Origin of the sequence: Pseudomonas sp. Gutcm_11s, from assembly GCF_028649395.1 — a bacterium.
Taxonomy (GTDB): domain Bacteria; phylum Pseudomonadota; class Gammaproteobacteria; order Pseudomonadales; family Pseudomonadaceae; genus Aquipseudomonas.
The window spans coordinates 1-114,060 of sequence record NZ_JAQSUW010000014.1 but is presented as its reverse complement, the minus strand read 5'-3'; the positions used below and the strand labels follow the sequence as shown (position 1 = coordinate 114,060).

Sequence of the window (114,060 nt, the reverse complement as noted above, 5' to 3'; positions counted from 1 at the left end):
CCGCTGCGCAGCCTTGCCGTGCTGCCGGAAGGTGAAGAGCTGCTGCTCAGCGCCTGTGGCGAGTGCCACCTGGCGCTGATCGGCGGCGAGCCGCTGGGGCCGCGGCGCATGTACTGGAACTTCGTCGCCAGCGACGCCGCGCTGCTGGAGAAAGCCAAGCAGAACTGGGCCGCCTGGGACTGGCCGCGAGTACCCGGCGAGAGCGAGCGCATCCCGCTGCCACGCTGACGGATTGCCGGCCCGGTCACGTGCCGGCAAGCGAGCCAGGCGCTAACATGGCGCCTCTCGCCCGCAAAGGATTGCTGCCGTGTCCCTCGCTCGTTGCCTGCTCGCCACCGCCCTCCTGACCTCGCCCCTGCTTGCCCATGCCGCCCTGCCGACACTCGAACCCGAGCCCGGGCTGAATGCCCATGTCGAACAGGATGGCGAAAGCTATCGCTTGCAACAGCCGGATGGCAGCTGGATCGAGCTGCAGATCCCGGATGAAGACATCGGCAACCCGCCTCGCTTCTCGGTCGAGGACTATGACTTCGATGGCCGCGCCGATCTGGCGATCAGCGTCGCTGCCGGCATGGTCAACGAGAACTACCACCTCTACCTGTACCGGCCGGCCCTAAAGCGCTACGAGCTGCTGCCGATGCCGGCGGAGACGCTTATCGGCAGCCTCAGTTGCTCGGGCTTCTCCGGACTGGAGCGCAAGGTCGAAGAGCGCGCCCTATACAGCCACTGCCGCAGCGGCCCGCGCTGGTACTACGACGCCTTGCGTTTCGACGATCACGGCCAGCCCTGGCTGTACAAGACGCTGCAGGTGCAGGACGACTACAGCCCGGATTACCCCTACCTGTTCTTTCCGCTGTTCGAGAAGACCTTCGACATACAGGGCAAGGTAGTGGCCAGCCGCGCCATGAATGACGATAACCAGGTGCAGACCTGGACGGTGCCGGCGGCGCGCCTGTATCTGTACCAGCAGCCCGATCAGGCCAGCCGTAGCCAGGCCTACCTGATCCAGGGCGATGTCTGCGAGGTGCTGGCACGCAAGGAGCAGTGGCTGCAAATCCGCTATGCCTCGCGCAAGGGCCCGCTGGAGCGCTGGATCTCCCTCGACCAGGCCTATGACCTGCACCAGCGCTATAGCGCAGCGCCGCACCCGGATGGCGTGAAACTGAGCGTGAGCGACTTCTCCGAGCCGACCGAGCCACTGTTCAGCCTGGGCCTGAGTGCAGACAGGCCCCTGAAGCTGGAGCACGCCGAGGTGCACCTGCTGTTCACCGCCGCGGACGGCAACCAGAGCAGCCATCGCCTGTACGCCGCCAACCACGAGGTCGAACTGAACGCCGGCGAGGGCTATCCGCTCGACGACAACTACATCGAGCGGCGCGATGGCCAGTACCTGATCTACCACGCCGACGAACAGCAGCAGGATGCCTACGTGCCGTTCTTCCCCGCGCTGGCGCCGGGACGCTACCGGGTGCGCGTGGTCCTCACCGACCCGGGCCTGACGGCGCCGGTGTATGCGGCGGAGGAAGTGCTGATCGACTACCCGCCGGCCATCGCCGAGCAGGCCAGCACTCCCTGAGCCGCCAGGGTCAGGCGAAGACTTCGTCGAGCAGGTCGTACATCGCCGCGAAGGCGCGGCGCGACACCTTGGCGTCGTACTGCATCTTGCCCGGCACCTGCGCCTGCGGATCGGTGAAGGAATGCGCCGCGCCGCCATAGCTGGTCAGCTGCCAGTCGACACCGGCGGCGTTCATTTCCTCGACGAAGCCGGCCAGTTGCTCGCGCGGCACCAGCGGGTCCAGCGCGCCGTCCAGCACCAGCACCGCGCCACGGATGTTGCGCGCATCTGCCGGGTTTGCGGTATCCAGGGTGCCGTGGAAGGAGATCGCGGCCTTCAGCGGCGCGCCATCACGGGCCAGCTCCAGGGCGCAGTGGCCGCCGAAGCAGAAGCCGAACACCGCCAGCCGACTGGGGTCCAGCGGAATACCGGGCTGGGCCTTGAGCGAATCCAGCGACGCCAGCAGACGCTGGCGCAGCGCCGGCTTGCCCTTCACCGACATCATCGCGGCGCCCGCCTCGTCATGGTTCTGCGGACGCACGCCGGCGCCGTACACATCGGCGACGAACACCACATAGCCACGCTCCGCCACCCGCGCGGCGATCTCGAAGGCGCCAGCCGAGGCGCCCATCCAGTTCGGCGCCAGCAGCAGGCCCGGGCGTGGCGTCTGGCGCGAATCGTCGTACAGCAACTGGCCCTCGAATGGCTGGCCGTCGACTTCGTAGCGCACCGCACGATTGATGATCTGGCTCATGTTTACCCCTCTCTGGTCAAAGGCGGAAAAACCACCGCGAACGGACAAGACTAGTCAGTCCTGAGAATTCTTCGCTTCTTCGTCGGCCAGACCCTGGATATAGGCGGCGAAACCAGGGTCCTCACCACGCAGCAGGTACGGCAGGCGCCCGCGGAAATCCTCGCGGCGGCTCCATTCGCGCATGTAGTCCTCCCAGGAATGCCAGCGACGCCGCTGCTTGTCGTCCATCTCTTCCTGGTAGGCCAGCAGGTAGGCGCGCTCGAACAGGGAAATCAGCATGTCGAAGATCACCCACATGCGCTCGCGCTGTTCATCGCTGAGGTCAGGGGTAGCAGCCTGGCTGCGCAGGCGCAGGTCGGGGTTGGCCAGCACCACCTCGAGGAAGTCGATGTAGGCATCGGATATCTGCTGCCAGATGGCCTCTTCCTCGTTCGCACGCTCCTTGCGCTGCTCGAAGAGGAATACGCCGATGGCGAACGGCAGCGCCACCACCGTGACGATGTAGGACAGCAGTTCCCAGGTTTGCAGGCTCATGAAGGCTTCCAGGCGAAAGGAAGCCGGCATTGTGCCCTACTCGATCTCGGCCCAGCGCGCCTTGATCTCGAGAATCGCCGGCATCTGGCTGAGGAACAGCTCGACCAGCTGCGGATCGAAGTGGCGGCCGCTCTCGCGACGTAGCAGCTCCACCGCCTCCTCCACCGACCAGGCCGGCTTGTAGGGGCGCACGCTGGTGAGGGCGTCGAACACGTCGGCGATGGCGACGATGCGCCCGGCCAGGGGGATGTCCTCGCCCTTGAGGCCGTTGGGATAGCCGCTGCCATCCCACTTCTCGTGGTGGGTCAGGGCGATGGTGCGCGCCATCTGCAGCAACCCCGAGTCATGCTCGCCGATGATCTCGGCGCCGATCTGCGCGTGCTGGCGCATCACCGCCCACTCCGCGTCATCAAGCTTGCCGTTCTTCTGCAGGATGGCGTCGGGAATGCCGATCTTGCCCACGTCGTGCATGGGCGCGGCATTGAGCAGGTCGTCGGCCTCGCGCTCGCTGTAGCCGGCGGCCTTGGCCAGGATGTGGGTGTAGTGGCTCATGCGGATCACGTGCAGGCCGGTCTCGTTGTCCTTGTACTCCGAGGCCAGGCCCAGGCGCTGGACGATCTGCAGGCGAGTCTCGTGCAGCTCATCGGCACGCACCAGCGACAGGTGCGTGCGCACCCGCGCCCGCACGATCGGCGGGCTGACCGGCTTGGTGATGTAGTCCACCGCGCCCACGTCGAAGCCAGTGGTCTCGTCCTCCACATCCGCCAGGGCGGTGACGAAGATCACCGGAATGCCCGCCGTCGCCGGCTGCGACTTGAGCCGGGTACAAACCTCGTGGCCGGTCATACCCGGCATCATCACATCGAGCAGGACCAGCGCCGGGCTCTCCTGCGCCGCCAGCTCCAGGGCCTTTTCCCCGTCCTTGGCGAACAGCAGGCGGTAATCATCCTGCAGGATCTGCCGCAGCACCTGCAGGTTGGTCGGCTCGTCGTCTACCAGCAGCAATTTGGGACGGGCATCGGCGGGTCGGATCATTGCGGCTTGTCTCCTTGATCGAGCAACTGGGCCAGCAGCGCATCGGCGCGCTCGAAGTCGAAGTCATTGATGGCGCCTTCCAGGGCCTGAGCCTGTGCTGCCGGCAGTGCGCCGGTCAATCGTTGCAGGGCCTCCTCAGCCAACTCGCCACGCTGCAGCGCTGTACGGCTCTGCTCGATCAGCACAACCAGTTCGCCCGCCGCCAGCGGAGCGGCCCCCTCTTCCACTGTAGACGTCGCCTCCGGCAGCTCGCCCGGCAGAATGGCGAACTGCTCCAGCAGCGCCGCCAGCAGCTCCTCAATCGAGGCCGGCACCGCGCCCTTCAGCGCATGCTCCAGCTGGCCGGCCAGGCGACTGGCGCGCAGCAGCGCCAGGTTCGCCGCAGCGCCACGCAGGCGGTGGACCAGCTCGATGGCCTCAGCCGTCTTGCCGTCGTGCAGCAGGCGTTCGATCTCTACACAACTGCCGGCATGTTCGCCGAGGAAGCGCCGGATGGCCGTGGCCATGACCTGCTCGCTGCCCCATAGCTGGATTCCGCGCGGCCAGTCGATCATCAGGTCGGCAGAGGTCTCCGTGGCGACCGCCGGCTGCGCGCCGAGTGGTGCCAGGCCGATCATCCGGGCCACCTCGGCCAGCAGCTTGTCCATCTCCAGGGGTTTGGAGGCGAAACCGTCCATGCCGGCCTCGCGCGCGGCGCGGCGGTCCTGCTCCAGCACGCTGGCGGTCAGGGCGATGATCGGCGTCGGCCGCAGGCCGTTGGCCTGTTCGTGCTGGCGAATGCGCCGGGTAGCCTCGAGGCCATCCATGCGTGGCATCTGCACGTCCATCAGCACCACGTCGAAGCGCCCGGCGGTGAAGGCCGCCAGCACCTGCTCACCGTCGCTGGCAGTGGTCACCTGATGGCCCATGGCACCCAGCGTCAGGCTGAGCAGCTCGATGTTCTGCGCCACGTCGTCGGCGGCCAGGATGTTCAGCACCGGCAGCTCGCGCGCCGCCGCGCGGCGCTCGCCGTTCGCCTCTTCGCCGGCCTGCAGCGGCAGCTGCACCTGAAACAGGCTGCCCGCGCCCAGGCGACTCTCGACATGGATGTTGCCGCCCATCAGCTCGGTCAGCTGGCGGGCGATGGTGGTACCCAGGCCCGTGCCGCCAAAGCGCCGGCTCATCGAGGCATCGGCCTGGGCGAAGGGGTCGAAGATATGCTGCACGCGGTCCTCGGCGATGCCGATGCCGCTGTCGCGCACGGCCAGCAACACCCTGCCCGGCTCGCCGGTCACCTCGAGGCGCACCCAGCCGCTCTCGGTGAACTTCACTGCGTTGCCCACCAGGTTGGTGAGCACCTGCTGGATGCGCAGCGGGTCGCCTTTGAAGAAGTCGCCCAGGCTCTCCTGGTAGTCCAGGCTCAGACTCAGCCCCTTGCCCTCCGCGCCCAGGCGCAGCGCGTCGCAGACCTGGCCACACAGTTCGCGCAGGGAGAAGTCCATGCTTTCCAGCTCCACCGCCCCACGCTCCAGCTTGGCGGTGTCGAGGATGTCGTTGAGCAGGCCGAGCAGCGAGCGCGCGGCCTGGCGCACGGTGCCCAGGTGGCGACGCTGTTGCTCGCTGAGCACGCCGTCGAGCAGCAGCTCGGTGAAGCCGATGATGGCGTTCATCGGCGTACGGATCTCGTGGCTCATGTTGGCCAGGAAGGTGGTCTTCACCGCCGCGGCCAGCTCGGCACGCTCCTTGGCGATGCGCAGTGCCTCCTCCATCTCGCGACGCTGGCTGAGGTCGGTGGCGAACTTGATCACCTTGAACGGCTTGCCGTCGGCATCGAAGATCGGGTTGTAGGACGCCTGGATCCACACCTCGCGGCCACCCTTGGCGATGCGCATGTATTCGCCGCTGTCCAGATCGCCGCGCGCCAGGCGGGCCCAGAATTCGTCGTAGGCGCCGCTCTCGACCCAGCGCTGCTCGCAGAACATGCGGTGGTGCTGGCCGATGATCTCGGCCTCGTCGTAGCCCATCAGTTCGAGGAAGTTGTAGTTGGCGCTGAGCACGCGGCCCTGCAGGTCGAACTCGATCACCGACAGCGCGCGACTGATGGCCTTGGCCGTACCTTCGAACTCGGCGTTGCGCAGCTTGCTCTCGGTGATGTCCAGCAGCACGCCGTCGATCCACTTCGGCTCGCCATGCTCGTCGAGCACCGCGCTGCCGCTCTCCCAGATCCAGTGTTCCACGCCCTCGCGGTCGTACAGGCGGTATTCGACGGTGTAGCTACGGCCCAGTGCGATGTCCGCAAGAACCTCTTCGGCAACGCGCTGGAAGTCCTCGGGGTGGTACAGCTCGTTGATCGACTTGCGCCGGCTGGTGAAGTCCTCGGCCGTCCAGCCCGTCAGCTTCTCCACCGCATCGCTGATGAACAGCATGCTCCAGTTCTCGTCCAGCAGGCAGCGGAACGCCACCCCCGGGATGTTGCCGATCAGCGAGCGGTACTGCTGTTCGCTCTCGCGCAGCGCCTTCTCCATCGCCTTGCGTTCGCTGATGTCGCTGATGAAGCCGACGAACAGTGTGCGGTCGGGCAACACGGCTCTGCCGATGGCCAGGCGGATCGGCAGCTCGCTGCCATCCTTGCGCAGCACTTCCACCTCGCGGCTGCCGCCGATGATCTGGGTCTCGCCGGCGTTGAGCAGCTGCGCCAAGTAGTCGCCCATGCCCTTGCGGTAGGTCTCGGGAATCACCGTGTCGATGGACTTGCCGATCAGCTCCTCGCGGTTCCAGCCATATAACTTGGCAGCTGCGGTGTTCATGCCCTCGATGATGCCGCGGTCATCGATGGTGACCACGCCATCCACCGCGGTCTCCAGAATCGCCCGCACGCGCGCCTCGTTGGCCTGCACCTGCTGGAACAGCTGGCGATAGCGCAACAGGCCATTGACCCCGGCGACGAAGATAGTCAGCGAGATGGTGATCAGCGTCACCGCCAAGGCCAGGTACAGGCTGAAATCGCTCTGCGCGCCGGCCGGATCGGGCGTACCGACGAAGCGTGCCGCCGCCATGCCGGTGTAGTGCATGCCGCTGATGGCCAGGCCCATTACCACGCCGCTGGCCATGATCGCCTTGCCCGACGACAGCTTGCCGCGCAGGCCGAAGCGCACCCACAGGGCGAGAATCGCCAGCGCCACCGCGACCAGGATGGACAGCGCGAACCACCAGGGGTCGTAACGCAGCAACGGTGCCATGCGCATGGCCGCCATGCCGCTGTAGTGCATGGCGCCGATACCGGCGCCGACCAGCACGCCGCCGCCGACCAGCTGCAGGAAGGTGACCTGGCGCCGCGCCAATAGCTGCAGGGCTACCCAGGAGGCGCCCAGGCTCGGCAGCAGCGACAGCACGGTCAGGCCCGGCGCGTAGCTGACCGGGGCGCACAATTCGAACGCCAGCATGCCGATGAAGTGCATCGCCCAGACGCCACCACCCAGGGCCAGCGAACCGGTGAGCAAGGCGGTCTGCCGATGGAATGCGTTGCGGCTGAGGCGCGCCATGCCCGCCACCTGCAGGGCCATGCCCGAGGTGAAGGTGGCGATGGCCAACGACAGCAGCACCAGCCACGGATCGTAATTTCCGAACAGGAGCAGGCTGGGGTCGGCATCGAGGAGGAACAGACTGGTCAGATACGACATGCGGGCGACGACTACTGGAGACAACGAAAGAGTAAAGCAGGCAGGACCGTATCGGCACGCTCGTGCACGCACTTTAGATGGCCATTAGATAGCCATCACCCGGCAAACTCCAGTCTCTTCCGCGCAAGCGGCGCCAGGCGGAAATGAAAAAGCCCGCCGAAGCGGGCTCTTTCACCTACAGCCAGGTCAGGCGGAGAGCTCGACCAGAAGCTTGTTCAGACGCTGCACGTAGGCAGCCGGGTCCTTCAGGCTGTCACCAGCGGCCAGGGCGGCCTGGTCGAAGAGGATGTGCGACAGGTCGGCGAAGCGGTCTTCGTCGGCCTCGCCATCCAGCTTCTCGATCAGCGGATGCTGCGGGTTGATCTCGAAGATCGGCTTGGCGTCCGGCACCTTCTGCCCGCTGGCCTCGAGGATCTGGCGCATCTGCAGGCCCAGGTCCTGCTCGCCGATGGCGAGGATCGCCGGCGAGTCGGTCAGGCGATGCGACACGCGCACCTCGGCGACCTGCTCGCCCAGCGCGCCCTTGAGGCGCTCCAGCAGCCCCTCCTTGGCCTTGGCCACTTCTTCCTGGGCCTTCTTGTCCTCTTCCGAGTCCAGCTTGCCCAGGTCCAGGTCGCCACGCGCCACGTCGACGAAGTGCTTGCCGTCGAACTCGGTCAGGTAGCTCATCAGCCACTCGTCGATGCGGTCGGTGAGCAGCAGCACCTCGATGCCTTTCTTGCGGAAGACTTCCAGGTGCGGGCTGTTCTTGATCTGCGCGAAGGTCTCGCCAGTGAGGAAATAGACCTTGTCCTGACCTTCCTTCATGCGGCCGATATAGTCGGCCAGGCCCACGGACTGCTCGCCGTCGTCGCCCAGGGTGGAAGCGAAGCGCAGCAGGCCGGCGATCTTCTCCTTGTTGGCGAAGTCTTCCGCCGGGCCTTCCTTCAGCACCTGGCCGAAGGCTTTCCAGAACTGCTTGTATTGCTCGGGCTCGCTCTTTGCCAGCTTCTCCAGCATGTCGAGAACGCGCTTGGTCAGCGCCGACTTCATCGAGTCGATCACCGGGTCCTTCTGCAGGATCTCGCGGGATACGTTCAGCGACAGGTCGTTGGAGTCGACCACGCCCTTGATGAAGCGCAGGTACAGCGGCAGGAACTCGTCGGCCTGATCCATGATGAACACGCGCTGCACATACAGCTTCAGGCCCTTCGGCGCTTCACGCTGGTACAGGTCGAACGGCGCGCGGCCCGGCACGTAGAGCAGCGAGGTGTACTCCAGCTTGCCCTCGACCTTGTTGTGGCTCCAGGACAGCGGGTTCTCGAAGTCATGAGCAACGTGCTTGTAGAACTCCTGATACTCCTCGTCCTTCACCTCGGTGCGGCCGCGGGTCCACAGCGCGCTGGCGCGGTTGACGGTCTCCCACTCCTGCTCGGCCGGCTTGTCGGCTTCTTCGCCATGGTGTTCTTTCGGCAGTTCGATAGGCAGGGCGATGTGGTCGGAGTACTTCTTGACCACGTTGCGCAGGCGCCAGCCATCGGCGAACTCTTCTTCGCCGCTCTTCAGGTGCAGAACGATACGGGTGCCGCGCTCGGCCTTGTCGATGGTGGCAACTTCGAAGTCGCCCTCGCCCTTCGACGACCAGTGCACACCTTCGCTAACCGGGCTACCGGCGCGACGGGTGAACACCTCGACCTGGTCGGCGACGATGAAGGCCGAGTAGAAGCCCACGCCGAACTGACCGATCAGGTGCGAGTCCTTCTTCTGGTCGCCAGTGAGGTTCTTCATGAAGTCGGCTGTGCCGGACTTGGCGATGGTGCCGAGGTGCGCGATCACTTCCTCGCGGCTCATGCCGATGCCGTTGTCTTCGAGGGTGACGGTCTTGGCGTCCTTGTCGAAGGACAGGCGAATCTTCAGCTCGGCGCCACCTTCCAGCAGCTCCGGCTTGGCCAAGGCCTCGAAGCGCAGCTTGTCGGCGGCGTCGGAGGCGTTGGAAATCAGCTCGCGAAGGAAGATTTCCTTGTTGGAATACAGCGAATGGATCATCAGGTGAAGCAGCTGCTTCACCTCGGTCTGGAAGCCCAGGGTTTCTTTTTGAGTTTCCACACTCATGGTCGTCGAACTCCACATGCATGACAGGCCGCGTGATTGCGGCGGATGTCATACAGATGGGGAGTTCGAGAGCGATTTCAAGGCCTTGGCGAAATCAGGGCTCCAGTAATTCGATTCTGGCAATCTCGTCCGGCTTGAAACTGAAGCTGGCCTGGCCATTGCCGCCACCGAGCTGCTGGCTGAGACGAACGCTGCCATCGGCATCCAGGCCGACAAAACGACCCTCCAGCGAGCCGCCGCCGGCCTTGCTCACGCGCATGCTCAGGCTGCGGTACTGCTCCGGGTTGCGCTGCAGGCGAACCAGGGAAAAGCGCTGACGGCGATCCAGCGTCGGGCGCGCGGGCTCGCTCACCGGCGCCACCTGGGCTACTGGCTTGGCGGGTTCAGCCGCACGCTGCTCGGCCAGGGCCGGATACTGATCGCCCTGCACCTGCCATCCCTTGCGCCCTTTCTCCAGCACCAGCTCGATGCTGCGCTCGGAGCCGTTGATCTTCGCGCGCACGGTCAGCGGCAGCTGACTGGCCGGGAAGCTCACCTCGGGCAGCTCGACCAATTGCACCAAGCGAGTGGCGAAGCGGCGCTGCAGATGATCCTCGACCACCTTGGCCAGGGTCTCGCGGGAGTCGAAACTGGCATCCAGCTGCCCGTCCTTGTAGCGCAGGCGATCGGCGAACAGCTCCAGCTCACCGCTCAGGCTGGTCCGGTACGCCGGCGGCAGGACCAGGTGGAAGTCACCCTGCAGCTTGTTCGGCGGCAATACCTGCAGATCCATATGCAGCGTGTAACCCTTGCTGATGCGACGCGCTTCCGGCAGGTCCTGCTCGGGCAACAGCCAGCTGATCTCCACCTCGGGCAGCTGCCCCTGATCCTCCGGCAGCACATCCAGTTTCACCGTGCCCTTGGGCACCTGCGGCAGACGGATGATCACCTCGCGACGAGCGAAGAAGTCCTGCCCCTCGCGCAGGCTCAGCACGCCATCGACCAGCTCGGCGTACTGCGGCGAGAACGACTGGCCATTGAGCTCGCCATGCAGACGAATATCCAGCTCGGCCGGGGCCTTGGGCGGCTCCTTCAGCCAGCGCAGGCTGAGAATGGCCTCCAGGCGCGCCGCATCCTGATTAGCCATCAGCACCATGCCGACCACCAGGGGGATACAGCCCAGCGCCAACACCACCACCGCCTTGCGCGCGGTGCGCCAGTGGCGCAGCACGTAGACCAGGGTGATCGGCGGGACCAGGCTGCCCCAGCCCCACAGCAGGCTGGTGGAGAAAGCCAGCATCACCAGCCAGATCAAGCCGGCCAGCATCAGCAGCAGGCCGCCGAGGATCAGCAACGCATCCATTCAAATTCCTTGTTGTTATGCGATACCCGCGCCGCGGTCAGGGCTCGTCGACCTTGAAGTGAGCGCGGGCGGTAGCGATGGGTTCGCTCTGGCTGGTCTGCCAGGCCGTGATGGCGACGTTGGCCACGCGGCGTCCCTGGCGCCAGACCTGGCACTGAACGTAGGTGTCACGATAATGACCGGCGCGCAGGTAATCTATCGAGAAGTCGATGATTTTCGGCAAATGTGGGATGCCCATGAACATCAGCAGATGGAGCATGGCGGCATGTTCCATGAAGCCGGCGATCACCCCGCCGTGCAGCGCGGGGAGGATCGGGTTGCCGATGTTGTCCTTGCTCGCCGGCAGACGGAACACCATGTCGTCACCCAGGCGCAGGCATTCGATGCCGATCAGCTTGGCGTAGGGAATCAGGCTGATCAGCGCATCGTAGTCGTTCTTCTCATGCGCTTCGCGCACCAGGGTATTGAGGTTCAGAGCGACCATCAGGCGGCACCTCCCTGGATGTTGCGCTTGAGATCCCGGTCGCCCTGGGCGCCCTTGCCCATGCGCATGAAGGCGCCCACCACGTGGGCGATCGGCTCGCTCGGGTCGTCCTGGTAGGCGTAGCCACGGGTGAAGATGATGTTCTCGGTCACCCGGTAGCACTCGGCGAAACCGTAGACGTCCTTGTGCGGCTCGGCCGGGCGCATGTAGTCGATGCGCAGGTCCAGGGTCGGGCAGATCTCGAATTCCGGCAGCACGCAGACGGTGGAGATGCCGCAAGTGGTGTCCATCAGCGTGGTGATGGCACCACCGTGGATCACGCCGGTCTCAGGGTTGCCAATGATCTGCGTGCTGTATGGCAGGCACAGGGTCAGCCCTTCGGGGCGTACCTCGTGGACCTTCATACCCAGCACCTGGCAATGGCGCAGAGCCGTCAGGAAGCGCTGGGCGCGCTCCAGCACAGGGTTGTCACTCATCGTCGATACCTCTGGGCGATGCGGAAAAGCCCAGCATGATAGCGCCGGCACCTGAACCGATACAGCCGCGGCAAAAACAGTCTGAACCAGACCGGCACACAACTCCTCGAATCATTGACAGCCTTACCCACGAGGAGAAATCGCCCATGCACAAATCATTCGCCTACGCGCTCATGCTCGCCGCCACGCTCGGCCTGGCCGCCTGCGACAAGCCCTCCGAGGACAAGGCCGAGGAGGCTCGTGAAGCCCAATCGGAAGCCCGGGAGTCGATGAACGAAGCCGCCGAGCACAACCAGGACGCCGCCCGCGCAGCAGACGAAGCCGCAGCGGAGCGCGCCGAAGAGAACAGCGAGCCGGTGCCGCCAGCCATGCCGACCCCGCCACCAGCACCCACTCCCCAGCAGCAACAGCAGTAACAGCAGTAACAGCAGTAACAGCAGTAACAGCAGTAACTCCCGATCGTCGGATGCCCGCATCATGCGGGCATCCGACGGCTGGAACTTCACTCTCGCGCTTCGCTCCAAGCGGTACGGCTGCAGCTCTTAACGCATCCGCATCGACATGGAGATTGAACCGTGCAAAAGCCCCTTACCTATGCCCTGCTTCTCGCCGTGACCCTTGGTCTGGCTGCCTGCGAGAAAACACCCGAAGACAAGATGGAAGCCGCCAAGGAGAACGTCTCCGAAGCCATGGAGTCGCTCGGCGATGCCGCCGAGAACACCGGCGAAGCCATCGAGAAGAAAGTCGATCAGGCCACCGGCCATGAACCCACCGCCGGCGAGAAGCTGCAAAGCGCCGCCGACGATACCGCCGACGCCCTCGAGGACGCAGGCGACGAAGCCAAGGACGCCATCGACGGCAAGTGACGCCCTCTCCCACCAGCAACAAGGCCCGCTATATGCGGGCCTTGTCGTTTCAGGGCTGTACCATCAGCCAGCGAAACACCGGGCTGAGCATCAGCAGCAGACAGCAAAGCAGGCCGCCCACCCAGACCATCGAGCGCAGCGACGCCATGTCTCGCCAGTAGAACAGCAGGTAGAGCACGCGACTGACGATGAAGAGGATCGCCAGCAGGTCCACCCACCAGCCGAATACATCGGTGGTGTGCGCCATCAGCACGCCGGCAGCGAACAACGGGAATATCTCGATGCTGTTGAGGTGGGCCGCATGGGCCCTGGCACCAAACCCGCTGAGGCGCGCCTGTTGCTCGCGCGGGTGATGGTTGTCGTAGCCGCCTGTCTGCGCATTCATGGCACGGGCAACAGGCAGCTTGGCGGCGTAGATCAACAACGCCGCGATGAATACACACCAGAACGGAATGCTCATTGACTCTCTCCTTCGGCCACTCGGCCGTGACTGCAATCAGCTGTAGCACAGGATGGGCACGGCGGCAGACACCGACACCGTTCTGCTTGGAGCCGTCTGGCTTGATCCGCGTTGCAACTAAATTCAAACGAGCCAAGGCGACGAGCGGACAGCTCTTCACGTTCTTTTCACATTTGAAAGTGCATGGTGAAGCCGTGATGCTCCATAACCCCATCTAGCCCGGCCTTCGCGCCGGGTTTCTTTTGCCCGCTATTCAGCGAACAGGGTTTGGAACATGGAGAGTGCGGCCCGGGGGCTCGCGAAGACAGCCTGAAACGGCTAGATGGTGCCGAACCCGGACTAGAACCACATGCCTTCAGGCACTGAAAATACTAGACATACCACCTGCATTCCCGTGATACGTATACCTAAACGTATACCTAAATCCGAAAGTACCCGCTGCCACTGGAGCCTATTCTCTGCCCTTCATCATGCCGAGATCGGAGCCAGAGATGAAAAACTCAATTCCCAATCAACAGCTCACAGGCGCCTGCCTGAAGGCCACTGTTAGTACAGGCTTTATCGCTACCACCCCAACTGGGGAACCCGCACAGCTAGCGATACTCGATCTCCAGGGGAACATCCTTGCAGCAGGGCAAGATGTAGCCTGGGCCGCCTGGCATGTATGTATCGAGGTTCAAGAAAACTTCTGGGAGGGAATGGGGCATTTGATTGTTCATACCGGCCCGCCAGCGGATCTAGGGTCGGCTGCACCAGTGACTGGCACACGCCAACACTCCAAACGATAGAAGGTGCCGGGAGAAAGGGGGCCCCCTCCATTTTTCCCGGCGTTGCGCACGGTTTTCCCTAGGTCGTTCGAGATCGTGCCACCCCCAAGTTTTTGACTCCCCCCCCTATTGGTTTTCTGCCGCGCGGGTACGCGGTGCTCCCTAGGTCGTTCGGGCCTATGGCGTACCGAAGGAATTGACACCCCCTACCCTTCACCTGCCTGGGCTCCCCACCAACCTCAACCACCACGACCAGGAAAGACTTCTGCCGCTGCAGGCCTCACCCCTGACGGGGCGCAGGGGGACGCAACCGCGCAACCCTAGGAAAAGTGGTGTTCCGGGTGTTCCGGGTGTTCCAAGAGAGCTGAAAACCAGTAATGGTAGGCCTGTAGAGGTGGAACACCTTGCCGCATAAGGCGGAACACTGGGTATTCCAAGCGCCCTAGGTGTTCCACTGAGTATTCGCATCAGTTCCGACACTATTCGCCTTCCTGATCGACACCACCTCGCACTCAAAATCGACATCAAACAGCGCCCGCTCTTGACCGAGACCGACGCTGGGGACAGTGAGCTATCGGCCAATAGCCGCCGTTGACGGATATACAAATTTCAGCCAAAGGCGGCAATCTGCGTAAGCCAAGCTCCCGAGCAATCCGCTTTTGCAAACTGGGTCGCAGTACCAAGCTGGCAGGCCACCGAGACGGTATCTACGCTCAGCCCGTTCCCATTCCACGGCAGGATCTTGAACATGGATCGTTCTTCTCGCAGGCGGTGGTTCGCCTTTGTTTTGTTGGCCGGTGCGTTCTACTCACACTCCAGCTTCGCCATTAGCTGCGCTCCCGGCAGTGGTGTCAGCATCATTGGCGTAGAAGCCTATCCAACCTCGCTGACTAGCTCGGGCGGGCAATACCTCTACCAACTAGCAACCCTGCAATGCACCAGTGGTCAGGTCGTCAGGATGCTGGATGGCGGTAGCTATTGGTACTACCCCGATGATCTGCTGGGGTACATGAGAACTGCCCACACCAACATGAGACGCACGTTCTCCAATACATGCAAAACACACGTACTGACTCTGCATGACAACTTCAAAGGCACTATTGATGGTGTCACCACAACACAGTTCTTGGCTGGCAAGCAGGTCTACTTTGATGAGTTTGCAGGGCCGATCTATTTTGCGCGCCCAACCACGAAGCTTGCTTGCCCGGAAACCCCAGGGATCGGTAACCCTGACCTTCCTGGGGTGTGCCCAGTCGTAGCAGCTGCACCCGCGTCCCCCCGAGAGGCGGACGTTAGCTCTGCCGTTGCAGATCCTGTAAATGTCTCGAACGGAAACAGCTATCAGGTCGAGATTGACTACCCTGGACAACCAGGTTCGGCGATGCGCTTTGCTCGTTACTACAACAGCAAGACGGCCAGTTGGACTCACACCTACTCAGCCAAGCTGAAAATCTCCCCGACCGAAATCATGCTCATCAACACCGATGGCAGAGAAAGTCTGTTCACGGTTTCGGGTGGCGTGGTTACTCCGTCGCCAAAAGAGTTAGGGGTGCTAGAGCAAAGCGGCTCTGGATGGCGTTATGGCAATACCTATAACGAAAGCCTTCACTTTGACACGCAGGGTCGGCTTACCCGGATTGATCGCGCAAACGGTACGTATGAAACACTAACGTACGGTACCAATAATGCCGTGGTGACCGACTCGCTCGGTCGAACCATGACCCTCAGCTACAACACTGCCAAGCGGCTAACCGGTCTGAGCACTGGCTCTCTTCAGGTAGCGTTTACCTATAGCACCTCAGCGCGTCTCACTAAGGCCACCAGTACCCAAGGTGGGCAGAGCAAATCACGCACCTACCACTATGAGGATGTTAACGACGGTGGGCTGCTGACCGGCATAACCGATGAACGCAACATTCGCTATGTCACCTGGGAATACGACACCAAGGGCCGGGTGAAGAAGAACGTACTACACAACAACGCAAGCCAGTACCTGTTCACCTACAACAGCAATGGCTCGACTACGATCACCAATCCGCTGAGCAAGCAAACCACATACACCTTCCAGACCATCGCAGGCGCCAAGCGGATCACTTCGCTGGCAGGCGCTGCGTCGCCGAACTGCCCGAGCAGTAATTCGACTTTCACCTATGACAGCCGGGGACTTATCAAGACGAAGGTCGACAATAAGGGCAATCTCACGACCTATGAGTACAACAGCCGAGGCTTAGAGGAGTCACGCACCGAGGCGTCTGGTACTCCTCAGCAGCGCACCATCACCACGGAATGGCACCCCACGTTGTATCGGCCAATAACCATTTCTGAGCCGGATCGCGTTCTGACCTTCCAATACGATGGCTACGGCAACCTGCTCAGCCAGACCGTTACTGCGCCCTGATCAGAAGGAACTGACACATGGACACCAAGCATCGCGTAAGCCTGCTCAGCGCTGCCCTGATTGCGGCACTGGGACTCCCAAGCGCTCATGCCATAGAGCGCAGCTGGAGCTATACCTACAACAGTCTTGGCCTCATCGAAACCGCCAATGGGCCACGCACGGATGTCAGCGACATCACTACCTACGCCTACGACTCTATGGGTCGCTTGAGCCAGGTCACAAACGCTCTCGGCCACATCACGCAGCTGTCTAACTTCGACGACTATGGCAACCCACAAATCGTGGTCGACGCCAACAATGTCACCACGACACTGGTGTACAACCCCCAAGGCTGGCTGAAATCGGTAACAACTGCGGGTAGCACCACAAGTTTTGACTATGACGCGATAGGTCAAATCATCAAGGTCACTCGAGGAGACGGGAGTTGGCTGAGCTACACCTGGAACGGTGCGCGCCGGCTGGAAAAAATCACCAACAATCTGAATGAGTCTGCTCAGTTCGACTACGACAGCATGGGCAATCGGAAGTCCCAGATAGTAAGGGATGCCTCCAACACACTCGCTCAACAGCAAACCTGGGTCTATGACGAGTTGGGCCGCCTGATTCGCTCCATCGGTGCCGAGAGTCAGACTCAGAAATACGGTTACGACCTTAACGACAACCCGAATCTGAGCACCTCGCCCAAGGAGCACAGCACAACTAGAGCTTTCGATGCACTGAATCGGCTGACATCCAGCACAGACCCACGCAACGGCGTCACAACCCTGAGCTACGATGGCCAAGACAATCTGGTCAAGGCTACCGACCCACGCAGCGTAGTCACCGAATACAAATACGACGGGCTGGGCAACCTAAAGCAGCTGATCAGCAAGGACAGTGGCACAACCACTTTTACCCAGGATGGCGCAGGTAACGTTCTGACAAGTACCGATGCGCGCGGCGTCGTTACCACCTTTAGCTACGATGCGCTCAATCGTCTTAAGACCAAGCAATACCCAGCCAACCCAACACTGAATGTGCAGTACCACTATGACATGACTGCCGATGGTAACCATGGCGTCGGTCGCCTGACTGGTGTGCAGGATGCCAACGGTGTACTCGGGTACCACTACGACGCCCGAGGGAATCTGGTAGAGCAGATTCGCTCCGTAGAGGTTGCCAGTGGGGATACCTACGACGCTCTGGAGTACAGCTACGACAACGCCAATCAGCTAACTCGCATTGCTTACCCAGATGGGGTTGCTGTGGAGTATTCACGCAATGCCGCCGGCCAGGTGAGCGAGGTGGAGCTGGTCGTTGGCTCGCAAGCTCCGACTGCTCTTGCCTCAGCTCTGAGCTATCTACCCTTCGGCCCACTGAAGAGCCTGACATGGGCCAATGGCTTATCGCTCTCACGTACCTACGACCAGGACTATCGCCTTAAGCAGCAGAGTGTGGGCCCTTGGCAGGCCACATATAGCTACGATGCCAACAGCAACATCAAGACCCTGCAGAGTGGCCTGTTTGGTGATCTCACCTATGATTATGACGAATTGGATCGGCTGACTCGCGAAGAACAAGCCACCGAGCGCAAAACCTATGGGTATGACGCTGTAGGTAATCGATCTAACCGTGTGACGGACGTGCTGAACAATAGTGAGGTTTCCAGCAGCTCGACCAACACCTACACCTACGGCTCGGACAACAATCGTTTAACCAGAATTGGGTCGCTGGATTTGCCCAGCGATGCTGCGGGTAACCTGAAGACGATAAGAGCTGGGCGCGATCTTGAGTACGACGAGCAAGGCAGGCTGGCAGTTGCCAAGCTTAACGGGGCGGTAGTAGGTGAGTATCACTACAACGCTCTGGGACAACGCGTGGTGAAGGTTGCAGCCGGGTACATCAATACCTATCTCTATGGGGCTGACGGCCAGCTCCTCGGCGAGACCCGCTACAGCAGCGCGGGCATCAAACTAACGAGTCAGTTCTATTTCTGGCTAGACGACATGCCAATTGGTGGCATCACGCTCAAGTTCAATAGCCAAGGGGCAATTTCCAGCAGCGCTCCCTTCTATCTCCACACTGATCATCTCAACACCCCTCGCCTGGCCACTGATCAGGCTGGTCAGGAGGTTTGGCGCTGGAAGTCAGATGCATTTGGGCTGGGGACTGCGGTGAGCGTTGCAAACAGTGGCTTGAACGCAATCAATCTGCGCTTCCCAGGGCAATACTTTGATAGCGAGACCGGCCTGCATTACAACTACTTCCGCGATTACGACCCGCAGACTGGGCGTTACGTGGAGAGTGATCCGATTGGTCTTGCCGGTGGCCTAAATACTTTCGGGTATGTCGATGCCAACCCTCTTCTATATGTGGATTCCCTAGGGCTGTCCAAGACCAATGGAAAACATGCAAATAAATCAAGCCCGATGAACGTTGGTGAGTTCAACAAAAACTCCGACCCAGCCAAAGTCCAGCAGGCAATTAAAGATGCTCAGGCGGCTGGCAAAACTGAGCATGCCAAAGCCTTAAAAGGGCTGCTTAAGGTTATAAAACGACTCAAAAGCTTTTCGCCTCAAGGGGTGATAGAGCAAATGTTCGAAGAGATGTGTGCGGCAAATCCTGATGAGCCGGCATGTCGAATTTTCAATCCACCACCCAGTGGACTATGGTGCGAAGAGAATGGGGGAAACAACACTCCTCCTGTATTCCCAGGGTGGAGCTCTCCTGCTAGCCCTAACGTAATTGATCTCGGGCAGCTTTAGGACGGATAGGTATGACTACTACCGATGGAATACAAGATAACGACTGGGAAGAGGTTATGAGCCTGGCTGCTGCAGTTGCCAATCAAACCGGCTTAAGTCTAGATGCAGGCTTGGAAAGAAAGAGGCTTATGCGAGCCCTAGATAGGCTTGAACAGAAATATGGCAGGCTTCCTTCAATACTAAGCACGAAAGCGGATTACGCTGATGATGCCAATATCAGTCTTTCTCTACTGAAAGAAGCTTATGTGACTGCTGACGAAGCTTCTGACTTAAAAAGCAAAGTAATTATCAGTAGCTCAATAGCAGAGATATATCTTGATTCTTTCGACAACAAGTCACGAGCAGATTTCTGGGTGAGAACTCTGAAAAGAGATCTCGAAAAATATTCTGACGATGAGTATTTCAATGAGCTTTATATAGAGCTAGCTCAGAGATTGGAGGAGTAATCTTAACCATATAGTACTACGGCTAACCCCAAGCCGTAGTGTCTACTTACTGCTCTATCCCACTCCAATACCGAGCACCACCACGATCTCTTCTGTATCAAATTTCCCAGCAACCCGTTCACACCTTTCCGGCACGGCGTATCAAGCTAGGCCGGCACGGTGTTCAAATTAGGCCAGCGCCTACAGCTGTGGGGGCCGAAAAGTTTGATACGGCCTGCTGGTCTAGCTTGATACGCCGTGCCGGAAAGGTGTGAACGCCTTGCTGCTAGCGCTTCTCGGTCATCTACGCATAGAGAGAATGGCAGTACGACTGGGAGAGCTTAATCTAGCGCGCAGCGCGCTTACTCCCAGTATGCAGACATGAGGCTTGTCTGTTGAAGATGAGCTCGATCCAATTTTGCAGATCGGCTGCTCCCGACCATAACCGGTTATTCAAATTCTACTACTTGATAAGCGAGCGCCTTCTTAATCTTTAACTGGCTAATTGTCTGGACACATGGGCAACCCAGTCCATGAAGCACAGCTTATTAAGTCTATCGAGCTTCGCTGAATACTGTGATCTATCACGCTCAAACAATGGCCAGACGATAACCCAGTAGGCGAACATTACTGTCACACCGAGAGACTCTCCCTCATCGCCGAGTTCAGCCCAGGCAAAGGGCATATCGCCAGAATTGTTCGTAATGAAATTTACCGTACTCGGCGACCAGTAGTAAATAAAGGCGTCATACGTATTTTGCAGACAGGCTCCGTTGAACAAGTGACGCCTAACCGATTCATCGATGTTCGCACCCCGCTTGGAGTTCAATAGAGCACAGGAATGCTGTTCGCCGTCTTTTGCTAGGGCATGCAGTGCGCGCCACGCCACAGAAAGTGCGAATTTTTCGATCATAAACTGCGTACTAAGTGGATAGTCATAGACTCCCAGAGTTAACGGATCGTCGAATACCCCGTGAATTTCATGCGCACGTATGGGGAGGTCGCCCCAAGCATCGAAAGCTTCGACATCATCGGGCATAAGTAACTCTGCAATTCCATCCTCCACCTCCTTCCCTAGATTGTTGTCGCAGGTTTTGCACATCAGGCGCGGTTTGGGGAGATCCTGTTTCGGCAGATCTTTTCTCCCGACCCAACTGAAGGAAAATTTCCGGCTTCCGTCGGATTTAGTTTCGCCCATCAGTCTTTTTCTAATGAAATTAGAGACTACATGGCTATTAACAAGATTTTGCTGTTCTTTACCACATGCAATACAAATCATAGATTTCCTTCAGCAAAGCAAACCAGAGGTATATTAGCGTCTGTTTCCGACCGACTCTGTTGAAAAATCACTTCGAGATTTCTGCCCACGAAATAGCGTTAGTGACGCTGAAATCTGAGCCATTTCCGGGGCGAAACCTGCCTTGAATTTCACGTAGCCACGCGCAAGCTAGCCGCTTTTTGGCCTATGGACAGGAGGCTCTGGCCAACACCGACTTTTTCAACAGAATCGGCCAAAAGCAACCGCTGGAGAGGCCTCTAGGGAAGCGGGGCCTATTCACCATGTTCGCTCTTTCATTTCTTCTAGAGGGCTGTCATTCGCCTTGGGCATCAGAAATGCGCTCGCGGAGCCTGTTCCAATGTGGCTTGAGCTGCTTCTTGATCGAGGGGGCGTTCATGATTCTGGCTGCCCGGTAACCATATGAGATGAAGTTTCTTCGGCCTAGGTAGGAGTATCGCTTGTACAACTTCTTCAGGAACATCGAACGGGGTAACTGGCCTCTGGAAATCCGTTTGGCATTGACCTTGTCCATACACTTTTCGGCCAGCCAGATGCCTCTGTGTACACGGTCCTGGTAGCGAGCCAGTGACGATGAGCGCAGGTAAATATTGGCCCCATCGAAGATAAAGCCCAGATACTGCAGCGGTCGGTCGGATCTCAAGCCCTTGGCCGACCGCGTGAACTTACAGGTCTCTGTTTTGGTGGCCTGGATTTCCAGACCGATTTCATTGACCCGTAGGTCGACTAGGGCCTTGGCCTCCGCCTCCTTCTCCAGCGGAACTATCAGCAGCACATCATCGCAATACCGGTAATAAGCACCGCCGCAGGATTCGACATGTGCGTGGATCTGCCCATCGAAGCCCATCATGTACACGTTGGACAGCATGGCGCTGATGGGGGAGCCTTGAGGGATACCTTTTTTGTCTTTGTTGGTTTCGATCAGGCCGCCCTCACGCACCTTGGCCCGGAACTCGTGGGGCTCGCAAATTCGCTTACGGCCTTGCTTGGGGTTGCTCTTGGAAAGCCCCAGTGCCTCGTAGACTTGATCCCTATAGACGAACGAAAACTTGGTGAGAGATCGGTACACCGCGTAGTGATCGTCGGGCAACTGACTGCTGCCTAGGAGCGCCTGCCAGGCATTTTTCAGATGTGCATGGTCTAGGTTGTCAAAGAAGCCCTTGATGTCGATGGCGATGACGCAGCAGGAGCCTCGCGTTGCGATATCCAGGAACGCATCCCGAGCAAAATCGATATTGCTTTTGCCAAGGGCTCTAAACGCCAAAATGGCAGAGGACCACTGCACCTTCGCCAAATAGTCCTCGTAAGCCCGGTTCAGCTGCTCGCAGTAGTAGGAGTAAATGTGGCTGTCGACGTGCGCAGCGTAGGAAATCGGCCGTTGCTTAGGGTCTTTTTTGACCACCTTCCCGATGCTTTTATCGAAAAACACTTTCTGTGTTTGTGCGACATAGCGAATGAAGGGGTAAAAGGCATGCTTAGCAACAGTCTTAGGGTTTGAAACTATCTCCAGCGCCGCAGCCTGGTTGATCGGGCGATCAAAGTGCAGATAGCCCCGAGATTTGTACCAATTTTCTGGCATCAGCGTACATCCATGTTCGAGCCAACCGGCCAGGCATAGGATGGCGGCAATCCTCAGCCGCCTGGCCGGATAAACTCAAATGCTCCTCACATCATCCAATCGGTGTTGGTCACCCAGTTCCGATTTCGCCGCGATTGCTAGGATCGACGTATAGTGTCAGCGTCACACTTGGAGTACCTATGAAGATAAGTATCCGAGGGCTGCTGGCCGCATTGCTGGTCACCCTGGGTTGTTACACCTGGGATGCCGCCTTGGGGCTTGACAGCTTGTGATGCACCTTCGGGTCTATACCCGAAGCGCTTGCAGGCTAGCATAAATCTGGCTGAATCAGCCCCCATCCTCGATAGACCTCACCAGAATCAGTCTGTGCCAGTTCCGGTAGCGGGCATCCACTAGGGCTGCTACCGGCCAGAACTACCGCCACAGCGTATGACCCCGGCTAACGGTCTGACCGTGCCCTAAGATCGACCGCACTGAAGGCGATCATGACGGTGGAGAAAAGAAATGGGCCCCAAGCAGGTGACTATCGAAGACTGGGACGGCGATGGTGCTATCCGCATTCCGGATGAAGTTCTTCAGGAGCTAGGCGTCGACGTTGGCGACACTCTCTATGTGTTCGAGGAGTACGTCGGCAATGTCCGGTGCCTTGTACTCAGCAAGACACCACAGATTTCGGATCGTACCGATGAGCTGGTCTCCTACTGGAATCGAGATGGAGACGAATAGCGCCGATCACAGTAGGCAGTTTTCGGCCACAAGCAGACGCGAGAATTTCCATGTAGACCATAGGTTTCCACATGCTTGGCTGCCCGTCGTAAAGCCTAACTAAACTGGATTCTAATAAATCGTTTAGTCGGATTTATCCTTTCTTTCCACAACTCCTTGGTAAGGCCTCGATGGCGCTACAGGGCCTGCTAGAGGATTCAACTGGAGTAAATACTTGATGACCAATGCTCCAGCTCTTACCACTGAAGCCCGCTTAAAGCGCTTGAAGGCAATTCTTCAGGATGAGATTAGTCCTGCCCAATTGGAGAATTTAGCTGCAGCATTGATTGGTGCGATCACGCAGGTGGGGATTGCGGTTGCCAAATCGGGCTTTCAATCCGGGGGCGATGCTGGCCCTGCGGGGCGTCAAGGGCGTCGCTTTCGAATTGAGACTAAGCGATACGCAGACACAACGAGTCTGAGTGACCGGGAGTTGCTGGGAGAGGTCGATGACGCCCTGTCTGCAGACCCCTCTTTGGAGGCATGGTTTCTGGTTGCTACGCGTGCGGCGCCTGAGCAGCTCGAGCTGAAACTTTTGAGAAAAAGTAACGAAACCGGGGTTCCCGTCGTAATTATTGATTGGAAACCGAATGTATTTCCCGCGCTGGCAGCGCTCTGCACTGCGGCACCCGGAGCTCTTGCAACTCTTGTTTCGACAGAGGCCGCAGATCTCGCTCGTGACCTGCAGGTAGACGGCGCATCTGCCTTGGTATCGCTTACTCGCGATATTGAAAGTTGGTATCTGGGCTTCGAGCGCTTGCGCTCGCTGTCAATACTCCAATTGCAAAAACTATGGACTACGCCTTGTGCGTCTGCAGCAGTCCTTGGGCAGGACGCAGCAGGCGGTCACTATTCATCAACGATCAGGCGGGCCAGCAGCTTCGCAGCACTGAGCCACTGGTGGTCATCAGTGACTGATGCGCCTGCTGCGGTAGTGGGGTGGGAGGGAGTCGGGAAAACATGGGCGACACTCGACTGGCTCGCAAACCGCCGTGATGACCTTCCTATCGTTCTGGTTGTACCCTCGGGCTCACTTGCTGGTTTTAAATCTGCCTCGAAATCATCTCTTAAAGATTTTATTGCCGATCGATTTTATGAGCTGACGCAGGTCCGGGACCTAGAGCATTGGCGGCACCGACTGGATCGATTGCTGCGACGCCCTGTCGATGAGGGGCCTGTTCTCACAATTTTTTTCGACGGCTTGAACCAAGAACCATCAACACCTTGGGCGGATGTTCTACGTGTTCTGCAAGATGAGCCCTTCGCTGGTCGAGTACGCGTTGTTGTGACAACCCGCAATCTTCACATGAAAGAGAAGCTGGGATCTCTTCGAGGCCTTGTTGTACCTCCAAAGGAGATTGCTGTTGATGTTTACGACGACCAACCTGGTGGTGAGCTTGATCAGCGTCTAGCGGCGGAGAATCTGACGCGGGCAGACCTTCACGAAGACCTCATTAGATTTGCTAGAACTCCAAGACTCTTTCGTCTTGTTATTCGATTCCACGAGCGACTCACCGACGCAGGTCAAGTCACGGTGCATCGTTTGCTCTGGGAGTATGGTCGTGACACGCTGGGAACTCGTGCAGGCAAGTCTTTCAGCGAGGATGATTGGCGCTCCTGGTTACAGGAAGTAGCCCAGCGGCACATCGATGGCTTTCGAAAATACAACATGGGCAGCCTTGGAGAGACGACTGCGCGGCCAGATCTTTCCTGCAACGAAGTTTTTCTTCGGCTGAGCGACATCATCGATGCCCAATTCGCAATCAAGCAAGCTTCGGGCCAGCTTGTGCTCTCACCGACGCTTGTGGCTCATGCGTTAGGAGCTGCTCTTCTAAACCATTTGGATGAGCTTGGAGTAACGGATCGCGATAAGACTGATCTCAAGCTTGCTGAGTGGCTTGACCCTATCTCTGGCCTGGACGAGCGTGCAGAAATACTTCGCGCAGCTGTTTCAATAGTAATCGAGCGGGACAGTGCTACGGCTCCGGCAGTGGCTACGAGTTTGGTATCCGAGTGGTTACGTTCGCAGAATATTCCAGATGAACACCGTACCGAACTAACTCGCATCGCTGCTGCCATCCCCGATCCATTGCTTGAAACAGTCGCGCTTCAAGGAGACGGTGCGCAAAGGTCTGCAAGGACCTGGGCTGTAAATGCGCTGCTCGCTATTCCCAAAAGCGATACCAAGTTACTTTCGAAGATCATCAGCCATGCAACTAATTGGCTTAAAGTCATTTCTCGCGATGTCGATCACTCTGCACAACGCCACGATGACTCAGAAAGAGCACGGTCATCGCGATTCATCAAGCGGTTAGGAGTAGATTCCGACGGTCCATACACTGTGCTGGGAAGTCAGATTCATCTCGTCGAAAGACAATCTGACGAGGTGATACGCACCATTCCTTCATTGCTCGAAGGTTTCCCCCTTGTATCGGCTGCCCCAGTTTTTGAAGCCACTGCTCTTGTGCTTGCTATTCGAGGCCGCTGCGACCTGTGGGACGGTTTGAAGTGGCTTTGCCTGTTGAATAACGAAGATTTCACCGAAACCGCGGCAGAGCTTAGATTGCGATCTAGGCATACAGCAGCAAAAGTCGTAGAGCAAGGTATCCATCCAGAGCTGCCGTTAAGAGTTGCTGCCCTCTTGTTATGGCTTTCTGGTGACGAGGATGACGAAGCTGCGGCAGCAAAGCTAAACCCTTCTCTCGATAATTTTTATTCCTACGATACTGACTATGCAAATGATCCCGGCCAAAGTTTATTTAGGCTAGAGCGCCGTCATGCCGAGCAAGTGTTACTCGATGCTAATCTTTCACTTCGGCGAAAAATCGACCGCACCAAAGCGTTTTGGCTGGACCCAAATTTCGCCCCCCCAGCAGCATTTGTTGAGGCGCTACGAAAGGATTGCCAGGATTTTGAGAGTAGCGCTCTCGATACCAGCCGCTCGCAAACAGTTGAGGATCATGCCTTCAGTTCTCTAGCACCTGTGCTTGCACGGTGTGCCCCAGATCTGCTCGCGCGTCTGTTACGCGCGAAGATAGTCGGCTTTGCCCACCGCCCGCCTGAACAGCGTTTAGCAAACGCCATTGGAATCACCGAGCAGCTGCTATTGGTAGATGACGCGTGCGTTGAGTCAGCACGCGTGACACGACTGAAGTCTAAGGAACTCAATGATGACCATGAGGCAACAGTGGCGAGCCAACTGTTGCTAATGGAGGTTCAACAACTTTCAGCTCCGGCGCAAATCATCGCGGTCATTGAGGCTGATTTACCAATCCTCTTTCGAGACTTCGCGGAGGTCTTAAAGCCATTAACCGCGGATCACACGGATATGTTGGTTAATCGATACGCTGATGGAACGACCAAGCAGATAGAAGACCTCATCAGTCTTCTACTCTGCGCCTCAAGAGAGGTCGGTGAGTGTACATGGCAGTGGTTGGGAACTTTAGTATTTGATCCCGAGCTCAAGCTCCAAACTGAAGTGTTCAAGCTGCTGGCAACCACCGATGAGGAGCGCTTTGGGCGAATGCTGTTAGAGGCTGGCTGGCGATGGCAAGCCGACAAAGTCGCTGAGTGGAATCATTTTGGCTCTCTGGCATTAATTGCTGCTACCAAAGGACTTCCTTTCGAGCAGATTGCTTCGTCAGTAGCACCTTGGCTGTTGTTGAAGGCAGTTAGGGTCAGAGGGGCTTCTGCCGCTGACGCACAAATGGCGGCTGAGCTTGTTGGGGCCCTCCTTCGTGCCCCCCAAATTCAAGTCCCTGACCCGGGTTCATATCTCTCTGTTTACTGTGAGCACCGCAAACAGTACCCATTCTCCATCTCTATGATCCCGAAACCAGTTACTGATGATCCATTCGAGGGGCTACGGGATGCTATGAATGCCGAGAAACAGCATGCAGATCGTCGTCGTGCCGTCGACACAGCCCTTGAGCGGATTAGAACCGCTCACCAGAGTGGAGCGACCCTGTACCTTCACGATCTAGAGCCAGGTGACCTAGCGCCAATCATCAAGCACGCACCCAATGCCGTGGCTCTTTGGGTCGAGGGGGCGGATGTGGCTACGGCCGACTTTAAGCGACGCGTGCGCTTGGCCGAAGGCCTCTATTTAGCATTGTGTGAAGCTCTGCTAATTGAATCGCCTCAGCAAGGGGCAGTGCTGTGGAGGGCCTTGGGTGAGGCTTTGAGAACCCGTTTCGTTGGGGTGGCTCTAATTGAAGAAATGATTCATATGCTCTTTCGAGTACCTGAATCAGAAGAAGTCGAAAATCTGCTTAAGTATCTGGTGGGTAGCGCTGATAATGACCAGAGGCTCTTTGAAATTGCAGTTGCAGCCACCGTGAATGGCAAAGAGGCATGGTTGGATCGTGTTATTCAGAGTGACAAACTTTCCGCAACTGTCTGGCGTTGCCAGCGAGCCCAGAAGCTAGACGGCTTCAAAAGTGGAAATTCCTTTCTTGATGTTTGGCCTGAAGGGCCTGAAGAGGATCTTCGAACATCGCGGGCAAATGAAACAGCACAATGGCGACACAAAGAGGCCTGCGCACACCATTGGTGGAGCTCTTACTGGAGAGCAGAGTGTGATGAGTCTGCTTACTCAGCCTGGATTCTATTCATGGAGTCTGCAGATCGGCGGGCTTATGGTTGGATGAGCTTGGAAACCAGTGAACTCAGTGAGTTCAATTCCACCGATCAGCGTCGCATGGCGCATGCTAGTTACAATTTAAATAACTTGAAATCTGCCATTAAAAAGCAGGAAAGCCAGATGGACAGGAAGTTTCTAGGTCGGAGGACCGTGGAAGGAATTGGTCCCTGGGGGAAATCACAGGCTAGTTAAGGTGCGAATCTGCTCAATCAGCTGGTTCTGTAGCTCTTTTGTAGGGAGGGCTATAGCAAGGACGCAGCCTTAGAATTCGGCATAGATTGCCGCCATCCCTCCTGCCTCCGATGGTACTCCGGCTAGGATCAGCATTAGATTTTCGGTCATTCTGAGCAAACCATTTGAGTGCCGCCCCCCATCAAACCAGCTCCAGGGAGAAGCCCTCTCCATGACGATTCACTGCATGGATAAGCGTATCGGTAGCGGCTAGCTCCCCTTTTTTTGTCGACCGGCTTTGGCCTCGGTATCACTCGGCTTACGCTTACGAGGTGGTTTAGCAGCCTTGGCCGTCAAGAAGTCACTTTCCTTGCGATCCTTAGCAGCGACTGTCGCATCGGACACGTCCAGTACGATGACTGAAGTTGTGCCTATAAGCTCGGGACGCAGCATTCGCTCCAGCGCATCCTTCAAAATTTGGGGGGAGGTCGGTGTGGTTCCCGTTGGCGGGGTGGTGACACTCAATGCCTTACCAAACCAGAACACAAGGTAAATGCCTTGGGCTTCTGTGTTCTTTGCTAACGAATAAGTTTGGAGTTGACCGCTATGTCCATACCACAAGTGATCATGACTGGTTCGCTTTGCTTCTATAGGGACGGCGAAGTTACCATGTGTGACGAGTATGTCTGCGCGCGTATTACCAGATGAGGCGGCTTCAGGCTGTACATCAAAGATCCCAAAATATCGAAGCTTGTCACGTAGCTTACCGGCGACGACATCGCGACAATCATTCTCGGGTTTGGGAACTTTTTTATCCCAAAATAATCGCCACGGGTTATCGGGCGATGGCTGCATCTCACTGGAGATCTCTTCAAGCATGATCACCACCAAGGCCCGGAGATCTTGGGCATTGATGGGGCCTTTTCCTGAAATAACCTTGGCTAACTCTGGCGGAGTGAGCAATCGCTGAGATGAGGCTCGAATATCTCGCCGATAAAGCTCGAGTTCATGCTTGAGCGTTTCGACCCAGCGAGTGCCTTGCGCATGTTGGACCAGCTCTAAAAGTGTCGTTTCTACTAGAGGTTCATCCGAGGAAGAGATGGATCGAAGGACTTTCACGGTGTCTGGCCATCCCGGGCCAGAGTATTCTGCCATTTGCGGGTCACGCCGCATCATGGATTGGAGCAGTAGGCTAGCCACTTTCAGCGTGGATGCAGCACGCAGTTTGCGAGCAGTCTCGGGAAAGCCTTCAAGGACGTGCATTTGGATAGTACCGCTATCGGCTTGGTCCAAGCACTTTGAGAAGGCCTCAGCATACAGATCCGGCCTCAGGTGGGCTCCAAAATATGCCCAACGCAACTGATCGGCGCTTATGGAGTGATCGTTGAGTAGCTCTTCTTCAGGAGTTTCCTGTGCATGCCTGCTCACCATCTCGTTGACCATGGGCAGCAGCTCTTCCTCCTCCAGGTTAAACCATGCGAGGTTAAGGACACTGTCGAGCGTAATGCCTGAAAGTTGTTCCCGGGTTGTCATGGCCTCTCGTGCTGCCCAAGCGTGCAGTCTAGACCGAGCAGTGTGAGTCCCGAGCTTATGTAGAAGTAGTGTCCAGCCTACTTCTCTTATACTTGCCAGTTTTCTGAGGGGAGACGAGGTATCATGAGCTGACTGATTGAGGCGCTCAACACAATAGCTTTCAAGGCGATCTCGCCGAGCCCCATCTCTCATCCGATCAGCAGCAAAAAAGACCTCAAGGATACGCTCTAGAGAAACACTGGAAAGAGCATCATTCTGGTTCTCAAGCAAGATCGATGCTGATGCGACTCGAACTAGATTAACCCACTCCCACTCTTGGTCCTTCAGAAGCACACTGGCAAGCCCATGTGAAATCGAGTGAGCAAGCTGCTCCCCAAAGGCCTCCAAAAGCGCTTCTGTGCCGCCCCCTCTAATCCAAGGAAGCGGCCTGCTTCCACAATAAACTTCTGCCCCCCAGTACAGCGCATCCTTATTTTCACCGGCCTCGATTGAGGATGTTGCGGTGATCCATTCGGATATCATGTGGGCTAGATGCTTTTCAATTCCTGCTGCTTCGTGAGCACGCAACTGCGTGATTTCATCAGTGTGGCTTTCAACACTCTTACGTGCTGCAGTAACGGCTTCGGAGTCGGGGTATGTGGCAATCAGCTCCAGAAACCAAGATGGCGCATCTTCGTGTCGTTCCAATACCCAATAGGCTGCTTGCTTTCCCAAATACTCCGGCCCCAGTCTCTCAAGGAGCTCCTGCTGGGTAAGCATCCATTCAAGCAGTTCAGCGGTGGGTTTTAAGCCGACTCCCTTTAGACCAAAGGCAATAGAGCCCGTCTCAGCAATTTCTTGATCGCCAATAAGCAGCAGGGCTTTTGCTATTTCGTCCTGATCAGGCCTCGCTAAAGTCCATTCAGCGCCTACGGAACTAAAGCCTGAATCCTTGGAAAGAAAGATGGCGCCTGTCGCTACCATCATCTTGGCGAAGTCATCGACTGTAATTTCGACGTTACTCGATAAAACTGCTATGCAAAGCGCAGAGGCAAATCGCTGCTCCATTGAACCGATACCAGACGATATTCGCCATTGCTTCGGGGTTTCTAGGATCAGTGGCCTCCACAGGTGGGGGGCTACGATATGCCATGCGATGTCTCTGAGTGCGTAGGTGATAGGAACTAATTTTCCTACCCCATCACGCGAGCTGGTGAGCTGAAGGCAAGCTAGAACCCGGGCTACATCAGCCGCTTCCAATTGGTCCGTAGGGAAAAGACAAAAGAGCTTCGCCACGATGCGGCAGGTATCGGCTAGGGATTCATATCCTGCACATAGCTCATCTATTCGGCGCCAAATATCCTCGGTTGAGGGATGGGCACAATTTGCCCATGCCGCTACAGCTGCTTCTCTGCACCACAGGTTCGAGCCTTTTCGTAACGTTACATACCAACAGGCGTCAGCTAGTTCAGGGATGGGGACGCCAACAGACAGGGCTTCTAATACTGCATAGAGCCGGTGAACAGACTCATCTGTGGTCAAGAGTGTTAAGGCCTGTTGCGTAAGCTCGGGCGTGAGTAACCCCGTAGTGCAAGAGCTAGCAGGGCCCCACCGATCTGCAGTCCATTTGAAAAATGGGTCGCGTTGGCCTGCCCTATCTAATATGAGGGCTCGCAAGCTCCACGGAAGCTTCGCCGCATCACCATGCAGTAACAACGCTTCTGGTTCCTGCTCAACAAGCCGCGTGGCTTCCGCCAATGCTCCTTCATTAGCGAGATGGCATGCAGTCCATGCATAGAGTGGTTTGAGTCCTTCGGACGGTAAACCATCTGAGGAAACCATTAATGCCAACGCCCGCTCTATGTGAAGTCTCATCCCACCCAGGCCATCAGTCACCAGCCGTGCGAGGAATCGAGCCGCAAGGAATTCCTGGATGCTGCGGTGAAGGGGAAGGAAATCCTCTCCTTTCTTCATGAATAGAGCTGTATCCAATGCGGAATCTAACTCTGCTGGATTGATCTCTATTTCAGATGCAATAAGGATGGTGCTGCTGGATAAGCCAGAGCGTCGGAGACTATGCTTCCCTGCGATTAAGAGTGTTAGAAAAATGCGGCCCGCAGTATCCAAAATTAAATGCGGTGTAGGATTAATTTCACTCTCAGCTTTCGCTTGATTGTGCTCAACCGCGAAGTGAGCCACCCCAGCCTCATAGAGCTCAAATCGTGTAATTGAAGGGAGAAGTCCCCGATCCACGCTCATTAGAAATCGAAGACCGAGAGGCGTCATTACAAAAGGCGTAGAGCGCAATGTCTGCAGAGTTGATAGCGTAGATGAGGGAGAGGGGTGGCCGAATGCGGTCAGCACCGCGATGGCTTCCTCTTCATCCAGTGGCTGGAGCTGTGCGATGACCGGGGCCGACTCGACGGCCGCGCACTCACCTCCAAACGCTTTACTAAGCTTACCGCCGGAGTTCCAATCTTCAGCCCTGCAGCTAACTCTCCAGCGAGCACCTACTGTGCGCTTCAATGCTTTCGCGATACTAAGCGCCTCTTGAATAGGTACTTCATCAATAGCATCGATGAAGTAAGTTTCACCCGCCTTAAGATCCTCGGGAGAAAATAAGTAAGCTGCTTCGCTTGAGAGCGCGCTCTTTTTAGCAAAATGCTCAAAGGCCACGGTTTTCCCCAGGCCCGGCTCTCCAAGCAAGACTACGTACGAAGCATTGGTTAAATCACTCAAGCGCACGGCTTTGAGGTACTGGTCAGGTCCAGCGGTAACGGAAATGAGTCGATCAAGAGGAGCAATCTGCATTGCCAAAGAACCAAGCTGCGGTGATGGCCAATCATACTCGATGGTTAGATCCGATCAGGTGGAGTGAGCTCCTGTTTTCGTAGGCTGAATAGACCCAGCTTCCCTAGAGAGCTCAGAGCTTCACCGTGAAAATTGCACAGTCGGGGCATATTAGTCCGCTTTTGGCCGTTAGCAGCCCCTCACGAGCGACTGCTAACGGCCATTAGCGGCCATTCACAAGGCCTCAAGCTTCGACTGGTGCGGATTTCGATGGAAGACCGAAGCTCGCCAGCAAGCTTGTAGCCACCAGAACAGCCATCGCCATTAGCAAGGCTTGTGGCCCTAGCTTATCTACTGCAATTGCGGCCACGACCGGGCCAGTGGCTTGAGCGATCAGCATGGGGCGAGCCAGCAGTCCCATTCGTGCTCCGTATCCTTCTCTGCCGAAAAGCACCAAGGGCAGCGTGCCGCGAGCGATGGTCAGAATGCCGTTGCCAGCCCCATACAGTGCCATCGCTACAAAGGCCAGCCATGGCGCACCGGGTATCAACATGACGATGCCAACGCCACTCAGCAGAATGGCTCCTCTCGCCGACCAAGTCGGATGCAGGTTGCGACCTACGGAGAACTCCGCGAGGCGGCCGACTACCTGCGCAGGCCCGATCACCATGCCAATGGCGAGTGCGGTAACAGAGGCGATTCCAAGCAGTTTCAGCACATCAAGCAGGTGAACAGAAACGGCAGACACCACTAGCGATTGAAGCGTCAGGAGTAGCGCCAGCAGTAGAAAGAGCTGTCGGTATTCTGGTGCTGGTACGGGAGCAGTTGCCGCCTGAGCATGGCTGCTCTGTATAGGTGTTGAAGCTTCTTTGGGCACTACCAATAGATAGATTGGCAGCCCGATGAATAGATGAGCCCCTGCCAACACAAAGCAGCTGTATCGCCAGCCAAGCTCATGTTCCAGGCCGGCAATCAGAGGCCAGCCCAGCGTGCTGGCGAAGCCCCCAAGCAGAGTCAGGCCGGTCATCGAGGTGCGTGCACCGTCGCCGAGTAAGCGACCCAGAGTGGAGAACGCCGCGTCGTATAGACCCGCAGCCATGGCCGCACCGATGCATGTCCAAGCCAGGTAATAGACGAGCAGATTGCCGGCCACTCCCATCAAAAGTAGCCCCAGTGCCATCAGCAGCGAACTGCTAGCCAGGATGGGCCGTCCCCCGTGGCGATCAATCTGGCGGCCTGCCAGCGGTGAGCAGATGCCGGCGACCAGCAACCCCCAGGACAACCCAGCCACGACACTGGTCAACGACCAGCCCATGTCCTTGGAGATTGGTGTCGCGAGTACGGCCGGCAAATAGTACGTCGTGCTCCAGGCCAGTATCTGAGCGATGCCCAGGGCCCAGACCAGTTTGACGCGATTGATTGTTGGCTGATGACTTTCAGGTTGGGGCACGGGAAGGGCTCTTGTTGTTATGGCTGCAATGCGATGTTGCTCAGGCCAGCAGAGGTGGCTCGCAGGTAGTGCAGCAGGTGCTTCAGGTTGTGCTCGATGTCGGGGCCAACTCCGCGCAACGTGGCTGAGGCGAAGTTGCGTTGTCTCGGCAGGCCCACGAAATACAGGCCGGGAACATGAGTGGCGATGCCATGCCGTTGTAGTACATGGCCTCGATCATCCATCACCGACAGGCCTTCGAGGAAGGGCAGATTGGGACGGAAGCCGGTGGCGAATATCAGGCTATCAATGCGCTCTACTTGCCCATCGGCCCAAGCGACGCCGGAGGGCGTCACCTGCTGGAACATAGGGCGCGGCCGATACCGGCCAGCCTTCAATGCCCGCCGATAAGTCCCATCGTCCAGTACCGGCGTGCTCTGGTCGCTGAGCCAACGGCTATTACCCAAACCTGTCCACTTCAGCCAATCATGGAAGTCGGCACCCAGGATGCGCTGGGGCATGAAGCGAATTGCCTCGCGCGTGGCCAGCGTCACCTCAGCGACCTGTGCCAGCTCGTGAGCAATCTGCACCGCTGAGTTGGCAGCGCCGACCACTACGATTCGCTGCCCCTCGAACCCGGCAGGATTGCGATATTGCGCGCTATGCAGGCGCGTGCCACCAAAGCTGGTGAGCCCTGGAATTTCTGGGGTGTACGGGCGACTGAAGCCGCCCGAAGCCACTATCAAGGCCTTGGCGGTGAACTGTTGGCCGTTGTCCGAGGCGACGCGAAAGACTGTCTCTTCGCGATGCACAGCGGTTACCCGTGTCTCGCTGAGGATGGGTAGCTGGAAGTGCTCCGCATACTGTTCGAGGTAGCTCACCACTTCGTGTCGCAACGGGTAGCGCTTCGCCTCTCCAGGGAACGTCATGCCAGGCAGCGAAGAGTGCTCCGCCGGCGAGAACAGCTTCAGGCTGTCGTAGTAGTTGTGCCAGTTACCGCCTGGGCGCCCCTGTTCATCCAGAATGAGGAACTCCAGCCCCTGCTGACTCACATGCCAGCCCGCTGCCAGGCCTGCTTGGCCAGCCCCAATGACAATGACATCGAAAACCCGGCTATTTACGTTCATTTATGCGCACCCATGCACGTATTTGAAGAAATGAGAACTCAGGATTGGCTGCCTGGGCAGCAGAAGGGAGCAATGGTCTTGGTGTGGTGCAGGATGCCTTCCAGCTTCTTGATGATGGCCGGCCCATCGACCTCGTAGAACACCTGGCGGCCTGACTTGGCCGAGCGAACGATGCCGGCCTCAAGCAGCACTTGGAGGTGGCGAGAAACCACGGAGCGTTCTTGCGGTAGCTCCGCTGCGATCTCGGTTACGTCAGCGCGGCCTAGCTGCATGACGCGCTTCAACACCGCCACTCGCGGCGGCTCGCAGAGAGCCTTGAAGAATGCGCTGTCGAGCGAGTCGATGGCGGCTTCGATGGCTTGGGTTCGAAGAGTTGTGCTGCTGTTCATGCGGAGCAATATATGTGCATGCTTATGCACATGTAAAGCCTAGGGTCGAACTCGTCTTGTGGTTGCTTTACAGCGCATATGGAAATCCATATATTCGTTTTGGCGAATATGCTGAGGCATTCCCGATGAGCAACAAAAGCAGTGTGCTGTTCGTGTGTGTGGCCAATACCGCCCGGTCTCAACTGGCCGAGGCCCTGCTGCGCCATACCGACTCCGAGCACTTCGAGGCTTTCAGCGCAGGCACAGAGCCTGGCGGGGTCGACCACCGGACGATTGAGGCGCTGGAGCATCTGGGTGTGGCTGCCCAAGGTTTGCGCAGCAAGTCCATCGATGAGTTCGAGGGGCAGCGTTTCGACTATGTCATCACCCTATGCGACAAGTCGGCGCTGGAATGTCACGCGCTCCCCGGTGCTGGCGAGGTTCTCGCGTGGAACTTTGAAGACCCGGTTACGAGCAGCAAGCCGGAAGCATTCCGCCACACCCTTCATGAGATCCATGAGCGCATCAAGATGTTCGTCCTGGTGAAAACCAAACGCTGAGGTCGCTATGACTGAATCCCTAACCCCCATCACCGTTTTCAAATGCCTGGCTGACGAGACGCGTGTGCGCGCCATGATGCTGATCGTGGAAGAGGGTGAACTTTGCGTGTGCGAGCTGACCTGTGCGCTCGATGAGAGCCAGCCAAAGATTTCTCGCCATCTGGCCCAGCTGCGCACTTGTGGCCTGCTTGAAGATCGCCGCCAAGGGCAATGGGTGTACTACCGCCTGCACCCCGAGCTGCCGGAGTGGGTCATGCAGATCCTCCAGGCTACGCACGCGGCGAACCGCACCTTGTTCGGTGAAGACCCTCAGCGTCTACAGCAGATGGGTGATCGACCGGAGCGGGCAGCAACCTGCTGCTGACACCGATTGAGCGATCCCTAGAGGGGCTCAGTACCTGATTTCGTAGGAGTAACCATGCAAGACGATCTTCTGCCCAACCTGGATGTCGACCTGGCTGACTTGCCGACACTGGATAAGCTCGGCGTCGAGTCGGCTTCAACCCATCCGCCGCGCATCCTGCTTCTGTACGGATCTACCCGCGAGCGTTCTTTCAGCCGCCTGCTGACCGAAGAAGCTGCACGCCTGCTCCAACGCTTCGGTGCCGAGACGCGCATCTTCGATCCGAGTGGCCTGCCGCTGCCGGATGATGCTCCGGAAAGCCACCCCAAGGTGCAGGAGTTGCGCGAGCTGATGCAATGGTCGGAAGGCCAGGTGTGGTGCTCCCCTGAGCGTCACGGTTCGATGACCGCCGTGTTCAAGGCGCAGATCGATTGGGTGCCGCTGGCCATTGGCGCGGTTCGCCCGACCCAGGGCAAGACCCTGGCGGTGATGCAGGTATGCGGTGGCTCGCAGTCATTCAACGTGGTCAACCAGCTGCGAGTGCTTGGCCGCTGGATGCGCATGTTCACCATCCCCAATCAGTCCTCGGTGCCCAAGGCTTATCTGGAGTTCGACGCGGACGGCCGAATGAAGCAGTCCTCGTTCTATGACCGTGTGGTTGATGTGATGGAGGAACTGGTCAAGTTCACCCTGCTGCTACGTGACCGCTCCGACTACCTGGTTGACCGCTATTCCGAGCGCAAGGAGTCGGCCGAAGAGCTATCCAAGCGCGTCAATCAGCGGGCCATCTGATTAACCACTCGATTCACCTGCCCAACACCTTTACGCGAGACAGCACCATGACGATCAAAGTCGGTATCAACGGATTCGGCCGCATCGGCCGCCTGGCCCTGCGCGCTGCCTGGAACTGGCCCGAGCTGGAGTTCGTGCAGATCAACGACCCGGCCGGCGATGCCGCCACCCACGCTCATCTGCTGAACTTCGACTCGGTGCATGGCCGCTGGCAGCATGAGGCGGGCAGCGATGGTGAGAGCGTGGTGATCGGTGGCAAGCGCATTCGCGTCACCGCCAACAAGGCCATTGCCGACACCGATTGGAGCGGCTGCGACCTGGTGATCGAGGCCAGCGGCAAGATGAAGACCGTTTCCGTACTCCAGGCCTACTTGGATCAGGGCGTGAAGCGTGTAGTGGTCTGCGCACCAGTCAAGGAAAAAGGCGCGCTGAACGTGGTGATGGGGGTCAACCAGCACCTGTTCGACCCGGCCCAGCACCGCATCGTCACTGCCGCGTCCTGCACCACCAACTGCCTGGCTCCGGTGGTCAAGGTGATCCACGAGAACCTGGGCATCCGCCACGGCTCGATCACCACCATCCACGATCTGACCAATACCCAAAGCATCCTCGACACCCCGCACAAGGATCTGCGCCGCGCCCGCGCTTCCGGCATGAGCCTGATCCCGACTACCACCGGTTCGGCCACAGCGATTGCCGAGATCTTCCCCGAGCTGCGCGGCAAGCTGAACGGCCACGCCGTGCGCGTACCGCTGGCCAACGCCTCGCTGACCGACTGCGTGTTCGAGGTGGAGCGTGCGACCACAGCCGAGGAGGTCAACGCGCTGCTCAAAGCGGCGGCCGAAGGCCCGCTGAAGAACATCCTGGGCTATGAAGAGCGACCACTGGTGTCCATCGATTACCGTACCGATCCGCGCTCCTCAATCATCGACGCACTGTCGACTCTGGTGGTGGCTGGCACCCAGGTGAAGATCTACGCCTGGTACGACAACGAGTGGGGCTATGCCAACCGAGCGGCGGAGCTGGCTCGTCTGGTCGGCGCGGCGGAGTAAGCAGCGATCATGAAGGCGTTGTCAGCCCTATCTGCGGAAGTGCGTCAGTACCTGCTGGTTACCGGCAACTACTGGGCTTTCACTCTCACCGACGGCGCGTTGCGCATGTTGGTAGTGCTGCACTTCCACACCCTGGGCTACACGCCACTGCAAATCGCAGCACTGTTCCTGTTCTACGAGATCTTCGGCGTCATCACCAATCTGGTGGGTGGCTACCTCGGTGCTCGCCTAGGTCTGAACCGCACCATGAACATTGGTCTGGGCATGCAGGTGCTGGCTTTGCTGATGCTGACAGTGCCGGCCGCGTGGCTGACCGTGCCCTGGGTGATGGGAGCCCAGGCGCTGTCTGGCATCGCCAAGGATCTCAACAAGATGTCCGCCAAGAGTTCGATCAAGCTCCTGGTGCCGGACAATCAGCAGGGCACGTTGTACAAGTGGGTGGCCATCCTTACCGGCTCGAAGAACGCGCTCAAGGGCGTGGGCTTCTTTCTCGGCGGAGCGCTGCTGGCCTTGCTCGGTTTTACTGGATCGGTGTTGGCCATGGCGGCGGTGCTGGCTCTGATCTGGCTGGGCAGCCTGGTGCTGCTGAAGAAGGATCTCGGTAAGGCCAAGGCCAAACCAAAGTTCCGCGACATGCTCTCCAAAAGCCGGGCGATCAACATCCTCTCGGCCGCGCGACTGTTCCTCTTCGGTGCTCGCGACGTGTGGTTCGTGGTGGCGCTGCCGGTGTACCTGAGTACCGTGTTCGGTTGGGATTTCTGGCTGGTGGGTGGCTTCCTCGCCGCCTGGATTATTGGCTACGGCATCGTGCAGTCCTTCGCCCCCAACATCACTGGCAAGAAGAGCGGGCACGTGCCGGATGGCCGCGCTGCTTTCTCCTGGGCGCTGGCCCTGGCCGGTTTGCCGGCGCTGATCGCACTGGGACTAGGCACCGGCTGGTCGGAACAGGTGGTATTGCTGGGTGGCCTGATGCTGTTCGGCGTGCTGTTCGCGGTGAACTCGTCGCTGCACAGCTACCTGATCGTCAGCTACGCCAAGGAGGACGGGGTGTCCCTGGACGTGGGCTTCTACTACATGTCCAACGCCCTGGGGCGCCTACTCGGCACGCTGCTCTCTGGATGGGTGTTCCAGCAGTACGGACTGGAAGCCTGCTTGTGGGTTTCTAGCGGGTTTGTGGTGCTGGCGGCTCTGATTTCTATCGGGCTGCCTCGGCATCAACTGCCAGCTTTGTGACGGTGCATAGCGACTTCTCATCAGCACTTCACCGCCCAGTGACAGCCGTACGACTGGCCGCTTTTGGCCGGTAGCGGTCGTCCATGAGGGGAGGTACCAGCACAAGCGAACGGCCCGATCTCGCCTTGCTCTGCTGTGAAATTACGAGATCGGCTCTATGGCCTGGATGGCCCCTGCTGTCTCAACGGTTGATCAATCAAATTGGCGGTGTACGCGAATCAGTGGCGGAGATGCAGGAAGTGTCGGGGATGCGGATTGCTGACGGTTCGGCGTGCGAATTAGTGTCGGTGTCGATGCGAACACTCATTCCACCTTGGACGGAAGTCAAGATGGAACGCCGTGACCTGACTAACAGTCACAAAAAAGCCGGCAAATGCCGGCCTTGAGCTATTGATCTTCGTGATCCTTTATTTCTACAGGATCGAAATACAAGCGTTTCTTCTGTTTGCTTTCCGGGTGCTCATACAGATCGTAATCGAAGGATAGGTCTCTGACGGTGGCGAGTTTAAACCCATCATCAAGAAGCTGTTTTCTGCACTCAACAAGCTCAGGAGTGCCAAGCAAATAGTCGAAGCGGTAACTACCCATCGTGCCTTCCACTGCCCCGCTGATGACCTCACCCTCTGCTGCCGCCCATGCCAGGCTGCTGTTGCCATGAACTGCTCTATCTAGCTCATATAGAGCTAACTCAAGGAGCTTACGAAGCTGCTCACTACTCCCCGAGCGAATGCTCAGATTCAATGACCTCGGTTTATCCATACTATTCGCTCCGCTATGTGCTTTCGTGCTCAATTGAGGGTAAGAGATCCAGGCACCGGTATCTACCGCCAAACAGCTTTTGTGTTCTTGAAACCTGTATTTAAGCCGCCTCTGACAGCCTATCAGGCTCGTCCATGAGCAATGCCGAACCATTGACCACATAGGCGCGCCCCTTGGGCATACCAGGCAAGCGCAGCGACTGGGCAGCCTTGCCATCGGTAGCGGGCTCCAGAATTCCCCGGGCAACCAACTCCCGGTTGGCGGCCGCCACGTTCATGCCCTTGAACACCTCATCACGCCAGGCGGTGGACAGGAAGTAGTAGGTCACGCTGGTAAAGGCCGTATCGCCATAGCTGTGCTCAATGGTGCGTCGGAAGCCCAGCCGGTCAGTAGTACGCGGTGCATGGTCATCCACCTTGGCCGCCACACTGTCCCACCGGGTGAAGCGGCTTTCGCCGTATCGTTCCACCACCATACGCAGGCGCTGGACGATGGCCTCCCCTTCCATGTTGCCGGCGCCGCCCCGGGCTGCCAGCCAGGCGTCCAGGCACACCCGAGCGGCATGCAGCGCCGCACCATTGGGCCAACCCGTCACGCCTAGCCCCGTGGCCAACTCGCCAGCCGCAGCCGCCAACCCGAAGCGCGCAGCAGCCCGCTGGGCCTGGCCGCTGGCGCTGGCAGGCAATGACTCTGCAGTGAAGCGCTCTACCGTCCTGCGCAGTGTTGCCACATACCCGAGCAGCTTGCTCGGTTCGCAGAGGGCCGACAGGAAGGCCAGGGCTGGCGTGCCGTAGAACTTGCCCACCCGGGCCTTGAGCGCATCGGACAGCGCCGCCGCATCCTCGAAGCCATGCAGCACCTCGAACAGCCCCAGGCCCTCGCCGGCATCGGCCGGCACAGCGAGCAGCCGCACCTCCATCCCGGCTTTCAACTCCTTGCTCGCCTCGGCCATGTGCTGGGCCAGGGTCTTTTCCCCGGTGGAAAGGAACAGCAGGCGCCACTCCTGTACCTGGCGGCCAGCCTGGCCGCGATCATTGGCGCGGGCCTTTCCGGTGCCGTTGCCCAGCATGTAGATGGTTTCGCCGATGATGCGCGGGTCACACATGCCGATTTCATCCAGCACCAGCAATCCATCCGAGTGCGCCGCCGCGATGCTCTCCAAGGCGTTGTCCGTACTGCGCCAGGAACGAACCAGGCGCGGCCCGCCCCACACCGATGCAGCCACCTGCAGATGGGTGGTCTTGCCGCCCGAGCTGTCGCCGTACAGGTGAAAGCCGCCCGACTCGGCGTCCAGCTGATGCAACAAGGCCCCGGCGAAGGCCACACACACCACGAACATCAACCGGTTATTGCCCACGCACAGCGCCCCAACCTGCTGCTGCCACTGCTCCAGAGTGCCGGCCCAAGCAATCGGCGGGAACTGCGCGCCAGCTTCATAGAAGTGCAGGTGCTCGGCGCTCTGCCCAATCTGCCGATCCGGTAGCAGGTAGGCGCCGCCATGCCAGCCCAGGCGCGTGACCAGGCGTGCGCGCTCGGCGCTGTCAAAGCCCTGTAGGTAGCTCTGCAGGTCGTTGCGCGAATTACGCGCCGTGCGCAACGGGGCCAGACGCAGACCCATATCCACCAACGGGCCGAGCACTTCCTTGCCGAAGTCGCCGGCCATCGCCCGTGCCGGAATGTTCCAACGCTTGCGGTCGCCGTCCGGGTCATCGAACTCCACCAGCAGGCCCCAGTTGTGGCCCTTATCGTCACGGGTGCGCGCCAGTATCTCCAGGCGCGAACACACCGGCCGGGCCTCGCCATCCTCGCCGGCATAGAACACCCCTTCCACCGTCACACGGAAGCCTGCCGGCACGGCCGCAGAGTTCTCCGCCGGGGCTGGCTTGGCGTTGGGCTTGCGGGCCTTGGCCGGGGCGGCCGGCGCTGCTACCGGTGCCAGGGCGAACAGCTCCCCGGTGCGCTCCAGCTCTGCCAGGTGCGCCGCCGTCCAGCCCTTGGCCAGGGCATCGGCCGCATCGTCACCCTCGGCCCACTCACCACCAGGGGCGAAGGTTGGACGCTCTCCATCGAGGCCCGGCCGCTGGCCGAACACTGTCAACGCGACTACCCGAACCGAGGCGGCCCCGAGCTGGCGCAGGTGCTCGTCCAGAGCGCCCATGCACTTGAGGCCCGGCGCATCGTTATCCGGCCACAGCAACACGTCCCGCCCGGCCAGTGGGGCGAAGTCGGCTTTCTGCCAAGAGTTGGTACCGTTGGGCCAGCAGGTAGAGACGTAGCCGGGCAGCAGCTCAGCAGCAGCATCTGCCGACTTCTCACCTTCGCATAGCACTACGGGCACCGCCCGCCTGCTGACTAACTCATCGAGGCGCAGCAGCGGGCGCGGTTCGGGTAGGCTCAGCCACCGCCAGGACAGTGAGCCATCGGCATGCTTGCACCAGGTCAACGGAGCAAAAACCTTGCGCGGCGTGCCGCTGTCATCTGGCCCCAGGTCGAAGCGATAGAGCACCATCAACGGCCTGCCCTCGGCATCGCGGTAGACCCAAACCTTCGACGGCTTACCGTGCTGGCGGTGCTTGTGCGGCACCTTACGCATAGCCTCATCAGGCACTGGCAACACCGGCACCCACTCCAGGGCCTTCGCCGGGCTGCTGGACGGCACGCTGCTGATGTTCCCCGCCGTCACGCCCACGAAGTCAGCCAGCTTGTTGCAGGCATCCACCTCGCTACCGCCGCTCAGGTAACGCACTAGGTCAATCAGATCGCCGCCCTTGTCGCCGGTAGCGAAGTCGCTCCAGGTGCCCTTTGCCAAGTTCACCTTGAGTGAGCCGGCATGCTTGTCGGCCCGGGTCGGGTTGGGGGCGGTGTACTCCTTGCCACCGTCCACACGCTTTCCACCAGGCAGCCAGTGCGCCAACACCCGGTCGACTGCCTGCAGTGCAGCGCGGCTCACCTCAGCAAAGGTTGGCCACTTGGAGTTCTGTCCTGTCATTGGCACCCCCCACCCAAGGTGCTGTCATGGCCATGCATGGCGAGAGTTCGGATCTCTCGAAGCATGCCCTGCACAGCCCACAGAGCCCCAGCGATTACCTCATCGCTATAGCGATCACCTCCGCTACCATCAAACTGGCTGACTAGAAGCCACAACACCGAATCAGTTCGAGTGATCGCTGCAGTAATCGCATCAATAGGCACACCAGCATCAGCCTCAGGAGCCACAACCAACATCCCTTCAGGTAAAGAGCAGTCAGGTCGCTTCATTTCCACTTACCCCCGATCACGCGCAGCTTTCTGCTGCTCAATCCAGTCTTGTATTTCGAGCTGTGACCAGCGCGACACACTTCCTAACTTCACAGGCGTTGGAAATAGATCGTCCTGGATCAGCTTGTAGATCTTGGTTTTCCCAATACCTACTTGCCTCATGACCTCAGATAGCTTGATGAGTGAGTCCAATGGAGAAAGCGTCATTGCACCTCCCCCTGTGCTTCCAGTGCACGAGCCTTAGCCATGTGATGTTGATAGCGAGAAAGACGGACAGCAGCAGATGAATCGGCTCGCAGGGCGGCAAAGGCCATGCGCCGATGGGCGGCGGCGCGAAGCCGGGACGGATTGAGGGCGTACAGGTGCTTCATGGATGGTGCTCCTACTGTTCTGTTGGAGCTGCCACGAACCGTCGCCAAACGATTATGGGTGGCAGCCGTGCGCAGGTTGGCGAACCGGGACAGTAGGCACCCGGCAGACCCGAAGGTCTCCCACGCACGGCCACCATAAAGCGACATTGCGGGCACAAAAAAAGCGCCTGCAATGGTCCTTCTGGCGCTTGTGCGCCTACTGATAATCGGGTCGCCAAACCCGGTCACTGGATTGACAGCGACGGCCGCAGAGTAGCGCGATGGGTCAGGGAGAGCAACGGCCAGGGCGCGCAGCGCTTGCGCGCCGACCAGGCACGGCATAGATTGAGCATTCATCGTGATTCACCTCTAACGCCCTCGGCTGCAACCGGGGGCGTTGTCGTTTCAGTGGACAGCGTTGGTGTGAACGGGATGGCGCCGCAACTCAAGCCAGGTGTAGTGAGCGCCGCGCTGAGACTTGCCAAGCATCTCGTCAACCAACCCAGGCCACCCACCGACGTGGGCCAACACCTCTAGATCACTCAAATGCGCTGCATCCTCTGGCGGTTTGATGGCGAGCAACTGCCAATCTGGAGCCGCCCATAGCACTAGGACAACACGAGCGCCACGGTCTAGTGCTTGAGTGAGCATCGGGTGCAGGCCTCGTGGGCCGTGTAGATCCAAGTCGCTCAACCCAGAGCGCTCTGCAAATTCGTCCACTGCGGTATACGGCAGGACTGTCGGCTTCATAGTGATACTTCCTTGTAAGTCAAAGAGAGCGCAGGCCGGCATCCTCAAGGATGCCCAACAACGCAGCCTGATCCACCTCCGCAACAGCCACGTCCACAGCCCGCCCGCCGCGCGGCGACTCGAAACGCACAACCGTAGAAGGTCGCGCGGTGCTGCTGTCTGGTTGAGTTGATGCAGCAGCCACATTGGCCTCGACGCGCTTCTGCTGTTCCTCGCGCGCACGACTCTGCTCTGTCGCCGCCTCAATCTGGCGTAACAGGCCAAGAGCACGCGCTGAATTGCTGATCGCATTGGCGTCGCCACTAGCCTGTGCCTCTGCCATCTGGGCTTGCAGCTCCCGCTTACGGGCATCGAAACGGCGACGCTGGATTGCATCCTCGCGCCCCTCCAAGCCATCCAGCTCATCCAGTAGGCTTTCTACGGTGCCTCGTGAGGACTCGCCCAGTTGCTGCATCTGGCTCTTGGCGCTCTGGAGCGCGCTTTCCAGCGAGGTCAGATCGGCTTCATCCAGCAAAGCCATGCTGCCGCGCGCCTGCTCGGCCCGCTTCGCGAAATCAGCCATGCCCAGCGTGCCATCCTCATAGGCACGCATCAGGCTCTGCAGCTCCAGCTTCTGCGCTAACGTCGCTTCCTGCAGGCGCAGGCTCTGGCCGAGGGTTGCTAGCTGCCAGCGGCTGAAGCCACCCAGCCCAGCCCAGGAGGCCGCCTGCTGGACACTCTGCAACTCCTCGCTGACACGCTCCAGCGAGGCCGCCGTCTGCTCCAGGCTGCTGGTGTCGATGGCTACCTTGGCGGTGCCGAGGCCGCGCAGGCGGTCGAACACTTCCAGTGCAGCAGCACTCAGCTGCGACAGAGGCTCCCGCGCCTTGGCCATCACACCGTCGACGTAGCTGGCCAGCGAAGAGGTGTCCTGCTTGACCTCCTCGCTGCCCTTGCGACGCTGCTCCATGGCCTCGCCAATGGCGCGCCGCTCTTCCTCCATGCGCCGGCCGCCCTCGCGGCGCAGCTGCTCGCTGGTGACGATGGCGTCCTGATCGGCCTGGGTCTTGTCGCGCTGCGCCTTGGCGCCCTGCTCGACCGCGCTCTTGAGTTCCTTCTGCTGGTCGCTGGTCTTCTTCAGCTCCTCGTTGTACTGCGCGGCGGTGATCTCGCCATCGTTGTACAGCTTGCGCAGGGCGGCGCGGATGTTGTTGATGTCGACATCCGTCTTGGCGTTGCTGATGGCCTGCTGCACGGACTGCAAGTCGCCCAGTTTTTCCTCCAGGTCGGAGACACCATCGGCAGCACCAGTCGCAGAGCCCTGCAGCTCCTTGAGCCGACTAGCCAGCAGGCCAGCAGGCCAGCGGCCTGGGCGTATTCTTGCTGGCTGAACTTGCCGGCATCGAAGGCATCGAGCAGCACAGCGCGCATGCTCTCCAACTGCTGCACAGCAGAGGCCGCATTGATCACGTCAACGGCCTGGGCAAGATCAGCCAGACCAACCTTGCCAGAGGTGACCAGGTTCAGCAGGGTCTCATTGAGAGAAAGCACCCCGGTCTCGGCCAGCTTGAAGCCAGACCGCACATCGGTGCCCGACTCTGCCGCGCTTGCTGCTACATCTTCAAGAGCCTTTTTCTGACGCTCACCACCAGCTTCCGCTGCGTCCGCAACGGTGCTCCAGAGGTCAGTTGCATCCTGCTTTACCTGATTAGCCAGAGCCTCGCTTAAGCCGAAAACCTTATCGCGTGCAGATTCAAGACCAGCCACGATCTTGTCGCCACCGATCAGGTCAGGGATTGCCTTGGCAGCGGTTGCCATCGCGGACAACGAGGCACCAACCATTGCCGTGAACGCTGTGCCTACGCCGGAGATAAAGCCCGTGATGACGTTCGCCACCACCCTGACCGGCGCCGCCATCAGTTGCACAGCACTGACCGTCTTGTCGATCTTTTCACCGAAAGTGACGAGCCAGGCTGAGCTGTCATCCACCAGCCGCTTGAAGTCCACTTCGCTAAGGCTGAGAGCAAATTGCTTTACCTTTTCCACCCCCTGGATAAAGGCCTCAGACAACCCCTTAGCCAAGGTATCCAGGCTGCCATCCGCCGCCATCCGGCTGATGGTGTTACTCAGCAGCGAAAGCTGCCCCTTGACGTACTCAAGCGCCCCCGCGTTCGCTATGCGGTTGTAAAAATCGGTGACCTGATCTTTCAGGGTGCTGATGATGCCGCTGAGCCGATCCATGTTGGACTCGGCCGCGCCGGCACTCAGCCGCCCAATCTCCTTCACTAGGGCCGCCAGCACGTCCCGGCCGAGCCGGCCCTTGGTGGCCAGCGCCTGTAGATCGGCCGCATTCTTGCCGGTGATCTTGCTGAGCATGTCCCACACAGGCACACCGCGCTCGACCAACTGCAAGATCTCCTCGGTCTGCAGCTTCTGCTTGGCATAGGCCTGGCCGACAGCACCGATGATGCCGCCCAGACGCTCCATGCCGCCGCCCAGCTTCTCGTTCTGGTCGACCAGCGCCTGCAGCGTCCCGTTCATCGGATCTACGCCGTAGGCCTGCAGCTGAGCAAAAGCGTCGGTTACATCCTGCAGCTCCAGCGGGGTGTTCTTAGCGAACTCCTTGACCCAGGCAGTGGCCGCCTCACCAGCAGCCAACGAGCCCATCAGAGCATTCATGCGGGTCTGCAGCCCCTCGAACTGGTCGCCGGTCTGCAGCATCGAGAAGATGCCGCCGCGCAACAGCTCGAAGCCCCGCCCCACCGCACCCAAAAGCGCATTCAGGCCAACGAAGGCAGCGGCGAAGGCCAGCACCTGCTTGGCGCCTGCAGCCAGGGCACCGCGCGCCGCGTCGACGCGGGAGGCATGCTCTTGCGCAGCATCCGCCGCCTTTTTCTCCTCGATCCGCTTCTGCTTGATTGCCTCGCGGTTATCATCCACCGCCTGCTTGTTCTGCTTGATCTCGGCGGTAAGGCGGTCCTCTTCCGAGCCCAGGCTGCCCGTATCGACGTTGAGGGCCTTCAGCTCAGCGCGCAGGTTCTTGATCGCGCGCTGGCTACGATCGTAGGCATTCTTTGCCTCATCAGCGGTGCGCCTCGCCTCGCGCAGGGCGATGCGTTGCCCGGCGGTCGCCTGCTCGCTGTCGCCGATCTCGCGGGTGAGATCATCCAAGGTGGCCTGTGCATCGTGCCAGGCGCGCTCCAAGCTGCCGGTAGCGCCCTCGGTGTCGCGCAAGGTACGCACCAGGCCGCGAGCCCGGCCAGCTTCAGCCAGAGAGTCCTTGAGACGCTTGCCCTCGGCCGTCAGTTCCTTGAACGCCTCACTGGCAGGCCGGATGTCTTTGCTCAGGAAGTCCCTGGCGCGCAGGGTGAGCTGTACCAACCGCTCAGATAAACGGCTCATGCTTCACCCCCTTGCAACTGCTCGCTCTTGGCTTCCTCCAAGCTGCCGCGCATGGCCTCGATCACATCCTCCAATGCGACTATCCCGCGCCGGAATACGGACTCTGCCGAGTCATCGTCAGCACATTGACCACGCAGTTGCACCGAGAGCGAAAGCCTCCAACCCTCGGAGGTGCGATCAAAGCGAAACATAGGGAGTGGCCTTGCTTGTTCGCCCTGGCTCATGCTGCCACCTCCCCACGCGCCGCAATGCGCGACTTGACCCACTCCTGCACCTCGGCCAGTACCCAGGCCACTGGGGCACCGCGTGCCGGGCTATCACTCAGCGGCACCGGCCGGGGAAAGGTCGGGTCATCCTTGAGACGCTTGTACACGGTCGGCCGCTGCAAGCCGGTCAAGGCCATCAGCTCGGGCATGCGGATCAAGGTGACGGCTGGATCGAATCCCGACACTGCGGCGGTGCTGGTGCTGGGTCGCAGCGCCTGCACCTGGCGAGGGGCAGCCGAGAGCGGGCCAGCAGGGACAGAGCTGCGGACTTGCGAGGAGCGCTTGGACTTGGTCATCGCGCCGCCCCCTTTACAGCATCGGCGGTGCTGGTGCTTTGGCGAGCAAGTAGCCAGGCGGCAAGGTCGGCGCGACGGTAGCGAATGCGGGAACCGCAGCGGATAAAGGGAAGCGCGTTGCGCCCCGTACTGCGCCAGGCAGCTAGCGTCTTGACCGACAACCCGAGCACTTGCGCCGCTTGTTCAGGGGGCAGCAGCTCGGCAGGGGCAACTCCGGACGCTGGCTGCGATGCCAGCGCGTAAGTGTGTTGGGATTCCATGCAGTACCTCAGGGGGCTGGTTTGTTCCCCGCAAGGCTCACAGAAAGCCCAGGCACTCACACCGGAGGTTTAATTAGAATATCCGCCCTTGACTTACCTTTATTTATCAGTTTGAGGGCGGCGATAGGCTGCCCAACGCGTGTTTGAAAACCGAGCGCTTGCAGTCCGCCGTAGATTGTCCCAAGGCTCATCACCGACATGCCAACGCGCAGTCCTTGCAAGTTCCGGCGCTTCAACCAACGCTGCAGCGCAAGCCGCACTCCAAGTAATACCAGGCTCCTTTTGCTCGAACGCACAAGCATGCAAATACAACTCACGTTTTGCAGGCTCAGTAGCAGAGCTTGGCCTTTTACCCTTTCTCCCCTTTGGCATCTGTCCACTGGCTACCCGCGCCGCCACGTAGTTCTTGAACAACGGCACATCAAAGACCTCCGGCACACGCTCCCTGATGCTGTCGAAAGTGGCCCCACCAGCCTCAATCAATTCGATGGCTTGTCGCGCACGCTCCGAGAGTGCCCAGCTTTGGAAGCGGTCAAGGCAAGCGAAGGCTAGTCGGCCTTCCGCTGTAACCACCTGCCGCATCGCATAATCAGAGCCGAGGCCAGCCAAGTGATCCGCGAAGCCATCCGGGCGCCAGCTAATCGACCAAAAGCGCTCAAGCCCGCCACCAGGCGTATACCGAAGGACGGTCCAACCGAAACCATTACCCCGGCCTGAAAGATCAGTGCACAGAGCGATACGCCGCCCACTCTGATCTATAAACACGCAGCTAGCGATTTCCCTCAACAGAAAATCCGGCGCGTAATGCGGCCACTCAAATGCAGCTTCGTCATCGCCTACAAACCGATAAACAATATTGGTCAGCGTCGCGTCATCCGCACGCTCAAGAGTAATAACCATCCCCTCGCCCCATTCAGTGCGCCCACCACAGCGCTGCAATACGCTGCCGCTCCCCGCAGACCATACCAGCCAGGGCCATCAGGGCAGAACAGGGCCAGCGTCGTGTTCCGTCTGGCCGGGCGCTGGTGCCGCCCTGATACGCCCCGAGGCGTTCCACTCCAGCCCCGCCAAAGGTGGAACACCTCCGGCGCCTGGAACACCAGGTGTTCCGCCTTGTGCCGTAAGGTGTTCCACCGCTGAAAGCCCCGCCTTTACTGGCCCTCGGCGTTTCTGGAACACCTGGTACACCCAGAACACCGCTTTTTCGAGGGATACGGGTTTGTATGCTCAACCCGCCTTGCCGAAGTTCACCGGCACCACGTTGCCGGCCCCCTCCCCTCGGTTGGCAAAGTCGTAGGGGGTGACGTGTTTTTCCCGGTTGGCATCCAGATAATCGGCCCACCACTGCACCATGAGCCGGCGTTCTTCCAGGTGCTCGGCCTTGTGGATGTAGGCAGCCCGTACCGTGTTCCGCTCTTGGTGGCTCATCTGCCGCTCGACGGCATCCCGCGTCCACAGTCCCGACTCCACCAGGGCAGAACAGGCCATCGCCCGGAAGCCATGGCCACACACCTCAACCTTGGTGTCGTAGCCCATGCGCCGCAGGGCAGCGTTTACCGTGTTCTCGCTCATGGGCTTGTGGTGGTAGTGGTCGCCAGGGAACACCAGATCAAACCGGCTGGAGAGAATATGCACCTGTCCCAGCAGGCCCAGCGCCTGCCGGCTCAGGGGTACCAGGTGCGGCGTGCGCATCTTGGCGCCGCGTTCGGAGTGTTTCACGCCCTCAATGGCGTCGCGCTCGGCCGGGATCGTCCATAGGCTGCGCGGCATATCAACCTCACCCCAGCGGGCGAAGCGCAGTTCACTGGAGCGGATGAACACATGCAGAGTAAGCTCCACCGCCAGCCGGGTCAGGGTGCGCCCCTTGTACACCTCGATGCGCTGCAGCAGCTCGGGTAGCCGCTCCAGAGGCAGTGCCGGCCGGTGCTGGGCCTTGCGTGTGGCAGTTGCGCCCACCAGGTCGCTGGCCGGGTTGGTTTCGATATACCCATGCTGCACGGCATAGCGCATCACCCCGGTGGTGTACTGCCGCAGGCGGCTGGCCAGCTCCAGGGTGTCGCGCTGCTCGGCCGCCTTGAGTGGGGCCAGCAGGTCACGGACTTTCAGGCCGTCCACCGGGCGATGCCCGAGGGGTGGGAACAGGTACAGCTCCAGGCGCCGCAACACCTTGGAGGCGTGATCCGCCGTCCACTTGCGGGCACAGGCGGTATGCCACTGCAGGGCTATGGTCTTGAAGGTGTTCCCCGCCGCCACCTGGGCCGCCTCTCGCTGGCGCTGCTCATGCTCGATGGGATCTACACCCTCGGCCAGCAACTCCAAGGCATTTGCTCGCCTGGCTCGGGCAGCCTTGAGGCCGAGTGCTGGGTAGTTGCCAAAGGTGGCCAGCCCAGACCGGCCGTCCGGTCGGGTGAACTTGAAGCGCCAGACCTTGGTGCCACTGGACTTCACCAGCAGGAAAAGGCCCTGGCCATCGAACAGCGTGTAGTCCTTTTCGCGAGGCTTAGCAGCCTCGCACTTGGGGTCTGTCAGGGGCGTGACTGTCCGCGCCATAGGTATATGCCTCCCTTGCCGAACCGGCGTATACCTAAACGTATACCCATTTTAGGTATATGCCTAGAGACATGGAGAGACAGACAGAAACAAGAAAGCCGGCTGATAGAGCCGGCTTTACTGGGTTTCGTAGACTTATAGAGACAGCTAGAAACAATCAAATGGTGCCCGAACCCGGACTCGAACCGGGACGCCCTTACGAGCGAGAGATTTTAAGTCTCCTGCGTCTACCGATTTCGCCATTCGGGCGGTAGCGCGGTGAAGCGAGGGCTGGACTATATACAGCTAGCGCCAGCCCGGCAAGGTTACCGAAGCACTCCAAGCCACAAAGAAAAAGCCCCGTAGATCAATGATCTACGGGGCTTTTATAGTGGAGGCCGATACCGGAATCGAACCGATGTACGCGGATTTGCAATCCGCTGCATAACCACTCTGCTAATCGGCCTCAAACGAAGACGCCGCTTACCGCGGCGTCAACGTCAACAAATTGGAGCGGGAAACGAGACTCGAACTCGCGACCCCGACCTTGGCAAGGTCGTGCTCTACCAACTGAGCTATTCCCGCGTCTTGGTGACGGGCGCCATTCTATAGAATCGAAACGCCGCGTCAACCCCTTGATTCAAAAAAGCTTATTTCTTTTCGGAGTCGATGCTGAGGTGCGGCCAAGCAGCCAGCAGGTACTGCAGCATGGACCACAGGGTGAGCGCCGCCGCGATGATCAGCAGCACGTAACCCGCCCCCACCCAGATGGTAAGTTGCGGCGGATTGCCGAGCAGGATGACCAGCGCCACCATTTGCGCGGCAGTCTTCCACTTGCCCAGGTTGGACACCGCCACATGGGCGCGCGCGCCCAGCTCGGCCATCCATTCACGCAGCGCAGAAACCACGATCTCGCGCCCGATGATAATCACCGCCGGCAAGGTCAACCACAGGTTGGCATGCTCTTCCACCAGCAACACCAGCGCCACTGCCACCATCAGCTTGTCTGCGACCGGATCGAGGAATGCGCCGAACGGCGTGCTCTGCTCCCAGCGACGCGCCAGATAGCCGTCGAACCAGTCGGTCACCGCCGCCAGGGCAAAAACCGCGCTAGCCGCCCAGTAGCTCCAGGCGAAAGGCATGTAGAAGAACAGGATGAAGACCGGAATCAGGGCGACGCGCAGAACGGTGAGCAGATTGGGGATATTCATCGGGACGACTGACCAGCGAAATGAGCCGGCATTCTACTCGCTGTGCAGAGCGGCATAAATCGACTCCGCCAGCTTTTTGCTGATGCCCGGCGCCTTGGCGATTTCCTCGATGCTGGCGCGATTGAGCTCCTGCAGGCCGCCGAAGTGTTTGAGCAGCTCGCGCCTGCGCTTGGGACCGATGCCCGCCACATCCTCCAGGCTCGAAGTCCGCCGCGCCTTGCCGCGACGGGCGCGGTGCCCGGTGATGGCGAAGCGGTGCGCCTCATCGCGGATCTGCTGGATCAGGTGCAGCGCCGGGGAATCGGCCGGCAGCGTGAACTCGTGATCCGCATCGTTCAGATAGAGGGTTTCCAGGCCCGGCTTGCGAGTCACTCCCTTGGCCACGCCGAGCAGGATCAGCTCCGGCACCGCCAGCTCCTGCAGCACCTCGCGAGCCATGGCCAGCTGCCCCTTGCCGCCGTCGACCAGGAGGATGTCCGGCAATTTGCCCTCCCCGTCCTTAAGCTTGCTGAAGCGCCGGGTCAGGGCCTGATGCATGGCCGCGTAATCGTCACCGGCCGTGACGCCCTCGATGTTGTAGCGGCGATAGTCGGACTTGAGCGGCCCCTCCGGTCCGAACACCACGCAGGAGGCGACCGTGGCTTCACCGCTGGAGTGGCTGATGTCATAGCACTCCAGCCGCTGCGGCGGTTCATCCAGATTCAGCGCCTCGGCCAGCGCATCGAAACGGGCCGCCACATGCTGGCGGTTGGCAAGGCGAGCGCCGAGGGCCTGCTCGGCATTGGTGACCGCCAGCTGCTGCCAGCGTGCACGAGTCGCCCTCACCCGATGGCTGATGGCGATCTCGCGACCACGTAGCTCGGCGATGGCCGCGGCGACCGTCGGCAGATCCTCGTGAGTGACATTGACGATCAGCTCGCTCGGCAGATCGCGCTCATGACTGGACAGGTAGTACTGCGCGAGAAACGCCGAAAGCACCGCACCACCCTCCTCCTCGATGCCTACCTGGGGGAAGAAGTTCTTGCTGCCCAGCACGCGCCCGCCGCGCACGCTGATCAGATGCACACAGGCACCGCCCGGGTTGACGATGGAGGCCACCACGTCGACGTCGCCGGTGCCGCCCTCCATGCTCTGCTGATCCTGCACACGGCGCAGCAGCGCAACCTGGTCACGCAGCTCGGCCGCACGCTCGAACTCCAAGTTCATCGCAGCCCGCTCCATGGCGCCAGACAGCTCCTCGGTCAGCGCGTTGCTGCGCCCCTCGAGGAACATCACCGAATGGCGCACATCCTCGGCGTACTCCTCGGGCTCCACCAAACCGACACAGGGTCCCTTGCAGCGCTTGATCTGGTATTGCAGGCAGGGCCGGGTGCGATTCTTGAAGTAGCTGTCCTCGCACTGGCGCACGAGAAAGGTCTTCTGCAGCAGATTGAGGCTCTCACGGATGGCTCCGGCACTGGGGTATGGCCCGAAATAGCGGCCCTTCTCCTTCTTCGCGCCGCGATGAATACCCAGACGCGGGTAATCGCCATCCGACAGCAGCACATAGGGATAGGACTTATCGTCACGCAGCAGGATGTTGTACGGCGGCCGCCACTGCTTGATCAGCGTCTGCTCGAGCAGCAGCGCCTCGGTCTCGTTAGCCACGATGGTGGTCTCGACCTGGGCGATGCGGGCCACCAGAGCAGCAGCCTTGGGTGCCAGGCCAGTCTTGCGGAAGTAGCTGGCCAGCCGCTTCTTCAGGTTCGACGCCTTACCGACATAGAGCAGCTTGCCGCTGTCATCGAACATTCGATAAACGCCCGGCCGCCCACTACAGGTGGCGAGAAAGGCGCTTGAATCGAAAGGAGCGACGGGCGTGGAAGTCATCTAAATCAGCAGGCCAGAAAGACGAAGAGGACGCAGTTTACGTCCTCTTCACAGACTTGCCCAAGGCACTCAGCCGACGGCATCCACCATGCCATGGCGCACCGCCAGCAGCGCCAGCTCCACATCACTGGTGATGGCCAGTTTCTCGTAGATACGGTAGCGGTAGGTGTTCACCGTCTTGGGCGACAGGCACAGCTTGTCGGAAATGGTCTGCACTTTCTGGCAATTGGCGATCATCAGGGCAATCTGGATCTCCCGCTCGGAGAGAAGATCGAAAGGAGAACCGCCGCCGTTTGGCTGGAACGACTTCAGCGCCAGCTGCTGGGCGATCTGCGGGCTGAGATAGCGCTGACCGGCGAACGCCATGCGAATGGCCTGCACCATCTCTTCCAGCGCCGCCCCCTTGGTCAGATAGCCGGCAGCGCCGGCCTGCAGCAGGCGAGTCGGGAAAAGATCATCCTCACAGGCAGTGACTGCAACGACCTTCAGCTCGGGATGGCTGCGCAACAGCTTGCGGGTGGCTTCCAGGCCACCGATGCCGGGCATCTTCACGTCCATCAGGACCACATCCGGGCGCAGCTCGCGCACCTTCTTCAGCGACTCTTCCCCGGAGTCGGCCTGCCCGATCACCTGCAGGCCGTCGATATCGGCCAGCATGCGGGTGATGCCCGTCCTCACCAGATCGTGGTCATCGACCACCAGCACCTTAATCAAGCGACACCTCGCTGCACCATTGTCGCAACACAGCAATCAATGAACTGAGCTTGGCGCATTCGCGCCAGAAAGCAAACGCCAGAAAACCGTGCCCGGCGGGCCGCTCGCGATGGGAAGACGCTATAGGTCGCCCGTCAGAGGATTGCGGTTCGTTGCCTCAGCCGCCCGATTTCATCCTGAAATCAGACCAGCCAGAAGGTGCGAATGTTACACGTATACAACTTACCCGGCAAAGCCGGATAGGTATCGACCTCAAACCTAAAAATCAAACAAATAACTTAAATATCAATAAGTTATTTAAATCAATAAACCGGCAAGAGCCGGCATGCAGAAAATTCACTCCCCGCTCACCCCTTTCGCTCGAAAGCGGCAGAAGGGAACTCATGGAGATACATGGCATCGACAAACAGGCGTAACGCAAAGCCAACATATCGGTGCAGGAACCAGCAATGACGATGACCAAACGAGCATGGATGCTGGGCCTCTCGGCACTGCTAGCGGGCTGCTCCTTTCCTCTCAAGCCGAATTCTGGCGTTGATCTTGCCCGAGCCGGCAGGCACCAGGAGGCCGCCAAGAGCAACCTGAGCGAGGCGCGGCGCAGTGAAGAGCAACGGTTCTGGAGCAGCGCTGCGTCGTACTACCTGATGGCAGCCGACAACTATCGACAGAGCACCTCGCCAGACCGTGAGTTCGCCGCACTCACCAGCGCACAGCGCGCAGCATCGCAGGCCTGGCAGCAGCCCGAAGAGATCACCGACAGCACGCCCCGGGCAGGAGCGCTGCTAGCTCAGGCCGAGAGTCGCCTGGCCGAGTACTGGCAGACACGTGACCAGCACAAGGCGCTTGAGCACTACCAGGAGTTACTCGCACGACAGGACGACATACGGATGCTCTACAGCGGACCAGGCCTGGAGCTGAGCAAGGCGGCCAGCCGCTCCGAAGCACTCGGACGGCCGACCCTGACCATGCAGCTCTATCTGTTCGGCTTGTCCGGCCAGTACGCAGAAGAGGCCGACCTGTATCAGCAACTCGCCAGCCGATTCGCCCGCGCCCACGGCTACTCGAACGAGGCCCAGCAGTTGCAGAAACGCCAGGCGCGGGTGAAACAGCTGCAGGCGGACCCAAACACCCGGCAGCGCGATGCATCAGCGCAGGAGCAGCTGCGCGTCGCTGCACTGAAAAGCTCGCGCTACGCCAGCCTGGGCGAGATGACACTCGCCGCGGTCTATGCCGACCAACAGGCGCGCCAGAGCACTGCGCTGGCACTCAAGCGCAGCACAGCGGAGGTCGAGCAAGGCGAGGCACTACGCAACAAGGGGCTCAAACGACTGGCAAGTACCCTGGCCGCCGTCGGTACGACCAAGCCCTCACGCCAAGTCGCAGCGCGGCAAGTGTCCGACCAGAGCGCAGCGGCGGTAAACGGTTGCATCCAGATCAGCAGTGGCGGCCCGAACACCATCACCCTGATCAACAACTGCAACCACAACGTAGGCGTCGCCTGGTGCTACATGCCTGCTCCTGGGGCCCTGCAGTCGGATAAGCACCCCCTGCAGGCCAACCAGATCTGCATTCACAACGGCACGGACTTCCCCAGCGTCGTTCTTGGCAGGTCCGCCGTCGATGCGGACCTGTCGAAAACCCACCATTCATGGGAGCTGCCCTACAGCCAGAACACCATCTACCACATCGCCTGCAATGCCGGCGCAGATGGCAAGGGGCTGCCGCGCGTCACCGGCTTCGACGACAACCTGCAAGGCAGCTGCCCGGCCCTGACCGACTAGAAACCGCAGCGAGCAGTTTTCTTCGGGCACAAAAAAGGGCCTAGACACCGTCTAGACCCTTGCTTGTCAAATTTGGTGGAGGGCCAGGGATTCGAACCCTGGGAACGCTTTCACGTTCGACGGTTTTCAAGACCGTTGCATTCAACCGCTCTGCCAACCCTCCGGATTCGCGGGCCGCCATACTACCCGAACGCAACACACTGTCAAACTCTCGGCATTGGCAGTGGGAAATGCTCTGTTATGATCGGGATGACCACGGATTTTCACCCCCTCAGGAGGGATGCCATGCACGAACAGGACTACGCACTCGCCCACGCGCAGGCGGACCAGCTGGAAACCAGCAAGGTTCTGCGCAACACCTATGGCCTGCTGGCCATGACCCTGGTGTTCAGCGCGCTCTGCGCCTTCTTCAGCGCCCAACTGAATCTGCCCCACCCGGGCTTCATCGTGACTCTGGTCGGCTTCTACGGCCTGTTCTTCCTCACTGCCAAGCTGCGTAACAGCGGCTGGGGCCTGCTCACCACCTTCGCCCTGACCGGCTTCATGGGCTACGTATTGGGCCCGATCCTCAACATGTACCTGGGCATGGCCAACGGCGGCGAGCTGATCGCCAGCGCGCTGGGCATGACCGCTCTGGTGTTCTTCGGCCTGTCCGCCTATGTGCTGACCACCCGCAAGGACATGAGCTTCCTCGGTGGCTTCATCACCGCCGGCTGTTTCGTTCTGCTGGGCGCTATGGTCGCCGGCTTCTTCTTCCAGATCAGCGGCCTGCAACTGGCCATCAGCGCCGGCTTCGTGCTGTTCGCATCGGCCTGCATCCTGTACCAGACCAGCGACATCATCCATGGCGGCGAACGCAACTACGTGATGGCTACCATCAGCCTGTACGTGTCGATCTACAACCTGTTCGTCAGCCTGCTGCAGATCTTCGGCATCATGGGCAGCGATGACTGATTCACTGCACTATTGAACGAGCCCGCTTCGGCGGGCTTTTTCATGCCTCGGCGTTTATCATGGCGGCATTCGCACCCGCTGCAGAGCCGTCATGAAGTTCGCCATCGCCCTGTTCGCTCCCACCCACGCCCCCTCCTCGCGCCGCGCCCTGCGCTTCGCCCAGGCGGCGCTCGATGGAGGCCACGATATCGCCCGCCTGTTCTTCTACCAGGACGGCGTGCACAGCGCGTCCGGCAACGTGGCGAGCCCGCAGGACGAGCTCGACCTCGCCGGCGAGTGGCGCACCTTCGTGCAGGAGCACCAACTCGATGCCGTGGTCTGCATTGCCGCCGCCCTGCGCAGGGGCGTACTCAACGCCGAAGAGGCGCAGCGTTATGGCAAGCCGGCGGCCAATCTGGACAAGCCCTGGGAGCTGTCCGGCCTCGGCCAGCTGCACGAAGCGGCGCAGATGGCAGACCGCCTGGTCTGCTTCGGAGGCCACTGATGAGCAAGTCGATGCTGATCATCAGCCGCCAGGCGCCCTGGGCCGGCCCGTCCGCCCGCGAGGCGCTGGACATCGCCCTGGCCGGCGGCGCCTTCGACCTGCCGCTGGGCCTGCTGTTTCTCGACGACGGCGTGTTCCAGATGGTTGCCGGCCAGCAGTCTTCCACGCTGCAGCAGAAGGACCTGACCGCCAACCTGCAGGCGCTGCCGCTGTTCGGCGTGGAAGAGCTGTTCGTCTCCAGCCGCAGCCTGGCCGAGCGTGGCCTGAACGATGCCCAGCTGATCCTGCCAGTGGAGCAGCTGGATGATGGCGCCCTCACCCAGCTCCTCGACCGTTTCGACCAGGTGGTAACCATCTGATGGCCACATTGCACCTGCTTTCCCATTCGCCCTTCAGCGACAGCCGCCTGGCCAGCTGCCTGCGCCTGCTCGGCCCCGACGACGGCGTGCTGCTGAGCGGGGACGCCGTGTATGCCCTGCAGCCCGGCACCGCCCAACTGCAGGCGCTGGAACTGATGCCCGCCAGCATTGCCCTGTATGCGCTAGACGAAGACCTGCAAGCCCGCGCCCTGAATGCGCCGGCTCGCGCCCAGGCGATCGACTACCCAGCGTTCGTTGAGCTCTGTGGCCGCTACGCCAAGGTCAACAGCTGGCTATGAGCGCACTGCTGATCGATGGCCAGGAAATCGCCCTGGACAAGGACGGCTTCCTCGTTGAGCTGAGCGACTGGTCGCCGGCCGCCGCCGAGGCGCTGGCCGGCCTCGAGGAGCTGCAGCTGTCCGCCGAGCATTGGGAAATCCTCGAGCTACTACGCGCCTTCTACGCCGAATTCCAGCTGTCGCCGGCCACCCGCCCGCTGATCAAGTACGCGGCCCTCAAGCTGGGCCCGGAAAAAGGCAACAGCCTGCACCTCAACCGCCTGTTCAAGGGCACCCCCGCCAAACTCGCCGCCAAGCTGGCCGGCCTGCCCAAGCCTACGAATTGCCTATGAATCTCGTCGCCCCACCGGAACATCCCTTCGCCCAGTTCGTACGCATCCTCGGCAAGGGCAAGCGCGGCGCACGCAGCATGACCCGCGAGGAAGCGCGCGAGGCCATGGGTATGCTGCTCGACGGCAAGGTCGAGGACACCCAGCTGGGCGCCTTCCTCATGCTGCTGCGGCACAAGGAAGAAAGCGCTGAGGAGCTGGCCGGCTTCACCGAGGCCATTCGCGAGCGCCTGAATGCGCCGCAGATCGCCGTGGACATCGACTGGCCGACCTATGCCGGCAAGAAGCGCCATCTGCCCTGGTTCCTGCTGGCGATCAAGGCACTGGCAGCCAGCGGCGTGCGCGTACTGATCCACGGAGGCGGCGCGCATACCGCCGGGCGCCTGTACAGCGAGCAACTGCTGCAGACGCTGGAGATTCCGCTGTGCGGCAGCTGGAGCGAAGTCGGCCAGACTCTGAATCGCCACAACCTGGCCTTCACGCCTCTGGGCGCCTGGGCACCGCAGCTGCAGCGGATGATCGACCTGCGCAACACCCTGGGCCTGCGCTCACCGATCCACTCGCTGGCGCGCATCCTCAATCCGCTGGGCGCGCGAGTCGGCCTGCAGAGCATCTTCCACCCCGGCTACCAGGCGGTGCACCGCGAGGCCAGCCAGCTGCTCGGCGACCACGCCATCGTGGTCAAGGGCGAAGGTGGCGAGATCGAGGTCAACCCGGACGGCATCTGCCATCTGTACGGAACCGAGAACGGCGAGAACTGGGACGAAGAGTGGCCCGCCCTCTCCGCTCAACGCCACGTCAAGCCGGAGAGCCTGGAACCACAGCACTTGCTGGCCTTCTGGCGTGGCGAGCTTGGCGACAGCTATGGCGAGCTGGCGGTGCTCAGCAGTATGGCGCTGGCCCTGCGCGGACTGGGGCTGGATCGCGATGCAGCCTTCGCCGAGGCCCGCAGGCGCTGGGGCGCACGCCACCAATCGATCTGATCGATAGTTGCAACCCTGTTTTTGCGCTTTTTCATCGAACACAAACCCATAGACTGGGCTCCAACAGTTATCTGCAAAGGGAGCCCGCCATGGGACAGCTCATCGAAGGCCGCTGGCATGACCAGTGGTATGACACCAGCAAAGACGGCCGTTTCCAGCGCGAGAACGCCCAGCGCCGCAACTGGATCACCGCCGACGGCGCGCCAGGCCCGAGCGGCGAAGGGGGCTTCCGCGCCGAGGCGGGCCGCTACCACCTCTACGTCTCGCTGGCCTGCCCCTGGGCCCACCGCACGCTGATCTACCGCCAGCTCAAGGGCTTGAGCGAGCTGATCGACGTCTCGGTGGTCAGTTGGCTGATGCGCGAACAGGGCTGGACCTTCGACACCGAGACCGGCTCCAGCGGCGACGCCCTGGATGGCCTGCAGTTCCTGCACCAGCGCTATACCCGTGACGATGCGCAGTACACCGGCCGGGTGACCGTGCCGCTGCTGTGGGACAAGCAGCAACAGCGCATCGTCAGCAACGAGTCGGCGGAGATCATCCGCATGTTCAACTCGGCCTTCGACGGCATCACCGGCAACGACCTGGACCTCTACCCGGAGGCGCTGCGCGGCGAGATCGACGAACTCAACGCACGCATCTACCCGGCGGTGAACAACGGCGTGTACCGCGCCGGCTTCGCCACCACCCAGGAAGCCTACGAGGAGGCCTTCGGCACGCTGTTCGACGAACTGGACCACCTGGAGCAGCTACTGAGCAAGCGCCGATACCTGACCGGCGAGCACCTGACCGAGGCCGATATCCGCCTGTTCACCACGTTGATCCGCTTCGACGCGGTGTACCACGGCCACTTCAAGTGCAACCTGCGACGCCTGGCGGACTACCCGAACCTCAGCGGCTGGCTGCGCGAGCTGTACCAGCTGCCGGGCGTGGCGCAGACCGTGGACTTCCAGCACATCAAGCACCACTACTACGCCAGCCACCGTACCATCAACCCGACCGGCATCGTGCCACTGGGGCCGCAGCAGAGCTTCGACGGCCCTCACGGGCGTGAGCACCTGAGCGGACGCGGCATCGCCCGCAAAGGATGAGGAGCTGAAGGCTTAGTTAGGCCTTGTCGAACCAGGCCAGCTTCTCACGCAGGGTGACCACTTCGCCGACGATCACCAGGGTCGGCGCGTGCACCTCGTGCTCGGCCACCAGCTGCGGCAGGTTGGCCAGGGTGCCGGTGAACACCCGCTGGTTCTGCGTGGTGCCTTGCTGCACCAGGGCCGCCGGCGTGTCGGCGGCGCGACCGTGGGCGATCAGCTCCTGGCAGATGCTCGGTAGGCCGACCAGGCCCATATAGAACACCAGGGTCTGGCCCGGCGCCACCAGATCGCCCCACGGCAGGTCGGTGCTGCCATCCTTGAGGTGACCGGTGACGAAGCGCACGGACTGGGCATGGTCACGGTGAGTCAGCGGGATGCCGGCGTAGGCCGCGCAACCGGAAGCCGCGGTGATGCCCGGCACCACCTGGAACTGGATACCCTCGGCCGCCAGCTGCTCGATCTCCTCGCCACCACGGCCGAAGATGAACGGATCGCCGCCCTTGAGGCGCAACACGCGCTTGCCCTGCTTGGCCAGGTCCACCAGCAGCTGGTTGATCTCCTCCTGCGGCACCGCATGCTCAGAGCGACGCTTGCCGACATAAATGCGTTCGGCATCGCGGCGGCACAGCTCGATGATGGCCGGTGCCACCAGGCGGTCGTAGAGCACCACATCGGCCTGCTGCATCAGGCGCAGGGAGCGGAAGGTCAGCAGGTCAGGATCACCCGGACCGGCACCGACCAGGTAGACCTCGCCCAGCGCGCGCGGCGCGGCACCGGCGATCTTCGCCTCGAGCAGGCGCTCACCCTCGCCCAGCTTACCGGCGAACACGCTCTCGGCGATCTGCCCCTGGAATACGTCCTCCCAGAACACCCGGCGCTGCTGCACATCGGGGAACAGCTGCTTGACCCGCTCGCGGAATTTCTTCGCCAGGCCGGCCAGTTGACCGTAGGTGGCGGGAATCCAGGTCTCGATCTTGGCGCGGATCAGTCGCGCCAGCACCGGCGCGTCGCCGCCACTGGTGACGGCGACGATCAGCGGCGAACGATCGACGATGGCCGGGAAGATCACGCTGCACAAGGCCGGCGCGTCCACCACATTGACCGGCACCCCCAGAGCCTGGGCCTCGGCGGAGATGCGCGCATTGAGCGGCTCGTCGTCGGTCGCGGCGATCACCAGGGCCACGCCCTGCAGGTCCGCGGACTCGTAGCCACGCAGGGCGGTCGCCCCTTCACCCGCCAGCTCACGCAGGTCGCCACGAATCTCCGGCGCCACCACGCGTAGCTGCGCACCGGCATCGCTCAGCAGGCGAGCCTTGCGCAGCGCCACCTCGCCACCGCCAACGACCAGCACGACACGCCCCTGAAGCTTGTGGAACAGCGGAAGGAAATCCATGACTCACTCTCACCAGAGGTAAAAAAACGGGGTGGCCATCGCCACCCCGCTATTGTGCACGGCGATCAGGCCTTAGCCGATGATCTCGATGCCGCCCATATAGGGCTTCAGCACTTCCGGCACGCGGATGCTGCCGTCGGCCTGCTGGTAGTTCTCCAGCACCGCCACCAGGGTGCGGCCCACTGCCAGGCCGGAGCCGTTGAGGGTGTGCACCAGCTCCGGCTTGCCGGTTTCCGGGTTGCGGAAGCGCGCCTGCATACGGCGGGCCTGGAAGTCGCCGCAGTTGGAGCAGGAGGAGATTTCGCGGTACTTGTCCTGGCTCGGCACCCAGACTTCCAGGTCGTAGGTCTTCACCGCAGAGAAGCCCATATCGCCGGTGCACAGGGCCAGCTTGCGGTATGGCAGCTCGAGCAGCTGCAGCACGCGCTCGGCGTTGGCGGTCATGCCTTCCAGAGCCTCGAAGGAGGTGGCCGGATCGACGATCTGCACCATCTCGACCTTGTCGAACTGGTGCTGGCGGATCATGCCGCGGGTATCGCGACCGGAGGCGCCCGCCTCGCTGCGGAAGCACGGGGTGTGGGCGACGAACTTCAGCGGCAGCTGCTTGGCATCGAGGATTTCGCCGGAGACGATGTTGGTCAGCGATACCTCGGCGGTCGGGATCAGGTAGAAGTCTGCCTCACCTTCGCGGGTGATCTTGAACAGGTCTTCCTCGAACTTCGGCAGCTGGCCGGTGCCCTGCAGGGCCGGGGCCTGCACCAGGTACGGGGTGTAGGCCTCCTCGTAGCCGTGCTCGCCGGTGTGCAGGTTGATCATGAACTGGGCCAGGGCGCGGTGCAGGCGGGCGATGGGGCCGCGCAGCAGGGCGAAACGTGCGCCGGAAAGCTTGGCGGCGGTCTCGAAGTCCAGCCAGCCGTGTTGCTCGCCGAGGGCGACGTGGTCCTGAACCGGGAAATCGAAGCTGCGCGGGGTGCCCCAGCGCGCCACTTCGACGTTGCCGTCTTCGTCCGCGCCCACCGGTACGGATTCGTGCGGCAGGTTGGGGATGTTCAGCAGCAGGTTATCCAGCTCGGTCTGGATGCTGTCCAGCTCGCGCTTGCCCTCTTCCAGGTCGCTGCCCATCTTGTCGACTTCCGCCAGCAGCGGCGCGATGTCCTCGCCACGGGCCTTGGCCTGGCCGATGGACTTGGAGCGGGAGTTACGCTCGGCCTGCAGCTGTTCGGTGCGCATCTGCACCGACTTGCGCTGGGACTCGAGCGCGTCAAAGCGCGCCACGTCCAGTTGGAAGCCACGGGTTGCCAGGCGGTCCGCAATCTCTTGCAGTTGGGTACGGACCAGTTTGGAGTCGAGCATGGGAGGTTCTCGTTCAGAGCTTGGTTAATGTCAGGCCGGCCCAGGTAGCGAGCAGGCCGCCCAACACGCTGATGGCCGCATAGCCGATGGCTACAGGTGCCTGGCCGTTTTCCAGCAGGCGCAGCGTGTCGAGGGAAAAGGATGAAAAGGTGGTCAGGCCGCCGAGGAAACCGACCATCAACCCGGCGCGCAGCGCTTCCGGCACTTCCGGGCGCATGACGAACAGGCCGTACAGATAGCCGATCATCAGGCAGCCGACAATGTTGACCGCCAGGGTAGCGCTGTAGAAATGCTGGGGAAAGTGGCTGGTGACCCAGTTACCGGTCGCATAGCGCACCAGGGTACCGATCATGCCGCCCAGGGCGACGGCGAATACTACACCGATCATGGCTTGCGTCTCCGCCGCGGGCTGGCAGCATCCAGGCTCGCCAGGTGGGCCAGCTTGTCGCGAATCTTCAGTTCGAGGCCACGGGGTACCGGCTCGTAGTAACGGCGCGGCTCCAGTTCCTCGGGGAAATAATCCTCACCGGCAGCGTAGGCGTCCGGCTCGTCGTGGGCGTAGCGGTATTCCTCGCCGTAGCCCAGCTCCTTCATCAGCCTGGTTGGCGCGTTGCGCAGGTGCAGCGGCACCTCCAGCGAGCCGTGCTCGGCGGCCTCGCGCATGGCGGCCTTGAAGCCCATGTACACCGCATTGCTCTTCGGCGCGCAGGCGAGATAGACGATGGCCTGGGCCACTGCCAGCTCGCCCTCGGGGCTGCCGAGGCGCTCCTGTACATCCCAGGCATTCAGACACAGGGTCAAGGCACGCGGGTCAGCGTTGCCGATATCTTCGCTGGCCATGCGCACCACGCGCCGCGCCAGGTACAGCGGGTCGCAGCCGCCGTCGATCATGCGCGCATACCAGTACAGGGCGGCATCGGGATTGGAGCCGCGCACCGACTTGTGTAGCGCGGAAATCTGGTCGTAGAAGGCCTCGCCACCCTTGTCGAAACGGCGGCGGCTGTCGCCCAGCAGATTGTGCAGCAGCTCCGGACCCATCTCGCCGCCATCCTCGGCCAGGTCGGCAGCGTTCTCCAGCAGGTTGAGCAGACGCCGGCCATCGCCATCGGCGGCAGCCAGGAGAATCTGGAAACTCTCTTCCGGCAGGCTCAGGTTGCGCTTGCCGAGGCCCTTGTCCTCGCCCAGCGCGCGCGCCACCAACTTGCGCATAGCCGCCTCGTCCAGGCTCTTCAGCACATAGACGCGGGCCCGCGACAGCAAGGCGTTGTTCAGCTCGAAGGACGGGTTCTCGGTGGTGGCACCGATGAAGATCAGGGTGCCGTCTTCGACATAGGGCAGGAAGGCATCCTGCTGACTCTTGTTGAAGCGGTGCACCTCGTCGACGAAGAGGATGGTGCGACGGCCGTACTGGGCCGCCTGCTGCTTGGCCACTTCCACCGACTGGCGGATTTCCTTCACGCCGGAAAGTACGGCGGAGATCGTCTCGAAGTGCGCTTCGGAGACCTGGGCCAACAGCTTGGCCAGGGTGGTCTTGCCGACCCCGGGCGGGCCCCAGAAGATCATCGAGTGCAGCGCGCCCTGCTCCAGCGCCTCACGCAGAGGCTTGCCCTGCCCCAGCACATGCTCCTGACCGACGTATTCGTCCAGGCTGGTGGCGCGCAGGCGCGCCGCCAGGGGCTGGGCGACAGGAGCGGAGCGGAACAGATCCACGGTGTACGAAGGCCTCGTTATTCCTGGATGACGTCGGCGCCTTCCGGCACCTGGAAGTCGAACTGCGCGGCATCCAGCTTCTCGTTCATCTTCACGCCGAGGAACAGGATGTTGGTGCGCTGGCCGATGCTGTCGATCAGCTGCATGTCGTTGATCACGCCTTTGCGGAACGACAGGCGCAGGTTGTCGAACAGGCTGTCCTTGGCCTTGGGCTTGAGGATGAAGTCGACCACGTCGCCGCCTTCCTTGTAGGTGATCTCGAAGTTCTCGCGGATCTTCGATACATCACCGGACAGCAGCAGCGCCGGGGTATGGGTCATGCGCTGGTCTAGGGTCTGGATGGTCACCTGCATCAGGTCCGGGTCGTACAGCCAGACCTTCTGGCCGTTGGACACCAGCAGCTGCTCCTGCGGCGCATCGGTGTGCCAGCGGAACAGGCCCGGGCGCTTGAGCGCCATCTGGCCAGAAGTTTCCTGCAGCTGGGTGCCCGAACCATCGAGGGTCAACTGGGAGAAGCGCCCGGTCAGGGTCTGAGCCTGGTCGAGCAGGCCGGTCAGGCGCTTCACCGCTGCCTCGTCGTCGGCATGGGCAAGAACGGGACTGCAGGCCAGCGCGGCCAGCAGCAACATGCGGATCAGGCGCATGGAAATCCTCTTTGTCAGTCTCGGGACGGCCCCGGCGCTATGACTTCGCGCGAGCCGTTGGTGTTCATCGGGGTCACGACGCCAGCCATCTCCATGGCCTCGATCATGCGCGCGGCGCGGTTGTAGCCGATCTTCAGCTTGCGCTGCACGGCGGAGATGGAGGCACGGCGGCTTTCCAGGACGAAGTTGACGGCCTCGTCGTACAGCGGGTCTTCCTCGCTGCCCTCGCCGCCTTCGCCGCTACCGCCACCTTCGAAGCCGCTGCCGGCCTCTTCGACGCCGGCCAGGATGTCTTCGATATAGTCCGGCGCGCCGCGCTGCTTCCAGGCCTCGACCACGCGATGCACTTCATCGTCAGAGACGAAGGCGCCATGTACGCGAATCGGCAGGCCAGTGCCCGGCGGCAGGTAGAGCATGTCGCCGTGGCCGAGCAACTGTTCGGCGCCGCCCTGGTCGAGGATGGTCCGCGAGTCGATCTTGCTGGATACCTGGAACGCCATACGCGTCGGGATGTTGGCCTTGATCAGGCCGGTGATCACGTCCACCGATGGGCGCTGGGTAGCGAGGATCAGGTGGATACCGGCGGCCCGCGCCTTCTGCGCGATACGCGCGATCAGCTCTTCGACCTTCTTGCCGACGATCATCATCATGTCGGCGAATTCGTCGACCACCACGACGATGGTCGGCAGGGTCTTCAGCAACGGCGCCTCGTCTTCCATCGACTGGCGCTTGTACAGCGGATCGGACAGCGGCGTGCCGGCTTCCTCGGCGTCCTTCACCTTGCGGTTGAAGCCAGCCAGGTTACGCACACCCATGGCCGCCATCAGCTTGTAGCGGCGCTCCATCTCGGCCACCGACCAGCGCAGAGCGTTGGCGGCCTCCTTCATGTCGGTCACTACCGGACACAGCAGGTGCGGGATGCCCTCGTAGATCGACAGTTCGAGCATCTTCGGGTCGATCATGATCATCCGCGCGTCTTCCGGGCCGGACTTGAACAGGATCGACAGGATCATGGCGTTGACGCCGACCGACTTACCGGAGCCGGTGGTACCGGCCACCAGCAGGTGCGGCATCTTGGCCAGGTCGGTGATCACCGGCTTGCCGCCGATATCGTGGCCCAGGGCCAGGGTCACCGGCGACTTGGCATCGTCGTACTCCGGCGAGGACAGCACCTCGGAGAAACGCACGATCTGGCGGTCTTCGTTGGGAATTTCGATACCGACGGTGGTCTTGCCCGGAATGACCTCGACCACGCGCACGCTGATCACCGCCAGCGAGCGCGCCAGATCCTTGGCCAGGTTGGAGATGCGGCTGACCTTCACGCCCACGCCCGGCTGGATTTCGAAGCGGGTGATCACCGGGCCCGGGTGCACGGACTCCACCACCACCTCGACACCGAACTCCTTGAGTTTGATCTCCAGCAGGCGCGACATGGCCTCCAGCGACTCGGGCGAGAAGCTCTTCTGCTTCTTTTCCGCCACGTCGAGGATGGAAATAGGCGGCAGGGTGCCGGCAACGGCGGCGCCGTCCTCGAACAGCGATACCTGCTTCTCCTTGAGCACACGCTTGCTCGGCTCGGCGGCCTTGGGCGGCGGAGGCGGAGCGATAACAGGCGCAACGCGGGTCTCGCGCTCGACCATGTGCTTGGCCAGGGTTTCCTCGCGCTCGATCAAACGCTCCTTGACCTTGGCCTGCTCGCGGCGATCCAGCACCACCGGGGCGGCGACCTCGGCGACACGCTCGTCCACCTCGCGCAACTGGGCTACCAGCTGCTTGCGCTGCAGGCGCGACTCCCACCAGCGGGTGATCAGGCTGTGCACCAGTTCGATCAGGTCGAGGGTGATCTTGCCGGTCAGGTCCATCATCTTGAACCAGGACAGGTCGGTGAACACAGTCAGGCCGAACAGGAACAGGGCCAGGAACAGCAAGGTGCTGCCCTGGACGTTGAGTGCGTCCTTGGCCAGGTGGCCGAGGCTTTCGCCCAGGGCGCCGCCTGCCGAGGCCGGCAGGCCAGGGGCGGACTGGAACTGGATGTGTGCCAGGCCGGCACCGGCGAGAACCAGGAATACCAGGCCGATCATGCGCCAGGAGAACAGCCAGCCGCTCCACTGCCAGGGCTCGTGGCGGTTGCGGAATACCTGCCAGGTCTTCACGGCCAGCAGCAGCGGGAACACATAGGCGAAGTAGCCCAGCGCCATGAACAGCACGTCGGCGAACCAGGCGCCCGCGCGCCCGGCGGCATTCTGTACCTGCTGGGCGCTGCTGGTGTGGCTCCAGCCCGGATCGTTCTGGTCATAGGTCAGCAGAGCCATCCACAGGATCAGGCAGAGAGCGCCGAGCGCGATCAGCGCGCCCTCCTTGAGGCGATAATGCAATTGCTGACGCCAGACCGGGGCCTGGGCTGCTGAGCTGGAATTCTTCAAAAGGTTGTCATTCCTGCGCTTGTGGCGCGATCGGTGGAACGCGCAAGGACGCGACTATTGTACAAATTTACAGGTGTCATGCCAGGCTACAGTGCCGTTTTGCCGGCCAATCCTGCTTCGGTGTAGGATACCCGGCTATCCCTTGCGTGCGGCCCAATTGGAGCATGCATTCTCTTTTGTGACAAAGGCTTATGGGGTCTTTTTATGAGCGAAGTCAAGCATTCCCGCCTGATCATCCTGGGCTCCGGCCCCGCCGGTTACACCGCCGCCGTGTACGCTGCCCGCGCCAACCTTAAGCCTGTCGTCATCACCGGCATCCAGCCTGGCGGCCAGCTGACCACCACCACTGAAGTCGACAACTGGCCGGGCGACGTTCACGGCCTGACCGGCCCGGCACTGATGCAGCGCATGCAGGAGCACGCCGAGCGCTTCGATACCGAGATCGTCTACGACCATATCCATACCGCCGAGTTGCAGAGCAAGCCGTTCACCCTCAAGGGCGATAGCGGCACCTACACCTGCGACGCACTGATCATCGCCACCGGCGCCAGCGCCCAGTACCTCGGCCTGCCGTCCGAAGAGGCCTTCGCCGGCAAGGGCGTCTCCGCCTGCGCCACCTGCGACGGCTTCTTCTATCGCAACCAGGTGGTCTGCGTGATCGGTGGCGGCAACACTGCCGTCGAAGAGGCCCTGTACCTGTCCAACATCGCCAAGGAAGTACACCTGATCCACCGCCGCGACAAGCTGCGCTCGGAGAAGATCCTGCAGGACAAGCTGTTCGACAAGGCCGCCAACGGCAACGTGCGCCTCCACTGGAACCACACTCTGGACGAAGTTCTGGGCGACAACACCGGCGTGACCGGCGTACGCCTGAAGAGCACCGCCGACGGCAGCACCAAGGAACTGCAACTGGCCGGCGTGTTCATCGCCATCGGCCACAAGCCCAACACCGACCTGTTCAAGGGTCAGCTGGAAATGCGCGACGGCTATCTGGTCGTCCAGAGCGGCAGCGAAGGCAACGCAACCGCCACCAGTATCGAGGGCGTGTTCGCCGCCGGCGACGTGGCCGACCACGTCTACCGCCAGGCCATCACCTCGGCCGGCGCTGGCTGCATGGCCGCGCTGGACGCCGAAAAGTACCTCGACGCCTGAGCCTATGGGCGGGCGCCTGGCACCCGCCCTGCCCTCCTCCCTATGCTGACCTGGCTGCAGCGCGACTCGCTGGACTTCCCACCACTGGACCGCGCCCTACGCGAGCCCAACGGCTTGCTGGCCGCTGGCGGCGACCTGTCTGCCGAACGCCTGATTGCCGCCTATCGCCACGGCTGCTTCCCCTGGTTCAGTGAAGGCCAGCCCTTGCTGTGGTGGTCACCCGATCCGCGCACGGTGCTATTTCCTGAAGAGTTCCACCTGTCGCGCAGCCTGGCCAAGTTGCTACGCCAGCAGCGCTATCGCGTGACTTTCGACCAGGATTTCGCCGCCGTCATCGACGGCTGCGCCGGCCCACGCGACTACGCCGATGGCACCTGGATCACCGACACCATGCGCGCCGCCTACCTGGACCTGCATCTGCGCGGCCTCGCTCACTCGGTAGAAGTCTGGCAAGGCGATGAACTGGTCGGCGGCCTCTATGGCCTGGCGATGGGCAGACTGTTCTTCGGCGAATCGATGTTCAGCCGCGCCGACAATGCCTCCAAGGTCGGCTTCGCCACCGTGGTCGGCAAGCTGCGTGACTGGGGCTTCGCCCTGATCGACTGCCAGATGCCCACCCAGCACCTGCATAGCTTTGGCGCCCGCGCCATTCCTCGCCAAGAGTTTGCCGACTACCTGCAGCGCTTTCTGGAACAGTCCAGCGGCGCCAATTGGCGTGCATGAGAGCAGGTGGTAGCACCCTCTGCCCTGGCATACACTTGCCCAAGAGGTTTCCCGAGGATCAGCCATGACCGAGCTGGCTCGACTCAAGTTCTACGCCACTCAGCCTCACCCATGCAGCTATCTGCCCGAGGAACAGGCCACCACTCTGTTTCTCGATCCCAGCCAGCCCATGGATGTGCAGGTCTATGCCGAGCTTTCGGAAATGGGCTTTCGCCGCAGCGGCGACCACCTCTATCGCCCGCACTGCCAGCGCTGCACTGCATGCGTTCCTGCGCGCATACCTGCCGACCAGTTCATTCCCAATCGCCAACAGAAGCGCATCCTCAAGCGCAACGCCGACATCCAGGTCCGCGCCGTGCGCCCGGCGTTCAACGAGGAGTATTACGCCCTCTATGTGCGCTACATCGAGCAACGCCACGCCGACGGCGACATGTACCCACCTAGCCGCGACCAGTTCAGCACCTTCCTGGTTCGCGACCTGCCGTTCGCCCGCTTCTATGAGTTCCGTCTGGCTGGTCGACTAGTTGCAGTAGCCGTCACCGATGCGCTGCCCAACGGCCTGTCGGCCGTCTACACCTTCTACGACCCCGCCGAAGAGCGCCGCAGCCTGGGCCGTTTCGCCATTCTCTGGCAGATCGGCGAAACCGCACGCTTGGGCCTGCAAGCGGTCTATCTCGGGTACTGGATCAAGAATTGCCGGAAGATGAACTACAAGACCCAGTACCGCCCCATCGAGCTGTTCGTCAATCAGCGCTGGGTCGTACTGACCTGAGCCGGCCATTTCCCGACCTTCCAGCCACTTGGCGGCCCTTACCCTTTTCGGGCACAATGCACGCCGCTTTTGCTTGGGCATCGTTGCGCCGAGCCAATCTTTGAATACCGAGGGCTTTACTGCATGTCGAAAGAAGACAGCTTCGAAATGGAAGGTACTGTCGTCGACACCCTGCCCAACACCATGTTCCGAGTGGAGTTGGAAAACGGGCACGTCGTTACCGCGCACATCTCCGGCAAGATGCGCAAGAATTACATCCGCATTCTGACTGGCGACAAGGTCCGCGTTGAACTGACGCCGTACGACCTGAGCAAGGGCCGCATCACCTACCGCGCCCGCTGATTCCCACCACGCGGAATCCGAATGCAAAAACGCCCGGCGATGCCGGGCGTTTTCGTTTGCCTGCCGATCAGGCCGGCTCGGCGGTGGTCTCGAACTCGAAGTGCAACTCGCCATTCTCGAGATCGACATGCACCAGGCCGCCATGCTCCGCCAGCTCGCCGAACAGGATCTCCTCGGCCAACGGCCGCTTGATGCGATCCTGGATCAACCGCGCCATCGGGCGAGCCCCCATCTGCACGTCGTAGCCACGCTCCGCCAGCCAGCTGCGCGCTGCATCGCTGACATCCAGCTGCACTCGCTTGTCCTCCAGCTGCGCCTGCAGCTCGGTGAGGAACTTGTCGACGATGCTCTTGATGGTCTCGTGACTCAGGCGACCGAACTGGATGATGGTGTCCAGGCGATTGCGGAACTCCGGCGTGAAGCTCTTCTTGATCACTTCCATGGCATCGGACGAATGGTCCTGCAGCGTGAAGCCGATCGAGGCGCGCGATGCCGTTTCGGCGCCGGCGTTGGTGGTCATGATCAGAATCACGTTGCGGAAGTCGGCCTTGCGCCCGTTGTTATCGGTCAAGGTGCCGTGATCCATCACCTGCAACAGCAGATTGAAGACCTCCGGGTGCGCCTTCTCGATCTCATCGAGCAACAGCACACAGTGCGGCTGCTTGGTAACAGCTTCGGTCAGCAGCCCACCCTGGTCGAACCCAACGTAGCCGGGCGGCGCACCGATCAGGCGCGACACGGTATGCCGCTCCATGTACTCGGACATGTCGAAGCGCACCAGCTCGATACCCATAGCCTTGGCTAGCTGCCGAGCCGCCTCGGTCTTGCCGACGCCGGTCGGACCGGCAAACAGGAAGGAGCCAACCGGCTTGTCCGGTGCCTTGAGGCCGGCACGAGACAGCTTGATCGCGGTCGATAGCGAATCGATTGCCGCATCCTGACCGAATACGGTGAGCTTGAGGTCGCGCTCCAGGTTACGCAGCAGCTCTTTGTCCGAGCTGCTGACATGCTTCGGCGGAATCCGCGCGATCTTGGCAACGATATCCTCGACCTGAGCCACCTCGATGCGCTTGGCGCGCTTCTCTTCCGGCTGCAGGCGCTGATAGGCACCCGCCTCGTCGATCACATCGATGGCCTTGTCCGGCATATGTCGATCATTGATGTAGCGCGCCGCCAACTCGGCCGCCGCACGCAGGGCTTCGTCGCTGTACTCGATATGGTGGTGCTGTTCGAAGCGCGCCTTGAGCCCCTTGAGGATCCCCACGGTGTCTTCGACGGAAGGCTCGGTGACATCGACCTTCTGGAAGCGCCGAGCCAGAGCCCGATCCTTCTCGAAGATGCCACGGAACTCCTGGAAGGTGGTGGAGCCGATGCAGCGAATCTCACCCGACGACAGCAGCGGCTTGAGCAGGTTGGACGCATCCATTACCCCGCCAGACGCAGCCCCTGCACCAATGATGGTGTGGATTTCGTCGATGAACAGAATGGCGTGCGGGCGCTTGCGCAGCTCGTTGAGCAGCGCCTTGAAGCGCTTCTCGAAGTCGCCGCGGTACTTGGTACCAGCCAGCAGCGCACCGAGGTCGAGGGAATAGACCACGCTCTCGGACAGCAAGTCTGGAACCTGGCCATCGACGATGCGTTTGGCCAAACCTTCGGCGATGGCGGTTTTGCCGACACCAGCCTCACCAACCAGCAGCGGGTTGTTCTTACGACGGCGCGCAAGAATCTGCGCAACACGCTCTACTTCATGCTCGCGACCGACCAGCGGGTCGATCCGCCCCAGGCGCGACAGTTCGTTGAGGTTGCTGGCATAGGCATCGAGCGGATTGCCCGAGGACGAGGACTCGCCGCCCTCGTCATCCTGCATCTCCTGCTCACTCTCGTGCTGGTCAGTATGACCAGGCACCTTGGAAATGCCGTGGGCAATGTAATTGACCACATCGATGCGGGCCACGCTCTGCTGCTTCAGCAGGAACACGGCCTGGCTTTCCTGCTCGCTGAAGATGGCGACCAACACGTTGGCGCCCGTCACTTCACGCTTGCCGGAGCTTTGCACATGGAATACGGCACGCTGCAGTACGCGCTGGAAGCCCAGGGTAGGCTGGGTTTCGCGCTCTTCGTCGTGCTGTGGGATCAACGGCGTAGTGGAGTCAATGAACTCCTGCAGATCATGCCGGAGCTTGTCCAGGTTGGCGCCACAGGCGCGCAGTACGGTCGCTGCAGCCTCGTTATCCAGTAACGCGAGAAGCAGATGCTCGACCGTCATGAACTCATGGCGCTTGGCACGTGCCTCCTTGAAGGCCAGATTGAGGGTGACTTCCAGCTCTCGATTCAACATAGCTTCACCTCTTGCCCAAGCGAGACGACATCAGCCGTCCTTCTCTATCTCACAGAGTAGCGGATGCTGGCTATCCCGGGCGTACTGGTTAACCTGCATCGCTTTCGTCTCTGCGATGTCGCGGGTAAACAACCCGCAAACCGCTTTTCCTTCTGTATGAACAGTAAGCATGACCTTGGTGGCCGCCTCTCGGTTCATACCAAAAAAGAGCTCTAAAACTTCGACCACAAAATCCATCGGAGTGTAATCGTCGTTGAACATCAGGACCTTATACATAGGCGGCGCCTGCAACGCGGGCTTCGCCTCCTGCACGGCCAAACCACCAGAGTCGTCATCGTGCTCGGCGGGGCGATCCTGATTGAATGTTAGTCGAATCTGGCTGCGTGAATGCATGCTGAACTAAAGCTGTCGTGACCGGTCGGAGGGTGATGCCAGTAGAGTTTGAACCACCTCTCGGGCGGTCGTCCTGGCACCTTGACTAAAGGCAAAACGGTGTTACAAACAGTGAATACCCTACTCGGGTATCGGGGTTCCGCGGCTAGCGCCAAAATGGCCGAAGTCGGACGTGGAGCTGAAGTGGATGATACTCCAGTGATGGAGTCCTTTGCAGAGGGATGTCAGCATGCTTAGCGGTAAGGTCAAGTGGTTCAACAACGCCAAGGGCTACGGCTTCATCGTGGCCGACGGCCGAGATGAGGACCTGTTCGCCCATTACTCGGCTATCCAGATGGACGGCTATAAGACTCTCAAGGCCGGCCAAGCGGTCAGGTTCGATATTCTGCAAGGCCCCAAGGGCCTGCACGCCGTGAATATCAGCGCAGCTCTGGCAACCAGTGAATCTCCGGCGACCGCTAGCGCGCCGCAAAGCACTCCAGTAGAAGCCTGAATAGAGCTCAAATGAAAAAGGCCGGTCAAGTGACCGGCCTTTTTGTTTACCGCTCGTCGCTTACATGTGGGCGATGAGGGCGTCACCGAACTCAGAGCAGGACAGCAGCTTGGCGCCGTCCATCAGTCGCTCGAAGTCATAGGTCACAGTCTTCGCGGCGATAGCGCCGTTGGTGCCCTTGATGATCAGGTCAGCAGCTTCCAGCCAACCCATGTGGCGCAGCATCATCTCAGCGGAGAGGATGACCGAACCCGGGTTGACCTTGTCCTGACCAGCGTACTTCGGCGCGGTGCCGTGAGTAGCTTCGAACATGGCGACGTTGTCGGACAGGTTGGCGCCCGGAGCGATACCGATACCACCCACTTCAGCCGCCAGGGCGTCGGACAGGTAGTCACCGTTCAGGTTCAGGGTAGCGATAACGTCGTACTCGGCCGGACGCAGCAGGATCTGCTGCAGCATGGCGTCGGCGATGGCGTCTTTGACTACAACGTTCTTGCCGGTGTTCGGGTTCTTGAATTGCATCCAAGGACCGCCGTCCAGCAGCTCGGCGCCGAACTCGTCACGGGCAACTTCGTAGCCCCAATCTTTGAAGGCACCTTCGGTGAACTTCATGATGTTGCCTTTGTGCACGATGGTCAGCGATTCACGGTCGTTGTCGACGATGTATTGCAGAGCCTTGCGCACCAGACGCTTGGTACCTTCTTTGGAAACCGGCTTGACGCCGATACCGCAGTCCTGGTCGAAACGGATCTTGGTGACGCCCATTTCTTCTTTCAGGAACTTGATGACCTTGGTCGCTTCTGGCGAACCGGCCTTCCACTCGATACCGGCATAAATGTCTTCCGAGTTCTCGCGGAAGATGGTCATGTCGACATCGCCAGGCTTCTTGACCGGGCTAGGCACGCCTTCGAACCAGCGCACCGGGCGCAGGCAGACATACAGGTCCAGCTCTTGACGCAGAGCCACGTTCAGGGAGCGGATACCGCCACCGACCGGAGTGGTCAGCGGGCCTTTAATGGACACGACGTAGTCGCGCACGGCCTCCAGGGTTTCTTTCGGCAGCCAGGTATCCTGGTCGTAGACCTGGGTGGCTTTTTCACCGGCGTAAACTTCCATCCAGGCGATCTTGCGCTGGCCGGCGTAGGCTTTCTCGACGGCAGCGTCGACGACCTTGATCATCACCGGGCTGATGTCGACACCGATGCCGTCACCCTCGATGAAAGGAATGATCGGGTTGTTCGGTACGTTCAGGGACATGTCGGCGTTGACGGTGATCTTTTCGCCGCTCGCAGGCACCTGGATCTTCTGGTATCCCATGCTGGACTCCGTTTGTTTTCGTGGTCTGACAATCCGCCGTACTGGTGGCACGACGAACGATACTTCTGGGTCTCGGAAAGGTGCAGCATTCTTGTAGTTTTTCTACAGAAAGTCACGCACTTTTCGACATTTACTGACAGCCCAATGCCGGTCTAGACTGCTTGAATACTGGCCCCGAGCCAATCATGTAGTCAAACTACAGATACGCTACAAAATGCTCTTGAAGGGCGCTCTCAAGCCTAGCAGCTCGGCTCCAGATTGCTCTTGGACTACGGCCCCGACCAACAGTTTGCCGCCCGCCCGCAGAGGTTTTCGCAATGCGTTTTACCCCACACGTAACCGTCGCCACCGTGGTCGAGGACCAGGGCCGTTTCCTACTGGTCGAGGAACTGGCCGGTGGCCAGGCGGTATTTAACCAGCCTGCCGGCCATCTGGAAGCCGACGAAAGTCTGATCGCCGCGGCCTTGCGCGAGACGCTAGAGGAGACCGGCTGGGAAGTGGAGCTGACTGCCGTCACCGGCATCTATCTCTACACCGCCCCAAGCAACGGGGTGACCTACCAGCGCGTATGCTTCGCCGCCAAGCCACTGCGCCACCTGCCGGATTCACCACTGGACGAAGGCATCATCGGCCCGCAGTGGCTGACCCGCGAAGAGCTGGTCGCCCAGCCGGAGCGCTGGCGCAGCGAACTGGTGCTGCGCTGCATCGATGACTACCTGGCCGGCGAGCGCCACCCCCTCAGCCTTATCCGCGACCCGGCCTGATTCGCCGCGCGCCGCCCGCTCCTGATAGAATCGCCCCCTTTCTGCAGTCAGCCCTCTTCGAATCCCCATGCGCGAACCAGCCAATACCCGAGTGATCGTCGGCATGTCCGGCGGCGTCGACTCCTCCGTTTCCGCCCTCCTGCTGCTCGAGCAGGGCTACCAGGTGGAAGGTCTGTTCATGAAGAACTGGGAAGAGGACGACGGCACCGAATACTGCACCGCCATGGACGACCTGGCCGATGCCCAGGCCGTGTGCGACCGCATCGGCATCAAGCTGCACACCGCCAACTTCGCGGCGGAATACTGGGACAACGTGTTCGAGCACTTCCTCGCCGAATACAAGGCCGGGCGCACGCCGAACCCGGACATTCTGTGCAACCGCGAGATCAAGTTCAAAGCCTTCCTCGACTACGCGCTGAGCCTCGGCGCCGACCTGATCGCCACCGGCCACTACGTGCGCCGCCGCGACATCGACGGCCGCAGCGAACTGCTCAAGGGCCTCGACCCGAACAAGGACCAGAGCTACTTCCTGCACGCTGTAGGCGGTGAGCAGATCGGCCGCACCCTGTTCCCGGTCGGCGAACTGGAGAAGCCGCAGGTGCGCGCCATCGCCGAGAAGTATGAGCTGGCGACCGCTAAGAAGAAGGACTCCACCGGCATCTGCTTCATCGGCGAGCGCCGCTTCAGCGATTTCCTCAAGCAGTACCTGCCAGCCCAGCCGGGCGACATCGAGACCACCGAAGGCAAGGTCATCGGCCGCCATGTCGGCCTGATGTACCACACCATCGGCCAGCGCCAGGGCCTGGGCATCGGCGGCATGAAGAACGCCGGCGACGAGCCCTGGTACGTGCTGCACAAGGACCTGGTGCGCAACGTCCTGATCGTCGGCCAGGGCAATGATCACCCCTGGCTGTTCTCCCGCGCTCTGCTCTCTTCGGACATCTACTGGGTCAACCCCATCGACCTGTCCGCTCCGCGCCGCCTGACCGCCAAGGTGCGCTACCGCCAGGCCGACCAGGCCTGCACTCTGGAGAAGACCGAGCACGGCTACCGTGCCATCTTCGACGAGCCACAGCGCGCCGTGACCCCAGGCCAGTCGGTAGTGTTCTACGACGGCGAAATCTGCCTCGGCGGCGGCGTGATCGAAGTAGCCGAGCCCTGTGCCGAGGGAGCCCCTCGCGCATGAGTCCGCTTCAAGAGCAATTGATCGCCCTCTCCGCCGTATTCCAGGCCGCCAGCCTGGTGGACAAGCTGGCCCGCACCGGCCAGATCAGCGATGCCCAACTCGGCTGCCTGCTCGGCAGCCTGCTGGTGCGCGACCCGAAGAGCACGCTGGAGGTCTACGGCGGCGACGACCTCAACCTGCGCGAGGGCTACAAGGCCCTGGTCAGCACCCTGGAGCGCAACCCCACCAGCCTGCAGCGCGAACCGCTGCGCTACGCCCTGGCCCTGCTCGGCCTGGAGCGCCAGCTGGCCAAGCGCGACGACATGCTGCAGGTGATCGGCACGCGCCTGGACCAGATCCAGAACCAGGTCGAGCATTTCGGCCCGACCCACGAAAACGTAGTGGCCGCCTGCGGCGGGCTGTACCAGGACACCATCAGCACCTTCCGCCAGCGCATCCAGGTGCACGGCGACATGCGCTTCCTGCAGCAGCCAGCAGTTGCCTCCAAAGTGCGCGCCCTGCTGCTCACCGGCATCCGCTCGGCACGCCTGTGGCGCCAGCTCGGCGGCCATCGCTGGCAACTGGTATTCAGCCGCGGCAAGCTGCTCAAGGAACTCTACCCGCTGCTGCGGAGCTGAGGTGAACATCCCCAGGCGCAGCGTCAAGCCGGCTCAGGGCGCCCTGCTTCTGGCGCTCTCCGCCCTGCTCTTCTCGCTGATGGGCGTGGGCATCCGCGAGGTGTCCGGCGGGGTCAACAACGAGACGGTGGTGTTCTTCCGCAGCCTGGTCGGCGTGCTGTTCTTCCTGCCGTTACTGCTGGTGAAGGGTACCCGCCCGCTCAAGACCGGCCGCCTGAAGGCTCACCTGTGGCGCACCACCTATGGCCTGTTGGCCATGTACTGCTTCTTCTACGCCATCGCCCACCTGCCACTGGCCGACGCCATGCTGTTCACCTACTCGGCACCAGTGTTCACCCCGGTGCTGGCCTGGTGGCTGCTCAAGGAGCCGCTGACCAAGCGCATGCTGGCCACCAGCGCCATCGGCCTGGTCGGAGTACTGCTGGTGGCCAAGCCCAGCGAGGCGCTGTTCGATATCCTGGCCTTGGTCGGCCTGGCCGCCAGCATCCTGGCCGCCTTCGCCTTCGTCTCCATCCGCGAGATGAGCGACACCGAGCCGGCGTTCCGCATCGTCTTCTACTTCTCGCTGTTCAGCGCGCTCATCTCCTCTATGCCGCTGAGCTGGGCCTGGCAGCCGTTGGACTCACATCAGCTCGGCCTGCTGCTGGTGATCGGCCTGCTCGCCACCGTCAGCCAGATCGTCATGTCCAAGGCCTATGGCCTGGCGCCGCCCGGCCTGATCGGCCCCTTTGCCTACCTGGCCATCGTCTTCGCCGGCATCGTCGCCTGGCTGCGCTGGGGCGAGATGCCGGACCTCACATCGCTGATCGGCGCGGCGCTGATCTTCGGCGCCAGCCTGCTATCCATCGCTCGCCGACCCGCCGTCCGCTAACCGGACGGACCAGTCCGGGCGACTTCATGTATGATGTGCGCCCTTTTCGTTGACCGACCTGTCCGAGAACGCCTCCATGCAGCTCTCCTCGCTCACCGCGGTTTCCCCCGTCGATGGCCGCTACGCCGGCAAAACCAGCTCCCTGCGCCCGATCTTCAGCGAATACGGCCTGATCCGTTTCCGCGTGATGGTCGAAGTCCGCTGGCTGCAACGCCTGGCCGCCCATGAAGGCGTCGCCGAAGTGGCACCCTTCTCCGCCGAAGCCAACGCCCTGCTCAACGAGCTGGCCGAGAACTTCGCCGTCGAACACGCCGAGCGCGTGAAAGAGATCGAGCGCACCACCAACCACGACGTCAAAGCCGTGGAATACCTACTCAAGGAGCAGGCCGCCAAGCTGCCGGAACTGGCCGCGGTGAGCGAATTCATCCACTTCGCCTGCACCAGCGAGGACATCAACAACCTGTCCCACGCCCTGATGCTGCGCGAAGGCCGTGACACCGTGCTGCTGCCGTTGATGAAGCAGATCGCCACCGCCATCCGCGAGCTGGCAGTGAAGTTCGCCGGCGTGCCGATGCTGTCGCGCACCCACGGCCAGCCGGCCTCGCCGACCACCCTCGGCAAGGAACTGGCCAACGTCGTCTACCGTCTGGAGCGCCAGATCGCCCAGGTAGCCGCCATACCGCTGCTGGGCAAGATCAACGGCGCCGTGGGCAACTACAACGCCCACCTGTCCGCCTACCCGCAGATCGACTGGGAGGCCAACGCCAAGCAGTTCATCGAAGGCGACCTGGGCCTGCAGTTCAACCCCTACACCACGCAGATCGAGCCGCACGACTACATCGCCGAGCTGTTCGACGCCATCGCCCGCTTCAACACCATCCTCATCGACTTCGATCGCGACGTCTGGGGCTACATCTCCCTCGGCTACTTCAAGCAGAAGACTGTGGCCGGCGAGATCGGCTCCTCGACCATGCCGCACAAGGTCAACCCGATCGACTTCGAGAACTCCGAAGGCAACCTGGGCATCGCCAACGCGATCTTCCAGCACCTGGCCAGCAAGCTGCCGATCTCCCGCTGGCAGCGCGATCTGACCGACTCCACCGTGCTGCGCAACCTGGGCGTCGGCTTCGCCCACAGCGTCATCGCCTACGAAGCCAGCCTCAAGGGCATTGGCAAGCTGGAGCTGAACGAGGCACGCATCGCCGCCGACCTGGACGCCTGCTGGGAAGTCCTCGCCGAGCCGATCCAGACCGTGATGCGCCGCTACGCCATCGAGAACCCCTACGAGAAGCTCAAGGAGCTGACCCGCGGCAAGGGCATCAGCCCGGAGGCTCTGCTGTCCTTCATCGATGGCCTGGACATGCCGGCCGCCGCCAAGGAGGAGCTCAAGCAGCTGACCCCGGCGAGCTACATCGGCAACGCCATCGCGCAGGCCAAGCGCGTCTGAGCGGCACCAGCCTTATCGACGCCCGGCTGAGCCGGGCGTTTTTATTTTAGCCATTTCATCTCTTTCAAAGGCTTAGCCATGAATCCTGATACTCCTCTGCAGCTGCTGGGCGGCCTCACTCCTCGCGAGTTCCTGCGTGACTACTGGCAACAGAAGCCCCTGCTGATCCGCCAGGCGATCCCCGGCTTCGAGAGCCCGATCACCGGTGACGAGTTGGCCGGCCTGGCCCTGGAAGAGGAAGTCGAGTCGCGCCTGGTGCTGGAGCACGGCGCCCACCCATGGGAACTGCGTCGCGGCCCGTTCGCCGAGGACGCCTTCAGCCAGTTGCCGGAGCGCGACTGGACCCTGCTGGTGCAGGCCGTCGACCAGTTCGTGCCGGAAGTGGCCGAGGTGCTCAAGGACTTCGGCTTCCTGCCCAGCTGGCGTATCGACGACCTGATGATCAGCTTCGCCGCGCCCGGCGGCAGCGTCGGCCCGCACTTCGACAACTACGACGTGTTCCTGCTGCAGGCCGAAGGCCAGCGCCGCTGGAAGATCGGCCAGATGTGCGATGCCGACAGCAAGCTGCTGCAACATGCCGACCTGCGCATCCTGGCCGACTTCGAGCAGACCGATGAATGGGTGCTGGAACCGGGCGACATGCTCTACCTGCCGCCGCGCCTGGCCCACTACGGCATCGCCGAAGACGACTGCATGACCTACTCGGTCGGTTTCCGCGCACCGAGCGCCGCCGAGGTGCTGACCCACTTCACCGACTTCCTCGCCCAGTTCCTGCCGGACGAGGAGCGCTACAGCGACGCCGGCATGGCGCCGGTCAGCGATCCGCACCAGATCCAGCAGGACGCCCTCGACCGCCTGAAGAAGCTGCTGACCGAGCACATGAGCGACGAGCGCCTGCTGCTGACCTGGTTCGGCCAGTTCATGACCGAGCCGCGCTACCCCGAACTGGTCGCCGGCCCGGAGATCGAGGAAGAGGACTTCCTCGCCGCCCTCGCAGACGGCGCCGTACTGGTGCGCAACCCCAGCGCGCGCCTGGCCTGGAGCGAGGTGGACGTCGGCCTGGTGCTGTTCGCCAGCGGCCAGAGCCGCCTGCTGCCGGCGCACCTCAAGGAGCTGCTGCGCCTGGTCTGCGCCGCCGAGGCGCTGCACAGCGACAACCTGGCGCCTTGGTTGGCCGACGACGACGGGCGTACACTGGTGAAAGAACTGGTCCAGCAAGGAAGTTTGGAGTTTGCTGATGAGTGAGATCCACGTCCGCCTCGCCCACTGGCAGAAGGACAATGCCGATCTGCGGCGCATTCGCGAAGCGGTGTTCGTCGCGGAACAGGCCGTGCCGGCAGAACTCGAATGGGATGACGAGGACAGCGAGGCCGTGCATTTCCTCGCCTGCGAGGGTGACTACCCGATCGGCACCGCCCGCCTGCTGACGGACGGCCAGATCGGCCGCGTCTCGGTACTCAAGGACTGGCGCGGCCTCAAGGTGGGTGACGCGCTGATGCGCGCCGCCATCGAGACTGCGGAGCAGCGCGGCCAGCGCGAGCAGAAGCTCAGCGCCCAGGTGCATGCCGCCGCCTTCTACGAGCGCTTGGGTTTCAGCATCGAGGGTGACGAGTATCTCGAAGCCGGCATCCCGCACGTGATGATGGTGCGCCATAGCGACTAGGATCTAAGCATGAGCGAAGAAAACGCCCCGATCGACGAAAACGAGCCAGAGCTACCGGCCATCGATTTCCAGTCGCCGGGGCGTTTTTCCGTGCACAACCCGGACACCTATCCGGCGCTGGCCACGGAAGCGCGCGAACCCGCGCCCTTCGTGCTCGGCCAACATTCGAACCTCGAACGTTTCAGTCGCCCGGAACAGGCCCAGGCTCATGCACTGGCCCTGCTGCTGCAAGCACGCCAGAACCTGAGCCTGTACAGCCCGGACCTGGAAGCCTGGCTCTATAGCCACAGCAGCGTGCAGGACGCCTGCAGCCGCTTCCTCCTGGCCAACCCGAAGAACCGCCTGCGCATCCTGGTGCGCGATGTCGGCAAACCGGTACGCCAGGGGCACCGCCTGCTCAACCTGGCACAGCGCATCACCAGCAACCTGCACATCCGCAGGATCAACCCGGACCATCCCAGCGACGAAAGCGCCTACCTGCTGGCTGACGACCGCGGCCTGCTGCTGCGCGAGGCGCCCGAGCAGTACGCAGGTTACGCCCTGTATAACGATCCCGGCCGTGTGCGCCAGCGTCAGGCACAGTTCGACCAGGCCTGGAACATCAGCCTTTCCGACCCCGACCTGCGGAGCTTCCTGCTATGACCCTGCGTGCCTGCCTGCTCGCCCTGCTGTTCGGCCTCAGCCTGCCACTGCAGGCCGCCACCGAGCTGATCCAGCTCAACTACCGCATGGCGGACGAAGTGCTGCCACTGGTACAGACAGCCCTGGACGGCCAGGGCAAGGCCAGCGCCTACGGCAATCAGCTGATGATCAACGCATCGCCGGACAAGATCGCCGAGATCCGCGACCTGCTCGGCCAGCTCGACCAGGCGCCACGCCGCCTGCTGATCAGCGTCGACACCAGCGAGCAGAGCCTGGATAGCGGCAGCGGCTACCGGGTGGATGGCAGCATCAGCGCCGGCGACGCGGAGGTCATCGCCGGTCGCGGCGAAGTGAAGGGACGCGACCAGGTGCGCATCATCCGCCGCTCCACCAACAGCCGCAGCGGCGGCACCCAACAGGTACAGGCCACCGAGGGCTATCCGGCGCTGATCCAGGTCGGCCAGAGCGTGCCGGTGACCAGCACCAGCGTCGGCCCTTATGGCCAGGTCTACCAGAACACCCAGTACCGCGACGTGAACCAGGGTTTCTACGTCACCGCCACTCTCAGCGGCGACGTCGTCCACCTGAACATCAGCAGCAACAACGACCGGGTCAACCGCTCCCGCCCCGACGTGATCGACACCCAGAGCACCGACACCCGGGTCAGCGGCCGCATCGGCGAGTGGATCCCGCTGGGCGGCGTCAGCCAGCAGAACCAGAGCAACGACTCCGGCTTCGCTCGCCGCTATTCCACCCAGGGAGCGAACGACATGAGCCTGCGCATCAAGGTCGATGCGCTCGACTAAGGTCTACCCCGCGACCATGTAGTCAAAGAAAAAAAGCACTACAAAATCATTGACGAACGCCCGTTTGAAAGCGCATGATGGCGCCGCTCCCGCTAGCCAGAGGTCCTGTTTCAGGGCCTCCAGATCGACTCCGTAACACCATTCGGATCGATCCGTGTTCTAACAGCCCACAAGGCGTTTCAACGAGGTTGCGACTGGAACGAAAGTTGTCCTGAGGGACGGGGAAGCCTTAGCGTTATTAGCCAGACCGCCAGACCAGATCCGTATCGCCCAACGGCATCCACGAGCCGGCAAGCTGCGAACCTGCCTCTTCGGACTGACTCGTTTCGTCCTCTCCTCCTCTCCGCAACACTCTCGTCCTCGTCAAGATCTCGAAGTCCGCCCTGTGTCGCCCGCAACACTGCAAGCTTTGTTTGCACGTTGGTTTTGGGTGGGAAGTCGGTGCTCAACCAAACTCATACTTTGAAGGATTGACCATGTCAGCTTATCAAAACGACATCAAAGCCGTTGCCGCCCTGAAAGAAGCCGCAGGCAGCAGCTGGAGCGCGATCAACCCGGAATACGTTGCTCGTATGCGCGCCCAGAACCGCTTCAAAACCGGTCTGGAAATCGCTCAGTTCACCGCTGACATCATGCGCAAAGACATGGCCGAGTACGACGCCGACTCGTCCGTCTACACCCAGTCCCTGGGCTGCTGGCACGGCTTCATCGGTCAGCAGAAGCTGATCTCGATCAAGAAGCACCTGAAGACCACCAACAAGCGCTACCTCTACCTGTCCGGCTGGATGGTTGCTGCTCTGCGCTCGGACTTCGGTCCGCTGCCGGATCAGTCCATGCACGAGAAAACCTCGGTTTCCGGCCTGATCGAAGAGCTGTACACCTTCCTGCGCCAGGCTGACGCCCGCGAGCTGGACCTGCTGTTCACCGGCCTGGACGCTGCTCGCGCCGCTGGCGACAAGGCCAAGGAAGCTGAAATCCAGGCTCAGATCGACAACCACGAAACTCACGTCGTACCAATCATCGCCGACATCGACGCTGGTTTCGGTAACGCCGAAGCCACCTACCTGCTGGCCAAGAAAATGATCGAAGCCGGTGCTTGCTGCATCCAGATCGAAAACCAGGTTTCCGACGAGAAGCAGTGCGGCCACCAAGACGGCAAAGTCACCGTTCCGCACGTTGACTTCCTGGCCAAGATCAACGCAGTTCGCTACGCCTTCCTGGAACTGGGCATCGACAACGGCGTGATCGTTGCTCGTACCGACTCCCTGGGTGCTGGCCTGACCAAGCAGATCGCTGTTACCAACGAGCCGGGCGACCTGGGCGACCAGTACAACTCCTTCCTGGATTGCGAAGAAGTTTCCGCTGCCGACCTGGGCAACGGCGACGTCGTGATCAACCGTGGCGGCAAGCTGCTGCGTCCGAAGCGTCTGGCTTCCAACCTGTTCCAGTTCCGTCAGGGCACCGGCGAAGCTCGCTGCGTCCTGGACAGCATCACCTCGCTGCAGAACGGCGCTGACATGCTGTGGATCGAAACCGAGAAGCCGCACGTTGGCCAGATCAAAGGCATGGTTGACGAGATCCGTAAGGTCATCCCGAACGCCAAGCTGGTTTACAACAACAGCCCGTCCTTCAACTGGACCCTGAACTTCCGTCAGCAAGTGTTCGACGCTTTCGCTGCCGAAGGCAAAGACGTTTCCGCCTACGACCGCGCCAAACTGATGAGCGCCGAGTACGACGAAACCGAACTGGCCCAGGTTGCTGACGAGAAGATCCGCACCTTCCAGCGCGACGGTTCCGCTCAGGCTGGTATCTTCCACCACCTGATCACCCTGCCGACCTACCACACCGCCGCGCTGTCCACCGACAACCTGGCCAAAGGTTACTTCGCAGACCAAGGCATGCTGGCCTACGTGAAAGGCGTTCAGCGTCAGGAGATCCGTCAAGGTATCGCCTGCGTTAAGCACCAGAACATGTCCGGCTCCGACATCGGCGACGCTCACAAAGAGTACTTCGCTGGTGAGGCTGCCCTGAAGGCAGGCGGTAAAGACAACACCATGAACCAGTTCCACTAATAGGAACCGGCTCTGCGGCTCGCCGCAGGTGTTATCAGAAAAAGCCCCGGCAGAGATGCCGGGGCTTTTTCGTTTTCGCCTCCAGCGCGCTCAGCGAGCACGAGCGGAGGCATGCGCCCCGCTCCGCCGGGCACAACATAAGGCGCCAGCGGAAATACAACTTCCGCGCAAATGCCAAGAATGCGCAGCGATACGGACTTAATTCGCCCGGAAGATGTAAACAATTCCCGACAAAGTCTTGCGAAAAAGCGTCAACTCCAACGTAAATTTCCATGCGACCAAAGCCGTAGACCACGCCACAAGCCCCATGGCATCAGGGGTTGAAGAGAAGTCCGGCAAAAATGAATACATTCGGCGTTCATTTTTTTATTCGGAAAAATTTACTTAGGGAGCTATGCGAGCATAAAATTGCCGCCACTACTCTGCAGGGCAACCCCATCAGGTTGCTCTACCATTATTAAAAAGCCGCCCCTTTATCCAAGGAGCCCCGGCATGCCTGATGCGGTAACGACCATGTCCCATAACTGGGCTTTTGCTGTATTCCTGCTCGGAGTCTTCGGACTCATCGCCTTCATGCTCGGTCTCTCCAGCCTGCTCGGTAGCAAGGCCTGGGGACGCAGCAAGAACGATCCGTTCGAGTCGGGCATGCTGCCGGTCGGTAGTGCGCGCCTGCGCCTATCAGCGAAGTTCTATCTGGTCGCGATGCTCTTCGTGATCTTCGACGTTGAAGCCCTCTTTCTCTTCGCTTGGGCAGTCTCGGTACGCGAAAGCGGCTGGGCTGGCCTGATCGAAGCTACAGTTTTCATAGCAATTCTGTTGGCTGGTCTTGTCTATCTTTGGCGTATAGGCGCGCTCGACTGGGCGCCCGAAGGCCGTCGTAATCGGCAGGCGAAGCTAAAACAATGAGGCTTTGGCGATGCAATACAAACTTACTCGGATCGATCCGGACGCTCCCAACGAGCAGTACCCGATCGGCGAGCGGGAGACCGTAGCCGATCCACTGCTAGAGGATGAGGTCCACAAGAACATCTTCATGGGCAAGCTCGAAGATGTTCTCAACGGTGCGGTGAACTGGGGTCGCAAGAACTCCCTGTGGCCGTACAACTTCGGCCTGTCCTGCTGCTACGTGGAAATGACCACGGCCTTCACCGCGCCCCACGATATCGCCCGCTTCGGTGCGGAAGTGATTCGTGCGTCCCCGCGTCAGGCCGACTTCATGGTCATCGCCGGTACCTGCTTCATCAAGATGGCGCCGATCATCCAGCGCCTCTATGAGCAGATGCTGGAACCCAAGTGGGTAATTTCCATGGGGTCGTGCGCTAACTCCGGCGGCATGTACGACATCTATTCGGTGGTCCAGGGGGTCGACAAGTTCCTCCCTGTGGACGTCTACATTCCCGGCTGCCCGCCCCGTCCCGAGGCATTCCTGCAAGGCCTGATGCTGCTGCAGGAGTCCATCGGACAGGAGCGCCGCCCGCTTTCCTGGGTCGTCGGTGATCAAGGCATCTACCGTGCCGAGATGCCGTCGCAGAAGGAACAGCGCCGCGAGCAGCGTATCGCTGTTACCAACCTGCGCAGCCCCGACGAAGTGTGAGCCGGCCCACTGGCCCGCTCACTGACGCCGTATACCGCCGATAGCGACTAAAGACATGACTGACAGCATTCTGTCCGTTCCACCGTACAAGGCCGACGACCAGGACGTGGTGGTCGAGCTGAACTCCCGTTTCGGTGCCGAGACCTTCACCGTCCAAAGCACCCGTACCGGCATGCCGGTGCTGTGGGTCGCCCGTGATCGCCTGATCAACGTGCTGACCTTCCTGCGCAACCTGCCGCGCCCCTACGTCATGCTGTACGACCTGCATGGCGTCGACGAGCGCCTGCGCACCCAGCGCCGCGGCCTGCCGGGCGCCGACTTCACCGTGTTCTATCACCTGATGTCGGTCGAGCGTAACAGCGACATCATGATCAAGGTCGCCCTCAAAGAGGGCGATCTCAATGTCCCCACCGTCACCGGTATCTGGCCCAACGCCAACTGGTACGAGCGCGAGGTCTGGGACCTGTACGGCATCACCTTCCAGGGCCACCCGCACCTGACCCGCATCATGATGCCGCCGACCTGGGAAGGTCACCCGCTGCGCAAGGACTACCCGGCGCGCGCCACCGAGTTCGATCCGTTCAGCCTGACCCTGGCCAAACAGCAGCTGGAAGAAGAAGCCGCGCGCTTCAAGCCGGAAGACTGGGGCATGAAGCGTCAGGGCGAGCACGAGGACTACATGTTCCTCAACCTCGGCCCGAACCACCCGTCCGCGCACGGTGCGTTCCGCATCATCCTGCAGCTGGACGGTGAAGAGATCATCGACTGCGTCCCGGACATCGGTTACCACCACCGTGGTGCCGAGAAAATGGCCGAGCGCCAATCCTGGCACAGCTTCATCCCCTACACCGACCGTATCGACTACCTCGGCGGGGTGATGAACAACCTGCCTTACGTCCTGTCGGTCGAGAAGCTGGCCGGGATCAAGGTGCCGGACCGCGTCGACTTCATTCGCGTGATGCTGGCCGAGTTCTTCCGTATCACCAGCCACCTGTTGTTCCTGGGTACCTATATCCAGGACGTCGGTGCCATGACCCCGGTGTTCTTCACCTTCACCGACCGCCAGCGCGCCTACAAGGTGATCGAGGCCATCACCGGCTTCCGCCTGCACCCGGCCTGGTACCGCATCGGTGGCGTCGCCCACGACCTGCCACGCGGCTGGGACAAGCTGGTCAAGGAGTTCGTCGACTGGCTGCCCAAGCGCCTCGACGAGTACACCAAGGCTGCCCTGCAGAACAGCATCCTCAAGGGTCGTACCATCGGCGTGGCCCAGTACAACACCAAGGAAGCGCTGGAATGGGGCGTCACCGGCGCCGGTCTGCGCTCCACCGGTCTGGACTTCGACCTGCGTAAAGCGCGCCCGTACTCCGGCTACGAGCACTTCGACTTCGAAGTGCCGCTGGCCCACAACGGCGACGCCTATGACCGCTGCATGGTCCGCGTCGAAGAGATGCGCCAGAGCATCCGCATCATCGACCAGTGCCTGCGCAACATGCCGGAAGGCCCGTACAAGGCGGATCACCCGCTGACCACGCCGCCGCCGAAAGAGCGCACCCTGCAGCACATCGAGACCCTGATCACCCACTTCCTGCAAGTCTCCTGGGGCCCGGTCATGCCGGCCAACGAGAGCTTCCAGATGATCGAGGCGACCAAGGGCATCAACAGCTATTACCTGACGAGCGACGGCAGCACCATGAGCTACCGCACGCGCATCCGGACGCCCAGCTTCCCGCACCTGCAGCAGATCCCCTCGGTGATCCGCGGCAGCATGATCGCGGACCTGATCGCCTACCTGGGTAGCATCGACTTCGTTATGGCCGACGTGGACCGTTAATCACATGAGCCAGACTGACCTGATCCAAACCGACCGCTTCGAACTCAGCCAGGCCGAGTACGACGCCATCGAACACGAAATGCACCACTACGAGGACCCGCGCGCGGCGTCCATCGAAGCCCTGAAGATCGTGCAGAAGCAGCGTGGCTGGGTGCCGGACGGCGCCATCTACGCCATCGCCGACATCCTCGGCATCCCCGCCAGCGACGTCGAGGGCGTGGCCACCTTCTACAGCCAGATCTTCCGCGTGCCGGTCGGCCGCCACGTGATCCGCGTGTGCGACAGCATGACCTGCTTCATCGGCGGCCACGAGAACCTGCTCGGCAGCCTCAAGGACAAGCTCGGCATCGTCCCCGGCCAGACCACCGCTGACGGTCGCTTCACCCTGCTGCCGGTGTGCTGCCTGGGTAACTGCGACAAGGCTCCGGCCGTGATGATCGACGACGACACCTACGGCAACCTCAACGGCGACTCCGTCGCCGAGCTGCTGGAGTCTTATCAATGACTGGGCGCGCCGCTATGAAGACTCTTACCTCCATCGGCCCGATCAACAGCATCGCCCGCAGCGAAGAAACCCATCCGCTGACCTGGCGCCTGCGTGACGACGCCCAGCCGGTATGGCTCGAGGAATACCAGGCGAAGAACGGCTACGCCGCCGCGCGCAAGGCCCTGAGCGAAATGGCTCAGGCCGACATCGTGCAGACGGTCAAGGACTCCGGCCTCAAGGGCCGCGGCGGTGCGGGCTTCCCCACCGGCGTGAAGTGGGGCCTGATGCCCGCCGACGAATCCATGAACATCCGCTACCTGCTGTGCAACGCGGATGAAATGGAGCCGAACACCTGGAAGGACCGCATGCTCATGGAGCAGCTGCCGCACCTGCTGGTGGAAGGCATGCTGATCTCCGCGCGTGCGCTCAAGGCCTACCGCGGCTACATCTTCCTGCGCGGCGAGTACGTCGACGCGGCAGCCAACCTGAACCGCGCCATCGATGAAGCCAAGGCCGCCGGCCTGCTGGGCAAGAACATCCTCGGCAGTGGCTTCGACTTCGAGCTGTTCGTCCACACTGGCGCCGGCCGCTACATCTGCGGTGAAGAAACCGCGCTGATCAACTCCCTGGAAGGCCGCCGCGCCAACCCGCGCTCCAAGCCGCCCTTCCCCGCCGCTGTCGGCGTGTGGGGCAAGCCGACCTGCGTGAACAACGTCGAGACCCTGTGCAACGTCCCGGCGATCGTCGCCAACGGCGTCGACTGGTACAAGACCCTGGCCCGCCCGGGCAGCGAAGACATGGGCACCAAGCTCATGGGCTTCTCCGGCAAGGTGAAGAACCCCGGCCTGTGGGAGCTGCCGTTCGGCCTCCCGGCTCGCGAGCTGTTCGAGGACTACGCCGGCGGCATGCGTGACGGCTACAAGCTGAAATGCTGGCAGCCCGGCGGCGCCGGTACCGGCTTCCTGCTGCCCGAGCACCTGGACGCAGCAATGTTCGCCGGCGGCATCGCCAAGGTCGGCACCCGTATGGGTACCGGCCTGGCCCTGGCCGTAGACGACTCGGTCAACATGGTCTCGCTGCTGCGCAACATGGAAGAGTTCTTCGCCCGCGAGTCGTGCGGCTGGTGCACCCCGTGCCGCGACGGCCTGCCGTGGAGCGTGAAGATGCTCCGCGCCCTGGAACGCAAACAAGGCACCCAGCAGGACATCGAAACCCTGCTCGGCCTGGTCAACTTCCTCGGCCCCGGCAAGACCTTCTGCGCCCACGCACCGGGTGCCGTCGAGCCGCTGGGTAGCGCGATCAAGTATTTCCGTACGGAGTTCGAGGCTGGCGTGGCCAGCAGCGCCGCTCCGGCACCGTCGGCGCAGTTCGCGCCGGCCTGAAGAAGTATTCGCATCGCGGCCGAGGCCGCGATGCAACCGTGATTCCATTAGCCAAGCCTGCTTCGGCGGGTAAAGAAGAAACCTGAACCATGGCCACTATCCACGTAGACGGCAAAGATTTCGAAGTCGATGGGGCGGACAACCTGCTGCAGGCCTGTCTGTCTCTCGGGCTCGACATCCCCTACTTCTGCTGGCACCCGGCGCTCGGTAGCGTCGGCGCCTGCCGCCAATGCGCGGTGAAGCAGTACACCGATGAAAACGACAAGCGCGGCCGCATCGTCATGTCCTGCATGACGCCGGCGACCGACAACACCTGGATCAGCATCGACGACGACGAGTCCAAGGCGTTCCGCGCCAGCGTCGTCGAGTGGCTGATGACCAACCACCCGCACGACTGCCCGGTGTGCGAGGAAGGCGGTCACTGCCACCTGCAGGACATGACGGTGATGACCGGCCACAACCAACGCCGGTACCGTTTCACCAAGCGCACCCACCAGAACCAGCAGCTCGGCCCGTTCATTTCCCACGAGATGAACCGCTGCATCGCCTGCTACCGCTGCGTGCGCTACTACAAGGACTACGCCGGCGGTACCGACCTGGGCGTCTATGGCGCGCACGACAACGTGTACTTCGGCCGCGTCGAAGACGGCGTGCTGGAGAGCGAATTCTCCGGCAACCTCACCGAGGTCTGCCCGACTGGCGTGTTCACCGACAAGACTCACTCCGAGCGCTACAACCGCAAGTGGGACATGCAGTTCGCCCCGAGCATCTGCCATGGCTGCTCCAGCGGCTGCAACATCAGCCCCGGTGAGCGCTACGGCGAGATCCGCCGCATCGAGAACCGCTTCAACGGCTCGGTGAACCACTACTTCCTGTGTGACCGCGGCCGCTTCGGCTACGGCTACACCAACCGCGAAGACCGCCCGCGCCAACCGCTGTTCGGTGAAGCCAAGCTGGGCATCGACGCCGCGCTGGACAAGGCCGCCGAGCTGCTCAAGGGCAAGCGCGTGATAGGCATCGGCTCGCCGCGCGCCAGCCTGGAAGGTAACTACGCCCTGCGCGAGCTGGTCGGCGAAGCCAACTTCTACAGTGGCATCGCCGCCGTCGAGCTGGAAAACATCCGCCTGATCCGCAACGTGCTGCAGAACGGCCCGCTGCCGGTGCCGTCGCTGCGCGAGATCGAAGATCACGACGCCGTGTTCGTCCTCGGTGAAGACCTGACCCAGACCGCCGCGCGCGTCGCCCTGGCCCTGCGCCAGTCGGTCAAGGGCAAGGCCACCGAGATCGCCGCTTCGATGAAGATCCAGGACTGGCACATGGCTGCCGTGCAGAACGTGGCTCAGGACGCCCTGCATCCGCTGTTCATCGCCAGCGTCGACGCCACCCGTCTGGACGACGTCGCCGAAGCCTGCGTGCATGCCGCTCCTGCCGACCTGGCACGCATCGGCTTCGCCGTGGCCCACGCCATCGACCCGAGCGCCCCGGCCGTGACCGGCCTGGACGACGAGGCTGCCGAACTGGTGCAGCTGATCGCCGATGCCCTGCTGGCCGGCAAGCGCCCGCTGATCGTCAGCGGCGCCTCGCTGGGCGAGAAGAGCATCGTCGAGGCCGCAGCGAACATCGCCCAGGCCCTGAAGAACCGCGAGAAGAACGCCTCCATCAGCCTGGTGGTCCCGGAAGCCAACAGCATGGGCCTGGCCCTGTTTGGCGGTGACTCGGTAGACGCTGCGCTGGAAGCTCTGACCGCAGGCAACGCCGACGCCGTGATCGTGCTGGAAAACGACCTGTACCGCCGCGCTGACGCCGCCAAGGTCGATGCTGCGCTGGCCGCCGCCAAGGCGGTGATCGTCGCCGACCACCAGCAGACCGCTACCACCGCCAAGGCCAACCTGGTGCTGTCCGCTGCCAGCTTCGCCGAAGGCGATGGCACCCTGGTCAGCCAGGAAGGCCGCGCCCAGCGCTTCTTCCAGGTGTTCGAGCCGAGCTACTACGACAGCAACATCCTCGTGCGCGAGGGCTGGCGCTGGATGCACGCGCTGCACAGCACCCTGCAAGGCAAGGCCGTGGACTGGACCCAACTGGACCAGGTCACCGAAGCCGTGGCTGCCAGCAGTTCCGTGCTGGCCGCGATCAAGGACGCCGCGCCGAGCGCCTCGTTCCGCATCAAGGGTCTGAAGCTGGCGCGCGAGCCGCTGCGTTACAGCGGCCGTACCGCCATGCGCGCCAACATCAGCGTGCACGAGCCGCGTCAGCCGCAGGACCAGGACTCCGCCTTCGCCTTCTCCATGGAAGGCTATTCGGGCAGCAAGGAAGACCGCCAGCAGATTCCGTTTGCCTGGTCGCCGGGCTGGAACTCACCGCAGGCCTGGAACAAGTTCCAGGACGAAGTCGGTGGCCATCTGCGCGCCGGTGATCCGGGCGTGCGCCTGATCGAGTCCCAGGGCAAGACCCTGGCCTGGTTTGCCGTACCGGGCGCCTTCGCCCCGGCCCAGGGCACCTGGCAGGTCGTGCCGTTCCACCACCTGTTCGGCAGCGAGGAGAACTCCTCCCGCGCCGCACCGGTACAGGAACGCATCCAGCCCGCCTACGTCGCCCTGGCCAAGGCCGAGGCCGACCGCCTGGGCGTCAATGACGGCGCGCTGATCAGCCTGACCGTCGCCGGCCAGGCCCTGCGCCTGCCGGTAAAAGTCAGCGAAGACCTGGCCCTCGGTCTGGTCGGCCTGCCGGCCGGCTTCGCCGGCATTCCGGCAGCCATTGCCGGCGCCACTGCAACCGGACTGCAGGAGGCCGCGCAATGAGCTGGCTGACGCCCGAACTGATCGACGTCTTCATCGCCGTCCTCAAGGCCATCGTCATCCTGCTGGTGGTGGTGGTCTGCGGCGCGCTGCTGAGCTTCGTCGAACGTCGTCTGCTGGGCTGGTGGCAGGACCGTTACGGTCCGAACCGCGTAGGCCCGTTCGGCATGTTCCAGATCGCTGCAGACATGCTGAAGATGTTCTTCAAGGAAGACTGGACGCCGCCGTTCGCCGACAAGTTCATCTTCATGCTGGCGCCGATGATCGCCTTCGCCGCCATGCTGATGGCCTTCGCGATCATCCCGGTCACTCCGACCTGGGGCGTGGCTGACCTGAACATCGGCATCCTGTTCTTCTTCGCCATGGCCGGCCTGTCGGTGTACGCCGTACTGTTCGCCGGCTGGTCGAGCAACAACAAGTTCGCCCTGCTCGGCGCCCTGCGCGCATCGGCCCAGACCATCTCCTACGAGGTGTTCCTGGCCCTGGCGCTGATGGGCATCGTCGCCCAGGTCGGCTCGTTCAACATGCGCGACATCGTCGACTACCAGGCCGAAAACCTGTGGTTCATCATTCCGCAGTTCTTCGGCTTCTGTACCTTCTTCATCGCCGGCGTCGCCGTGACTCACCGTCACCCGTTCGACCAGCCGGAAGCGGAGCAGGAGCTGGCCGACGGTTACCACATCGAATATGCCGGCATGAAATGGGGCATGTTCTTCGTCGGCGAGTACATCGGCATCGTGACCATCTCGGCCCTGCTGGTGACCCTGTTCTTCGGCGGCTGGCACGGCCCGTTCGGCATCCTGCCGCAGATTCCGTTCATCTGGTTCGCCCTGAAGACCTGCTTCTTCATCATGATCTTCATCCTGCTGCGCGCGTCGATTCCGCGCCCGCGGTATGACCAGGTCATGGCGTTCAGCTGGAAGTTCTGCCTGCCGCTGACTCTGATCAACCTGCTGGTGACCGGCGCGCTCGTGCTGGCCTCGGCCCAGTAAGGAGAAACACGCAATGCTCAAGTACATATGGGACGTGGTGGTTGGCACCGGTACCCAACTGCGCAGCCTGGTCATGGTGTTCAGCCATGGCTTCCGCAAGCGCGACACCCTGCAATACCCGGAAGAGCCGGTGTACCTGCCGCCGCGCTACCGCGGCCGCATCGTGCTGACCCGCGACCCCGATGGCGAGGAACGCTGCGTAGCCTGCAACCTGTGCGCCGTGGCGTGCCCGGTCGGCTGCATCTCGCTGCAGAAGGCCGAGACCGAGGACGGTCGCTGGTATCCGGAGTTCTTCCGTATCAACTTCTCCCGCTGCATCTTCTGCGGCCTGTGCGAGGAAGCCTGCCCGACCACCGCGATCCAGCTGACGCCGGACTTCGAGATGGGTGAGTTCAAGCGCCAGGACCTGGTGTACGAGAAGGAAGACCTGCTCATCAGCGGCCCAGGCAAGAACCCGGACTACAACTTCTACCGCGTCGCCGGCATGGCCATCGCCGGCAAGCCGAAAGGCGCCGCGCAGAACGAGGCCGAACCGATCAACGTCAAAGGCCTGCTGCCCTAAGGAGGGGATGATGGAATTTGCTTTCTACCTCGCCGCGGGCGTTGCCGTGGCTTCTACCGTGATGGTCATTACCGGGACCAACCCGGTACATGCCCTGCTCAACCTGATCGTCTCGCTGCTGGCCGTGGCCTCGACCTTCTTCGCTCTGGGTGCGCCGTTCGCCGGCGCCCTGGAGATCATCGTCTACGCCGGCGCCATCATGGTGCTGTTCGTCTTCGTGGTGATGATGCTCAACCTCGGCCCGGCTGCCGCCGAGCAGGAGAAACAGTGGCTGAAACCCGGCATCTGGGCGGGTCCTGCGATCCTCTCCCTGCTGCTGCTGGGCCAGTTGCTGTACGCCCTGTTCGCCAGCCCGAGCGGCGCCGCCATCGGTCTGGAGACCGTGGACGCCAAGGCCGTTGGCATCAGCCTGTTCGGCCCCTACCTGCTGGTAGTCGAGCTGGCCTCCATGCTGCTGCTCGCCGCCCTGGTCGCCGCCTACCACCTGGGCCGCCACGAAGCCAAGGAGCCCACTGCATGAATGCCATTCCTCTGGAACACGGCCTGGCCCTGGCCGCCGTGCTGTTCAGCCTGGGCCTGATCGGCCTGATGGTGCGCCGCAACATCCTCTTCGTGCTGATGAGCCTGGAAGTGATGATGAACGCCACCGCCCTCGCCTTCGTCGTCGCCGGTAGCCGCTGGGTACAAGCCGACGGCCAGGTGATGTTCATTCTGGTGATCACCCTGGCAGCCGCCGAGGCCAGTATCGGCCTGGCGATCCTGCTGCAGCTGTATCGCCGCTTCAACACCCTCGATGTCGACGCTGCCAGCGAGATGCGCGGATGAACCTTCTATTCCTCACCCTCCTCTTCCCGCTGCTCGGCTGGTTCCTGCTGGCCTTCTCCCGCGGGCGTATCTCGGAAAACACCGCTGCCGTGATCGGCGTTGGCTCGGTCGGCCTGGCCGCGCTGAGCGCTGCCTGGGTCGTATTCCAGTTCCTCGGTGCCGAACCGGCCAACGGCGTGTACACCCAGACGCTGTGGCAGTGGATGAACGTTGAAGGCCTGGCGCCGAGCTTCACCCTGCACCTGGACGGCCTGTCGGCCACCATGCTCGGCGTGGTCACCGGCGTCGGCTTCCTGATCCACCTGTTCGCCAGCTGGTACATGCGCGGTGAAGAGGGCTACTCGCGCTTCTTCGCCTACACCAACCTGTTCATCTTCAGCATGTTGCTGCTGGTTCTCGGCGACAACCTGCTGGTGCTGTTCTTCGGCTGGGAAGGCGTGGGCCTGTGCTCGTACCTGCTGATCGGCTTCTACTACAAGCACGTGCCCAACGGTAACGCGGCGCTCAAGGCGTTCATCGTCACCCGCATCGGCGACGTGTTCCTGATGATCGGCCTGTTCCTGCTGTTCCTCAACCTCGGCACCCTGAATATCCAGGAGCTGATGGTGCTGGCGCCGCAGAAGTACCTGGCCGGTGATACCTGGCTGTGGGTCGCCACCCTGATGCTGCTCGGCGGTGCGGTCGGCAAGTCCGCCCAGCTGCCGCTGCAGACCTGGCTGGCCGACGCGATGGCCGGCCCGACCCCGGTCTCCGCGCTGATCCACGCCGCCACCATGGTGACCGCGGGCGTCTACCTGATCGCCCGTACCCACGGCCTGTTCCTGCTGACCCCGGAGATTCTCGAGCTGGTCGGCATCGTCGGCGCCGTGACCCTGGTGCTGGCGGGCTTCGCCGCCCTGGTACAGACCGACATCAAGCGCATCCTCGCCTACTCGACCATGAGCCAGATCGGCTACATGTTCCTCGCCCTCGGCGTGCAGGCCTGGGACGCGGCGATCTTCCACCTGATGACCCACGCCTTCTTCAAGGCCCTGCTGTTCCTTGCCTCCGGTGCGGTGATCCACGCCTGCCACCACGAGCAGAACATCTTCAAGATGGGTGGCCTGTGGAAGAAGCTGCCGCTGGCCTACGCCAGCTTCATCGTCGGTGGCGCGGCCCTGGCAGCACTGCCGCTGGTCACCGCCGGCTTCTACTCGAAGGACGAGATCCTCTGGGAAGCCTTCGCCAGCGGTCACAGCGAGCTGCTGTACGCAGGCCTGGCCGGTGCCTTCCTGACCTCGATCTACACCTTCCGCCTGATCTTCATCGCCTTCCACGGCGAGCAGAAGACCGAGGCCCATGCCGGTCACGGCATCGCTCACAACCTGCCGCTGGCCACCCTGATCGTGCTGTCGACCTTCGTCGGCGCGCTGATCACCCCGCCGCTGCACGGTGTGCTGCCGCAGAGCATCGGCCATGCCGGTGGTGAGGCCAAGCACGGCCTGGAGATCGCCTCGGGCGCCATCGCCCTGGCCGGTATCCTCCTGGCCGCCCTGCTGTTCCTCGGCCAGCGTCGCTTCGCCTGCGCCGTCGCCGCCAGCGCCCCGGGCCGCTTCCTGTCGGCCTGGTGGTTCGCCGCCTGGGGCTTCGACTGGCTCTACGACAAGGTCTTCGTGCAGCCCTACCTGCTGATCTGCCGCCTGCTCGGCCGCGATCCGATCGACCAGAGCATCGGCCTGGTGCCGCGTCTGGCCCGTGGTGGCAATGGCCTGCTGGCCCGTGCCCAGACCGGTCAGGTGCGCTGGTACGCCGCTTCCATAGCTGGGGGCGCGGTGTTCGTGCTCGCCGTCCTCCTGTTTCTGAATTAAGGAAAATAGCCCGTCATGATCCTGCCCTGGCTAATCCTGATCCCCTTCATCGGCGGCCTGCTGTGCTGGCAAGGTGAGCGCTTCGGCAACACCCTGCCGCGCTGGATCGCCCTGCTGACCATGGGTCTGCTGTTCGGCCTCGGCCTGTGGCTGTGGGCCACGGCCGACTTCAGCCTGGCCCCCGCGCCTGGCGCCGCTCCGGTCTGGGCCGCTGAGTTCAAGGTCCAGTGGATCGAGCGTCTCGGCATCAGCATCCACCTCGGCCTCGACGGCCTGTCGATCCTGATGATCTGCCTCACCGGCCTGCTCGGCGTACTATCCGTGCTGTGCTCGTGGAACGAGATCCAGAACCGCGTCGGCTTCTTCCACCTCAACCTGATGTGGATCCTTGGCGGCGTGGTCGGCGTGTTCCTCGCCATCGACCTGTTCCTGTTCTTCTTCTTCTGGGAAATGATGCTGGTGCCGATGTACTTCCTCATCGCGCTCTGGGGTCATAGCGGCAGCAAGGGTCATTCGCGGATCAACGCCGCCACCAAGTTCTTCATCTACACCCAGGCCAGCGGCCTGATCATGCTGGTGGCGATCCTCGCCCTGGTGCTGATCAACTACAACAGCAGCGGCGTGCTGACCTTCAACTACGCCGACCTGCTGAAGACCCAGCTGCCAGCCGGTACCGAGTACCTGCTGATGCTCGGCTTCTTCGCCGCCTTCGCCGTGAAGTTCCCGGTGGTACCGGTGCACTCCTGGTTGCCGGATGCCCACGCTCAGGCGCCGACCGCCGGCTCCGTGGACCTCGCCGGCATCCTGCTGAAGACCGCCGCCTACGGCCTGATGCGCTTCGCCATCCCGCTGTTCCCCAACGCCTCGGCCGAGTTCGCGCCGATCGCCATGTGGCTCGGCGTGTTCGCCATCGCCTACGGCGCCTTCCTGTCGTTCGCGCAGACCGACATCAAGCGCCTGGTCGCCTACTCCAGCGTCTCGCACATGGGCTTCGTGCTGATCGCCATCTACTCCGGCAGCCAGATCGCCCTGCAGGGCGCGGTGGTGCAGATGATGGCCCACGGCCTGTCGGCCGCCGCACTGTTCATTCTCTGCGGCCAGCTCTACGAGCGCCTGCACACCCGCGACATGCGCGAGATGGGCGGCATCTGGGCCCGCCTGCCGTGGCTGCCTGCGGTGAGCCTGTTCTTCGCCGCCGCCGCACTGGGCCTGCCAGGTACCGGCAACTTCGTCGGTGAGTTCCTGATCCTGATCGGCAGCTTCCCGGCCGCTCCGTGGGTCGTGGTCCTGGCCGCCTGCGGCCTGGTACTGGGTTCGGTCTACTCGCTGGCGATGATCCACCGTGCCTACTTCGGCCCGGCCAAGTCCGATACACCGCTGCAGGCCATGAAGGCCCGCGAGCTGTACATGGTGCTGGGCCTGGCGGTGCTACTGATCCTGCTCGGCGTCTACCCGCAACCGGTGCTCGACACCTCCGCTGCCAGCATGCATGGCGTGCAGCAGTGGTTCAGCGGTGCCCTCACTCAACTCGCCTCGGTCCGGTAATCAAGCGCTATGGAACTGACGACTCAACACTTCATCGCGCTGCTGCCGCTGCTGGTCACCTGCACCACCATCGTCGTGGTGATGCTGGCCATCGCCTGGAAGCGCAACCACGCCATGGCCTTCATCCTCTCGGTGCTGGGCCTCAACCTGGCCCTGCTGTCGGTGATACCGGCCGTGAGCGTGACGCCGATCCAGGTCACCCCGCTGCTGCTGATCGACAAGTTCGCCTGCTACTACATGGCGCTGGTGCTGGCCGCCACGCTGGCCTGCACCACCCTGGTCCACGCCTACCTGGGCGGTGAATCGGGCAAGCAGGGCTACCCCGGCAACCGTGAAGAGCTGTACCTGCTGATCCTGCTGTCCGCCGCCGGCGGCCTGGTCCTGGTCAGCGCGCAGCACCTGGCCGGCCTGTTCATCGGCCTGGAACTGCTGTCGGTACCGACCTACGGCATGATCGCCTACGCCTTCTTCAACAAGCGTTCGCTGGAAGCCGGCATCAAGTACATGGTGCTGTCCGCCGCAGGCTCGGCCTTCCTGCTGTTCGGCATGGCCCTGCTCTACGCCGAATCCGGCAGCCTGAGCTTCGCCGGCATCGGTGCCAAGCTGGCCGCCGACGGCCTGCCGAGCCTGATCGCCCAGGTCGGCTTCGGCATGATGCTGATCGGCCTGGCCTTCAAGCTGTCGCTGGTACCGTTCCACCTGTGGACTCCGGACGTCTACGAGGGCGCTCCGGCACCGGTCGCCGCCTTCCTGGCCACCGCCAGCAAGGTGGCGGTGTTCGCCGTGCTGCTGCGTCTGTACCAGATCTCGCCGGTAGCCAGCGGCGGCTGGCTGAACGACCTGCTGACCGTGCTGGCCATTGCCTCGATCCTGTTCGGTAACCTGCTGGCCCTGCTGCAGAACAACCTCAAGCGCCTGCTCGGCTACTCGTCGATCGCCCACTTCGGCTACCTGCTGATCGCCCTGATCGCCAGCAAGGGCCTGGCCGTGGAAGCCATCGGCGTGTACCTGGCCACCTACGTGCTGACCAGCCTGGGCGCGTTCGGCGTGATCACCCTGATGTCCACGCCGTATAGCGGCCGCGACGCCGACGCCCTGTACGAGTATCGCGGCCTGTTCTGGCGCCGTCCGTACCTGACCGCCGTGCTGACCGTGATGATGCTGTCGCTGGCCGGCATCCCGCTGACCGCCGGCTTCATCGGCAAGTTCTACGTGGTCGCCACCGGTGTCGAGTCGCAGCAATGGCTGCTGCTGGGCGCGCTGGTCCTGGGTAGCGCCATCGGCGTGTTCTACTACCTGCGGGTCATGGTCACGCTGTTCCTCGCCGAGCCGAACCTCAAACGCCACGACGCGCCGTTCAACTGGGGCCAACGCGCCGGCGGCATCATGCTGGTACTGGTCGCCCTGCTCGCCTTCTTCCTCGGCGTCTACCCGCAGCCGCTGCTGGAACTGGTGCAGCATGCTGGCCTGGTGGCAGTCGCCCCCTGAGCCGCAAGCGCATAAAGAAAACCCGGCCTTGGCCGGGTTTTTTATTGCCTGTTGGGCAGAGGAATTACGGCAGGCGTACCCGCTGCCGGCCGCTGCGGTACAGGTCCCAGCTGGCGATGAACAACGCCGCGATCAGCGGGCCGATGACGAAGCCGTTGAGGCCGAACAAAGTCAGGCCACCGAGGGTGGAGATCAGCACCAGGTAGTCCGGCATGCGCGTGTCCTTGCCGACCAGGATCGGGCGCAGAATGTTGTCCACCAGGCCGATCACCAGCACGCCGAAGGCCACCAGCACGCTGCCCTTGAGCACCTCACCCTGGGCCAGCATGTATAGCGCCACCGGCCCCCAGACCAGCCCGCAGCCGACTGCCGGCAACAGCGATAGCAGCGCCATCAGCACGCCCCACAGCAGCGGGCTGCTGATGCCCAGCATCCAGAAGATCAGCCCGCCGAGCAGCCCCTGTACCGCGGCCACCACCAGGTTGCCCTTGACCGTCGCGCGCACCACGCGGGTGACCTTGATCTGCAGGCGCCGCTTGAGCGACTCCTCCAGTGGCACGGCCGTGCGCACCGTGCGCGCCAGCTCGGGGCCGTCGCGCAGGAAGAAATACAGCAGGTAGAGCATGACGAAGAAGCCGACCAGGAACTGGAAGGTGTTCTGCCCGATGTCGAAGGCCTTGGTGGCGAGGAACTCGCTGCCCTGCATCGCGCCCTTGGCGAGACGGTCGCGCAGGGCGTCGAAGTCGCCCAGCCCGATGCGCTCCAATAGGCGCTGCACCGCCTCCGGCAGCACTTCCTTGAAGCTCTCGACATAGGCGCCGATGTCCAGCTCGCCCTTCTCGATGCGCTGGTAGATGGCCGAGCCCTCGTTCACCAGCGCCAGGCTGGTGAGGATCATCGGCAGAATCGCCACCAGCAGGCAGATCAGCAGCGTGAGCAACGCCGAGAGATTTCCGCGCCCGCCGAAGCGCAGGGCCAGGCGCCGCTGCAGCGGCGCGAACAGCACCGACAGCACCACCGCCCAGAACAACGCCCCCCAGAACGGCAGGAGGATGACGGCGAACACCAGGGTCACCACCACCAGCAGAACGAGGAAGGCTTTTTGTTCGACACGCGATGAATACATGGGCGGACGCCTTGCGGAGCTGTTCCTGCTTAGTCCGCCAGCGCGCCGGCAAAGTGCGGCCTATTTCTGCGCCCATGAAAAAGGGCGCCGCAGCGCCCTCTTCAACCGCCCGTGCTTCAGATGCGGAACTGATGCACCAGGCTGCCCAGGCGCTCACCCAGCACCGACAGGCTGCGCGCGGTGTCGGCGCCCAGACGGGTCTCGTCGGCCACGCTGTCCACCGCTACGGCGATCTGGTGCACGCTGCGGTTGATCTCCTCGGCCACCGCGGTCTGCTCCTCGGCGGCACTGGCGATCTGTGCGTTCATCGCGTTGATGGTGCCGATCAGCCCGGCGATGGCATCCAGCGAGGCGCCGGCCTGGTTGGCCTGCTCGCTGGTGATCTCACCGGCATCGCTGGAACGGCGCATGGAGGTCACCGAGGCCTGCGTACCCTGCTGCAGACGGTCGATCATGCCCTGGATCTCCTGGGTGCTCTGCTGGGTGCGGCTGGCCAGCGCACGGACCTCGTCGGCCACCACGGCAAAGCCACGCCCGGCCTCGCCGGCACGGGCCGCCTCGATGGCGGCGTTGAGCGCGAGTAGGTTGGTCTGCTCGGCGATGGAACGGATCACATCGAGCACGCTGACGATGGACTGCACATCCTGCTGCAGGCTATCCAGCGACTGGCCGCTCTCGCGGATGTCGCCGACCAGCGCGTGGATGCGGGTGATGCTGCCGTCCACCACCTGCTTGGCGGCCTGGCCCTCGCGGTCGGTCTGCTGGGCCGCCTCGGCGGCGCCCTGGGCACTCTTGGCCACCTCGTGGGCGGCGGCAGACATCTCGTTGATCGCCGTGGCCACCTGATCGGTCTCGTGACGCTGGCGCTCCATGGCCTGCTCGGAGCGCTGCGCCTGCGCCGCCACCTGGCCGACCAGGCCGGTCAGCTGCTCGGTCATCTCGGCGATCTGCCGCACCAGGCCGTGGATCTTCTCGACGAAGCGGTTGAACGAGCCGGCCAGCTGGCCCAGTTCATCGTCACTGGTCACCGGCAGGCGGCGGGTCAGGTCGCCCTCGCCGGCGGCGATGTCGTCGAGGTTGGCCTTGATCTGCTGCAGCGGCCGCAGGAAGGTATTGGCGAGCGCCAGGCCACCGATGCCGAACACCAGCAGCATTACCACGGCAATAATGAGGATGCTGGTCAGGATGGTGTCGACGCGCTCGTCGATGGCTGCCTCGACCTCGGCCACCTGGGCCTCGACGCCGTCCAGGTTGACCGCCGTGCCCAGCGCCATGTCCCACTTCGGCAGGTAGTAGCTGTAGGCCAGCTTGGGCACCAGCACGCTCTCGTCGGTGGGCAGCGGCGAGCTGTACTCCACATAGTTGCTGCTGTCCTTGGCCACCCGCACCAGCTCGCGGTTGACGTAGACGCCGTTAGGGTCCTTGCGGTCGGCAAGGCTCTTGCCCACGTCCACCGAGCTGTCGCCACGGAACAGGCGCACCACGTCGGAGTCGTGGCCGAAGAAGTAGCCGTCCTTGCCGTACTTGATCTTGGAGAGGATGGCGATGGCCTGCTCGCGGCTGGCGGTATCGCCCTGGGCAGCGCCGTCATACAGGCCCTGTACCGAGCCGAGGGCAATCTGCATGTAGTTCTTCAGCTCCTGGCGGCTCTCGGCGACCAGGCGCTCGCGGGTCTGCGCCACCTCGTCGACGGCCAGATCGGTGAGGATCTTCGCCGCCGCCCCGCTCAGGACCAGGGCGAACAGGATGACTGGTAGCAGTGCGAGCAGCAGCACTTTGGTTTTCAACGTGAGGCGCATGTTCCCTTCCTTCTTATTGTGGAACTGCATAAAGCAGAACGGGGTTGCCGTGTTATCGGCAACCCCGTTTCAGCCTGAAGCCCTCACTGATTACAGCACCATTGCGGCGACCCAGCCAAACGCCAGCAACGGCAGGTTGTAGTGCAGGAAGGTCGGCACCACGGTGTCCCAGATATGGTCGTGCTGGCCATCGGCATTCAGGCCGGCAGTCGGGCCCAGCGTCGAGTCGGACACCGGCGAGCCGGCATCGCCCAGGGCGCCGGCGGTACCGACGATGCACACGATAGCCAGCGGGCTGAAGCCAAGCTGCACGCACAGCGGCACGAAGATGGCCGCGACGATCGGCACGCTGGAGAAGGACGAGCCGATGCCGGTGGTCACCAGCAGGCCGATCAGCAGCATCATCAGCGCGCCGATGGCCTGGCTGTGGCCGATCCAGCCGGCGGCGGAGCCGACCAGGCTGTCGATGTGGCCCGTGGCACGCATCACCTCGGCGAAGCCGTCGGCGGCGATCATGATGAAGCCCATCATGGCCATCATCTTCATGCCCTCGGTGAACAGGTCATCCGACTCGCGCCAGCGCACCACGCCGGACAGTGAGAAGAGCACGAAGCCGACCAGCGCGCCGATGATCATCGAGTCCAGCCACAGCTGCACGGCGAACGCCGCAGCCACCGCCACGCCGGCCACCAGTAGGCTGTAGGGGTTGTACTGCACGGCGACCTTCTCCACCTGCTCGATACGCTGCAGGTCGTAGTCGCGCTTGCCGCGGTAGCTGAGCAGCACCGCCACCAGCAGGCCGCAGAGCATGCCCAGGGCTGGCAGCAACATGGCCTGGGTGACACTGAGCCCGGCGGTATCGACGCCACCCTTGCGCACGCTGGCCAGCAGAATCTCGTTCAGATAGATGTTGCCGAAGCCCACCGGCAGGAAGATGTAGGGGGTGATCAGGCCGAAAGTGATCACACAGGCCACCAGGCGGCGGTCCATGCGCAGGCGCGCCATCACGTAGAGCAGCGGCGGTACCAGCAGCGGGATGAAGGCGATGTGGATCGGCAGGATGTTCTGCGACGACACCGACACCACCAGCAGCAGGCCGATCAGCAGCCAGCCGACCAGGTCACCGCCGCGTTCCTGCTGGCGGCCGACCAGCGCCAGGGCCTTGTCCGCCAGGGCATGGGCCAGGCCGGACTTGGAGATTGCCACGGCGAAGGCACCGAGTAGCGCATAAGACAGTGCCACGTTGGCTCCACCACCCAGGCCCTTGTTGAAGGCGGCCAGGCTGGCCTGCAGGTCGAGCCCACCGAGCATCCCCCCGGCCAGCGCACCGGCGATCAGCGCGATCACCACGTGCACCCGGCACAGGCTGAGGATCAACATGATGCCGACTGCGGCAACTACTGCATTCATCTACACACACTCCGCAGCGCCAGGCGCCTGCAAAAAAGCGCAGCACTCTGCCCGATGCCCCTGCCCCTGTCAAAACACGAAGTGCTCAATATTTCGATCACTTCGTGCATAATTTCGCCGCAGCTCTCGCCCATCACCCGAAAAAGGCTCTACCGCGCCTGATTCGAGTAAAGACTGCGCCCAGCCGACCGATACAGATTTCAGCCGTATGAATGTTGAAAGGACCCGCCCCATGCAGTTGCGCCTGTCCATCCAGTTGAAAATCACCCTGCTCGCCGGTCTTTGCCTCTTGGCAATCGTGACCCTGCTCATGGCAGCCTCGCTCTACCAATCCAGCCACAGTGCCGCCATGGTCAGGAGCTCCAGCTCCGCCATGCTGGAAGAGTCGGCGCGCGCGCGCCTGGCCTCGCGTGGCGAGCTGCAGGGCATCCGCATCCAGCGCTACTTCATGGACGCCTACCAGTACGGCAAGGGCTTCTCGCGTCAGGTGCTGTTCCTCAAGGATCAGGCCGAGAAACGCTTCCTCGATGCCTTCGACCTGCGCGAGGACATGACCCGCCAGGTGCGCTCGGCGCTGGAGGCCAGCCCCGGCCTGCTCGGCCTCTATCTGGTGTTCGAGCCCAATGCGCTGGATGGCAAGGACGAGCTGTTCGCCGGCCAGGGCGAGCTGGGCAGCAACGACAAGGGGCGTTTCTCCCTCTACTGGTCCCAGACCGTACCCGGGCAGCTGGAAGCCGAGGCGATGAAAGAGGAGCAGCTCAACGACACCACGGCTGGCCCCAGCGGCGCGCCGTACAACGCCTGGTACACCTGCCCGCGCAACACCGGCAAGACCTGTGTACTGGAGCCCTACTTCGACGACATCAACGGCAAGCAGGTGCTGATGACCAGCATCGCCTTCCCGCTGGAGCAGAACGGCAAGGTGATCGGCGTGATGGGCGTGGACATCAGCCTGGAGAGCCTGCAGCAGCTCAGCAGCAAGGCCAGCAGCGAGCTGTACGACGGCCAGGCCCATGTCAGCATCATCAGCGCCGCTGGCCTGCTAGCCGGGCATAGCCGCGATGCCAGCCAACTGGGCAAGCCGCTGACCAGTGCCTTCCCCAACCAGGGCGGCCAGATCAGTCAGATGCTCAGCGCCGGTACCGCGCAGTTCCTCGAGCAGGAAGGCAAGCTGCGCGTCTTCGAGCCGCTGCTGCCGATTCCGGAAGCCAAGAACTGGGGCGTGCTGCTGGAAGTGCCCAAGGACATCCTGCTCGGCCCAGCCATCAAGCTGGAACAGCAGCTGGATGCACAGCGCACCGACGACACGCTTTTCTCCATCGGCGTCTCGCTGGCGGCCGTGCTGCTCGGCGTGGCGCTCATGTGGCTCACCGCGCGCGGCGTGACCCAGCCCATCCTCGGTGTCGCCGCCATGCTGAAGAACATCGCCAGTGGCGAAGGCGACCTGACCCGCCGCCTCGAATACGCCAAGCCGGATGAGCTGGGCGAACTGGCCGGCTGGTTCAACCGCTTCCTCGACAAGCTGCAACCGATCATTGCCGACGTGAAACGCTCGGTGCAGGACGCGCGCAGTACCGCCGACCAGTCGGCAGCCATCGCCAGCCAGACCAGCGCGGGCATGCAGCAGCAGTTCCGCGAGATCGACCAGGTGGCCACCGCCTCCCAGGAGATGAGCGCCACCGCCCATGACGTGGCCAACAACGCCGCCCAGGCCGCTGATGCCGCCCGTGGCGCAGACTCCGCCGCGCGCGAAGGCCTGTCGGTGATCGATCGCACCACCCTGGCCATCGAGCAGCTGGCCAGCGAGCTCAGCTCGGCCATGGGCGAGGTGGAAGCCCTGGCCAGCAGCAGCGAGCAGATCGGCTCGGTGCTCGAGGTGATCCGCGGCATCGCCGAGCAGACCAACCTCCTCGCTCTCAACGCGGCCATCGAGGCAGCGCGTGCCGGCGAGGCTGGTCGCGGCTTCGCCGTTGTCGCCGACGAAGTGCGCAACCTGGCCAAGCGCACCCAGGACTCCGTCGAGGAAATCCGCCAGGTGATCGAGAACCTGCAGAACGGCACCCGCGATGTGGTCGGCTCCATGCATAGCAGCCACAAGCAGGCCCAGGGCAGCGTCGAGCAGGTCGAACAGGCGGTGGTCGCGCTGCGCCGCATCGGCGACTCGGTCACCGTGATTAACGACATGAACCTGCAGATCGCCTCGGCCGCCGAAGAGCAGAGCGCGGTTGCCGAAGAAGTGAATCGCAACGTGGCGAGCATCCGCGACGTGACCGAAGCGCTGTCCAGCCGGGCCGACGAGTCCGCGCGTGTCAGCCAGACCCTCAACAGCCTGGCCAACCACCAGCAGGGGTTGATGGACCAGTTCCGCGCCTGAGTCGCTGCGCCGGCGCCCTTCGCGGGCGCTGGCGCCATTCGACAACCACACTGGCGCATAGCCCCCTTGCCCCGCCCTAGAGCGCTCGGTAGCCTGCGCGCAGTCATTCGCAAGAGAATCCGAAGATGCTCAATATCGCCCTGATCGCCGGCTCCAGCCGCACTGGCAGCCAGTCCGCCAAGGTCGCCCGCTTCCTCCGCCAACGCCTGATCGAGCTGGGCCTGACCAGCACCGAGCAGAGCAGTCTGATCGACCTCGGCGAGCGCGCCCTGCCGCTGTGGCCGGCTGACGACAAGGGCCCCTGGAGCGAGTACCAGCAACAGTTGGCCGCCGCCGATGCGCTGGTGGTGATTGCCCCCGAGTGGAACGGCATGGCCTGCCCGGCGGTGAAGAACTTCTTCCTCTATGCGAGCAAGGCCGAGCTGGCGCACAAGCCGGCATTGCTGGTGGGCGTGTCTTCCGGCATCGGCGGCGCCTATCCGATCAGCGAGCTGCGCGCCTCTGGCTACAAGAACTGCCGCATCGGCTACCTGCCGGAGCACCTGATCGTGCGCCACGTGGAGGCGGTGCTGAACGAGGGTGAAGCCAACGGCGAAGACGATCTGCGCATCCGCAAGCGTGCCGACTACGCCCTAGACATCCTCGGCAAGTACGCCGAGGCGCTGAAGCCGGTGCGCGCCAGCATCGACCTGAGCAACCCGTCCTTCACCAACGGCATGTGATCAGCTGCGCTCCGGCAGCCTGATCGCCACCCGCAGCCCGCCCAGCGGGCTGTCTTCCAGGCTCAGGCTGCCCCCCCAGGCCTCGACTATGTCACGCACGATGCCCAGGCCCAGGCCATGCCCGGCCACCTGCTCGTCCAGGCGAGTACCCCGCCCCAGCACGGCCTCGCGCCGCTCCGCAGCGATGCCCGGGCCATCGTCGTCGACCCATAACCAGTAGCAACCATCTTCCCGAGCCACGCTCAGGCGTACCTGCGCATCGGCCCACTTGCAGGCGTTGTCCAGCAGGTTGCCGAGCAGTTCCAACAGGTCCTCGCGGTCCCAGGGCAGGCAGAGGCCCGGTTCGGCCTGCCACTCCAGTTTCAGGCCATGGCTGTGGATCATCTCCAGCATGGCAAGCAGCCCAGGCAGCTCTTCCGCGCAATCGAAATGCGCGCCGGGCAGCACATCACCGGCGAGCCGCGCCCGACCGAGTTCACGCTCCAGACGCTGCTGGATCTGGGCCAGCTGCTCACGCAGCGTCGCCTGCAGCTCCGGCTGGCCACGCAGTTCGTCGCGCTCGCTCAGGCTGACCAGCACCGCCAGCGGTGTCTTCAAGGCATGTCCCAGGTTGCCCAGGGCATTGCGGGAGCGCTTCAGGGTGTCCTCGGTATGGCTGAGCAGCCGGTTGACCTGATTGACCAGCGGCTCGAGCTCCTGTGGGACCTGCGCATCCAGCTCGCTGCGGCGCCCCTGTTGCAGCTGGGCGATCTGCCCACGCACCCGTTCCAGCGGGCGCAACGCCGCACGCACCGTGTAGCGCTGGGCCAGCAGGATCAGCAGCAGAGCGGCTGTACCCAGACCCAGGCCCAGCCACTGCAGACGGCGGAAGCTCTGCAGAATGGGCGTGTAGTCCTGCGCCACGCTAATGGAGAACTGCTGGCCGAAGCGCTTGTAGTCGGCGCGGTAGACCAGCAGCAGCTGACCGCGCGGGCCATCGCCGAGGGCGTCCTGCAAACCCTCGCCAGCCGGTGCCTGCAGGTCACGGTCCCATAGCGAGCGCGAACGCCAGGTCTGCCCCGAGAAGTCGATGCGGAAATAGTGGCCGGAAAAGGGCCGGTGAAAGTTCGGGTCGAGCCGCCGCTCGTCCAGCTGCACACCGTTCGTACCACGCACCAGAGCGGCAAGCAGCGTCTGCGTCTCGTCCTTGAGGTCCTCCTGCAGGTAACGGCGCAGGCTGTGGTCGAAGAGCAGCAGACTGGCCTGGGCCAGGAGCAACCCCGTCACTACCAGCACGCCGGCCAGCCCGAGGCTGAGGCGGCGCTGGATCGACCTCAAGCCCCCACTCCCGCGTAGCGATAGCCCTGCCCGCGCCGGGTTTCGATAACCTCACGGCCGAGCTTGCCGCGCAGACGATTGACGTGCACCTCCAGCACATTGGAGTCGCGCTCGCTCTCACCGTCGTACAGATGCTCGGCCAGATGCCCTTTGGACAGGATCTGCCCCGGATGCAGCATGAAGTAGCGCAGGAGGCGAAATTCGGCCGAGGTCAGCTCGATCTGCTCGCCATCACGCGTCACGCACTGGCGGCTCTCATCCAGCTGCAGGCCGGCGGCCTCCAGTTGCGGCTGGTTGGCCAGGCCGTGGGCGCGGCGCAGTAACGCCTGGATGCGCAGGGCCAGCTCTTCGGGGTGGAAGGGTTTGGTCAGATAATCATCCGCACCAGCCTTCAGGCCGTCGATGCGCTCGGCCCAGGAGCCGCGGGCGGTGAGAATCAGCACCGGCGTAGCCAAACCGCCAGCCCGCCACTCGCGCAACACTTCCAGTCCGGGTTTGCCGGGCAGGCCGAGGTCGAGAATGATCAGGTCATAGGGCTCGGTCGCCCCCTGATAGGTGGCGTCGCGGCCATCGGCCAGCCAGTCCACCGCATAGCCCTGCCCCTTGAGGCTGGCCAGCAGTTCATCGGCCAGGGATACGTGATCCTCTACCAGCAACAGGCGCATCAGTCCTCCACTTCATCCTTGAGGATGCGACCATCGCGGGCATCCAGCTCCAGTTCGCGAACGGTGCCGTCGGCGGTCAGCAACTCGACCTCATAGACCAGCACGTCGTCCTCCTCTTCCAGCTCTGCCTCCAACAGCTCCGCCCCGGGGTAAAGCCCCAGGGCGGGTGCCATCAGCTCTTCCAGGGGGCGGATCACCCCCTCTTGGCGCAGACGCAACACGTCATCCTGGTCCAGGTCGCGGGCTTGCGCATCAAGCGTCAACACCGCCAGAACCAGGGCCAGAATGCCGCTATAGCGAAACACGAACTTCATTAGTCATCCCGATGCTCTTGCAGGATCTGGCCATTGGTGGCGTCCAGTTCCACGTCCCACTGCACGCCTTGGGCGTCACGCAGCTCGACTTGATAAACGTAGCGACCGTGCTCCTGTTCAAGCTCGGTATCCTCGATCTTGCCGCCGGGGTATTTGGCCAGGGCAGCTTCATTGAGCTTCTCGAAGCTCTGGATGGTACCGGCATCGCGCAGTTTCAGCGCTTCGTCCGGACCCAGGTCACGGGCCTGGGCGATACCGGCGGTGGCGGCCAGGGCGGCAATGGCGAAAAGGCTGGTCAGCTTGTTCATGGTGTTCTCCTCGGGGTAACTGTTGTCTACGGTGCCCAAGATACTTGTGCCGACTTAATTCAAGCTGAATACAGCAGCGCCTCACAACTGGCCGGACATTCACCTGCTGAAGTCGCTTGGCCTGTCGGAGCACGCCACTATAATCGCTGGCTCGCAATACGGAGCCGAGCATGACCGCGATCCATATCAAGTCCCCAGCCCTCAGCCTGCGCGCCGGCAAGCGCGCCCTCGCCCGCATTCGCGAACGCGGCCTGCAGCCTGCCGACGTCGGCATTCTGCCTGGTGCAGCAGGCGGCCCCAAGGGGCTCGGCATCCAGGGGCTGGACCTCGCGCTGTTCGGCGACTGGCTACCGCGGGCGCCACGTGAGCGCACTCTGATAGGCGCCTCGATCGGCTCCTGGCGTTTCGCCAGCGCCTGCCTGCCGGATGCCTGCGCCGGGATCATGCGCCTGGGCGAGCTCTATACCAGCCAGCGCTTCGCCAAGGGTGTGAGCATGAGCGAGGTCTCGCGCAGCTGCGTACAGCTGCTGAATGACCTGCTGGAGGGACAAGACGCTGCCGTCCTGAACAATCCGCTGTATCGCCTGAACATCGTGGTCGTGCGCAGCCACGGCCTGCTGCAGCACGACCATCGCGGCAAGCTGGGCCTGGGACTCTCTTCGGTCATCGGCAACAACCTGCTCAGCCGTAGCCGCCTGTCCCGTCATTTCGACCGGGTGATCCTGCACGACAACCGTCAATTACCACCCCTGGCGGCGCTGAACGACTTCCGCTCGGACTTTCATATCCTCGCTGAGGGCAACCTGCGCCAGGCTCTGCTGGCTTCCGGATCAATCCCCATGGTGATGGAGGCGATCCGCGACATTCCAGGCCTGGAGCCCGCGACCTACCGTGATGGAGGCCTGCTCGACTATCACCTGGACCTGCCCTACCTGGGCGATGATGTGGTGCTCTATCCGCATTTTACCGACAAGGTCATCCCCGGCTGGTTCGACAAGGGACTGCCCTGGCGCCGCGGCGACGCAACGCGCCTGCAGGATGTCCTGCTGCTTGCGCCATCGCGCGAATACCTGGCAAGCCTGCCCCACGGCAAGCTGCCAGACCGCAGCGACTTCAAGCGCTATCTGGGTGACGACGAGGGTCGCGAGCGCTACTGGCGAAAAGCGATGGCCGAGAGCCGCCGCCTCGGTGACGAGTTCCTCGAGCTGGCCGATAACGGCCGCCTCGGCGAGCGCCTGCAACCACTCTGAACATGCACGGCAAGGAAGCAATCATGTCCCTCGGCAGAACACTCGCCCTCTCTGTCCTGCTCGCCTGCGGCAGTAGTCAGGCGGCCCTCAACGAACAGAGCCGGCAGGAGGTCGATGCCCTGCTCGCTTTCGTCGAAAGCAGCGGCTGCCTGTTCATCCGCAACGGTAGCGAGCATCAACCTGCGGAAGCCCGCAAACATCTGCAGAAGAAGCTCGACTATCTGGAAGACAAGGGCAAGGTCGACTCGCCCGAAGACTTCATCGCTCTCGCAGCGACCGAAAGCAGCATGAGTGGCGAGCCTTATCAGGTGAACTGCCAGGGCCAGCTGCAACCCTCTGGCGATTGGCTCAACACCGAGCTCCTACGCTTGCGGCAGACGCAGTAAAGGCTCGAACTGATAAACTGCGAGGCGAGCTTCACGCCGCTTCGCGGCCTATTCAGCAGAGCGTTTATCTTGGAACTGTTCAAAGAATTCACCTTCGAATCCGCCCATCTTCTGCCGCATGTGCCGGCTGGCCACAAATGCGGTCGCCTGCATGGCCACTCCTTCCGTGCTGCCATCTATATCGAGGGCGAGGTCGATCCGCATACCGGCTGGATTCGTGACTTCGCCGAGATCAAGGCCATCTTCAAGCCAATCTACGAGCGCCTCGACCACAACTACCTGAACGACATTCCAGGCCTGGAAAACCCCACCAGCGAGAACCTGGCCAAGTGGATCTGGCTGGAACTCAAGCCACTTCTTCCAGAACTGTCCCGCATTCGAGTGCATGAGACCTGCACCAGTGGCTGCGAGTATCGCGGCGACTGACAGCCTCTTCGGAAACAAAAAAGCCACCTCGACAGGTGGCTTTTTTGTGGGCGCAATTTGCGACTTCAGTAGATACCGGTATCAGCAGCAAACATGCGGTCCAAGTACTATCGTCGTCGCACCGCAAAAGCAAAGAAGCCAGCTCAAAGGTGGCCTCTGATTGTGAGCGCTTCAGCTATCCAGCAAGGCCCTGGTCACCGCCTCACGCGTTCGTAACTCGCATGCAAGCTCTACCCGCCGGACTAAATTTTCTTTCGCGCAAAAGCCAAACCCCCACCCGCTTGCGCGGATGGGGGTTTGGGGATAGGAGCTTGACGA

100 protein-coding genes, 4 tRNA genes and 2 pseudogenes (1 of these 106 only partly in view) are annotated in these 114,060 nt (G+C 61.9%); 56 read left to right on the top strand and 50 right to left on the bottom strand.

Translation table 11 applies throughout. The features are described 5' to 3' along the window. Positions 1–228 carry the 3' portion of a pirin family protein gene (locus PTT45_RS11530; protein WP_273813435.1) on the top strand. It extends 633 nt beyond the left edge of the window, so the window shows 228 of its 861 coding nt (coding positions 634–861); its start codon lies off the left edge, out of view; the stop codon is at positions 226–228. 79 nt (positions 229–307) lie between these two features. Further along, entirely contained in the window at positions 308–1,576 is a 1,269-nt protein-coding gene (locus PTT45_RS11525; protein WP_273813434.1) for an XAC2610-related protein, read from the top strand. 10 nt (positions 1,577–1,586) lie between these two features. Here the strand turns inward: PTT45_RS11525 and PTT45_RS11520 are convergent, their stop codons facing one another. The 8 genes from PTT45_RS11520 to PTT45_RS11485 all read right to left on the bottom strand — a co-directional run bounded on the left by PTT45_RS11520 (position 1,587) and on the right by PTT45_RS11485 (position 11,930). After that, positions 1,587–2,309, bottom strand: coding sequence for a dienelactone hydrolase family protein (locus tag PTT45_RS11520; protein WP_273813433.1), 723 nt, complete (start codon positions 2,307–2,309; stop codon positions 1,587–1,589). A 54-nt stretch (positions 2,310–2,363) separates the two neighbouring features. Further along, positions 2,364–2,843, bottom strand: coding sequence for a hypothetical protein (locus PTT45_RS11515; RefSeq protein ID WP_273813432.1), 480 nt, complete (start codon positions 2,841–2,843; stop codon positions 2,364–2,366). 36 nt (positions 2,844–2,879) lie between these two features. Continuing rightward, a complete protein-coding gene (locus tag PTT45_RS11510) occupies positions 2,880–3,878 on the bottom strand; it encodes a two-component system response regulator (protein WP_273813431.1) in 999 nt (332 codons plus the stop codon). Beyond that, positions 3,875–7,537, bottom strand: a complete 3,663-nt coding sequence (locus tag PTT45_RS11505; RefSeq protein WP_273813430.1) for a PAS domain S-box protein — start codon at positions 7,535–7,537, stop codon at positions 3,875–3,877. The genes PTT45_RS11510 and PTT45_RS11505 overlap by 4 nt, the downstream gene beginning before the upstream one ends. Before the next feature lie 186 nt (positions 7,538–7,723). Next, positions 7,724–9,628, bottom strand: a complete 1,905-nt coding sequence (htpG, locus tag PTT45_RS11500; protein ID WP_273813429.1) for a molecular chaperone HtpG — start codon at positions 9,626–9,628, stop codon at positions 7,724–7,726. A 94-nt stretch (positions 9,629–9,722) separates the two neighbouring features. Further along, the gene (locus tag PTT45_RS11495) at positions 9,723–10,970 is read right to left on the bottom strand and encodes an MFS transporter (RefSeq protein WP_273813428.1); all 1,248 of its coding nucleotides are present in this window, start codon (positions 10,968–10,970) and stop codon (positions 9,723–9,725) included. Between the two features lie 37 nt (positions 10,971–11,007). Continuing rightward, complete coding sequence (locus PTT45_RS11490; RefSeq protein ID WP_273813427.1) at positions 11,008–11,454, bottom strand: PaaI family thioesterase; 447 nt, start codon at positions 11,452–11,454, stop codon at positions 11,008–11,010. Next, positions 11,454–11,930: a PaaI family thioesterase gene (locus PTT45_RS11485; protein WP_273813426.1), complete on the bottom strand. Its 477-nt coding sequence runs from the start codon at positions 11,928–11,930 to the stop codon at positions 11,454–11,456. The genes PTT45_RS11490 and PTT45_RS11485 overlap by 1 nt, the downstream gene beginning before the upstream one ends. 146 nt (positions 11,931–12,076) lie before the next feature. Between PTT45_RS11485 and PTT45_RS11480 the strand changes: the two genes are divergently transcribed. Further along, on the top strand, positions 12,077–12,346 hold the full coding sequence (locus PTT45_RS11480) for a hypothetical protein (protein WP_273813425.1): 270 nt from the start codon (positions 12,077–12,079) through the stop codon (positions 12,344–12,346). A 159-nt stretch (positions 12,347–12,505) separates the two neighbouring features. Then, positions 12,506–12,796 (top strand): hypothetical protein, encoded by a 291-nt coding sequence (locus tag PTT45_RS11475; protein WP_273813424.1) that lies wholly within the window; start codon positions 12,506–12,508, stop codon positions 12,794–12,796. 49 nt (positions 12,797–12,845) lie between these two features. Here the strand turns inward: PTT45_RS11475 and PTT45_RS11470 are convergent, their stop codons facing one another. Together PTT45_RS11470 and PTT45_RS11465 are read right to left on the bottom strand one after the other, a co-directional pair. Continuing rightward, positions 12,846–13,256 (bottom strand): MAPEG family protein, encoded by a 411-nt coding sequence (locus tag PTT45_RS11470; RefSeq protein ID WP_273813423.1) that lies wholly within the window; start codon positions 13,254–13,256, stop codon positions 12,846–12,848. Positions 13,257–14,632: 1,376 nt separating this feature from the next. Further along, on the bottom strand, positions 14,633–14,773 hold the full coding sequence (locus tag PTT45_RS11465; RefSeq protein ID WP_273813422.1) for a hypothetical protein: 141 nt from the start codon (positions 14,771–14,773) through the stop codon (positions 14,633–14,635). On the opposite strand from PTT45_RS11465, the gene PTT45_RS11460 reads away from it, so the two are divergent. Genes PTT45_RS11460 through PTT45_RS11450 form a run of 3 tightly spaced genes read left to right on the top strand, consistent with a single transcriptional unit; the run spans position 14,772 to position 19,611 of the window. Further along, the gene (locus tag PTT45_RS11460; protein ID WP_273813421.1) at positions 14,772–16,421 is read left to right on the top strand and encodes a DUF6531 domain-containing protein; all 1,650 of its coding nucleotides are present in this window, start codon (positions 14,772–14,774) and stop codon (positions 16,419–16,421) included. The two genes, PTT45_RS11465 and PTT45_RS11460, sit on opposite strands and share 2 nt — an antisense overlap. Before the next feature lie 17 nt (positions 16,422–16,438). Further along, entirely contained in the window at positions 16,439–19,165 is a 2,727-nt protein-coding gene (locus tag PTT45_RS11455) for an RHS repeat-associated core domain-containing protein (protein WP_273813420.1), read from the top strand. A gap of 11 nt (positions 19,166–19,176) precedes the next feature. Next, positions 19,177–19,611, top strand: coding sequence for a hypothetical protein (locus tag PTT45_RS11450; protein WP_273813419.1), 435 nt, complete (start codon positions 19,177–19,179; stop codon positions 19,609–19,611). Positions 19,612–20,083: 472 nt separating this feature from the next. Here the strand turns inward: PTT45_RS11450 and PTT45_RS11445 are convergent, their stop codons facing one another. After that, on the bottom strand, positions 20,084–20,869 hold the full coding sequence (locus PTT45_RS11445) for a hypothetical protein (RefSeq protein ID WP_273813418.1): 786 nt from the start codon (positions 20,867–20,869) through the stop codon (positions 20,084–20,086). Positions 20,870–21,182: 313 nt separating this feature from the next. After that, on the bottom strand, positions 21,183–22,466 hold the full coding sequence (gene drt2, locus PTT45_RS11440) for an antiviral reverse transcriptase Drt2 (protein ID WP_273813417.1): 1,284 nt from the start codon (positions 22,464–22,466) through the stop codon (positions 21,183–21,185). A gap of 504 nt (positions 22,467–22,970) precedes the next feature. Here drt2 and PTT45_RS11435 point away from each other — a divergent pair. Beyond that, positions 22,971–23,192 carry an AbrB/MazE/SpoVT family DNA-binding domain-containing protein gene (locus tag PTT45_RS11435; protein WP_273813416.1) on the top strand — a complete coding sequence of 74 codons (222 nt, stop codon included), beginning with the start codon at positions 22,971–22,973 and terminating at the stop codon, positions 23,190–23,192. Positions 23,193–23,406: 214 nt separating this feature from the next. Next, positions 23,407–28,065 (top strand): hypothetical protein, encoded by a 4,659-nt coding sequence (locus tag PTT45_RS11430; RefSeq protein ID WP_273813415.1) that lies wholly within the window; start codon positions 23,407–23,409, stop codon positions 28,063–28,065. Between the two features lie 249 nt (positions 28,066–28,314). Here PTT45_RS11430 and PTT45_RS11425 read toward each other — a convergent pair whose 3' ends face one another. From PTT45_RS11425 to PTT45_RS11410, 4 genes are all read right to left on the bottom strand, one after another. Next, positions 28,315–32,367 carry a hypothetical protein gene (locus PTT45_RS11425; protein WP_273813414.1) on the bottom strand — a complete coding sequence of 1,351 codons (4,053 nt, stop codon included), beginning with the start codon at positions 32,365–32,367 and terminating at the stop codon, positions 28,315–28,317. 223 nt (positions 32,368–32,590) lie between these two features. Continuing rightward, positions 32,591–33,796 (bottom strand): MFS transporter, encoded by a 1,206-nt coding sequence (locus PTT45_RS11420; protein ID WP_273813413.1) that lies wholly within the window; start codon positions 33,794–33,796, stop codon positions 32,591–32,593. Positions 33,797–33,813: 17 nt separating this feature from the next. Next, positions 33,814–34,902: a flavin-containing monooxygenase gene (locus PTT45_RS11415; RefSeq protein ID WP_273813412.1), complete on the bottom strand. Its 1,089-nt coding sequence runs from the start codon at positions 34,900–34,902 to the stop codon at positions 33,814–33,816. Positions 34,903–34,940: 38 nt separating this feature from the next. Beyond that, positions 34,941–35,291, bottom strand: coding sequence for an ArsR/SmtB family transcription factor (locus PTT45_RS11410; protein WP_273813411.1), 351 nt, complete (start codon positions 35,289–35,291; stop codon positions 34,941–34,943). A gap of 125 nt (positions 35,292–35,416) precedes the next feature. Here PTT45_RS11410 and PTT45_RS11405 point away from each other — a divergent pair, with 125 nt between their 5' ends. The 5 genes from PTT45_RS11405 to arsJ are packed head-to-tail and all read left to right on the top strand — an operon-like array spanning position 35,417 to position 39,250. Continuing rightward, entirely contained in the window at positions 35,417–35,830 is a 414-nt protein-coding gene (locus tag PTT45_RS11405) for an arsenate reductase ArsC (protein WP_273813410.1), read from the top strand. A 7-nt stretch (positions 35,831–35,837) separates the two neighbouring features. Then, the gene (locus tag PTT45_RS11400) at positions 35,838–36,194 is read left to right on the top strand and encodes a metalloregulator ArsR/SmtB family transcription factor (RefSeq protein WP_273813409.1); all 357 of its coding nucleotides are present in this window, start codon (positions 35,838–35,840) and stop codon (positions 36,192–36,194) included. 54 nt (positions 36,195–36,248) lie between these two features. Further along, entirely contained in the window at positions 36,249–36,965 is a 717-nt protein-coding gene (arsH, locus tag PTT45_RS11395) for an arsenical resistance protein ArsH (RefSeq protein ID WP_273813408.1), read from the top strand. Positions 36,966–37,012: 47 nt separating this feature from the next. Beyond that, complete coding sequence (locus PTT45_RS11390) at positions 37,013–38,017, top strand: ArsJ-associated glyceraldehyde-3-phosphate dehydrogenase (RefSeq protein ID WP_273813407.1); 1,005 nt, start codon at positions 37,013–37,015, stop codon at positions 38,015–38,017. 9 nt (positions 38,018–38,026) lie between these two features. Then, complete coding sequence (gene arsJ, locus PTT45_RS11385) at positions 38,027–39,250, top strand: organoarsenical effux MFS transporter ArsJ (RefSeq protein ID WP_273813405.1); 1,224 nt, start codon at positions 38,027–38,029, stop codon at positions 39,248–39,250. A gap of 387 nt (positions 39,251–39,637) precedes the next feature. On the opposite strand, the gene PTT45_RS11380 is transcribed toward arsJ, so the two are convergent. The 16 genes from PTT45_RS11380 to gacA all read right to left on the bottom strand — a co-directional run bounded on the left by PTT45_RS11380 (position 39,638) and on the right by gacA (position 54,893). Next, the gene (locus tag PTT45_RS11380; RefSeq protein ID WP_273813404.1) at positions 39,638–40,009 is read right to left on the bottom strand and encodes a hypothetical protein; all 372 of its coding nucleotides are present in this window, start codon (positions 40,007–40,009) and stop codon (positions 39,638–39,640) included. A 100-nt stretch (positions 40,010–40,109) separates the two neighbouring features. Further along, positions 40,110–42,998, bottom strand: a complete 2,889-nt coding sequence (locus PTT45_RS11375; protein WP_273813402.1) for a DUF927 domain-containing protein — start codon at positions 42,996–42,998, stop codon at positions 40,110–40,112. A 275-nt stretch (positions 42,999–43,273) separates the two neighbouring features. Next, a complete protein-coding gene (locus tag PTT45_RS11370; RefSeq protein ID WP_273813400.1) occupies positions 43,274–43,474 on the bottom strand; it encodes a helix-turn-helix transcriptional regulator in 201 nt (66 codons plus the stop codon). Then, on the bottom strand, positions 43,471–43,638 hold the full coding sequence (locus tag PTT45_RS11365) for a hypothetical protein (RefSeq protein WP_273813399.1): 168 nt from the start codon (positions 43,636–43,638) through the stop codon (positions 43,471–43,473). Before PTT45_RS11365 ends, PTT45_RS11370 begins: the two co-directional genes overlap by 4 nt. Before the next feature lie 1,845 nt (positions 43,639–45,483). Continuing rightward, positions 45,484–47,748 carry a tape measure protein gene (locus tag PTT45_RS11360; RefSeq protein ID WP_273813398.1) on the bottom strand — a complete coding sequence of 755 codons (2,265 nt, stop codon included), beginning with the start codon at positions 47,746–47,748 and terminating at the stop codon, positions 45,484–45,486. After that, positions 47,745–47,972: a hypothetical protein gene (locus tag PTT45_RS11355; protein WP_273813395.1), complete on the bottom strand. Its 228-nt coding sequence runs from the start codon at positions 47,970–47,972 to the stop codon at positions 47,745–47,747. The genes PTT45_RS11360 and PTT45_RS11355 overlap by 4 nt, the downstream gene beginning before the upstream one ends. Next, positions 47,969–48,163 carry a helix-turn-helix transcriptional regulator gene (locus tag PTT45_RS11350; RefSeq protein ID WP_273814229.1) on the bottom strand — a complete coding sequence of 65 codons (195 nt, stop codon included), beginning with the start codon at positions 48,161–48,163 and terminating at the stop codon, positions 47,969–47,971. Before PTT45_RS11350 ends, PTT45_RS11355 begins: the two co-directional genes overlap by 4 nt. Positions 48,164–48,306: 143 nt before the next feature. After that, entirely contained in the window at positions 48,307–48,570 is a 264-nt protein-coding gene (locus PTT45_RS11345; protein ID WP_273813394.1) for a helix-turn-helix domain-containing protein, read from the bottom strand. 99 nt (positions 48,571–48,669) lie between these two features. After that, positions 48,670–49,470 (bottom strand): hypothetical protein, encoded by an 801-nt coding sequence (locus PTT45_RS11340; protein ID WP_273813393.1) that lies wholly within the window; start codon positions 49,468–49,470, stop codon positions 48,670–48,672. Positions 49,471–49,797: 327 nt separating this feature from the next. After that, positions 49,798–51,120 carry a tyrosine-type recombinase/integrase gene (locus PTT45_RS11335; protein WP_273813392.1) on the bottom strand — a complete coding sequence of 441 codons (1,323 nt, stop codon included), beginning with the start codon at positions 51,118–51,120 and terminating at the stop codon, positions 49,798–49,800. A gap of 162 nt (positions 51,121–51,282) precedes the next feature. Further along, positions 51,283–51,369, bottom strand: a tRNA-Leu gene (locus PTT45_RS11330). A 122-nt stretch (positions 51,370–51,491) separates the two neighbouring features. Continuing rightward, positions 51,492–51,565 (bottom strand) — tRNA-Cys (locus tag PTT45_RS11325). A 43-nt stretch (positions 51,566–51,608) separates the two neighbouring features. Continuing rightward, a tRNA-Gly gene (locus PTT45_RS11320) sits at positions 51,609–51,684 on the bottom strand. A gap of 65 nt (positions 51,685–51,749) precedes the next feature. Then, a complete protein-coding gene (gene pgsA, locus PTT45_RS11315) occupies positions 51,750–52,310 on the bottom strand; it encodes a CDP-diacylglycerol--glycerol-3-phosphate 3-phosphatidyltransferase (RefSeq protein WP_273813391.1) in 561 nt (186 codons plus the stop codon). 33 nt (positions 52,311–52,343) lie between these two features. After that, positions 52,344–54,179: an excinuclease ABC subunit UvrC gene (gene uvrC / locus PTT45_RS11310; protein ID WP_273813390.1), complete on the bottom strand. Its 1,836-nt coding sequence runs from the start codon at positions 54,177–54,179 to the stop codon at positions 52,344–52,346. A 69-nt stretch (positions 54,180–54,248) separates the two neighbouring features. Further along, positions 54,249–54,893, bottom strand: a complete 645-nt coding sequence (gene gacA, locus PTT45_RS11305) for a response regulator transcription factor GacA (RefSeq protein WP_273813388.1) — start codon at positions 54,891–54,893, stop codon at positions 54,249–54,251. Positions 54,894–55,342: 449 nt separating this feature from the next. Between gacA and PTT45_RS11300 the strand changes: the two genes are divergently transcribed. After that, entirely contained in the window at positions 55,343–56,674 is a 1,332-nt protein-coding gene (locus PTT45_RS11300; protein WP_273813387.1) for a hypothetical protein, read from the top strand. Positions 56,675–56,747: 73 nt separating this feature from the next. Here PTT45_RS11300 and PTT45_RS11295 read toward each other — a convergent pair. After that, a tRNA-Ser gene (locus PTT45_RS11295) sits at positions 56,748–56,837 on the bottom strand. 122 nt (positions 56,838–56,959) lie between these two features. Here PTT45_RS11295 and PTT45_RS11290 point away from each other — a divergent pair. The 7 genes from PTT45_RS11290 (at position 56,960) to PTT45_RS11260 (ending at position 61,173) form a co-directional block, all read left to right on the top strand. Then, positions 56,960–57,628, top strand: a complete 669-nt coding sequence (locus PTT45_RS11290) for a Bax inhibitor-1/YccA family protein (RefSeq protein WP_273813385.1) — start codon at positions 56,960–56,962, stop codon at positions 57,626–57,628. A 91-nt stretch (positions 57,629–57,719) separates the two neighbouring features. Continuing rightward, positions 57,720–58,112 carry a sulfurtransferase complex subunit TusD gene (gene tusD, locus PTT45_RS11285; protein ID WP_273813384.1) on the top strand — a complete coding sequence of 131 codons (393 nt, stop codon included), beginning with the start codon at positions 57,720–57,722 and terminating at the stop codon, positions 58,110–58,112. Next, positions 58,112–58,471, top strand: a complete 360-nt coding sequence (gene tusC, locus PTT45_RS11280; protein WP_273813383.1) for a sulfurtransferase complex subunit TusC — start codon at positions 58,112–58,114, stop codon at positions 58,469–58,471. The genes tusD and tusC overlap by 1 nt, the downstream gene beginning before the upstream one ends. After that, the gene (tusB, locus tag PTT45_RS11275; protein ID WP_273813381.1) at positions 58,471–58,770 is read left to right on the top strand and encodes a sulfurtransferase complex subunit TusB; all 300 of its coding nucleotides are present in this window, start codon (positions 58,471–58,473) and stop codon (positions 58,768–58,770) included. The genes tusC and tusB overlap by 1 nt, the downstream gene beginning before the upstream one ends. Continuing rightward, positions 58,767–59,102 carry a TusE/DsrC/DsvC family sulfur relay protein gene (locus PTT45_RS11270; RefSeq protein ID WP_273813379.1) on the top strand — a complete coding sequence of 112 codons (336 nt, stop codon included), beginning with the start codon at positions 58,767–58,769 and terminating at the stop codon, positions 59,100–59,102. Before tusB ends, PTT45_RS11270 begins: the two co-directional genes overlap by 4 nt. After that, complete coding sequence (locus PTT45_RS11265) at positions 59,099–60,082, top strand: glycosyl transferase family protein (RefSeq protein ID WP_273813377.1); 984 nt, start codon at positions 59,099–59,101, stop codon at positions 60,080–60,082. The genes PTT45_RS11270 and PTT45_RS11265 overlap by 4 nt, the downstream gene beginning before the upstream one ends. A gap of 89 nt (positions 60,083–60,171) precedes the next feature. Then, a complete protein-coding gene (locus PTT45_RS11260; protein WP_273813375.1) occupies positions 60,172–61,173 on the top strand; it encodes a glutathione S-transferase family protein in 1,002 nt (333 codons plus the stop codon). A 16-nt stretch (positions 61,174–61,189) separates the two neighbouring features. On the opposite strand, the gene cysG is transcribed toward PTT45_RS11260, so the two are convergent. The 6 genes from cysG to ftsK form a co-directional block, all read right to left on the bottom strand. After that, positions 61,190–62,566, bottom strand: coding sequence for a siroheme synthase CysG (gene cysG / locus PTT45_RS11255; protein WP_273813373.1), 1,377 nt, complete (start codon positions 62,564–62,566; stop codon positions 61,190–61,192). A gap of 72 nt (positions 62,567–62,638) precedes the next feature. Continuing rightward, on the bottom strand, positions 62,639–63,919 hold the full coding sequence (serS, locus tag PTT45_RS11250; protein ID WP_273813372.1) for a serine--tRNA ligase: 1,281 nt from the start codon (positions 63,917–63,919) through the stop codon (positions 62,639–62,641). Between the two features lie 13 nt (positions 63,920–63,932). Further along, positions 63,933–64,307, bottom strand: coding sequence for a fluoride efflux transporter CrcB (gene crcB, locus PTT45_RS11245; RefSeq protein WP_273813371.1), 375 nt, complete (start codon positions 64,305–64,307; stop codon positions 63,933–63,935). Continuing rightward, positions 64,304–65,629: a replication-associated recombination protein A gene (locus tag PTT45_RS11240; protein ID WP_273813370.1), complete on the bottom strand. Its 1,326-nt coding sequence runs from the start codon at positions 65,627–65,629 to the stop codon at positions 64,304–64,306. Before PTT45_RS11240 ends, crcB begins: the two co-directional genes overlap by 4 nt. A gap of 17 nt (positions 65,630–65,646) precedes the next feature. After that, complete coding sequence (gene lolA, locus PTT45_RS11235; protein ID WP_273813369.1) at positions 65,647–66,273, bottom strand: outer membrane lipoprotein chaperone LolA; 627 nt, start codon at positions 66,271–66,273, stop codon at positions 65,647–65,649. Positions 66,274–66,287: 14 nt separating this feature from the next. After that, positions 66,288–68,696 carry a DNA translocase FtsK gene (gene ftsK, locus PTT45_RS11230; RefSeq protein WP_273813368.1) on the bottom strand — a complete coding sequence of 803 codons (2,409 nt, stop codon included), beginning with the start codon at positions 68,694–68,696 and terminating at the stop codon, positions 66,288–66,290. Between the two features lie 204 nt (positions 68,697–68,900). Here ftsK and trxB point away from each other — a divergent pair, with 204 nt between their 5' ends. From trxB to infA, 4 genes are all read left to right on the top strand, one after another. Beyond that, positions 68,901–69,848, top strand: coding sequence for a thioredoxin-disulfide reductase (gene trxB, locus PTT45_RS11225; protein ID WP_273813367.1), 948 nt, complete (start codon positions 68,901–68,903; stop codon positions 69,846–69,848). A 42-nt stretch (positions 69,849–69,890) separates the two neighbouring features. Further along, positions 69,891–70,571 carry a leucyl/phenylalanyl-tRNA--protein transferase gene (gene aat / locus PTT45_RS11220; RefSeq protein ID WP_273813365.1) on the top strand — a complete coding sequence of 227 codons (681 nt, stop codon included), beginning with the start codon at positions 69,891–69,893 and terminating at the stop codon, positions 70,569–70,571. 64 nt (positions 70,572–70,635) lie between these two features. Beyond that, complete coding sequence (locus PTT45_RS11215) at positions 70,636–71,343, top strand: arginyltransferase (RefSeq protein WP_273813364.1); 708 nt, start codon at positions 70,636–70,638, stop codon at positions 71,341–71,343. A gap of 123 nt (positions 71,344–71,466) precedes the next feature. Continuing rightward, a complete protein-coding gene (gene infA / locus PTT45_RS11210; protein WP_002553999.1) occupies positions 71,467–71,685 on the top strand; it encodes a translation initiation factor IF-1 in 219 nt (72 codons plus the stop codon). Between the two features lie 67 nt (positions 71,686–71,752). Here the strand turns inward: infA and clpA are convergent, their stop codons facing one another. Then, a complete protein-coding gene (gene clpA / locus PTT45_RS11205; RefSeq protein WP_273813363.1) occupies positions 71,753–74,023 on the bottom strand; it encodes an ATP-dependent Clp protease ATP-binding subunit ClpA in 2,271 nt (756 codons plus the stop codon). A gap of 30 nt (positions 74,024–74,053) precedes the next feature. Continuing rightward, positions 74,054–74,416 (bottom strand): ATP-dependent Clp protease adapter ClpS, encoded by a 363-nt coding sequence (gene clpS, locus PTT45_RS11200; protein WP_273813361.1) that lies wholly within the window; start codon positions 74,414–74,416, stop codon positions 74,054–74,056. 229 nt (positions 74,417–74,645) lie between these two features. On the opposite strand from clpS, the gene cspD reads away from it, so the two are divergent. After that, positions 74,646–74,909: a cold shock domain-containing protein CspD gene (gene cspD / locus PTT45_RS11195; RefSeq protein ID WP_273813359.1), complete on the top strand. Its 264-nt coding sequence runs from the start codon at positions 74,646–74,648 to the stop codon at positions 74,907–74,909. A 60-nt stretch (positions 74,910–74,969) separates the two neighbouring features. On the opposite strand, the gene icd is transcribed toward cspD, so the two are convergent. Next, on the bottom strand, positions 74,970–76,226 hold the full coding sequence (gene icd, locus PTT45_RS11190) for an NADP-dependent isocitrate dehydrogenase (protein ID WP_273813358.1): 1,257 nt from the start codon (positions 76,224–76,226) through the stop codon (positions 74,970–74,972). Positions 76,227–76,543: 317 nt separating this feature from the next. Here icd and PTT45_RS11185 point away from each other — a divergent pair, with 317 nt between their 5' ends. The 23 genes from PTT45_RS11185 to nuoN all read left to right on the top strand — a co-directional run bounded on the left by PTT45_RS11185 (position 76,544) and on the right by nuoN (position 101,645). Beyond that, positions 76,544–76,990 (top strand): NUDIX hydrolase, encoded by a 447-nt coding sequence (locus PTT45_RS11185; RefSeq protein ID WP_273813357.1) that lies wholly within the window; start codon positions 76,544–76,546, stop codon positions 76,988–76,990. Positions 76,991–77,057: 67 nt separating this feature from the next. Next, positions 77,058–78,176: a tRNA 2-thiouridine(34) synthase MnmA gene (gene mnmA, locus PTT45_RS11180; RefSeq protein WP_273813355.1), complete on the top strand. Its 1,119-nt coding sequence runs from the start codon at positions 77,058–77,060 to the stop codon at positions 78,174–78,176. After that, positions 78,173–78,793, top strand: a complete 621-nt coding sequence (hflD, locus tag PTT45_RS11175; RefSeq protein ID WP_273813353.1) for a high frequency lysogenization protein HflD — start codon at positions 78,173–78,175, stop codon at positions 78,791–78,793. The genes mnmA and hflD overlap by 4 nt, the downstream gene beginning before the upstream one ends. 1 nt (position 78,794) lies before the next feature. Beyond that, complete coding sequence (locus tag PTT45_RS11170; RefSeq protein ID WP_273813351.1) at positions 78,795–79,664, top strand: DMT family transporter; 870 nt, start codon at positions 78,795–78,797, stop codon at positions 79,662–79,664. A 76-nt stretch (positions 79,665–79,740) separates the two neighbouring features. Then, positions 79,741–81,111, top strand: a complete 1,371-nt coding sequence (gene purB, locus PTT45_RS11165; protein ID WP_273813350.1) for an adenylosuccinate lyase — start codon at positions 79,741–79,743, stop codon at positions 81,109–81,111. A gap of 78 nt (positions 81,112–81,189) precedes the next feature. Then, positions 81,190–82,356 (top strand): ribosomal protein uL16 3-hydroxylase, encoded by a 1,167-nt coding sequence (locus PTT45_RS11160; protein ID WP_273813349.1) that lies wholly within the window; start codon positions 81,190–81,192, stop codon positions 82,354–82,356. Beyond that, complete coding sequence (locus PTT45_RS11155; RefSeq protein WP_273813348.1) at positions 82,349–82,774, top strand: GNAT family N-acetyltransferase; 426 nt, start codon at positions 82,349–82,351, stop codon at positions 82,772–82,774. Before PTT45_RS11160 ends, PTT45_RS11155 begins: the two co-directional genes overlap by 8 nt. Before the next feature lie 9 nt (positions 82,775–82,783). After that, positions 82,784–83,416: a DUF7931 domain-containing protein gene (locus tag PTT45_RS11150; RefSeq protein ID WP_273813347.1), complete on the top strand. Its 633-nt coding sequence runs from the start codon at positions 82,784–82,786 to the stop codon at positions 83,414–83,416. Then, positions 83,413–84,222 (top strand): secretin N-terminal domain-containing protein, encoded by an 810-nt coding sequence (locus PTT45_RS11145; RefSeq protein ID WP_273813346.1) that lies wholly within the window; start codon positions 83,413–83,415, stop codon positions 84,220–84,222. Before PTT45_RS11150 ends, PTT45_RS11145 begins: the two co-directional genes overlap by 4 nt. A 476-nt stretch (positions 84,223–84,698) precedes the next feature. Then, a complete protein-coding gene (locus PTT45_RS11140; protein WP_273813345.1) occupies positions 84,699–86,294 on the top strand; it encodes an isocitrate lyase in 1,596 nt (531 codons plus the stop codon). Between the two features lie 492 nt (positions 86,295–86,786). Then, positions 86,787–87,200, top strand: coding sequence for an NADH-quinone oxidoreductase subunit A (locus PTT45_RS11135; protein ID WP_021700254.1), 414 nt, complete (start codon positions 86,787–86,789; stop codon positions 87,198–87,200). Between the two features lie 10 nt (positions 87,201–87,210). Then, the gene (locus PTT45_RS11130) at positions 87,211–87,888 is read left to right on the top strand and encodes a NuoB/complex I 20 kDa subunit family protein (protein ID WP_273813344.1); all 678 of its coding nucleotides are present in this window, start codon (positions 87,211–87,213) and stop codon (positions 87,886–87,888) included. Positions 87,889–87,943: 55 nt separating this feature from the next. Continuing rightward, the gene (gene nuoC, locus PTT45_RS11125) at positions 87,944–89,722 is read left to right on the top strand and encodes an NADH-quinone oxidoreductase subunit C/D (protein WP_273813343.1); all 1,779 of its coding nucleotides are present in this window, start codon (positions 87,944–87,946) and stop codon (positions 89,720–89,722) included. Between the two features lie 4 nt (positions 89,723–89,726). Further along, complete coding sequence (gene nuoE, locus PTT45_RS11120; RefSeq protein ID WP_273813342.1) at positions 89,727–90,227, top strand: NADH-quinone oxidoreductase subunit NuoE; 501 nt, start codon at positions 89,727–89,729, stop codon at positions 90,225–90,227. A 14-nt stretch (positions 90,228–90,241) separates the two neighbouring features. After that, a complete protein-coding gene (gene nuoF / locus PTT45_RS11115) occupies positions 90,242–91,591 on the top strand; it encodes an NADH-quinone oxidoreductase subunit NuoF (protein ID WP_273813341.1) in 1,350 nt (449 codons plus the stop codon). 89 nt (positions 91,592–91,680) lie between these two features. Further along, entirely contained in the window at positions 91,681–94,389 is a 2,709-nt protein-coding gene (gene nuoG / locus PTT45_RS11110; protein WP_273813340.1) for an NADH-quinone oxidoreductase subunit NuoG, read from the top strand. Next, complete coding sequence (gene nuoH / locus PTT45_RS11105; RefSeq protein WP_273813339.1) at positions 94,386–95,378, top strand: NADH-quinone oxidoreductase subunit NuoH; 993 nt, start codon at positions 94,386–94,388, stop codon at positions 95,376–95,378. Before nuoG ends, nuoH begins: the two co-directional genes overlap by 4 nt. 13 nt (positions 95,379–95,391) lie before the next feature. Then, on the top strand, positions 95,392–95,940 hold the full coding sequence (gene nuoI / locus PTT45_RS11100) for an NADH-quinone oxidoreductase subunit NuoI (protein ID WP_273813338.1): 549 nt from the start codon (positions 95,392–95,394) through the stop codon (positions 95,938–95,940). A gap of 10 nt (positions 95,941–95,950) precedes the next feature. Next, positions 95,951–96,460 carry an NADH-quinone oxidoreductase subunit J gene (gene nuoJ / locus PTT45_RS11095; protein ID WP_273813337.1) on the top strand — a complete coding sequence of 170 codons (510 nt, stop codon included), beginning with the start codon at positions 95,951–95,953 and terminating at the stop codon, positions 96,458–96,460. Beyond that, complete coding sequence (gene nuoK, locus PTT45_RS11090; protein ID WP_273813336.1) at positions 96,457–96,765, top strand: NADH-quinone oxidoreductase subunit NuoK; 309 nt, start codon at positions 96,457–96,459, stop codon at positions 96,763–96,765. The genes nuoJ and nuoK overlap by 4 nt, the downstream gene beginning before the upstream one ends. Next, the gene (gene nuoL / locus PTT45_RS11085) at positions 96,762–98,612 is read left to right on the top strand and encodes an NADH-quinone oxidoreductase subunit L (protein ID WP_273813334.1); all 1,851 of its coding nucleotides are present in this window, start codon (positions 96,762–96,764) and stop codon (positions 98,610–98,612) included. The genes nuoK and nuoL overlap by 4 nt, the downstream gene beginning before the upstream one ends. 15 nt (positions 98,613–98,627) lie before the next feature. Then, complete coding sequence (gene nuoM, locus PTT45_RS11080; RefSeq protein ID WP_273813332.1) at positions 98,628–100,157, top strand: NADH-quinone oxidoreductase subunit M; 1,530 nt, start codon at positions 98,628–98,630, stop codon at positions 100,155–100,157. A 9-nt stretch (positions 100,158–100,166) separates the two neighbouring features. Continuing rightward, a complete protein-coding gene (gene nuoN, locus PTT45_RS11075) occupies positions 100,167–101,645 on the top strand; it encodes an NADH-quinone oxidoreductase subunit NuoN (RefSeq protein WP_273813330.1) in 1,479 nt (492 codons plus the stop codon). Between the two features lie 64 nt (positions 101,646–101,709). On the opposite strand, the gene PTT45_RS11070 is transcribed toward nuoN, so the two are convergent. The 4 genes and pseudogenes from PTT45_RS11070 to PTT45_RS11060 all read right to left on the bottom strand — a co-directional run bounded on the left by PTT45_RS11070 (position 101,710) and on the right by PTT45_RS11060 (position 105,980). Continuing rightward, positions 101,710–102,771: an AI-2E family transporter gene (locus PTT45_RS11070; protein WP_273813329.1), complete on the bottom strand. Its 1,062-nt coding sequence runs from the start codon at positions 102,769–102,771 to the stop codon at positions 101,710–101,712. 116 nt (positions 102,772–102,887) lie between these two features. Next, entirely contained in the window at positions 102,888–103,643 is a 756-nt protein-coding gene (locus PTT45_RS22345; protein WP_443218186.1) for a methyl-accepting chemotaxis protein, read from the bottom strand. Positions 103,644–103,745: 102 nt separating this feature from the next. Continuing rightward, positions 103,746–104,570 (bottom strand): annotated as a pseudogene (locus PTT45_RS22340) (cache domain-containing protein); the annotation flags it as partial. A gap of 90 nt (positions 104,571–104,660) precedes the next feature. After that, positions 104,661–105,980 (bottom strand): Na+/H+ antiporter family protein, encoded by a 1,320-nt coding sequence (locus PTT45_RS11060; protein WP_273813327.1) that lies wholly within the window; start codon positions 105,978–105,980, stop codon positions 104,661–104,663. Between the two features lie 208 nt (positions 105,981–106,188). Here PTT45_RS11060 and PTT45_RS22335 point away from each other — a divergent pair. The 3 genes and pseudogenes from PTT45_RS22335 to PTT45_RS11050 form a co-directional block, all read left to right on the top strand. Further along, positions 106,189–107,496 (top strand): annotated as a pseudogene (locus PTT45_RS22335) (PDC sensor domain-containing protein); the annotation flags it as partial. Between the two features lie 102 nt (positions 107,497–107,598). Beyond that, complete coding sequence (locus PTT45_RS22330; protein WP_443218185.1) at positions 107,599–108,354, top strand: methyl-accepting chemotaxis protein; 756 nt, start codon at positions 107,599–107,601, stop codon at positions 108,352–108,354. A gap of 125 nt (positions 108,355–108,479) precedes the next feature. Further along, a complete protein-coding gene (locus PTT45_RS11050) occupies positions 108,480–109,076 on the top strand; it encodes an NADPH-dependent FMN reductase (protein WP_273813324.1) in 597 nt (198 codons plus the stop codon). Here the strand turns inward: PTT45_RS11050 and PTT45_RS11045 are convergent, their stop codons facing one another. The 4 genes from PTT45_RS11045 to PTT45_RS11030 are packed head-to-tail and all read right to left on the bottom strand — an operon-like array spanning position 109,077 to position 111,680. After that, positions 109,077–110,393, bottom strand: a complete 1,317-nt coding sequence (locus PTT45_RS11045; RefSeq protein WP_273813322.1) for a sensor histidine kinase — start codon at positions 110,391–110,393, stop codon at positions 109,077–109,079. Further along, positions 110,390–111,058, bottom strand: coding sequence for a response regulator transcription factor (locus tag PTT45_RS11040; protein ID WP_273813320.1), 669 nt, complete (start codon positions 111,056–111,058; stop codon positions 110,390–110,392). Before PTT45_RS11040 ends, PTT45_RS11045 begins: the two co-directional genes overlap by 4 nt. Beyond that, a complete protein-coding gene (locus tag PTT45_RS11035; protein WP_273813318.1) occupies positions 111,058–111,372 on the bottom strand; it encodes a PepSY domain-containing protein in 315 nt (104 codons plus the stop codon). Before PTT45_RS11035 ends, PTT45_RS11040 begins: the two co-directional genes overlap by 1 nt. Further along, the gene (locus tag PTT45_RS11030; RefSeq protein WP_273813317.1) at positions 111,372–111,680 is read right to left on the bottom strand and encodes a PepSY domain-containing protein; all 309 of its coding nucleotides are present in this window, start codon (positions 111,678–111,680) and stop codon (positions 111,372–111,374) included. The genes PTT45_RS11035 and PTT45_RS11030 overlap by 1 nt, the downstream gene beginning before the upstream one ends. Before the next feature lie 170 nt (positions 111,681–111,850). Here PTT45_RS11030 and PTT45_RS11025 point away from each other — a divergent pair, with 170 nt between their 5' ends. From PTT45_RS11025 to queD, 3 genes are all read left to right on the top strand, one after another. After that, a complete protein-coding gene (locus PTT45_RS11025; protein ID WP_273813315.1) occupies positions 111,851–112,930 on the top strand; it encodes a patatin-like phospholipase family protein in 1,080 nt (359 codons plus the stop codon). Positions 112,931–112,932: 2 nt separating this feature from the next. After that, entirely contained in the window at positions 112,933–113,316 is a 384-nt protein-coding gene (locus PTT45_RS11020; RefSeq protein WP_273813314.1) for a DUF5329 domain-containing protein, read from the top strand. Between the two features lie 69 nt (positions 113,317–113,385). Next, positions 113,386–113,742 (top strand): 6-carboxytetrahydropterin synthase QueD, encoded by a 357-nt coding sequence (gene queD, locus PTT45_RS11015; protein ID WP_081963315.1) that lies wholly within the window; start codon positions 113,386–113,388, stop codon positions 113,740–113,742. The last annotated feature ends 318 nt before the right edge of the window (positions 113,743–114,060 follow it).

Excerpts from the sequence above, each read along its gene's own strand:
- PTT45_RS22345 (WP_443218186.1), bottom strand. The coding sequence starts at position 103,643 with ATGGAGCGCCAGCGTCACGAGACCGATCAGGTGGCCACGGCGATCAAC.
- mnmA (WP_273813355.1), top strand. The coding sequence starts at position 77,058 with ATGCGCGAACCAGCCAATACCCGAGTGATCGTCGGCATGTCCGGCGGC.
- PTT45_RS11495 (WP_273813428.1), bottom strand. The coding sequence starts at position 10,970 with ATGGATGCGTTGCTGATCCTCGGCGGCCTGCTGCTGATGCTGGCCGGC.
- PTT45_RS11260 (WP_273813375.1), top strand. The coding sequence starts at position 60,172 with ATGGGACAGCTCATCGAAGGCCGCTGGCATGACCAGTGGTATGACACC.
- PTT45_RS11150 (WP_273813347.1), top strand. The coding sequence starts at position 82,784 with ATGAGCGAAGAAAACGCCCCGATCGACGAAAACGAGCCAGAGCTACCG.
- PTT45_RS11070 (WP_273813329.1), bottom strand. The coding sequence starts at position 102,771 with ATGTATTCATCGCGTGTCGAACAAAAAGCCTTCCTCGTTCTGCTGGTG.
- arsJ (WP_273813405.1), top strand. The coding sequence starts at position 38,027 with ATGAAGGCGTTGTCAGCCCTATCTGCGGAAGTGCGTCAGTACCTGCTG.
- nuoI (WP_273813338.1), top strand. The coding sequence starts at position 95,392 with ATGCTCAAGTACATATGGGACGTGGTGGTTGGCACCGGTACCCAACTG.
- PTT45_RS11030 (WP_273813317.1), bottom strand. The coding sequence starts at position 111,680 with ATGAACAAGCTGACCAGCCTTTTCGCCATTGCCGCCCTGGCCGCCACC.
- nuoN (WP_273813330.1), top strand. The coding sequence starts at position 100,167 with ATGGAACTGACGACTCAACACTTCATCGCGCTGCTGCCGCTGCTGGTC.
- PTT45_RS11160 (WP_273813349.1), top strand. The coding sequence starts at position 81,190 with ATGAATCCTGATACTCCTCTGCAGCTGCTGGGCGGCCTCACTCCTCGC.
- uvrC (WP_273813390.1), bottom strand. The coding sequence starts at position 54,179 with ATGACTTCCACGCCCGTCGCTCCTTTCGATTCAAGCGCCTTTCTCGCC.
- tusC (WP_273813383.1), top strand. The coding sequence starts at position 58,112 with ATGAGCAAGTCGATGCTGATCATCAGCCGCCAGGCGCCCTGGGCCGGC.
- infA (WP_002553999.1), top strand. The coding sequence starts at position 71,467 with ATGTCGAAAGAAGACAGCTTCGAAATGGAAGGTACTGTCGTCGACACC.
- PTT45_RS11455 (WP_273813420.1), top strand. The coding sequence starts at position 16,439 with ATGGACACCAAGCATCGCGTAAGCCTGCTCAGCGCTGCCCTGATTGCG.
- PTT45_RS11375 (WP_273813402.1), bottom strand. The coding sequence starts at position 42,998 with ATGACAGGACAGAACTCCAAGTGGCCAACCTTTGCTGAGGTGAGCCGC.
- PTT45_RS11405 (WP_273813410.1), top strand. The coding sequence starts at position 35,417 with ATGAGCAACAAAAGCAGTGTGCTGTTCGTGTGTGTGGCCAATACCGCC.
- PTT45_RS11060 (WP_273813327.1), bottom strand. The coding sequence starts at position 105,980 with ATGAATGCAGTAGTTGCCGCAGTCGGCATCATGTTGATCCTCAGCCTG.
- PTT45_RS11390 (WP_273813407.1), top strand. The coding sequence starts at position 37,013 with ATGACGATCAAAGTCGGTATCAACGGATTCGGCCGCATCGGCCGCCTG.
- PTT45_RS11345 (WP_273813394.1), bottom strand. The coding sequence starts at position 48,570 with ATGGAATCCCAACACACTTACGCGCTGGCATCGCAGCCAGCGTCCGGA.
- PTT45_RS11510 (WP_273813431.1), bottom strand. The coding sequence starts at position 3,878 with ATGATCCGACCCGCCGATGCCCGTCCCAAATTGCTGCTGGTAGACGAC.
- PTT45_RS11040 (WP_273813320.1), bottom strand. The coding sequence starts at position 111,058 with ATGCGCCTGTTGCTGGTAGAGGATCACGTATCCCTGGCCGATGAACTG.
- PTT45_RS11365 (WP_273813399.1), bottom strand. The coding sequence starts at position 43,638 with ATGAAGCACCTGTACGCCCTCAATCCGTCCCGGCTTCGCGCCGCCGCC.
- PTT45_RS11355 (WP_273813395.1), bottom strand. The coding sequence starts at position 47,972 with ATGAGCCAGGGCGAACAAGCAAGGCCACTCCCTATGTTTCGCTTTGAT.
- PTT45_RS11300 (WP_273813387.1), top strand. The coding sequence starts at position 55,343 with ATGACGATGACCAAACGAGCATGGATGCTGGGCCTCTCGGCACTGCTA.
- PTT45_RS11425 (WP_273813414.1), bottom strand. The coding sequence starts at position 32,367 with ATGCAGATTGCTCCTCTTGATCGACTCATTTCCGTTACCGCTGGACCT.
- clpS (WP_273813361.1), bottom strand. The coding sequence starts at position 74,416 with ATGCATTCACGCAGCCAGATTCGACTAACATTCAATCAGGATCGCCCC.
- PTT45_RS11130 (WP_273813344.1), top strand. The coding sequence starts at position 87,211 with ATGCAATACAAACTTACTCGGATCGATCCGGACGCTCCCAACGAGCAG.
- clpA (WP_273813363.1), bottom strand. The coding sequence starts at position 74,023 with ATGTTGAATCGAGAGCTGGAAGTCACCCTCAATCTGGCCTTCAAGGAG.
- serS (WP_273813372.1), bottom strand. The coding sequence starts at position 63,919 with ATGCTCGACTCCAAACTGGTCCGTACCCAACTGCAAGAGATTGCGGAC.
- PTT45_RS11050 (WP_273813324.1), top strand. The coding sequence starts at position 108,480 with ATGCTCAATATCGCCCTGATCGCCGGCTCCAGCCGCACTGGCAGCCAG.
- nuoC (WP_273813343.1), top strand. The coding sequence starts at position 87,944 with ATGACTGACAGCATTCTGTCCGTTCCACCGTACAAGGCCGACGACCAG.
- PTT45_RS11465 (WP_273813422.1), bottom strand. The coding sequence starts at position 14,773 with ATGTTCAAGATCCTGCCGTGGAATGGGAACGGGCTGAGCGTAGATACC.
- cysG (WP_273813373.1), bottom strand. The coding sequence starts at position 62,566 with ATGGATTTCCTTCCGCTGTTCCACAAGCTTCAGGGGCGTGTCGTGCTG.
- PTT45_RS11490 (WP_273813427.1), bottom strand. The coding sequence starts at position 11,454 with ATGGTCGCTCTGAACCTCAATACCCTGGTGCGCGAAGCGCATGAGAAG.
- PTT45_RS11445 (WP_273813418.1), bottom strand. The coding sequence starts at position 20,869 with ATGATTTGTATTGCATGTGGTAAAGAACAGCAAAATCTTGTTAATAGC.
- nuoK (WP_273813336.1), top strand. The coding sequence starts at position 96,457 with ATGAATGCCATTCCTCTGGAACACGGCCTGGCCCTGGCCGCCGTGCTG.
- nuoE (WP_273813342.1), top strand. The coding sequence starts at position 89,727 with ATGAGCCAGACTGACCTGATCCAAACCGACCGCTTCGAACTCAGCCAG.
- crcB (WP_273813371.1), bottom strand. The coding sequence starts at position 64,307 with ATGATCGGTGTAGTATTCGCCGTCGCCCTGGGCGGCATGATCGGTACC.
- PTT45_RS11415 (WP_273813412.1), bottom strand. The coding sequence starts at position 34,902 with ATGAACGTAAATAGCCGGGTTTTCGATGTCATTGTCATTGGGGCTGGC.
- PTT45_RS11290 (WP_273813385.1), top strand. The coding sequence starts at position 56,960 with ATGCACGAACAGGACTACGCACTCGCCCACGCGCAGGCGGACCAGCTG.
- nuoL (WP_273813334.1), top strand. The coding sequence starts at position 96,762 with ATGAACCTTCTATTCCTCACCCTCCTCTTCCCGCTGCTCGGCTGGTTC.
- htpG (WP_273813429.1), bottom strand. The coding sequence starts at position 9,628 with ATGAGTGTGGAAACTCAAAAAGAAACCCTGGGCTTCCAGACCGAGGTG.
- nuoG (WP_273813340.1), top strand. The coding sequence starts at position 91,681 with ATGGCCACTATCCACGTAGACGGCAAAGATTTCGAAGTCGATGGGGCG.
- icd (WP_273813358.1), bottom strand. The coding sequence starts at position 76,226 with ATGGGATACCAGAAGATCCAGGTGCCTGCGAGCGGCGAAAAGATCACC.
- PTT45_RS11035 (WP_273813318.1), bottom strand. The coding sequence starts at position 111,372 with ATGAAGTTCGTGTTTCGCTATAGCGGCATTCTGGCCCTGGTTCTGGCG.
- PTT45_RS11025 (WP_273813315.1), top strand. The coding sequence starts at position 111,851 with ATGACCGCGATCCATATCAAGTCCCCAGCCCTCAGCCTGCGCGCCGGC.
- PTT45_RS11185 (WP_273813357.1), top strand. The coding sequence starts at position 76,544 with ATGCGTTTTACCCCACACGTAACCGTCGCCACCGTGGTCGAGGACCAG.
- PTT45_RS11020 (WP_273813314.1), top strand. The coding sequence starts at position 112,933 with ATGCACGGCAAGGAAGCAATCATGTCCCTCGGCAGAACACTCGCCCTC.
- PTT45_RS11340 (WP_273813393.1), bottom strand. The coding sequence starts at position 49,470 with ATGGTTATTACTCTTGAGCGTGCGGATGACGCGACGCTGACCAATATT.
- PTT45_RS11400 (WP_273813409.1), top strand. The coding sequence starts at position 35,838 with ATGACTGAATCCCTAACCCCCATCACCGTTTTCAAATGCCTGGCTGAC.
- tusB (WP_273813381.1), top strand. The coding sequence starts at position 58,471 with ATGGCCACATTGCACCTGCTTTCCCATTCGCCCTTCAGCGACAGCCGC.
- PTT45_RS11450 (WP_273813419.1), top strand. The coding sequence starts at position 19,177 with ATGACTACTACCGATGGAATACAAGATAACGACTGGGAAGAGGTTATG.
- PTT45_RS11270 (WP_273813379.1), top strand. The coding sequence starts at position 58,767 with ATGAGCGCACTGCTGATCGATGGCCAGGAAATCGCCCTGGACAAGGAC.
- PTT45_RS11515 (WP_273813432.1), bottom strand. The coding sequence starts at position 2,843 with ATGAGCCTGCAAACCTGGGAACTGCTGTCCTACATCGTCACGGTGGTG.
- PTT45_RS11145 (WP_273813346.1), top strand. The coding sequence starts at position 83,413 with ATGACCCTGCGTGCCTGCCTGCTCGCCCTGCTGTTCGGCCTCAGCCTG.
- trxB (WP_273813367.1), top strand. The coding sequence starts at position 68,901 with ATGAGCGAAGTCAAGCATTCCCGCCTGATCATCCTGGGCTCCGGCCCC.
- nuoH (WP_273813339.1), top strand. The coding sequence starts at position 94,386 with ATGAGCTGGCTGACGCCCGAACTGATCGACGTCTTCATCGCCGTCCTC.
- PTT45_RS11140 (WP_273813345.1), top strand. The coding sequence starts at position 84,699 with ATGTCAGCTTATCAAAACGACATCAAAGCCGTTGCCGCCCTGAAAGAA.
- PTT45_RS11215 (WP_273813364.1), top strand. The coding sequence starts at position 70,636 with ATGACCGAGCTGGCTCGACTCAAGTTCTACGCCACTCAGCCTCACCCA.
- PTT45_RS11350 (WP_273814229.1), bottom strand. The coding sequence starts at position 48,163 with ATGCCCGAGCTGATGGCCTTGACCGGCTTGCAGCGGCCGACCGTGTAC.
- pgsA (WP_273813391.1), bottom strand. The coding sequence starts at position 52,310 with ATGAATATCCCCAATCTGCTCACCGTTCTGCGCGTCGCCCTGATTCCG.
- PTT45_RS11360 (WP_273813398.1), bottom strand. The coding sequence starts at position 47,748 with ATGAGCCGTTTATCTGAGCGGTTGGTACAGCTCACCCTGCGCGCCAGG.
- PTT45_RS11520 (WP_273813433.1), bottom strand. The coding sequence starts at position 2,309 with ATGAGCCAGATCATCAATCGTGCGGTGCGCTACGAAGTCGACGGCCAG.
- PTT45_RS11370 (WP_273813400.1), bottom strand. The coding sequence starts at position 43,474 with ATGACGCTTTCTCCATTGGACTCACTCATCAAGCTATCTGAGGTCATG.
- PTT45_RS11435 (WP_273813416.1), top strand. The coding sequence starts at position 22,971 with ATGGGCCCCAAGCAGGTGACTATCGAAGACTGGGACGGCGATGGTGCT.
- tusD (WP_273813384.1), top strand. The coding sequence starts at position 57,720 with ATGAAGTTCGCCATCGCCCTGTTCGCTCCCACCCACGCCCCCTCCTCG.
- arsH (WP_273813408.1), top strand. The coding sequence starts at position 36,249 with ATGCAAGACGATCTTCTGCCCAACCTGGATGTCGACCTGGCTGACTTG.
- PTT45_RS11155 (WP_273813348.1), top strand. The coding sequence starts at position 82,349 with ATGAGTGAGATCCACGTCCGCCTCGCCCACTGGCAGAAGGACAATGCC.
- PTT45_RS11380 (WP_273813404.1), bottom strand. The coding sequence starts at position 40,009 with ATGGATAAACCGAGGTCATTGAATCTGAGCATTCGCTCGGGGAGTAGT.
- PTT45_RS11470 (WP_273813423.1), bottom strand. The coding sequence starts at position 13,256 with ATGAGCATTCCGTTCTGGTGTGTATTCATCGCGGCGTTGTTGATCTAC.
- PTT45_RS11460 (WP_273813421.1), top strand. The coding sequence starts at position 14,772 with ATGGATCGTTCTTCTCGCAGGCGGTGGTTCGCCTTTGTTTTGTTGGCC.
- PTT45_RS11410 (WP_273813411.1), bottom strand. The coding sequence starts at position 35,291 with ATGAACAGCAGCACAACTCTTCGAACCCAAGCCATCGAAGCCGCCATC.
- lolA (WP_273813369.1), bottom strand. The coding sequence starts at position 66,273 with ATGCGCCTGATCCGCATGTTGCTGCTGGCCGCGCTGGCCTGCAGTCCC.
- drt2 (WP_273813417.1), bottom strand. The coding sequence starts at position 22,466 with ATGCCAGAAAATTGGTACAAATCTCGGGGCTATCTGCACTTTGATCGC.
- PTT45_RS11485 (WP_273813426.1), bottom strand. The coding sequence starts at position 11,930 with ATGAGTGACAACCCTGTGCTGGAGCGCGCCCAGCGCTTCCTGACGGCT.
- PTT45_RS11265 (WP_273813377.1), top strand. The coding sequence starts at position 59,099 with ATGAATCTCGTCGCCCCACCGGAACATCCCTTCGCCCAGTTCGTACGC.
- nuoM (WP_273813332.1), top strand. The coding sequence starts at position 98,628 with ATGATCCTGCCCTGGCTAATCCTGATCCCCTTCATCGGCGGCCTGCTG.
- PTT45_RS22330 (WP_443218185.1), top strand. The coding sequence starts at position 107,599 with ATGCAGCAGCAGTTCCGCGAGATCGACCAGGTGGCCACCGCCTCCCAG.
- PTT45_RS11335 (WP_273813392.1), bottom strand. The coding sequence starts at position 51,120 with ATGGCGCGGACAGTCACGCCCCTGACAGACCCCAAGTGCGAGGCTGCT.
- nuoJ (WP_273813337.1), top strand. The coding sequence starts at position 95,951 with ATGGAATTTGCTTTCTACCTCGCCGCGGGCGTTGCCGTGGCTTCTACC.
- PTT45_RS11505 (WP_273813430.1), bottom strand. The coding sequence starts at position 7,537 with ATGTCGTATCTGACCAGTCTGTTCCTCCTCGATGCCGACCCCAGCCTG.
- cspD (WP_273813359.1), top strand. The coding sequence starts at position 74,646 with ATGCTTAGCGGTAAGGTCAAGTGGTTCAACAACGCCAAGGGCTACGGC.
- nuoF (WP_273813341.1), top strand. The coding sequence starts at position 90,242 with ATGAAGACTCTTACCTCCATCGGCCCGATCAACAGCATCGCCCGCAGC.
- PTT45_RS11480 (WP_273813425.1), top strand. The coding sequence starts at position 12,077 with ATGCACAAATCATTCGCCTACGCGCTCATGCTCGCCGCCACGCTCGGC.
- aat (WP_273813365.1), top strand. The coding sequence starts at position 69,891 with ATGCTGACCTGGCTGCAGCGCGACTCGCTGGACTTCCCACCACTGGAC.
- purB (WP_273813350.1), top strand. The coding sequence starts at position 79,741 with ATGCAGCTCTCCTCGCTCACCGCGGTTTCCCCCGTCGATGGCCGCTAC.
- hflD (WP_273813353.1), top strand. The coding sequence starts at position 78,173 with ATGAGTCCGCTTCAAGAGCAATTGATCGCCCTCTCCGCCGTATTCCAG.
- PTT45_RS11135 (WP_021700254.1), top strand. The coding sequence starts at position 86,787 with ATGCCTGATGCGGTAACGACCATGTCCCATAACTGGGCTTTTGCTGTA.